Consider the following 115,343-nt stretch of genomic DNA (forward strand, 5'->3'; position numbering starts at 1 on the left):
TGCACCCATCGAAAGTCTTGTAACAACTTCCACCGGAATTGCTTCCAGCTTCAGTTCGCAAGAACCTCGCCGTCCACGTTTCTCTTTCTTCTTTCTTCACAATGTCAAAGAGCTGACCTTCACCCCAAAAGGGCCGAACGTCGATGAGGCAACCGCCTCGGATTTTTATCTCGACAAAACAAACGCGCCTTCCGGTTGCCCGGCAGCCAGTCTGCCCTGTCAGATTTCGCTAATCAGTGGGAACAACATAACGTCGTTCGCGTCGTCAGCGTCGCGGTTTCTAGTGAAGTTCTTTTTCACTGTCAATCGCTTTTTTCGATTTTCTTTTCGGTCAGTTTTGAACTCACCGAGGAGAATTTCGAGACCACCTTGAAGTCAGATTGCTCTTTCTTTTCAGTGGCTTGCCGCAGTTCGTTTCGCCGTTTGGCGCCGCGCTCTGCAGCGGTGAGGCGGGTTATAGGGAGGTCGGTTTGGGCTGTAAACCCCCTTTTCCAAACTCGATGACATTTCTGTCGCTTTGGGAGGGGGTGCCCTGTGGAAATGTAGGGAGAAAGCCCAGCGAAACAAGGGGTGAGACGGGATTTCAGATTTTTCATTCACCGGTCGGTGAATGCTTAAGATCCTCATTCGGTTCCCGGGAAACCTAGAAAGGATAGTGGATGTGCTCTTCGTCCTGGACGGTGATCCAGCGCAGATCAGTGAATTCGGCGATCCCCGCTCTGCCGCCGAAGCGGCCGTAACCAGAAGACTTTATCCCGCCAAAGGGCATTTGGGCTTCATCATGCACGGTTGGGCCATTGATATGGCAGATGCCGGATTCGATCTGGGACGCGATCGCCATGGCGCGCATGACGTCCTTGCCGAAGACAGATGCGGCGAGACCATATTCGGTATCATTGGCGACGCGCACTGCCTCGTCGGCATCCTTTACGCGGGTGACAGCGACGACCGGGCCAAAGGATTCTTCGTGATAAATGCGCATTTCGGGTGTGACACCATCTAGGACAGTCGCTTCCATGATGGCGCCCTCGATGTTTCCGCCAGCAACAAGCGTCGCGCCCTTAGCGAGGGCATCTGCGATCAGCGCGCCATTGCGGGTGGCGGCCTGCGGATCGACCAGGCAGCCCAATGGAGTGTTGTTGTCCCGCGGATCGCCAGCCTTGAGGGTCTTCGCTTTGGCGCCGAGCTTGACGACGAAAGCGTCGGCCACGGCAGCGTCGACGACGATGCGCTCTGTCGACATGCAGATCTGGCCCTGATTCATATATGCGCCGAACGCGGCCGCGGCGACAGCTTCGTCGAGGTCGGCATCATCGAGCACAATCATGGGCGCTTTGCCGCCGAGTTCGAGTAGCGCGGGTTTTAAGTTGCGCGCGGCGAGCTCGGCAATTCTGCGGCCGACCGTGGTCGAGCCGGTGAAATTTACGCGGCGGATCGCCGGATGGGCGATGAGAGCCTCTACTATCGTGGGTGCATCAGGCGCTGCATGCGAGACGACGTTGAGGACGCCCTTGGGCAGACCAGCCTCGATCAGCACCTCGGCCAGCTGGCGATGGGTGCGTGGCGATATCTCGCTCGATTTAAGGACAACGGTATTGCCGCAGGCGAGCGGGGTCGCCAGCGCGCGTATGCCAAGAATGACCGGCGCATTCCAGGGCGCCATCGAGAGGACGACGCCAGCGGCCTGGCGAATACCATAGGCCGTGGAGCCTGGACGGTTGGATGGGATAATCTCGCCGGTAATCTGCGTCGTGAGGCCAGCAGCCTCACGCAACATCTCCGAGGCGAGCATGACATTGAACCCGGCCCAGCCAGCGGTCGCTCCAGTTTCTTCGGCCATGGCGGCAATGAAATCTGGCGCGCGGGCGGAAAGGCGATCGGCAGCAGCGAGAAGGATTTTGCGGCGAAAGGCTGGAGCGCTTCGGCTCCATTCCGGGAAAGCCGCCTTTGCCGCATCGGCGGCACGGATGGCGTCCTCGACCTTTGCAGCGGCAGCATTGGTGACGACACCGCCGGTCATCGGGTTCCGGCGCGCAAAGGTTGCACCGCCTGTCGCCGGCACGTTCTGGTTGTCGATGAGGAGGCCGATTTCAGACATGAGCATTCTCCGATACTGACTCTGCATTAAGCCGATTGGCTGGTCTCCTCCACCCCCATATCGTCGCGGACAACCTTCAGAGCGGATCGCCCGGGCTTTCCCCTTCCCCCTTCAGGGCAAAGGCATTAAGATCTTATCAACCTTTCGGCGGCAGAAGCGGCCGAGCGATCACGTTTGCGCAGGCAACATTGTTGGCCAGAAAGCCGCCATCAAGCCGCCGCGATTTTGGCTTAGGTGCCGCAATTGACGCATCTTCGGAAGGACCAGTAGGCATGATGGCACGAGCTCTCCCCCTTGCGGGTACGATCGCTTTGGCGGTGCTCGTTTCGGGTTGCTCCATGGCCGGCATCAAACCGCTGCCGGGGAATAAGTCTGCCACAGCCGCTCTTGCTTCCTTTGCCCCTGCCACGCCGACGCCTGCCGGTCATGTGCCGGACGCAGCTAATGTCCCGCGCGCCGGCTCTGAACTGCTTCTTGGCTTTGCCGAAAGTGAACGCGGTTCCCTCGATGGACTTATCTCGCATTACTCGAATGCTTATAACGTGCCGGAAAGCCTCGTGCGACGGATCATCGTGCGCGAAAGCGGATACAATCCCGCGGCACGTAACGGCCCTTATTATGGGCTGATGCAGATCAGCTACGCAACGGCGCGCGGCATGGGCTATTCCGGCGAAGCCGCCGGGCTCCTCGATGCCGAAACCAATCTGCGCTATGCCGTGCGCTATCTCGCCGGCGCCTATGTCACGGCGAACAACAGCCCTGATCGCGCCGTGCAGCTTTATGCCAGCGGCTATTATTATGACGCCAAGCGTCAGGGGCTGCTTGAAAAGGCCGGGCTGCGCTAAGCCGTAAGCTGCTAACAAGGCATTTCGCGCCACAATTGCGACGCAGCCGCGCTGAACAATTTGCCTCATATTCATAAGGGGCATTCATGCGGGCTATTCTTTACATCGCCGGGATTTTGGGACTTGCAGGCTTCAGCACAGCCGCGTGGGCCAAGGACATCTGTACCTTGATCGCCGATCCGGCAAGCCGGACCGTTCTTCTTTCACAAGGCGATTGCCAAACGCGCGTCACGCCCGCCTCGACCTTCAAGGTCGCGCTCGCCGTCATGGCGTATGACGCGGGCTTCATAACTTCCCCGCATGACCCAAAGTTGCCCTTCAAGGAAGGTTACGCCGATTGGGGTGGCGCGGCCTGGCGCCAGGATACCGATCCGCTTATGTGGATGACCAATTCGACGGTCTGGTTTTCACAACGACTCACCGAACAGCTCGGGGCCGAGACGCTGACCGCCTACGCAACGCAATTGGGCTATGGCAATGCCGATTTCTCCGGCGATCCGGACCAGAACAACGGTCTCAAACGTGCATGGATATCTTCGTCACTGAAGATCTCTCCGCTCGAACAGGCCGGATTTCTTGCCGGGCTGATCGAGGGGAAATTGCCCGTTTCGGCGGAAGCTATGGACGGCGCCATCGGTCTGGTGCAGCAAGGCGGAACGGCAGATGGCTGGACGCTTTGGGGCAAGACCGGATCGGCCTATCCGCGCCTTGGGGACGGCACGCTCGACCGGGCCCACGGCTGGGGCTGGTATGTCGGCTGGGCCGAGAAGGCCGGTCGGCGAGTTGTCTTCGTGCGATTGGCCCAGGACGAAGAGCGCCAGCCGGTCTCGGCTGGGTTAAGGGCGCGCGACGACCTGATCGCGGATTGGCCCGATCTTGTCCGGCCGCTCGCCCTTTGAAGACATGCCGACAGAAAAGCCCCGGCACCCGGCCGGAGCCTCCTTCAATCGATCAACGCGTGCTCGGCACGCCGTAGATCTTTTCGATATCGTCGAGCAAGAGATTAGCCGCGATAATGCCGCCCGCCGTGTTCCATACGGCGTCGGACACGCCATGCACCTTGCCGGCCTTGACGACGGCAAGGTTCTGCCAGAGCGGATCGGACCGCCAGTCCTGAGCTTGGCTCGCGCCTTCGCCATTGCCGGTTTCATAGGTAAAATAGATCAGGCGATCGCCCTCGAATTCGGGAATGCGCTCCTTGGTGATTTCTTCGGCGAACTCGTCCTTGTCCTGGCTAGCGGGACGCTCAAAGCCGAGTTCGGAAAGGATCAGACCCGAAAAGCTGTCCTTGAACATGATGCGGGTTTGGCCGGACATGAAGCGGGCGATGGAGATCTTTTCGTCGACCGAAGCGCCGAGCTCATCGCGCAGTGCGGCAACGCGGGCGTCGAAGGCCGCAAGCGCCGCCTTGCCTTCTTCACCTTTGCCGGCAGCGTCGGTGTAGAGCGCCATGTTGATCTTCCAATCGCCGCGAAGACGCTCGGAAATCACGGTCGGGGCGATAGCCGAAAGCTGATCGTAGATCGCCTCATGGCGCAGCTTAGTGCCGAGGATCAGATCGGGTTCGAGCGAGACCAGCACCTCAAGATTGACGGCGGATTCTTCGCCGAGAACCACGACATCGGTCATATCGGCCGCGATGTGATCATACCACGGATCGCCGAGCCACGATTTGACTGCACCGACCGGCTTGATGCCGACGGCGAGCAGGGCCTCGGTGCCTTCATTGGTGAGGACGACGATACGCTGTGGATTGTCCGGCACATCGGTGACGCCCATCGCGTGGGTGATTTCGCGCGCGGCTAGCTGACCACCGAAAAGAGCCACCAGGGCTAGCGGCGCGAGAATGGCGGAGAGAGACTTCATGGCTGCCCTTCTATTCTTGACATCAAGCATCAGAAATTGGATGGGTGCAAACAGTCAGAATTCAATATGACTGTCAATATCAGGATTACGAGGCAGGCTTGGCTTCCACAATGGCGCTTCCGAACAGGCGGTCCCGGCTGGGGGCTTCGAAGGCGACCCTTTATGCCGGGCTGATCGGGCTCCTGGCCCTTTCCATGCTGATGAGCCTGACACTGGGCTATAAAATCTACTCGCTCGGCCAGGTATTTGGCGCGCTCTTTGCCCATGACGGGTCAGAGACCGCCGTCGTCATCACCGGATTGCGGTTGCCGCGCGCGTTGATCGCGCCACTGACCGGGGCAGCGCTCGGCATGGCGGGTGTAATGGTGCAGACACTCTCGCGCAATCGCATCGCGTCGCCCGATACGCTAGGGCTTAACGGCGGTGCATCGCTCGCGGTCGTGGTGGGCAGCGTCGTATTCGGCGTGCAGTCGCTCACCGGGCTGTCGCTGGCTGCGGCGTTCGGAGCCTTTATCACCAGCATCGTCGTCTTTGGCGTTGCGGCAAGCGCGGGCGGCTTGTCGCCGCTCAAGATCGTACTGGTGGGTGTCACCTTTGCGAGCCTTTCGCACGCGCTGGTGGAAGTGATCCTGACGAGCAATGAGGCGCAACTGCAGCAATTGCTGTTCTGGCTGTCCGGCGCCTTTGTCGATCGGCCGATCGGTCTCTTCTACAATGGATTGCCGGTGGTGCTGGCCGGTGCCGTTCTGGGGATTGGCCTGTCCCGAGCGCTCGATGCTCTGCAGGCGGATGACTCGACGGCCGCGGGTTTGGGCGTACCGCTCGCTGCCGTGCGTGGATTAGCCTTTCTAGCCGTGGCACTGCTGACGGGTGCGGCTGTATCGATGGCCGGACCGGTCGCGTTTGTCGGTCTCGTCGTGCCGCATGCGGCGCGGCGGCTTGTGGGGCTTCGGCATATCCACCAGCTTCCCGCGGCGGCACTGTTCGGGGCGGTCTATACGACGCTCGCCGATGTCGCTGCGCGCTTCGTGATTTATCCGGTTGAGGCGCCAGTGGGCGCGATCACGGCGGTCGTCGGCGCCGTGGTGCTGCTCGTGCTTTTGGCGCGGAGGGCGGCATGAGCCTGGTGATGGATAGGGCCAGCGCGCAACACGGCCTCAGGGCCGGCGCGATCGTGCTCGTGGTCTTCGGGCTTTTCGTGCTGTTGGGGCTGGCGGGGATCGGGTTCGGCTCGACCTGGATTTCGCTCGACAAGGTCTTGCATGTCATCTTCGGCGGCGGAGAGAAATCCGAGCGGCTCGTCGTGCTGCAATTGCGCACGCCGCGCGTCATGGCAGCGGCCATTGCCGGGGCGGCAATAGCCTTCTCGGGCTATCTCCTCCAGCGCATTACCCGCAATGAATTGGCATCGCCGGGCGTCTTGGGCGTGGTCGACGGCGCGGCCTTGGGTGTCGTGCTGTTTCTGGCCCTCTATTCCAATGAATCAAACGCCCTGACTGTACCCGTCGCATGGCAGCCGCTCGCAGCGGCGACCGGCGCGCTGGCCGCAATCACGCTCGTTTTCATTCTCTCCGGACGGCAGGCGTCTTCGGCCATTCGACTCATTCTCTTCGGTATTGCCGTGGCGGCCGTGGCCAAGGCGCTGACCACCATCTTCATGCTGATCGGGCCAATCTATCAGGCGGCGCAGGCGGCCCGCTGGCTCGCTGGGTCGGTCAATGCCATCGGCTGGAGCGAAATCCAGATCATGGCATGGGCTTTGCTGCCGGTGACTGCTATCGCCGGGCTTTTAGCGCGAGAACTGCCGCCGGCCGATCTCGACGACGTCTCTTCGCGCAGCATCGGGCTCAATCTGCCGGTCTATCGCGTGGCGGTGTTTGCGGTTGCGGCGCTCTTGACCGCCATCGCAGTCGCCTTTGTCGGCGGCGTCGGCTTCATCGGACTGATCGCGCCGCATCTGGCGCGGTTGCTGGTGGGACGCGCGCGCTTTGCGGGCATTGTCACCTCGATGATGCTCGGCGCGATGATGCTGGTGGGCGCCGATCTTTTGGTGCGCGTCGCATTCGCGCCGACCGAAGTGCCGGCCGGGACGGTAACCGCAATCGTCGGGGCGCCGTATTTTCTCTTTCTCCTGATGCGCAAGGATAAGACCAATGGCTGAGCTCGCCCCAAGCCGCATCGAGGTACGCGACCTGACGCTGATGTATGGCCACGATACCGTGCTCGACGCGCTGAGCCTGCCGGTGCCGGCAGGCAAGGTGACGGTGCTTGCAGGGCCGAACGGCTGCGGAAAATCGACACTGTTGCGCGCCATCCGCCGGTTACATCAGGGGCAACGCGGACAGATCCTGCTCGATGGCGTCGATATCGGCGCGCTGGGCGCCAAGGATCTCGCCCGGCAAATCGGGCTTCTGGCACAAAGTCCTTCGGCACCGCCGGATATGAGCGTCGAGGAACTGGTGCGCCTCGGCCGCTATCCGCATCAGGCGATGTTGCAGCCCTGGAGCGAGAAGGATGGTGCGGCCGTCAATCGCGCCATGGTGGGTACGGGGGTGGACACTCTCAAGCATCGCCGGATCGGCTCCCTCTCCGGGGGGCAATTGCAGCGCGCCTGGATCGCCATGGTCCTCGCGCAGGAGACCGACATCATTTGCCTCGATGAGCCGGTCAATCACCTCGACATGGCGCATCAGCTCGATTGCCTCGATCTCGTTGCCAAGCTCAATCGCGAGGCGGGGCGCACCATCGTGCTCGTTTTGCACGATCTCAACCTGGCCGCGCGCTATGCCGACCAATTGGTGTTCGTGCATGAAGGGCGGGTGCGCGCCTTGGGGCGGCCGGAGGAGCTGATGACGCCGGAGCTTCTGGCCGAAGTCTTCGAGGTAGATGCCGCGATCATGACCGACCCGGTGCATGGTCGGCCGATCTGCATTCCACGTGGTCGCGCTAAAGCAAAAAGTGTGCGGGAGATTGCCTAGGCGCTGATGGCGAGGGGCTCGGGCTGGTTCATCAATTCGCGAATTTCGCACCAGCGGCTCTGGAAGGCGGCGACGCAGGCAGGATCGAAATGGCTGCCCGAACAGCGCGAAACTTCGGCATAGGCTTCTTCAAGTGACCAGGCGCGCTTATAGGGGCGTTCCGAACAGAGCGCATCAAAGACATCGGCCAAGGCGACGATGCGCGCTTCGAGCGGAATGGCTTCGCCCATGAGACCATCGGGATAGCCAGTGCCGTCCCACTTTTCGTGATGGCGCAGCGCGATCAGTTCGGCAGTCTGGATCAGTTCGGAGTCGCCATTGCTCAGGATATTGGCGCCTATGGTGACGTGCTGGCGCATGCGCGCCAGTTCGTCGGGGCTCAGTTTGCCCGGCTTTGACAGGATGGCATCGGCAATGGCGATCTTGCCGACATCGTGGAGGGGCGCTGCAAGATAAATCATGCGGCACTGCGCAGGGCTGAGCCCCAGGCCTTCGCCAATGATCTGGCAGATGGTGGCAACCCGCGAAACGTGCTCGCCCGTATCGCCGTCGCGATATTCGATAGCGCGGGCGAGGCGCCAGATGATCTCTTCCTCGCGGGCGAGAAGATGGGCCGTCGCCTTTTCGACTTCGCGCGCAAGGTGTTTTGCCTGATCGGCAAGCTCGACCTGCGCCATACGGAGCGCGAGAAGATTGCCCATGCGAGCTTTCAATTCGATGGCGTCGAAGGGCTTGGTCAAAAAGTCATTGGCCCCAACGCGAATAGCTTCGATGCGGATTGCCTTATCGATATCGGAGGTGACCATGATGATGGGTACGGTACGATAACGGGTGCAGGCACGCAGGGCCTGTGTGAACGCGATGCCGTCCATTTCCGGCATGATGTGATCGACGAGCACAATGTCGTATTGGTAGAGGTCGCACCGATCCAGCGCCTCAAGCGGATTGAGACAGAGGTCGATATTGTCCCCTGCCACTTCCCGAACGATCGAACCCAATAAGGCAAGGCTCGATCGGCTATCATCAACGATCAGCACGTGCACCGTATGCGCCCCCCGGCAATAACGGACCGATCCTATGAAGCTCCCCTTATTCAGAGCTTAATATTTGCGGCAGAAACGGGCCGAACTGAGCGATGGTTTACTGGAGCTTTCTAGCGGCAATAAATTTGTTTTCGGCAATGGAGGCTGGTTTCATCTCGATGGAGAAGCCTGGGCGATTGGGGGGCATATAGGCGGCATTCTGGATCACGCAGGGATCGAGGAAGTGCTCGTGGAGATGATCGACATATTCGATCACCCGGCCGTCCTTGGTGCCCGAGACGACCAGATAGTCGATCATCGAGAGATGCTGCACATATTCGCAGAGCCCTACACCACCAGCATGCGGCCAGACGGCTTTTTTGTATTTTGCCGCCATAAGCAGAACCGAAAGAACTTCGTTGAGTCCGCCGATGCGGCAGGCATCGATCTGCACGATGTCGATGGCGTCGCGGGTGATGAACTGCTTGAAGAGGATGCGGTTCTGGCACATTTCGCCGGTCGCAACTTTTACGGGTGCGATGGCCTCGCGGATTGTCCGATGGCCTTCGACGTCGTCAGGACTGGTCGGTTCTTCGATGAAATAGGGTTCAAACCTTTTGAGCTCATTGACCCACTCAATGGCCTGGTCGACTTCCCAGACCTGGTTGGCGTCGATCATCAGGTAGCGATCGGGCCCCATAATGGACCGGACTATTTCAAGGCGCCGGATATCATCGGCAAGATCGCGGCCGACCTTCATCTTGATATGAGTAAAGCCTTCTGCCACGGCTTCGGTGGCGAGGCGTGTCAGCTTTTCATTGGAATAGCCGAGCCAACCGGCCGAGGTTGTGTAGCAGCGATAGCCTTCGGCGCGAAGGCGCGCGATGCGCTCGGCCTTGCCGGGTTCTGCGGCCTTGAAAATGGCGAGGGCTTCTTCAGGGGTAATAGCGTCGGTGAGATATCGGAAGTCGATGATGGAAACGAGCTGTTCGGGGCTCATTTCGGCGACATAGAGCCAGACAGGTTTTCCGGCGCGCTTGGCGAGGAGATCCCAGACCGCGTTGACGACAGCGCCGGTTGCCAGATGCATCGCGCCTTTGTCGGGGCCAATCCAGCGAAGCTGGCTGTCGCCGGTCATATGCCGCCAGAAGCGGCCGGGGTTTTCCTCAATCCAGTCGAGATCGAGATTGCTGACGCGATCGGTGAGTGCAGCGATGGCGGCACAGACCACTTCATTGCCGCGGCCAATGGTGAAGGTGAGGCCATGGCCTTCGAGATCGCCATCGGTGCCGAGAACGACATAGGCGGCGGAATAATCGGGGTCGGGATTCATCGCGTCGGAACCGTCGAGCGAGGCCGACGTGGGGAAGCGGAGGTCATGGGTGGTGAGGGTGGTGATTTTCATTTTTCTAGTATCCAGAAGCCCCCTCACTCGTCTCGGCCTTCGGCCGATCCACCCTCTCCCCCAGGGGGAGAGCAACAAGAGGGCACCGCGTTCAGGTGTGCGCCGGTGCTATTCTTCTCCCCCTCAGGGCGAAGGTGGCGCAACGCGCCGGATAAGAGGGAGCTAGGCCGTCCAACCACCATCGATGATGTGGACCTGCCCCGTCGTGTAGGTGGCGCCGGCAAGATAGACGGCCAAATCGGCCACCTCGTCAGGCCGCGCGATGCGACCGATGGGTTGGCGTGCGATGAAGGCTTTCCTTGCGCCTTCGAAATCGCCCGTGGCGGTCCAGCGCTCGTGAAGGCTCGGGGAATCTACCGTACCCGGGCAGATGGCGTTCACGCGGATATTGCTGGTGGTGTAGTCGGCGGCGATCGACTTGGTGAGGCCAACGACGGCGGCCTTGGATATCGTATAGGCGGCGCGGTTGGGCACGCCTTTTACCGAGGAAGCGACCGTGGCCATGTTGATGATGGCGCCATCCTTGCGCTCGAGCATCTGCGGCAGGATCGCCTTGATGGTGCGGATCTGGGCGCGGACGTTGAGATCGAGCGCGAAATCGAGGTCGTGGTCGCTCATCTCGAGCAGCGCGCCGGAATGGACGACACCCGCGCAATTGAACAACACGTCGATATGGCCGATTTCAGCGACCGCCTTGGCGACGGCCTCATTGGAAAGAACGTCGAGCACGCGCGTCGTGATGTTGTCGATGCCGTCTAGGCTTTTCAGCTTTTCGGCATTGATATCGGTCGCAATCACCTTGGCGCCGGCCTTGGCGAAAGCGCGGGACGAAGCTTCGCCGATGCCCTGCGCGGCGGCAGTAATAAGAACGATCTTTCCAGTGAGGTCGGCCATATTTTATTCCCGATAGAGAAGCCGGGCGGAGCAGGAAGCACCGCCCGGGAAGAGATCAGTCGTAGAGAACGGCGGCGATTGCCGGGTCGTTCATGTTGGTCTTGTCGTACCAGTTGAAGCCCGAGTCGATGATCTTGGGAAGGGTTTCGCCCTTGAGCGCGCCAATGGCGGCCTTGACGGTTTCGTAGCCGATGCCGACCGGATTCTGGGTGATGGCGCCGGCCATCGCGCCAGATTCGATGAAGCCCTTCTGCGCAGCGCCGGAGTCGAAGCCGATCACGATGATATTGCTGTTGAGCTCGGTCTTGCCGTTGACGACACCGATTGCCGAACCTTCATTGGCACCGAAAATGCCCTTGAGGTCTGGGTTGGCAAGAAGGATCGACTTGGTGATTTCAGTAGACTGCAGCTGGTCGCCGCCGCCGTACTGAACCGAAACCACTTCGATCTTGGGATAGGCTTCTTTGATGCGATTGACGAAACCGTCGACGCGATCAATGCCGGTGCGGCTGGTCTGATCATGGGCAACAACGGCAACCTTGCCTTCGCCGCCGATCAGTTCGGCCATCTTGTCGGCAGCAAGCGCGGCCGCGGCGACATTGTCGGTGGTGACGGTGGTCAGCGGAATGTCGCTATCAACGCCAGAGTCGAAGGCGATGACCGGGATGTTGGCATCCTTGGCCTGCTGCAACAGCGGGCTTGCGGCCTGGCTGTCGAGCGCGGCAAAGCCGATGGCGTCGGGCTTGCGCGACAGGGCGGCGGCCAGCATGTCCATCTGCCGATCGACCTGGGTTTCGGTTTCCGGACCTTCGAAGGTCACGGTGACGCCAAATTCGGCAGCCGCCTTATCGGCGCCGGCCTTCACGGCCTGCCAGAACTGGTGTTGGAAGCCTTTTGAGATCAGCGCGATATCGTAGTTTTCTTGGGCCACGGCGGGGCCGTGCGCTGCGGCCATCATGGCCAGGGCACTGAAGGCCCCCAGAAGTGTTCGGCGGTTGAGCATGGTTTTCCTCCCACATGCTTTTGAAGCTTTGGTCATTCCCGACGCCGTCTCAGAGAGCGCGGCGGCGGAGAATATCGGCGTAGACCGCCAGGATGATGATGGTGCCGGTCACGACTGTCTGCCACTCCTGGGGTACGGATAGGATGCGCAGGCCATTGGCCAGCACGGAGATGATGAGCGCGCCGATGAGCGTGCCGACGACAGTGCCGCGACCGCCCGAGAGCGAGGTGCCGCCAATGACGACGGCCGCGATGGCGTCCAGTTCATAGCCTTGGCCAAGCGCTGGCTGCGCCGAATTGAGGCGGCTGGCGATGAGCAGCCCAGCAACGCCGCAAATGGCGCCGGTCACGGCATAGACGGCGATCTTCCAGCGATCGATATTGACGCCCGAAAGACGCACGGCTTCTTCGTTGGAACCCAAGGCAAAGGTGTAGCGGCCAAGGGCGGTTTTCGAGAGCACAAAGGCGGCGACGACGGCGACGGCAAAGAGGACCAGCACGCCATTGGGCAGTGGTACCGCGGGGAAGACGCTGCCGACCGCAGAGCCGAGAGCGATCTGATTGAAGCCCGGCGTGTCGTTGAAATAGATGGGCTTGGTGCCTGAAATCACCAGCGACAGACCCTTGAGGATCAGCATCATGCCGAGCGTTGCGATGAAGGGCGGAACCTTCAACTTGGCGATGATCGTGCCCGAGACGAAACCGCTCGCCGTGCCCGCAAGAATGGCGCCGAGGATGCCGAGCGGCAGGGGCAGGCCCCAATAGGTCAGGATTACACCGGCCACGACGGCGCAAAAGGTCATCAGCGTGCCGACCGACAAATCGATGCCGCCGGTGATGATGACCAGCGTTGCGGCGATTGCCAGCACGCCATTGACCGAGGTCGCCTGCAGGATGGCGAGGATATTCTGCGTTTGCAGGAAATTGGGCGAGGCTAGCGAGAAAGCGACGACGAGCGCAATCAGACCCGAAAAGGCAAGTAGCCGATGAAAAGCGCCAGAAATGCGCGGGCCGGATTTGGCGGCGGGGGCTGCAGTATCGGTCATGCCGTCTTCCTTTGTGTGGCGCTCTCAACGACGCTGCTTTGGCGCAAGGTGGCCAGCCGCATGATTTCTTCCTGGCTGGCGCCGCCGGGCAGGATGCCGGTGAGGCGGCCTTCGCACATCACTGCGATGCGGTGGGACAGGCGCAGGACCTCGGGCAGCTCGGACGAGATCACGATGATAGCCTTGCCTTCGGCGGCAAGCGCGTTGAGGAGTTTGTAGATCTCGGACTTGGCGCCCACGTCGATGCCACGCGTCGGTTCGTCGAAAATCAGGATGTCGCAGTCGCGCAGCAGCCACTTGGCGATGACGACCTTCTGCTGGTTGCCGCCGGAGAGGAGCCGGGCTTCCTGAGTGTCGCTCGGGGTTTTGATGGCAAGCTGGCGGATGTAGCCCACCGCTTCCTTCTGCATGCCGGCCTCATCGAGCACGCCGGCGGGGCCGGTGAAACGCTGGAGGCTGGCGAGCGCAATATTGTTGCGAACGTCGAGCCCGGTCGCGAGGCCGAAATGCTTGCGATCTTCCGAGAGATAGCCGATGCCCGCTTCCACCGCATCCTTGGGCGAGGAGATACCGACGCGCTGGCCATGGACCCAGATTTCGCCGCTTTCGCGCCGGTCGGCCCCAAAGATGGCGCGGGCAACTTCGGTGCGCCCTGCTCCCATGAGCCCGGCAAAACCGAGGATTTCGCCCTTGCGGACGGAAAAGCTGACATCGCGGATTTCGCGGCCGCGATTGAGGTTCTTGACCTCTAGGGCAATCGGCGCGTCGGCGGTATTGGGAATGACAAGTGTATCATTGCTGAGCGTACGGCCGACCATCATGGAAATGATGGTTTCAATCGGCGTATCGGCGCCAGGGACCGTGCCGACATATTCGCCATCGCGCATGATGGTGACGCGATCGGAGATGCGTTTGATCTCGTCCATCTTGTGCGAGATGTAGACGATGCCCACGCCCTCGGCCTTGAGGCGATTGATGATGGCAAAGAGCTCGGCGATTTCGGCGTCGTTGAGCGCAGCAGTCGGTTCATCCATGATGAGGACGCGTGAGCGATAGGACAGCGCCTTGGCGATTTCGACCATCTGCTGCTTGGCGATGGTCAGGGTCTCGACGCGCACTGTCGGCTCGAGTTTGAGATTCATCGAGGCGAAAATGGCGGCCGCATCGCGATTGAGCTGGCGCTCGTCGAGAATACCGAAGCGGCGTGGTTCGCGGCCGATGAAGATGTTCTGCGCTGCCGTCAGGTCGCGCATCAGCGCCAGTTCCTGATGGATGATGCCGACGCCCAGATCCTGCGCCTGGCGCGGCGAGGTGATGTCTACGGGCTGACCATTGAGCAGCACCGTGCCGGCATCGCGGGTATAAACGCCGGAGAGGATTTTCATCAGCGTCGACTTGCCCGCGCCATTCTCGCCCATCAGCGCATGGACTTCGCCAGGCAGCAGCTCGAAACGCGCCTTGGCCAGCGCACGGACGCCTGGAAACGACTTGTCGATGTCGGTCATTTCGACCAGCGGCACCGCAGCACCCGAAACGGATGCTGGCGCAATTGGCGCAACCATGTGACGTCCTCCCATCGCCTTAAGCGGTTGCGTTTCCTCCAGAACCGCCCGGCAATGGCGATAATCAAGGCGAAATCGATCAGGCTGTCAAGTGGTCAGACCAGTGGACATGGAGCCAGACCGGCGGTAATGATTTTGGCGGACGGACCGCGCAAAGCGGACGCCGGGGGGACTATGAAACTTCAGGCCGTTTCGAACCGGAAACTCTATATCCAGATCGCCGACCAGATCCGCGACCAGATCCTGGCCGGGACAGTCGATGGAGGGCAGCAATTGCCATCCGAACGGGACCTGGCGGTGAGCCTTGGGGTGTCGCGGCCCACCGTACGCGAGGCGCTAATTGCGCTCGAAGTTGCCGGGTTTGTCGAAGTGCGCGTGGGTGTCGGCGCTTTTGTGCGCGATCGGTCGCGCGGCGGCGTGCCCTTGCCCGACCAGGGCCATTCGCCCATCGAGATCATGCGGGTGCGCCGGTTGCTGGAGCCGGAAGCAGCGGCGCTCGCCAGCCAGACCATCTCACCCGAAGGCACGTCGCGTCTCGGGGAAACCATGCGCTCCATGCAGGCGGAAGCAGCCAAGGGCGGTTGGTCGTCCGAGAGCGATCGCGTGCTGCACATGACAATCGCCGAGGCCTCGGGCAACTCGATGCTGCGCGAAGTGCTCGACATCTTATGGAGCTCGCGCTCGGAAGAGGTGGACACCCGCTTTCACGAACACCTCGCGGCCATGCCGGAAGTGCGCGAACACATTTTGGACGATCACGGCAAGATTGTTGGGGCGATCGTCGCGGGGAATGGGGAAGCCGCGCGCGAGGCGATGGCGGCGCATCTCGATTTCGTCACGGCGGCGATGTTGAAGGCTTGGGATTAGGGGCTTTCTACTAACTTGAAGGGCGATGGAGCGGAAAGTCCTTCCTAAAACCGCACCAAAATCTTCGTAAAATCCCCCGGCCGCTCATGCCAGGTCGCGAGCGCTTCCGGTGCTTCGGCGAGGGTGGCGGTTCGCGTCACGATCAGATCACCTGCCTCCGGCCGCTTCCGCAGTTCGTCGATGACGTCGTCAAAATCGGACCGCAAAGCATTGCGGGAGCCGCGGATGTCCAATTCCTTGGTGATGAAGTACTTCGTGTCATAGGCGATAGGCGCCTTGGCGTAGCCGATATAGACGACGCGGCCGGCCGTCGCGACGAGATCCACTGCCTGGAGGAAGGTAGCTTCGGCGCCGACGGCTTCCACCACGACATCCGGCCCCTCTCCCGTCAATTCAGCCACGCGCGCCTTCACGTCGCCCGAAGCATTGATGACTTCGTGGGCACCGAGCTTCTTGGCGACGTCCAATTTTGCATCGCTGAGATCGACAGCGATCACATTAGCGCCCTGGCGGAGCGCGCCAAGGATAACGCCGAGGCCAATCATGCCGCAGCCGAGAACGACGACGGTTTCGTCAGCGGTGAGTTCAGCGCGGCGGACGGCGTGAAAGCCGACGGCGCAGGGTTCGACGAGAGCCAGATCACGCTGGGAAATGCCGGTAACGGGGATGATTTTTTCGGCGGGCACGACGATGCGCGCGGTCATGGCGCCTTCGCGCTGCACGCCCATGGTCTGGTTGTTGGGGCAGGCGTTCGGCCGGCCGGAGCGGCAGGCGCGGCAGATGCCGCAGTTGAAATAGGGCAGGACGGTCACGGGTGTGCCGACGCTCATTGCATCGACACCTTCCCCAAGCTCCGCAATCGTCCCGGAGATTTCGTGGCCAGGCACCCGCGGATAGCTGACGAGCGGGTTGAGGCCGCGATAGGATGTCAGGTCCGAGCCGCAATAACCGACAAAGGCGATGTCGATGGCAACTTCACCTGCCGCTGGAGTGGGCACGAGCTTTTCGGTGAGAGTGGCCTCGTTGGGACGCAGGATGGTCAGGGCTTGCATCTTTCGGCCTTTCTTCGCCGTAACATGTTAGTGGTTATATCTTCCATACATGGCGGGTGACAATAGCGGCCCACGCGCGTTACACCGGAACAATGCCCGATAGTTTGAGAGGACACGCGATGAAGACGCATTTGCCGACACGAGCCTTTGGCCAGACGGGAATGGAGATTACCAAGCTCGGCATCGGCGCCTGGGCCATGGGCGGCAATATGTGGGGCCCGCAGGACGATCAGGAGTCGATGGCGGCCATCCGGCATGCGATCGATAGCGGCATCAACTGGATCGACACCGCGGCTGTGTATGGCAATGGGCACTCGGAAGAGGTCATCGGCGACGCCCTGGCCGATCTTCCCGCCGATCAGCGGCCGCTCGTGTTCACCAAGGGCGGGATCGTCCGGGACGAAAATGGGCAAAACCCACGCCGCATCGGCGAGCGCAATCACCTGCGCCAGGAGTTGGAGAATTCGCTTCGCCGGCTGAAGGTAGAGGTGATTGATCTTTACCAGATGCACTGGCCTTCCGACGACGTGCCGCTTGAAGACTATTGGGCAACGCTCCTCGAGCTCAAGAAGGAAGGCAAGGTGCGCCATGTTGGGCTTTCCAACCATGACGAGACCCAGCTTGCCCGCGCCGAGGCCATGGGCCATGTCGAGACCCTGCAGCCGCCCTTCTCGATGATCCGCCGCGACACGGCGGCAAAGATATTGCCCTGGTGCGCGGCGCATGGCACGGGCGTCATCTGCTATTCGCCGATGCAGGCAGGCCTCCTCACCGGCACCATGACAGCCGAGCGCGTCGCGGCCATGCCGGCCAATGATTGGCGCAAAGACAGCCCCGAATTTCAGGGCGAGAAGCTGACGGCAAACCTCAAACTCGCCGAGGCGCTAAAACCCATCGCGGAAAAACACGGGACCAGTGTGTCGAGCGTGGCGCTCGCCTGGTGCCACGCCTGGCCGGGGCTGACCGCGACCATCGTCGGGGCTCGCTCACCGGCACAGGTCGATGGGTGGATCGACGCGGCGAGTCTTGAACTCGATGCGGCGGATCTTGAGGAGATTGCGCAGGTGATCGAGGCGACTGGCGCTGGGCAGGGGCCAGTGCGGGCTTAGTGTCTGGTGCTTGCCAGCACCCCTGCCAGCCTCCCCCAAATCAAGGGGAGGTGCACATCGAGTGTTGACCACTACAGACCGTCTACCGTCATTGCCGGGCTTGTCCCGGCAAACCACTCTTGGGGATGAATGGACCACCGGGACAAGCCCGGTGGTGACGGGGTTGGCGTTCACGCTCGGTTGCGCGAGTGCTGGCCTTTAGCCCTCGATTTCTTCCCTCAGCATTTCCAGTTCCAGCCACTGCTCTTCAGCCGCGGCTTTCTTCGTTGCCAACTCCGCGAGCGCCTTGGAATCCTTCGCGAAGCCACTTGGGTCCCGCGTATAATAATTTCCCTCAGCCAGACGCCCGTTGATTGCGGCCATTTCCTTGTCGAGCTTCTCGATGTCCTTGGGCAGGGTTTCGAGAGCGTGCTTTTCTTTGAAACTGAGCTTGCGCTTACTCGATGAGGCGACGGCCGAAATGCCGGCTTTGGCTTTTTGAGCGGGTGCAGCCTTCTCCACCACGCGAGCCGAGACCCCTGCCCCGCGCTGGGCGACCATGTCGGAATAGCCGCCAGCATATTCGAGCCAGTTGCCATTGCCTTCGGCCATGATGATCGAGGTCGCAACACGGTCAAGAAAATCACGGTCGTGGCTGACGACGATGACGGTGCCGGAATAGTCCGAAACCATTTCCTCAAGGAGATCGAGGGTTTCGAGATCGAGATCGTTCGTCGGCTCGTCGAGCACGAGGACGTTGGACGGCAGTGCCAGGGCGCGAGCCAAGGCAACGCGGGCGCGCTCGCCGCCGGAAAGTTTGCCGATGGGCGTATTGGCCTGTTCGGGGGTGAACAGAAAATCCTTCATGTAGCCGACGACGTGCTTGTTCTCGCCGTTGATTTTCAGCGTATCGCTGCCGCCACCCGTCAGCGCATCCTTGAGACGCGTGTCGGGATCGAGGCGGGCGCGACCCTGGTCGAGCATGGCGAGTTCGATGGAGGAGCCCAATTTGATGGTGCCGCTATCGGGCTCCAAAAGGCCGTTGAGCATCTTGATCAGCGTGGTCTTGCCCGCGCCATTGGGGCCGACGAGGCCGACGCGATCGCCGCGCAGCACGCGGGTCGAGAAATCGCGGACGACGGTTTTTGTCCCGAAGGTCTTTGAGATGTTTTCGGCCTCAACGACCAAGGCGCCCGAGGTGCGGCCTTCGGTAACCTGCATGGCGACATTGCCGGTGACCCGGCGCTGATCGCGCCGGTCCTGGCGGAGATTGGCGAGGCGTTCGAGACGGCCGACATTGCGCTTGCGGCGCGCGGTGACGCCATAGCGCAGCCAATGCTCTTCGCGCACGATCTGGCGATCGAGCTTGTGGCGGTCTTTTTCTTCCTGCTCCAGCACTTCGTCGCGCCAGCCTTCAAAGGCGCCGAAGCCTTTTTCGATCCGCCGGGTGACGCCGCGATCGAGCCAGACCGTCGAGCGCGAGAGGTCGGTCAGAAAGCGGCGATCGTGGCTGATGATCACCATGGCCGAGCGCATGGAGTCCAATTCCTGCTGCAGCCATTCGATGACGGGCAGATCGAGATGGTTGGTCGGCTCGTCGAGCAGCAGCACGTCAGGCTGCGGCGCGAGAACGCGCGCCAGCGCGGCGCGGCGGCCTTCGCCCCCGGAAAGAGTCTTAGGGTCTTCGCGGCCGGTGAGACCCAGGGCTTCGAGGAGATATTGGGCGCGATATTCATCGTCGCCCGAGGTCATCCCCGCTTCGACATAGGCGAGCGTCGTCGCATATTCGGAAAGGTCCGGCTCTTGGGGGAGATAACGGATGGTGGCGCTCGGTTCGGCAAAGCGCTTGCCGCCATCCTGCTGCACCATGCCGGCGGCGATCTTGAGCAGCGTCGACTTGCCCGAACCATTTCGGCCGACAAGCGCGATGCGCTGACCGGGAGAGACGATCAACTCGGCCGCTTCAAGCAATTGCGTGCCCCCGAAGGTGAGCTGAATGTCTTGAAGGGAAAGAAGCGGGGGCGCGGCCATGAACAATTCCGGTGGTTTCCGGCGCGATAGAGCATAGCGCCGGACGCAGATCAACAAGGGGAGAAAGCAAAGAGGCCGATCAGGACGTTGAGGATCCTGATCGGCCCGGGGAAGACGGCAGCAGCAAGCCCCGTCGTCATTTTGGCGCTACAGCCCACAGGCCCCACGGGGCCGCTGCACCATGGCCTCTATCAACCATGGCTAAACTTGATTGTCAAACTCATATTTGAGTTTGATGGTCCGGATCAGGCGGCGGCGATTTCGTTGACGATATCGCCCTCGGCGTTCGCATTGACTGCTTCGGTCGTGGTGAGGCCCAGGCGCTCGCGGATCGAGCGCTTCTTGGCAGCAAGATCGGCAATCGAATAGCCGGCCAGAACCTCGAAGAACGCGCCCAAGGCCTCGCGCAGCGCGCCATTGAGGTCGCACTCGCCAATCAGCGGGCAATCGGCGCCTTCCTCGAAACATTCGGCAAGGGCGAAGTTTTCCTCGGTGAGGCGAACCGTCTCGAGGAGGGAGATTTCTTCGGCGGGCTTGCCGAGCTTGATGCCGCCATGACGGCCGCGCACGGTCTGAAGGAGGCCATTTTCAACCAGCGGCTTGATCAGCTTGAACAGAAACAGCTCGGAAATTCCATAAGCCCGCGCCACCTCGGCCACGCGGCTGAGGCCGGGCTCGTTGACGGCGCAATAGACCAGGGTGCGGATGGCATAATTGGATTGACGAGTCAGTCTCACGGGCAGCAGTCCCTTCGGCTTTGGCAGCTCGGCCATGGCTAGGGCAGCAGTCATGACACAGCCCGTAACTTATAACCATTCTAAAAAATGTCAATCTAATGCTGAACGATCCGCTCATAATTAAAAGGCAAAAGGCGGGCTGGACAGAGACTTAACTTCGGAATAAGAAATTATTTGGAAGGAGACGATCGTGTCCAACACCGTCACGCGCGCAATTATCAGCACGGCGGCATGCGAGACGACAGGTCTTGCAAAGGGCGACGTCGCCGCCATTTCCCAACGTATGTTCGAGTTAATCGGGGATGCGCTCAAGGCCGGCGATACCGTCAAGCTCACGGGTTTCGGCACCTTGCAGGTGCGTTCCCGCGCCGAGCGCATAGGCCGCAATCCCCGCACCGGCACGCAGCACAAGATCACCTCGCGCCAAACGGTGATTTTCACCCCCAGCGCCAAGCTGCGCGAAGCGCTGGACAATCTTACCGGGCGGTAGGGCTAACCTTTTCGAGAAGGCTTCGCGAAAAATACCGGCGGTAGAGCGAAAGTTCTGCTGCGCCGAGCGCTGGCGCCAGCTTGCCAAGATGGCCGTTGACGATGCGGATATCGCGGCGCGATGGCAATTGGCGGAAATGGTGTTCGACGCGCCCGGCAAGCCGCACCGTCAGGTCCAGCGGCAGGATAGTATCGATGACCACGAGCCCGGCTTCGACAACGGCATTGGTGTTGTAGACGACGCGCGCCAAGGCGTGAGCGCTATCCTCGATCCAGCCTTCGACGACCGGCTCCAGTGCCGGCCAATCCCAATTCTCGATTCTGGAAAGATCAACTGCGTGCCCGGCATCGCCAAGGCGCTCCACCAGTGCCGTAACCGAGGCAATGGCATGAGCTGAACGGGGCCCTGCCGGCGTCGTATCGACGAGGATTGCCCCAAGGTCAGCTGAGTGACTGTTTAGCCCCTGCCAAAGCCGGCCCTCACCGATCAAGCCGCCGGCGATATAGGTCGACGTCAAGAGATAAATAAAACCTTCGGGCCGCGGCGATGGCTGCGCGATCAGCTCTGCCCAGCAGGCGGCGTTCCCGTCGTTATAGAGCGTGACAGGCAAGCCGGTCAGTTGTTCGAGTTCACCCGAGACATCGGCCTGGGTTGGCCCGTCCTTGCTGCCGATCCCGGACCTGAGCGGCTCTAGGGCCGAATGCACAGTCGCCGGCAGGCAGACGCCAATGTCGGAGAGCCGCGCCCGCTTATCCTTCGGCCACTCGGCGATGATCTCGGCCATCAGCCCGGCCAATTGACGCGGCAAGGCGGAAAGATCGGCTTCCGCATAGTCGAGATGGCGCCGATCGACGACCTTGGCGTGAAGATCGATCACGAGCAATTCGGCGTGGCGCCAGCCAATTTCGACGCCGAAAGAATAAGCGCCTTCGGCATTAAGGAAGATCGGCGTTGCCGGTTGCCCCCGCCGTCCCCGCAAGACCTCGCCCCGGGTTATCAGCCCGGCCGCCTCGATGTCGTTGAGAATGGCCGACACGGTCTGCGGCGCAAGGCCTGACACTCGGGCAATTTCGGCATTGGAGAGGCCAGGATTGAAGCCGATGACCGTGAGCACCGCCCGTTCGTTGGCGCGGCGCAAACCGTGGTGCTGCATCCCCTTGGCACTACGGTCAAACAGATCAATCGTCGGTATTTCCGGTTCGCTCACGCTCGCAGGTCCATCTGGGCATTGAATTGAAGGTCGATGACCTCATTCCAGACACTCAGGGGAGAAGAGTCGGGCTATGGGCCGGGTCCGAGATTCGGTTGCCACCATCATGGCGAAGCCCGGCCATAGCGCCAAGTCTGGAATTTTGTTTATCCGTCGGGCTTTAGCGCGTCTCCCCTGCGAGATCGAGCCGCTCGACCGCGTGCGGAGACAGATTCAGCCGCACGCCGCGCGCTAGACTTTTGACCTGTTCGATCGAAGTAGCCGAGGCAATCGGCGCGCTGACGCCGGGTTGCGCGATTAGCCAGGCCAGCGCGATTTCCGAAGGCGCGGCTCCTGTTTCACCGGCTATGGCGTCGAGCGCGGCGAGGATTTTGAATCCCTTGTCGTTGAGATATTTTTCCGAACCGCCGCCACGCTGGGATTTGCCGAGGTCATCCTTGGACCGGTATTTGCCGGTCAGGAAGCCCGCTGCAAGGCTATAATAGGTGATGGCGCCGACCTCGTTTTCGAGAAGGAAGGGGCGCAGCGCCTCGAACTGCTCGCGATCGTAAAGATTATAGAGCGGCTGGGTCACCTCGTAGCGCGGCAGCGACTTGACTATGGCGGTATCTTGAGCCGCCTTCATCATCGCAGCATCGTAGTTCGAAGCGCCGATGACGCGCACTTTGCCCGCGCGGATCAGCACGTCATAGGCTTCCAGCGTTTCTTCGTGGGTGCAATCCTGCGCGGGCCAGTGACTGAAATAGAGGTCGATATAGTCCGTCTGCAGGCGCTTGAGGGAATCCTCGATGCCGGTCTTGATCGCCTCGGCCGAAAGCCCCTTCGGATCGCGGCCGGAATTGATTTTGGTAATGATGTGGACCTGCTCGCGATTGCCACGCGCCTTGAGCCACTTGCCGATGATGGTTTCACTCATCCCCGGCGGGTTGCCGGGCACCCAGTTCGGATAACCTTGTGCCGTATCGATAGCCGTGAAGCCTTCATCGACATAGGCATCGAGTATCTGAAATCCCAATTGCTCGTCCACCGTCCAACCGAAGACGTTTCCGCCAAGTACGAGCGGTTCGATGACGAGTTCACTGCGGCCGAGGGGACGACGGTTCATGGTTCTGCTCCAGCTCTTGCGGTGCCTCATCAACGCCTGAAACCGGATTTTGTTCGTCCTCGGGAACCCGCGGTGCGCACCAATAGAGCGCCTCGTCGATTGTCCGCATGGATCCGGAAAGGTCGATAAAGGCAAAAGGTGCGTACTCGTCCTCGCCATGGCGCAGATAAATGAAAGTGCCGTACCGGAGACGATCGAGCAGGAAGGCTGCATCATCGACAAATCGGGCGCCATAGGGCCCATCCGATGGCACGGCGAGGGCGGTTTTGTTTTCGCGATCGAGCGTCATCTGCCAGGCGCCCGCATCCCCGCTGAACCGGCTCGAATGAACATGAACGCCGATGGTGAAATCGTCCTCGCAGCGAACGGCCAGACAGGTAAAAACCTCCGGCGTTGCATCACGCGCGCACCCGAGCGCCGCACGATCGCCCTCCCCGGGCAGGGGCGAAAATTGCCAGCCGGGCACTTGCGCCATGGCCGGTTCAGATGAAAGAACAAGGGCGATCAGGCCCGCGGCTCGATAAGATCCCATTTGTTTCCATAAAGGTCTTCGAACACGGCGACCGAGCCATAGGCTTCGTGCCGCGGCGCCTCGATAAATCTAACGCCGTCTTCGACCATCCTGAGGTGGTCGCGCGCAAAATCGTCGGTTTCGAGAAAAAGCATGACCCGTCCGCCTGCCTGCCGGCCGACGGCCGCCCTTTGCTCTTCGCCATCGGCCTGAGCGAGCAGCAGGCGCGCGCCGCTTCCGCCCGGCGGCGCGACCAGCACCCACCGCTTGCCAGCCCCGAGCGGGATATCGGCGACAAGAGCAAAGCCGAGCTTGTCGCAATAAAAGCGGATGGCGTCGTCGTAGTCGGCGACCAGCAGCGAAATGGTGGCGATCTTCATTGTCATTTCGCTATCGACCACCGGCGCCACGAGACGGTCAAGCCCCGGCATGCGAGCCGAACGGATTTAAAACCTTCCGTCCAATCTTGTGGAAAGGCTTTTGCCCGTCACAAGATTGACCAAATGGTCAACTTGACCCATTGCGCTTCCTAAAAAACTAGGCTTTGGTGTCGCCCAAGCCTCCGGACGGGAACGCCGGAGAGCATGAATTACTTCGGGAGACAACAATCATGAAATTGATGAAAGCCCTGATGGCTGCGACTGCGATGGTGGCTTTGGCCGCCGGCGCCGCCCAGGCCAAGCAGCTGGTTTACTGCTCGGAAGCCTCGCCGGCTCACTTCGATCCGGGCCCGGTCACCGGCGGCAACGACTTCGACGCTTCCGCGCACACCATCTTCGAACGCCTGGTCGAGTTCGCTCCCGGCTCCACCGAAGTCATTCCTGCCCTTGCTGAAAGCTGGGAAATTTCGGAAGACGGCAAGGAATATACGTTCCATCTCCGTCCGGGCGTGAAATTCCACACCCAGCCCTACTTTACCCCCACGCGCGACCTCAACGCTGACGACGTGATCTTCTCGTTCGAGCGTCAGTGGAAGGACGACAATCCGTGGCATAACTACCTTGAAGGCATGACCTGGGATTACTTCCAGGGCATGGACATGCCTAAGTATCTCTCTTCGATCGAGAAGGTCGATGACCTGACCGTCAAGATCACCCTGACCGAACCGAATGCGCCGATGCTGGCAAACCTTGCCATGCAGTTCGCCTCGATCGTGTCGAAGGAATATGCAGACCAGCTCGAAGCCTCGGGTGATCTGGCTGCCTTCTCGACCCAGCCGATCGGCACAGGTCCGTTCCAGTTCGTCGATTATCAGCTCGACACTGTCATCCGCTATTCCGCTTTCCCCGACTACTGGGACGGCAAGCAGCCGATCGATGACCTGATCTTCGCCATCACCACCGATGCTTCGGTGCGCGCCCAGCGTCTTCTCGCTGGCGAATGCGATATCATGCCCTACCCGGCTCCGGCCGATCTCGAAGCCCTCAAGGCTGACGAGAACCTGACTGTGCAGGAGCAGGAAGGCCTCAATATCGGCTACATCTCCTACAACACCACCGAAGCGCCGTTCGACAATCCGGAGGTCCGCAAGGCCCTGACCATGGCGATCGACAAGGCCGCCATCATCGAAGCCGTCTACCAGGGCGCCGGCCAGGATGCGAAAAACCTGATCCCGCCGACCATGTGGTCCTATGACGATGCCATTCCGGCCGACGTCTACGATCCGGAAAAGGCTAAGGAGATGCTGGAAGCTGCCGGCGTCACCAACTTGACGACCGACCTCTGGGCGATCCCGGTCTCGCGTCCCTACAACCCGAACGGCCAGCGCGTTGCCGAACTGATCCAGGCTGACTGGGCCAAGGTCGGCGTCACCGCCAATATCGTGACCTACGAATGGACCGAATATCGCGAGCGCGGCAAGCAGGCCGATCGCAAGGGCCCGTTCATGATCGGCTGGACCGGCGACAATGGCGATCCGGACAACTTCTTCGCTACCCTCTTCTCCTGCTCGGCCATCGGCGTTTCGAACTATTCGAGCTGGTGCAATGACGACTTCGAAGCGGCGATCTCCGCTGCCAAGACGACGTCGGACCAGGCTGAACGTACCGAGCTCTACACCAAGGCCCAGGAAATCTTCAAAGCTGAAGAGCCTGCGATCACCCTGGCCCACAGCCGCGTGTTCATGCCGATGAAGAAGACCGTGCTCAACTATGTCATGAGCCCGCTCGGCAGCCACTCCTTCAAGGGCGTGGACGTCCAGGAGTAAAGGCCAGGCCTTTCTCACGATCAGGAGCCTCGGTCCGGCAGACGCCGGAGCGGGGCTCCGCCTTTTAAGAACAGGCGGGGTTGGATGGGCCGATAAACGGCCCACGGACGCGCCCCGCTCAACAGGAAACGGGACCGGCTGGTTCGCCGCATCGCGCGGCGGACGGGCACCCAGGGGCAGACCCTTACATGCTGAACTACGTGCTGCGCAGGATTGCGCTTCTCGTGCCGACCATTATCGGCATTTCCATCTGCGCTTTCGCTTTCGTCCGCGTCTTGCCGGGCGACCCAATCCTGGCCATGGCCGGGCAACATGGCGTGACGCCTGAACGCTACGAAATCCTGCGCGAGCAGTTCGGCTACAATCTGCCGATCTGGCAGCAATATTTCGATTATCTCTGGAGCGTCATGCAGGGCGATTTCGGCATCTCCCTTGCCACCAAGCGCCCCGTCATCAACGAATTCATGGCGCTCTTTCCGGCAACGATGGAGCTCGCATTCGTCGCCCTGCTCTTTTCGGTCATCATCGGCATCCCTGCCGGGATCTTTGCTGCCATCAAGCGCGGCTCGTGGTTCGATCAAGTAACCATGGGCGTGGCGCTGACCGGCTACTCCATGCCCATCTTCTGGTGGGGCCTCCTCCTCATTATTTTCTTTTCCGGCTATCTCGGATGGACGCCGGTTTCGGGCCGCATCGCCCTGACCTTCTTCCTCCGGCCGATTACCGGCTTCATGCTGATCGACACCCTGCTCTACGGCAATTGGCCGGCCTTCGTTTCGGCGCTGCGCCACCTTATTCTGCCGGCCATCGTCCTCGGCACCATTCCCTTGGCCGTCATCGCGCGCCAAACGCGTTCGGCCATGCTCGAAGTGCTGGGCGAAGACTATGTCCGAACGGCACGCGCCAAGGGCATGTCGCCCAATCGCGTCATCAACGTTCATGCCCTGCGCAATGCGCTGATCCCGGTCGTCACGACGATCGGTCTTCAGGTCGGGCTGCTGCTCGGCGGCGCGATCCTGACCGAAACCATCTTCACTTGGCCTGGCATCGGCAAGTGGATGATCGATTCAATCTCCAAGCGCGACTATGTCGTCGTGCAGTCGGGGCTCCTGATCATCGCCCTCATCGTCATGGCGGTGAATCTCATCGTCGATCTTCTTTACGCGCTGATCAATCCGCGCATCCGGGTGCAGTAATATGGCCGCAACCAATCAGACCACCGGCACGACCGCACCCGTCTCGGGCCTGCGCGAATTCTGGTATTATTTCTCCGTCAACCGCGGGGCCGTCATCGGCCTCACGGTCTTTACCATCCTCGTCTTCGTCGCCATTTTCGCTCCCCTGATCGCGCCGCATCTGCCGGACGTCCAGTATCGCGATGCCCTCCTCAAGCCCCCGATCTGGGATGCGAACGGGGATCCGCGCTTCATCCTCGGCACTGATCCGGTGGGCCGCGACATTCTCTCCCGCCTCATCCACGGCGCGCGCTATTCGCTCTTCATCGGCTTCTTCGTCGTCGTCGGCGCGCTCATCGTCGGCGTCTTCCTCGGTGTGCTTGCCGGCTATTTCCGCGGTTGGGTCGATGCGCTGATCATGCGCATCATGGACGTCATCCTCGCTTTTCCGCCCCTGCTGCTGGCGCTGGTGCTGGTCGCCATTCTCGGACCGGGCCTATTTAACGCGATGATCGCCATTGCGCTCGTCTTGCAGCCGCACTTTGCCCGCCTCGTCCGCGCCGCGGTCATGGCCGAGAAGAACCGTGAATATGTCACTGCCGCAAAACTCTCGGGTGCGGGACACTTCCGGCTGATGATGATCACCATCCTGCCCAACTGCCTCGGGCCGCTGATCGTCCAGGCGACGCTGAGCTTTTCCAATGCCATTCTCGAAGCCGCAGCGCTCGGCTTTCTCGGCATGGGTGCGCAGCCACCGACGCCGGAATGGGGCACCATGCTCGCCACGGCCCGCGAGTTCATCCTCAAGGCGCCATGGGTTGTCACCTTCCCCGGCCTTGCCATCCTGATCACGGTTCTCGCGATCAATCTGATCGGCGACGGCCTGCGCGACGCGCTCGACCCCAAGCTCAAGCGGAGCTGAGACCGATGCCTCTTCTCGAAATCAAGAATCTCACCGTTGCCTTCGATACCTCTGTCGGCCTCTTCAAGGCCGTCGATGGCATCGACGTCAGTGTCGACGAGCGCGAAGTGCTGGCGATCGTCGGCGAGAGCGGCTCGGGCAAATCCGTGGCCATGCTCGCGACCATGGGCCTGCTTCCCTCGACGGCGACCGTCACGGCCGATGTCATGCGCTTTAATGGCCGCGACCTTTTGATGATGTCGGACGGCGAGAAGCGCAAGATCATCGGCAAGGATATTGCCATGATCTTTCAGGAGCCGATCGCGAGCCTTAATCCGTGCTTCACCGTCGGCTTCCAGATCGGGGAAGTGCTCGAAAAGCATCTTGGCCTCCGCGGCCGCGCAGCGCGGGACCGCTCGATCGAACTGCTCCAGCAGGTCGGCATCCGCGACGCTGCAGACAAGCTCAAGGCTTTTCCCCATCAGATGTCCGGCGGCCAATCGCAGCGCGTCATGATCGCCATGGCCATCGCCTGCAATCCCAAGCTTCTGATCGCCGACGAGCCGACCACCGCGCTCGACGTGACCATCCAGAAGCAAATCCTCGATCTTCTGGTCACGCTCCAGGAAAAGACCGGCATGGGCCTGATCATGATCACCCACGACATGGGCGTCGTGGCTGAAACCGCTGACCGCGTCATCGTGCAATACAAGGGGAAGAAGATGGAGGAAGCCGATGTGCTCTCCCTCTTCGAAAATCCGCAGTCCAACTATACGCGCGCCCTGCTTTCGGCCCTGCCCGAAAATGCCACGAGCGATCGCCTGCCGACGGTGTCCGACATGCTCTTCACCGCCGCGCCGGGAGTTTCGTGATGACCACACCCGTCCTCGAAGTCCGCAATCTCAAGCGCGACTACGTCACCGCCGGCGGCTTCCTGCGCCCGGCCAAGGTCCTCCATGCCGTCAAGGGCGTGAGTTTCACCCTCGAAAAGGGCAAGACGCTTGCCGTCGTCGGTGAAAGCGGCTGCGGCAAGTCCACCCTGGCGCGGATGATCACCCTGATCGACGAACCGACCGCCGGCGAAATCCTGATCGACGGCATTCCGGCCAGTGCGGCCCATGTCACCAAGGAACTTCGCCAGAAGGTACAAATCGTTTTTCAGAACCCCTATGGTTCGCTCAATCCTCGCCAAAAGATCGGCGATGTGCTCGCCGAACCCCTCCTTCTCAACACCGACATGTCCGCCAGTGATCGGCGCGACAAGGCCATGGCCATGCTGACCAAGGTCGGCCTCCAGCCCGAGCACTTCAATCGCTACCCGCACATGTTCTCAGGCGGCCAGCGCCAACGCATCGCCATTGCCCGCGCTCTGATGCTCAATCCGAGTTTTCTCGTCCTCGACGAACCAGTTTCCGCGCTCGACCTTTCGGTGCAGGCGCAGATCCTGAACCTTCTCAAAGACCTGCAGGACGAGTTCGGGCTCACCTATGTCTTCATAAGCCACGACCTTTCGGTCGTGCGCTACATCGCCGATGAAGTCATGGTTATGTACTTTGGCGACGTCGTCGAGCACGGCAGCCGGGACGCGGTTTTTACCAACCCGCAGCACGACTACACCAAGACTCTTTTTGCCGCGACGCCCAAGGCCGATGTCGAACACATCCGCGCCCGCATCGCCGCCAAAAAGGCCGCCACAATTCGCGCATAATTTGCTACGCGGCCGGAGCCAAGCGCTCCGGCCGGCGTTGTGCGTCTATGCCAACCCGCATCGAAGAACTTCGCAGCAAACAGCGTGACCGGGGCCGCCGCGCGACGACGCCGCTGGCGATTCCACGGCGCGGCTGGAAAGACATCATCTATCGGCTGTTTATCGGCTTTAATGCCAATCGCATCCTGCTGACGGCAGCCGGCGTCACCTACTTCCTGCTGTTCGCGCTTGTTCCGTCGCTCAGTCTTTTCGTCTCGAGCTATGGGCTTCTCAACGACCCTGTCGGCGTCGTCGATCAGCTTGCGCTCCTTGATGGCGTTGTACCGGCGGGCGGTCTCGACATCATCCGTGAGCAACTGGTCCGCCTCACGAGCCAGGACACGAGTTCGCTCAGCATCGCCGTTGTGGTGTCTCTCGCAGTCGCCCTCTGGGGTGCCAGCGCCGGGGTCAAGGCGCTGTTCGATGCGATGAACGTCGTTTATGGCGAACAGGAAAAGCGCAGCTTCATTCGCCTTAATCTTCTGGCGCTCGGGTTTGTGCTCGCGGCCTTGGTCATGCTCGTGCTCATGCTGACCGTTGTGCTTGTCATGCCCGTGCTGCTCGAATATCTCGCCTTCGGCTCGTTCGAGTGGCTCGTGCGCGTCGGCGCCTATTCGATCATGATGGTCATGCTGCTGATCGCGCTCTCGGCGATCTATCGCTGGGGCCCCAGCCGCGCCCTTGCCCGCTGGCGCTGGGTTACGCCGGGATGCATCTTTGCCGCCATCGGCATCATGATCATGTCAGCGGGCTTTTCGTGGTATGCCGCGAACTTTTCCAATTACAACGCCACCTACGGCTCGCTCGGCGCCTTGATCGGCTTTCTCACCTGGATCTGGCTATCGGTCACCATCGTCATCTTGGGCGGTGCGCTCAATTCCGAGCTCGAACACCAGACGACGGTCGATTCGACGACCGGCGAACCCGCTCCGATGGGCCAGCGCGGCGCCTTCGTGGCCGATACCGTGGGCGATCGCTGGCCCGCGCATGGCGGAGAAAGCGTCAAAGGCTGATCCGCTCGCCTTCCCGTGACGAGGCGATCAGCGCGTCGATCAGGCGATGGACGGCCAGCGCCGAACGGCCGGTCGATACCGGTTGGCGCCCGGTTTCGAGGGCATCGACAAAGTCGGCGATCTGAGCCATGTGCCAGTCAAACGGAAAGGCCATCGGGTCCGCCCCGCCGCCGCTATTGCTGGCCTCGCCGACCTGCTCGTGCCGTCCATCGAACCAGCGCAAATCCAGATTGCCGCCCGCCAGGGTCGCGCTCGCCTTTTCGAAATTGAGCGTCAGCGTCTCCGCGCCACCGGGAAAGTTCGCCGTCGTCGCCATGAGCGCGCCGACCGCACCGTTTGCAAATTCGAGCCCGCCGGCAACGAAATCCTCGGTCTCCATGCTGTGAAAGCCAGTCGTTGCCGCGAGCGCCGTCACCGCCTTGACCAGACCCGTAAGGCTCAGCATCAGGTCGAGCGTATGGATCGCCTGAGTGATCAGCACGCCGCCCCCATCCTGCGCGAACGTTCCGCGTCCGGGCTTATTGTAATAGCCCTCCTGCGGACGCCACCACGGCACGACAAGATGCGCCGCAAAAAGCCGGCCCAGCTCGCAGCTCCGCACCTTTTCCTCTAGCGCCTTCGATGCCGCCCGAAACCGGTGCTGGAAGATAATGCCGAGCGTGACGCCGGCAGTTTCGCAAATCTCGACGATGCGTTCCGCCGCTTGCGTCGTGCGCTCCACCGGCTTCTCCATCAACACATGCTTTCCAGCGGCCGCAGCCGCCGCAACCAAAGGTTCGCGTGCATTGGGTGGCGTCAGGATGAGAATGGCGCGGATGGCCGGATCGGCCAGCATGGCCTCAAAACTCTCTGCGGCCGGAAAACCGTATTCTGCGCAGAACGCTTTGAGCGCAACGGCATCCCGGCGCCAGACGCCGCGCACCGCGATTCGGTCGGACAGCGCTTGCAGCGCCAGGGCATGCGGCTTCGCAGCCATCCCTGCACCCACTACCCCAATACCGAATTTGTCTTCCTGCGCCATGCCCGCCCTGCCATACAAGATCGTCTTAGGCAGGGTTTAGCCAATTTTTGGGGGCTTGTCGCTGGCTTAACTCGCGTGCCGCCAAGCCTGGCTTTGCAGCAGGCGTTCGAGGCTCTCGCGATCCATGGGCCGCGCAAAGGCATAGCCCTGGAGAATGTCGCAGCCGAGATCACGCAGGATTTTTGCATGCTCCATGGTCTCGACGCCTTCGGCGACGATTTCGATATCCATGGACTTGCCGATGTCGACGATCGAAGCAACCAGCCGGCGCTGCGCCGCTTCCTTGATAATCGGATCGACGAGCTGGCGGTCGATCTTTAGCCGCCGCGGCCGGAGCTTCTGCAGCGATACGATCGAGGCATAGCCGGTGCCGAAATCATCGATCTCGATATCGATGCCCAGCGATTTGATCTGGTCGATGTTCCAGCCCACTATCCCGTCGCTCTCGTCGAGATAGATCGATTCGACGAGTTCGAAAGCGATCCGGTCGGGCGGAATGTCGAGGTCCTTGAGCGAAGCAAGAAGGCCTTCGTCGTGGAGACGGCGCTGGGAGACGTTGACCGAAGCGCGCGGCACGCGCAGCCCCATGGCGTCCCACCTCTCGAGATCGGCAATCGCCTGCTTGAGGATGATTTGGTCGATAGTGGGAACGACGCTGAGTTCTTCGGCGATTGCCATGAAGACGTCAGGTCCACGCAGGCCGAGCGTCGGGTGTTTCCAGCGGGCCAATGCTTCGACGCCGACGACGTCATGGGTCCGGGCATCGAACTGGGGTTGATAGAAGGCAAGGAAGTCGCCACGATCAAGGCTCGTCAGCACATCGTCGGCAATGCGCTTGGTGTTGATCACTTCTGCCTGGAGCGCCGCCGAGAAGAATTCGTGGCGATTGCGACCGCGGTCCTTGGCGCGATAGAGCGCGATATCGGCATTGATCAGCAGCTGCTTGACGTCGATCTCGGGAACCATGGCGGTCGCGATTCCGACGCTGACGCCAAAGCGGCATTCATGGCCTTCAAAGAGCACCGGCTTGCGCATGGCGTCGACGATCCGGCCGGCAAGCCGCGCCAGGGCCTCTTCGGCTTCGTTATTGTCTGAAAGAACGACGAACTCGTCCCCGCCGATGCGGGCGACAAAATCGGTCTCGCGGCAGTTTTCGCGCAGAATCCGGCTTGCATGCACCAGCATGGCATCACCCGCAGCGTGACCGAGCGTATCGTTGATCTGCTTGAAGCGATCAAGATCGATATGCAAAAGCGCGATCGTGCCCGATTGCAGATAGCCGGCGTCGATGCACTTGCGCAGTTTTTCGTCGAGATAGCGCCGGTTAGGAAGCCCGGTAAGGCTGTCGTGAAGCGCGTTGTGTTCGATACTGACGCGTGCCGCTTCCAGTTCGGCATTGCGCGCTTCGGTCAGAGCCTTGGCGCGCTTGAGGTCTTCGTTGAGCGCAACGTCGCCGGTAATGTCCCAGTTAACGCCCATGACTCGATCCGGCTCGCCTTCGGCCGAATAGAGTACAGCAATTGACCGGATATGCCGGATGATGCCATCGAGCAGGAGGACGCGATAATCGGATTCGTAGCGCCCGCGCGCGATGGAATCCCGGAATTCGCGCTCGGCGCGCGCCTGGTCGTCCGGATGCACGACCTTTTGCCAATGATCGTGCGTGCGTTCGGAGCCATCTGGCGCCATGCCATAGATTTCGTTGGTGCGGCTGTCCCACACCTCTTCGCCGGTCTCGAGGTTGAGTTCCCAAAGGCCGACCTTGGAGGTTTCGAGCGCCAGGTTGAGACGCCGCGTTTGCTGGGTCAGGGCCGCCTCGCGGTGGCGGAGCTGGGCAATGTAGTCGTGCCGCTGGCTGATCATCCGGCCAGCGATCAGAAAGGGCAGGAGGATAAGGCAGGCGGCAAGCACGATGCCGACGCGCAGCAGCCATTGGGTGTTCTGCCCCGCCATCCACCCTGCCTTGGGAACGGCCGCGATCTGCCAGCTTCCCGTGGGCAAGGTAACGCTTGCGAGCACCGGCTGCCGGCCGGCAAGGCTTTCGCCATAAAAAAGCTTGCCATGGCCGCCGCGGCTATCGTGGCCGGTGATGGAAATGTCGAGATCGGACACGAAGTCGTCGTAGAGCCCGCTATCGCGATACAGCCGTTCGACGTCGATCACCGCGGAAACGACACCCCAGAATTTCTTCCAGCCGTCGGTTTCGGTATAGACCGGAAAGCGTCCGACAAAACCCCGGCCGCCCTGCACGAGATCGACCGGCCCCGCCAGCACCATCTTGCCGGTGAAGAGCACCTGTTGCACGGCGTCCCATTGCCCGGGCGTCTTGCGATAATCGAGCCCGATGACCTTCTCGTTCCCCGCAAGCGGATAGGTCATGCGAATGGTAAGGTCAGGCGCCGCCGCGACGGAGCGCAACTGGCTGTCTTCCTCGAACAGATTGCCGACGAGCGCATCGAAACGCGCCTGGTCCATGTCCGGCTCGGTCGAGATGACGGCAACGAGCCCGCGCACCAATTGAACATTGCTCGCGACATGGCCCTCGAGCTTGGCGCGGATTACGGAAATCCGGTTTTGGACTTCGGTGCGAACGCGCTCCTGGTTGATGGTTTCGGCCTGGTGGTCGAAGATCAGCCCGCCGGTGATGACAAGGGCACAGGCCAAAAGCGCCGGTACGAAGCTCGTCCAGCGCCAATCCCTGCTTTTCTGCCGTCTGCTCGTGTCGCCCATGGCCCCAACATGCCGCCAGGCGGGCGCATTTCGGCCCGCATTGGCACTCTAGGCGCGGCCACTTGCCGAGTTGCTTACGAAAAAGCGCAATTCACCAAATGGGTAAACAGGCGGCAAACAGATCAATCGGCCTTTAGAGTTCTGCTCAGCCCCGGCGAAGCACGAGCTCGCGTCCCATCCCACCCGGGGGAATAGACAGGGCAATCGTGATAGTCGCCGCGTCTTTCACTTGTTGCGCCCGCTCGGCCCATTCGACGAGAACGATCGCCTCGGGATTATCGAGCAACCCCAGTTCGTCCGCCTCCGCCGCATCTCCCAAACGGTAGAGATCGGCATGAAGCACGAGGCCGCGCGGCGTGTCGTATGGCTGGATCAGCGAGAAAGTGGGCGATGGAACCTCAAGACCTGGATCCCCCGCCAGCGCCCGGATCGTCGCGCGGGCCAGTGCCGATTTGCCGGCACCGAGTTCACCTTCAAGGCTGACGATGTCGCCAGGCTTCAGCAGGGCAGCGAGTTCCTGGCCGAAGCCGATCGTCGCGGCGTCGTCGGCGAGAAACCGCTTCATTACTCGGCAACGCCCGCGAGCGCGCTATCGCGCGGCAGGTTGACGATGATGCGGCTGCCGCGTGGCTCGCGCTGTTCCGCCGAGATCGTGCCCCCATGGAGGTTGACGAAGGTGCGCACGATAGAAAGGCCAAGCCCGGCTCCACGTAGGCGGCCGCCGGAACTGGGCGTATCGAGGCGGGTCAGGATGGCCGAGCGCAATTCGTCGGTCAGGCCCGGGCCTTCGTCTTCGATGATGAACAGCATGCGGTCGGCCCGATGCGAGACCGACAGCCTGATCTCGCCACCCGGCGGGGAGAAGCGTGCAGCGTTGGAGAGAAGGTTATAGAGCACCTGCACGATGCGCGTGCCGTCGGCGATGAATTCGGGCAGGTCCGGATCGATATCGACCGCGAGATTGATCGCGTCACCCGACACCTCGGGGAAGGTCGCCGAAAGACCGGCCCTGGCCTTGTCGATCAGCTGGCTGACATTGAGCAGTTCGGGATTGAGCTCGGCAATGCCGGCATCGACCGAGGCGAGATCGAGGATATTGTCGATCAGCACGCCCAGCGTGACGGAGGAGGCGCGGATATATTCGATATAGTCGCGCTGCCGCTCGTTGAGCGTATCGCCTTCGGTGCCCGCCAGCAGGTCGGCAAAGCCGATGATATTGGTCAGTGGGCTGCGCAGTTCATAGGAGACGTTTTCGACGAAGGCGTCCTTGAGCCGGTCGGCGGTGACGAGCGCATCGTTGCGTTCCTTGAGCACCTTGGAATAGCTCGCGCTCTCGGTGACATCGAGGAAGGTCATCATCGTCTGCCCGTCGGGCAGGCGGGTCGTTGCATAGTCGAGAAGCCGCCCATCGGCACGTTCGATGCGGCCCGACTGGTCGGTGCGCGTCGGGTTGAGATCGATGATGCTACGCTTGAGATCGCGCCAGATCTTGCCGCCATCGCTGATTGCCTGGCTCGATGCTTCGGCGATCTGGTCGATATGCGGATTGGCGCCGAGCGTATTCATCGGCAGCTTCCAGAGGGCCGACAGCCGCGGATTGGAGAGCGCAAGGCGGCCATTGGTGCCGAACACCGCCACCGCTTCGGAGAGCGCGTTGATCGTTTCGCGCTGCACATTGGTCATGGCCTTGTTGGCCGATTCCAGTTCGAGCCGCTCGGTGAGGTCCTCAAACACATAGATCACTCCGCCCTGCGTTCCGGCGGGCGCGGTGATGACCTTGATTGTGCGCCCGTCCGGCAGATGCCAGGGCTCGGCCTCGAACGGGGCCTTTCGCGTGTAGCTCTCAAGGTGCTTGGAGCGCCAGGTGTGATAGTCCACCTGGTTGGGCAACATGCCTTCGGTGCGCAGCTTGTCGAGAATTGCGCGTTCGTCGAGCCCGGGCGTCAGGAATTTTGGATCAAGGTTCCAAAGCGCGGCATAGGCGGCATTGAACTGCAAAAGCTCGCGGCGCGCATTGAAGATGGCAATCGGGGTCGCCAGGGTATCGATGATACCCGAAATATGGGTCAAACTCGGCTCGGCGTTCTCGCTCGATGCCGTGTCGCTGGCGGCGAGCTTGCTGAGATAGCCCGCGCGCCCCGTGCTCACCGGCACTTCGATCATTTCGTATTCGCCCGCTTTGCCAAGCGCAAAGCGGTGGCTCGTCGGCTCGCCAGCATTGCGGCAATCTGCAAGATGAGCCTGCAACTGGCTCGGATCGAGGACTTCGGCCGGGGATTCGGGGTTAACCGGTTTGCCAAGCGTTTTGCACAGGTCGAGATAGGCGGCGTTGGCAAAGACCAGACGGTCAGAGGCATCACGGAGGAAAGCGGGTTTTCCCAAGGTTCGCAGGACGGCGATAATGCTCGCCTTGTCGCTTGCATGCGCCACGGCGCCGCTCAGCACATCGGGCTGGGCATAGGCAGGGCGCAGGCGCAGCGCCGCCCCGCCACCGGCCAGCCAGCCGTTTGCCCGCACGAGGCGCCCGTCGAGCGCAGTAACGCTTGCCGAGAACGACCGCCCCTCGAGCCGCAGCTTTTCGACGAGCGTTGCCAGCCGGTCGGCTTCCCCGCCGCCAAGCCAGGTGTTGAAATTGAGGACGCTTTGCGGCTGGCGCCCGGCCGGCAACACTGCCGCGGCCTGGCCCAGAAAGCGCGGCGGCATATTGGGCTGTTCGGGCCAGACAATGGTCAGCTCGCGGCTGCCGCCGATGAGATTTTCGTAGTCGTCGACAAGCGCCCGGAGACCAGCCACCTGTTCATTGGCCTTGCGCTGGGCTTCGCGCCCTTCGCGCAAGAGCCGGCGGAGAAGCGTGACTGCGACAAGGGCGAAGCCACCCGCGCCGACGGCGACAGCCAAAGGCACGATGCCGCCAAGGCTCGCCATGGACGAGGTCTGCGCAAAGGCGGGGACTGCCATCATCAGTGTGAGCGGAGCCGCGGCCAAGCCTGCGAATCCCCAATGCTTCCGGAGCCGATCCGGCGCCATAGATAGCCCTCGCTTCTCGATTTTCGTTGCAAGTCCGGCCTTGGCCGGTACGCGTGCACTGAAACAGGCGCCTAACGCGAAACCCCATGCGGGATTTCAGATGCCCCGAGACGGTAAGTGTCCCCCGACAACCGAATCGCCTCAACATACCGAGGCGGGGATGGCGGAAAAAGAGTCTTCATGGCTGTGCTTTGCGGGCAAACAGCGAAGGAACCGCTTGACCGAGAACGAACTAGAAACACCGCAGTGCACACGCGTGCGAGCGTTTTGCGTCCGGGCGGGGGTAGCCCGCCCGGAGCTGAAGGATCAGAATTCGGACCAGTCATCCTTGAGCGCGGCATTGCCGTGGCTCAAGTATGCTGCCGCAGCCTGGCGTGTCTTGGCCTGAACGGGCCTCGTCGCAGCCGTGCGCATGGGCGCAGCCGGTTTGCCGATCGATCCGCCCTCGAGGGTGAACACATCGACAATGCGATCGAGTTCGGTTGCCTGCGTTTCGGTCTGCTCGATGGCGGCATTGACCTCCTCGACGAGGGCAGCATTGTGCTGGGTCATCTCGTCCATCTGGCGGACGGCGGTATTGACCTCGTCGATGGCCGACGCCTGTTCGCGGCTTGCCTTGGCGATGTCGTCGAGCAGCATGGTGTTGGAGCGCACCGCTTCCATCATCGCGGCAAGCTTGCTGGCCGCGTCGGCCACGAGGCGCGACCCGGTGCCCACTTCGACCGCACTTTGCTCGATCAGGGCCTTGACGTCTGCAGAGGCCGTTGCTGCCGATTGCGCCAGACGGCGCACTTCGACGGCGACCACGGCAAAGCCCTTGCCGGCTTCGCCGGCGCGCGCCGCTTCCACTGATGCATTGAGCGCAAGCAGATTGGTCTGGAAGGCGATGTCGTCGATCATGCCGATGATGTTGGAAATCTTGGACGACGACTGGGTGATCCGCTCCATCGCGGCATTGGCCTCATCCATGACGCCGGCGCCTTCTTCGGCCGAGCGCGAGACGAGACCCGCCTTCTGGCTTGCATCGAGCGCCTTCTTGGCGTTTTCGGTCACGGTCTGGGCCAGTTGCTCCATCGTTGCCGAGGTTTCCTCGATGGTTGCCGCCTGGCGCGTCGTGCGCTCGGAAAGGTCGTTCGCACCCGAAAGGATTTCGCCCGTCGCCGATTTCAGCGTCCCGGACGTGCCCCGCAATTGGCCGACGATATCGGTGAGCTTGTCAGCCACCGCATTGATGTCGGTCTTGAGCTTGCCGAAGGCGCCATGGTGGTCGCCGGTCATGCGACAGGTCAGATCGGTATTGGCAAGAGCGCTGAGCACCGTGGCGGTTTCGGTCACGCCCTTGTCGACACTTGCCACAAGCTCGTTGACCGAGGTGGCAAGGCCATTGAGTTCGGCATCGGGGAAAGTCGCCGGAACGCGCTTGGAAAAATCGCCTTCGATCGCCGAATCGACGACATCGCCGAACGCACTCTGGAGTTCGACCATCATGTCACGGCGTGCTTCCTGGTCGCTGATGATGCGGGCGGCTTCAGCTTCCGTCATCTGCGAGACTTTCAGGCCATTTTCCCGGAACACTTCCACCGAACGCGCCATGGCGCCGATTTCGTCGGTCCGGTTGGTGCCGCCGACGACGATGTCGTAACGGCCATCGGCCAGGTCGACCATCTGGCGGTTGAGCAGGTTGATCGGCTTGGTGATGGATCGGCCGATTAGCCAGCCGACGAGGCTGAGAAGAACGATGACGGCGGCAGCGATCGAGGCGATGACCGTGGTATTGGACCAGAAGATGGCGTCGATGTCGGTCTGCAGCACGCCGGTGCCCACGGCCCAGCTCCAAGGCGCAAAATTCTGCACATAGGTGAGCTTGTCGACTTCGGCATTTTCTCCGCGCGCAAAGCCGAAAGTCGTAAAGATCGAGCCCTGGAGACGCGCGCCGTCGGTATATTCCTCGATGAAACGCTTGCCGCGCGAATCGGTCCGGTCGCGCATGTTGGTGTTGACGACGTCCGGATTGGTGTTGACCAGCATCACATAGTCATGGCTGACGATAAAGACGTAGTCGTCTCCGCCATAGCGGATCGAGCCGATCACGCGCTTGGCTTCGGCCTGGGCAGCCTCAAGGCTCATCTCGCCGCTGACGACGCGTTTGTTGTAGTCATCGAGCACGCTGACAGCCGACCCGACGACGCTTTCGATCTCCGCCTTTTTCAGGGCAATGAGATTGGCATGCATGTTTTGCAGCTGAAATGCCGCGAGCGCGATAAAGCCAACCGCGAAAAGGACCAGCAGCATCGACATGCGTCGCGAGATGCTGCCGGTTATCAAATTGAGCATTTTAAAATCCACTATGATGCAAGAGCTTGGACGTGGCCTGACACGGCCAGACCAGGAAATGCCAGTGGACCGGTCGGATGACCGCTCATCTTGCTTCCTGCCCCCGCAGTTCGAACCCGGAGGCAGCTTGGCGGCAACATAGTTAAAATAGATTCAAGAGCCTGCGCCTAAAACACTCACCGCAAACGAAAAAGCCCGGCTGGTGCCGGGCTTTTGGAAAGCAGCTGAGAAAAACTCAGTAACGGTATTCGTTCGACTTGAACGGGCCGTTCTCGCTGACGCCGATATAGTCGGCCTGCGTCTTGGTCAGCTTCGTCAGCTTCGCGCCAAGCTTGGCAAGGTGCAGTTCGGCGACCTTCTCGTCGAGATGCTTGGGCAGGACATGCACCTTCTTTTCGAGCTTTTCGCCATTGGTCCAGAGTTCGATCTGGGCGAGCGTCTGGTTCGAGAAGGATGCCGACATGACAAAGCTCGGGTGACCCGTCGCATTGCCAAGGTTCACGAGGCGACCTTCGGAGAGAAGGATCAGGCGCTTGCCGTTTGGCTGTTCGATCAGGTCGACCTGCGGCTTGACGTTGGTCCACTTGAAGTTGCGCAGGCCCAGCACGTCGATCTCGTTGTCGAAGTGACCGATATTGCAGACGATGGCCATGTCCTTGAGGTTGCGCATGTCATCGACCATCAGCACGTCGCGGTTGCCGGTGGCAGTTACGACGATGTCGGCGCGGTGCGCGGCGTCCTCGAGGGTAACGACTTCAAAGCCCTCCATGGCGGCCTGTAGGGCGCAGATCGGGTCGACTTCGGTGACGAGCACGCGAGCGCCGGCGCCGCGCAGCGATTCAGCCGAACCCTTGCCCACGTCGCCATAGCCGCAGACGATCGCGACCTTGCCCGCCAGCATAACGTCGGTGCCGCGGCGAATGGCGTCGACCAGGGATTCGCGGGTGCCGTACTTGTTGTCGAACTTGGACTTGGTGACCGAGTCATTGACGTTGATGGCCGGGAACGGCAGCTCGCCCTTGGCATGGAGCTGGTAAAGTCGCATCACGCCCGTCGTCGTCTCTTCCGAAACGCCGCGGATGGCGTCGCGGATCTTGCTGAAGAAGCCCGGGCTCTTGGCCAGACGGCGCTTGATGGTGGCAAAGAAGATTTCCTCTTCCTCGTTGCCGGGCTTGTCCAGAATGGAGATGTCCTTTTCGGCCTTGGCGCCGGTCAGGATATACATGGTGGCATCGCCGCCATCGTCGAGGATCATGTTCGGGGTCGACCCCGGCCAGTCCATCATGCGGTCGGTAAAGTCCCAATATTCTTCGAGCGTCTCGCCCTTATGGGCAAAGACCGGAATGCCGGCGGCGGCAATGGCGGCAGCGGCATGATCCTGGGTCGAAAAGATATTGCACGAGACCCAGCGCACTTCGGCGCCGAGCGCCACGAGCGTTTCGATGAGGACGGCGGTCTGCACCGTCATGTGCAGCGACCCGGCGATACGGGCACCGCGTAGCGGCTGGGCAGCGGCGTATTCCTCGCGGATCGCCATCAGGCCGGGCATTTCGATCTCGGCGATCTGCAGTTCCTTGCGGCCGAAATCGGCCAGGGAAATGTCCTTGACCGCGTAATCGCTGGCTGGACTGGTCATGTTCGGTCTCCGGAAGGATATCTTCTGTCGCCTTCCTATAGCAGACCGCGCCGCTCGTTCAACCGGGGATATAAAGAAAGGTTTATATCACCTTGTCGGCCGGTAGATGACGCGGCGCTTTCGGAAGGGCATCGAAAAGACCTTGAAGAGCGCGGAAAGACTGAGAAAGCCAAGCAGAAAGCCCGCTCCGGCATAAAGTATGCCCTCGATCGTCACGGGAACGGCAGGCTTGTAATTTTCGAGCGTGCGGCGGCCGATATCGCTATCGAGATAGGCCGGCAGGTTCTTGAAGCGCTCCACCATGTCCGCCCCGGAAATGCGCGTCAGCGTTTCGCTCAGTTCCTCGTAGCGCTGGAAAGTCCGCTGCATGCTCCGGCCGCGGTCGGAAAGGAACGTGTCGCTGGAAGCCTCGTAGCGATCGAGCGCACCGGCGCGGTCGAGCCCTGACTGGTCCGCGGCCCGGTCGAAGTCCTCGGTGATGACGCGCAATTCGTCTACCGCACCGCCAAGGCGCTGGGTATATTGCTGCGCATATTCAGGAAACTGGCTCAGCATCACTGCCAAGCCCACACCGCCGACGCCGGCCAGCATGCGACGCATGGTCTGCCTCTTGTTTGCCGCAACGTCATCAAGGTGCCACGTGCAGCCGTCCCCGGCAATGGCACCTATTCGGCCGGGACGATCCGGCGCCTGTTGCGGCTGACCGGGCGGTGTGCCGTCTTGATCCAGTGAAACGGCCGCGTCGTCAGGTCATAAAGCGCCTGCAGCGTCGCGACGGCTATGGCCAGCCAATAAAACGGCAGCAGCACCTGGCCTACGAGAAGATGCAACTGCCCCGTGCGAGAGAGGCCCAAAAACTTTGCAATGAGCGCCACGCCATAGCCGAAGGCAAAGACGGTGAGGCAGGTGAACGACCAGAGATCGGCGTGAAGCGCAATCTGGCCCTGGGTCAGCAGGATCAGGAAGGTGAAGAAAAAGCCCGAATGGAGGAGCGGCGCCAGGATCATGCCGATAACGACGATCTCGAAGATCAGAAAGCGCCACCAGCCAAGGTCGTGAAAGAGCTGGCCGGGGTGACGATTGTGCACGAGAATGGTCTGCATCCACCCCTTCATCCAGCGCCGGCGCTGCCCGAGCCAGACCTGAAAACGCTCTGGCGCATCTTCGTGGGTCACCATGCTCGATGTGCCGCAACCGAGGCCACGGCGGGCAAGCCGCACGCCGAGATCAGCATCCTCGGTGACGTTATAGGCGTCCCAGCCGCCGATGCCGCGAAGGCTCTCGAGGCGGAAATGGTTGGAGGTGCCGCCAAGGGGCACGAAGACGCCCCAACGCGCCAGGGCCGGCAGGAATACCGAAAAGAGCGCGGCATATTCGCCGGCGAAAAGGGCCGGCAGCATGCCCTTGTCGCCGTTGGCGATGACCAATCGCGCCTGGATGCAATGAAGATGTGGCGCCTTGCGGAAGTGGCTGACGAGATTGCGAAGCTGCTCGGGCTCTGGATGATCCTCCGCGTCGAAGACGACAACGAACTCGCCCCGGCAGAACGGCAGGGCAAAGTCGAGCGCCTTGGGCTTGGTCAGCGGCATCGCATGGGGCACTTCGATCAGCGAAAAGCGGACATTGCCGAGATGCTGGCGAACCGCTTCGACCGTTCGCGGCGAGCGCTGTTCGACGACGAAGATGATGTCGAGCCGGTGCGCTGGATAGTCGAGCCGGCTCAAATTGGCGCAGAGCTGGTCGACCATTTCGGCTTCATCGCGCAGCGGCACGAGCACTGAATAGATCGGCAGGTCGAGATCGTCGGCGCGCGGCTCGGGCGGCATTTCCCGCAGCGGCATCAACAGCGCCGCGAGCCGCACGAGCGCCGGCAGGAGCATGAACACCGCCCAGATCGGCATCAGCCAGCCTGGCGAGAGATAGGGCATCACCAGAAGTGTCAGTACCAGGGCCAAGAGGCTCGCCGCGAAGATCATGCGCGGCCAGAAGGTCAGTTCAAGGCTTGCTGCCGCGCGCGGCCAATGCCGGGCGAGGGTCTGGCGCGCGGAATCGACGAGGTCGACGCTTGCGACATGAGCCAGATATTGCCGCATGGCCGCCGGCGGCACGATGCAGACCCGCTGCATCAGGCCCGGTTCGCGCTCGCGCAGCGCCTGAAGCTGCATCAGGCCTTTGAAGTCCGGCGCGGTATAGGCGATGTCGCGGTCGATGGTCTGGACGCGCACCATATGGATGTCGGCAAGCGCATCGAGCCGCAGCGGCGCGCTATCTTCGCTTGCTGCCGGGATGACGTCGAAAAAGGCAAAGCCGATATGGGCAGCGGCCCGCCGATAGGCCGTGTCGACCCCGATATGCAGTGAGAGCGCCAGATAGAGCAGCGGATCGACCTCGGTCAGCATCGCTTCTTCGAGATAGCGCTGCGCCTCGCCTGGATCGCCATCCGGACCGATGATTGCCGCCATGAGAGACAGTGTGCGTCGCATGGCGGTTCCGGCGGTTACGATTGGGGGGATGCCCGGCCGTGCACAGGCAGAACCGGGATGAGCCGCTGGCTCATCCCAGAGGCCCGCCGCACATGTTCGGGCACAGACGCAAAACGGATCAAAGCGAAGCGGGCAGTGGCCGTGCCCATTCCACCGCGCGCCGTTCGACGCCGTTCAAGTCCTGCCGGGTGTATCGGCGGGAAAGAGGAGATCGGCGCGGGAACGGCGCGGCCTCTGGCCAAAACCGTCCCCGCAAAGAAAAGGGCTGCAGACGCGGGTGCGCACCTCCGGCTCACGCGTCGATCTGGAAAAGCGGCACAGCGCTTCCGATCGGCCCCAAGCGACGAGCCGGAGGGGTTAGCTCCATGCACGGGCCCGCTATAGTCTGTCTGCAGCAAGTTCCTCGGATCGGCCTTATGGCCGGTTGAATTCTGTGGGCTCGTCGATGTCGAATGGCCAGGCGATGCGCCGAACGCTTGCACGATCCACACTTGCCCACCAGCCCCTCAGCCCTTGGCCCAAGTTTCTGGCACGCGAGGTGAAAAGCCGAAATCGGGAAATTTCCCAATAGCCTCGGCAGCAAAAAGCAGAAACTGGATGCGGCAGCCATACTCCGCAAAGCCCTGACAGCGCAGAAAATCTTTGCCGCGTGCGGAAGGCGCCGGTCCTTCGACCGGCGCCTCTGCCTTAATGCTTGGCGTGGAACTGATGCGGATTGAAGCGATAGGCGGTCGAACAGAATTCGCACACCACTTCGATTTCGCCATCCACCGACATGTCCTCGCGTTCTTCGTCGGTAAAGCTGTTGGCGAGCATTTCTTCGATCCGGTCGGCCGAACAGGTGCACCGCTCCTCGATCGGCAGGCCGGGAAACACACGCACGCCGGTTTCGTGGTAGAGCCGGAACAAGAGCCGTTCGGGCGACAGTTCGGGATCGGCCAGTTCGACGTCGGCGACGGTCGCGAGCATCGACCGCGCCTCGGTCCAGCCATCGGCTTCGACGAAGTCGGGGTCCTGCATCGAGGGATTGTTGAAATCCCCGTCGCCGGGCAAGTCGGCCATGCGCGACATGCCGTTCTGCGGCAGATGCTGGATCAGCATCCCGCCGGCGCGCCAGCGCGGACGATGGTCGCCCTTGGTCGACATCTGCGCCACGGCGAGCCGGACCTGGGTCGGGATCTGTTCGGACTGCAGGAAATAGGTATGCGCCACGTCCTCGAGCCCATTACCATCAAGCGCGACGATGCCTTGATAGCGCTCGGTATGCGGCCCCTGGTCGATGGTCATGGCCATATGGCCCTTGCCGAGCATTTCGGCAGGGCTGGTTTTTCCCGCTTCTGCCCATTTGACCACCATGTCGTGGTCGAAGCGCGCATAGCCGCGGATGCCATCGGGGGCTTCGAAATCGACGACGATCAGGTTGACCGGACCATCGGTCTGGGTCTGCATGATGAAGCGGCCCTCGAACTTGAGCGACGAGCCGATCAGCGCAGTCAGAACCACGGCCTCGCCCAGAAGCCGGGCGACGGGCGCAGGATAGTTGTGCCGGCTGAGAATGGCGTCGAGCGAGGGGCCCAGATGAACGATGCGGCCGCGCGTATCGAGCTTTTCAAGGGTAAAGGGCACCACGGCATCGTCGCCGGTTTCGGGGCGATCAAGGCCCATGGCGGAAAGGTAGCTGTCGGTCATGGTCGTCGGTTCCGTGGTCATTGGCTTTACTTTATCACGGCCAAGCCCTTGGGGCGAAACGCAACACCGTCATTCCTGCCGGAGCGGGAACCCTCGGTTCAAAACAGAGGCCCCCGCTTTCGCGGGGGATGACATGGTGGCTTGCTCGAAACGAGGCGCGATACGGTTCGCGCCTAGTTCGTTTCGACCCCGAAGGCCCAGCACAAAATTGCTTTCTGAGCATGAAGGCGATTTTCGGCCTCGTCGAACACCACCGATTGGGGACCGTCGATCACCTCGTCGGTCACCTCGTCGCCGCGATGGGCAGGAAGGCAGTGCATGAACAGGGCGTCCTTGTTCGCCAAGCCCATCAAATTGGTGTTCACCTGATAGGGTTTCAAGACCCGGCGGCGCTCGGCGGCATCGACGTCGCCCATCGAAACCCAGGTATCGGTGATGACGAGATCGACGCCTTCCACCGCCTCACGCGGATCCTCGATGAGTCTGACGTATTTGCCGGCCCGGGTAATGTCCTGCATCAGGTCTTTTTCGGGAGAATATTCGTCCGGCACGGCAATGGTCAGCTCGCATTCGAAGAGTTCGGCAGCGTTGACCCAGGAGTGCAGCACATTGTTGCTGTCACCCACCCAGGCGACCTTGGCGCCCTTGATCGAACCGCGATGCTCTTCAAAGGTCATGAGATCGGCCATGATCTGGCACGGATGCGCCCGGCGCGTCAGCCCGTTGATGACGGGCACCGTCGCGCCTTCGGCGAGTTCAAGCAGATCGGCATGGCTGAGGATGCGGATCATTATGGCATCGACATAGCGGCTCATCACCTTGGCCGTATCGGCCAGCGTTTCCTCGCGCGAGAGCTGCATTTCCTGGCCGGAAAGCATGATCGTCTCGCCGCCAAGCTGGCGCATGCCGACGTCGAAAGAGACGCGCGTGCGGGTCGACTGGCGCTCGAAGATCATCGCCAGCACCTTGTCTTTAAGGAGAAGGGGCCGATCGCCATCCTTGAGGCGGGCTTTTAGCGCGCTCGCCTGGTTGAGCATGCCGCGCAGTTCGGCATAGGAAAAATCGTCGATCGAGAGAAAATGCCTGGGGGTACCGGTCGTGGACATGGGCCGGGTTCCTTTTTGACGCAATATGAAATGGGAGCGGCCGCAACCGCAGGTGTGCACTCTGCCCTCTCAGGCGGGCGGCCGGAAGCGAATTAAGCTTCAGGCCGCTGCGCGCTCAGCGGGGCGGAGGGAACAAGCCGCTTCGGCGGCGCCCGAAATGATAAAACGTCAGCATCGCCTTCTAGCTCGCAGCTGCCGGCGTTGCCGCTTCGGCGTCGATCGCCTCAAAGGCGGCCGAAATCTTGGCGATGGCTTCTTCGATATCGGCTTCCGTGACGATCAGCGGCGGCAGGAGACGCAGCACGTTGTCGCCGGCGCTCATCGCCAGAAGCTGATGATCATCGCGGAGCCGCGTGACCATGTCGCGGACAGGGGTCGCTATCTTGATGCCGGTAAGCAGACCCTTGCCGCGCAATTCGAGAATGTGGTCCGGATATTTCTGCGCCAGTTGCTGGAGGTGCCAGGTCAGGCGCTGGCCCATTTCATTGACGCGGTTCAAGAAGCCGGGCGCGAGGATGCGGTCGAGCACGGCATTGCCAACGGCAGTTGCCAGCGGATTGCCGCCATAGGTAGAGCCGTGCGTACCCGGGACCATAGAGGCTGCAACCTCGCCCTTTGCAAGGCAGGCGCCAAGCGGAAAGCCGCCGCCAATGGCCTTGGCGACCGCCACGATATCGGGCGTGATCCCGCTCCACTCATAGGCAAAGAAACGCCCGGTGCGGCCAAAGCCGCACTGCACTTCGTCCAGAATGAGCAGCATGTCGTGTTCGTCGCAAAGGGCGCGGAGCCCTTGCATGAACTCGCTCGACATGGCGGTTACCCCGCCCTCGCCCTGCACGGGCTCGATGAGAATGGCGCAGGTCTCGGGCGTGATCAGCGCCTTGACGCTCTCGAGATCGCCGGGCTTGGCATGCTTGAAGCCAGGCGCGGCAGGGCCGAAACCCTGCAGATAATCCGGGTTGCCGCCGGCTGCGATCGTGCCGAGCGTCCGGCCATGGAAGGAGCCGGTGAAGGCGATGATCTCGAAGCGATTTTCCTGGCCCTTGGCCCAGAAATAGTGCCGCGCGGTCTTGATCGCGCATTCGAGCGCTTCGGCGCCGGAATTGGTGAAGAACACGGCATCCGCAAAGGTGGCTTCGACAAGCCGCTGGCCAAGCCGTTCCTGCTCGGGAATGGTAAAGGTATTGGCCGTGTGCCAGACCTTATCGGCGGCCGCCTTGAGCGCCGTCACCAGATGCGGGTCGCCATGACCCAGCGCATTCACCGCCACGCCCGAGTGGAAATCGAGATATTCTCGCCCATGCTGGTCAAAAAGGCGCATGCCTTCGCCGCGCTCGAAGGAGAGTTCGGAACGGGCGTAGGTGCCATAGAGCGCAGACATGGAAGGCTCACCTTTCGGGCTAGCTGAACGAGGCTGGAAGCGTGGCAAACCTGCCACACAAGCGAAAAACGCGCCCCTCTGGCAGCGCGTTTGTTGTGAAGAAATAGGCGTTTTTTACCCGCCAAGTCAACGCTCTCGCCTTCAAGTGCCTGATTTGACTCAATGATTGTTAGCGCAAAATTAACCAATGATCTTCGGGGGAAAAATGCCCCCGACTCTTGATCCCGATTCCCCCGATAGCGTAGTCTCAGGGCCGTAGGGAAACACGATATCTCGTGTGGCGGACCCGATCAGCATACGAGCTGTAGAGTCATATGGCTGCCATGCCACTTTGGCGGCACAGAGAAGGATTCTAACTTGACGATGGTTACCGGAGCGCAACCCATAGGCTGGACCGACGAACGCGTCGAGCTTCTCAAGAAGCTATGGATGGAAGGGCTGAGTGCGAGCCAGATCGCCGGCGAACTCGGTGAAGGCGTCACCCGCAATGCGGTGATCGGCAAGGTCCATCGCCTCAAATTGTCTGCCCGCGCCAAGCCCGCCAACACGACCCCGCGCGCCCGCCCCGCGCCGCGCCAGGCCCCACGCCGTCCTGCCGGGCCAGGCACCGTCTCGGCTTCGTCGAGCATGGGTGGCATGGCCTCTGCGGCCAAGCCCCGCCCCACCATGCCACGCCCGCAGGTGATGGGCGCTACAGCCCTTGCCATCACGCCAGAGTTTGAAACAAGTCCCTATGTTGCCCCGGCAACGCAGGAACTCTTCATCCCCGAGGATAAGCGCCTCTCGCTGCTGCAGCTCAACGAGCACACCTGCAAGTGGCCGATCGGCGACCCGCTCTCGAAAGACTTCTATTTCTGCGGCCAGCACAGCCTCGAGACCGGCCCATATTGCGAATTCCACTCCCGCCGGGCCTACCACCAGCTCGACAAGAAAAAGCGCTGAGTTTTTTATTTCTGGAATTATGAAGGGCGCCGATGGCGCCCTTTTTGTTGGCTGGGCCGGAGCGAGCCGCACACCCGATGTCAGTGCCCTTCGGCAAACACCCGTTCTGCAAACCTCTTGCCTATCAACGCATGCGTCGCACCATCCGGATGCAACTGGTCTGGCAGAGGCAGGCGCCGATTGTCCTCGGCGCCATAAAGCGTCAGTCCATCGATGAAGTGGAGGTTCCTGTCCTCCTCTGCCCGCAGCTTTACCACTGCCGCCATCTTTTCCCGGATCGTCGTCAGCGTCAGCTTGCCCTTCGTCACGTCCTCGGGGTTGCCTTCGGCAAGGAAAGAAGCGCGTCCTTCAGCCAGCGCTGCCACGTCGAACTGGGCCGGCCCCGGCGTCGTCTCATGGATCGGACAATAGATCGGCGACACCACGAAGAGCGGGGTCTGCTTATGCCCCTCGCGGATCGTATCGAGAAAACCGTGCAGGGCCGGGCCAAAGGCGCGCATGCGCATCAAGTCGCCGTTGACGATATTGATGCCGAACTTGACGCTGATGAGGTCCGCAGGCGTGTCGCGCATCGCGCGCGCCGTGAATGGATCGAGCATCGCATTGCCGCCGAACCCCATATTGATGAGATCGACTCCGCCCAGTGTCGCCGCCACTGCCGGCCAGATGCCGGTCGGGGAAGTGGCATTGGAGCCCTGGCTGATCGAACTGCCATGGTGCAACCAGACTTTTTGCGGCGCGACCGGCGCCACAGCCGCGTCGGCTCGTAGCGACACAAGCTCAACCATCTCGTCATGCGGCAGCCAGATTTCGACCAGCTTGTCCCGCGCCGGAAGATTGTCGAAGCGCAACGTCTGCGCCGCACCCGGCTCCAGCGCAAACGAAGGCGGCGCCATGCCGATGCGCATCACCCGTCCACCCAGCGCACTCTTTTGCTGGGTAAGGACGCCATCGATGCGGAGGTCGAAAACCCCGTCGGGCCGGGCGGGCAGACCGGTATAGATGCGCTTGGTCGGCAGCACATCGAGTTCGATCGCCGTCGCCGCCGTCCTGAACTTCAGCCGTACCCCTGATGGCTGCTTCTCGGCCATCGCCAAACTCGGATCCTCATTCTGCCGACGCGCCGCCGCTGGCAGCCGGTGCGGCTGCATCCCGATGTCCGTCCGCTCTAGTTCGGCGGCGCCAAGGATCAGCGCCTCGGTCATGGTAAACGTCTTCATGATTTCACCCAAGTCTTGAGCGTCGCATCGAGTGCCTCGAGGCCGCGCGTGAAGGAAAGGTCCGGCGCCGGCTGGCTGTGGGCAAAGTTCCCGCCCAGTTCGAGGAGCGAGAACCCAAGGAAAAATGATCCCAGCAGCCGCACGGCATGCACCTCGTCGGCTTCGCTAAGCCCATAGCCGCGCAATGCCGCCCGCATGGCCCGCGCCAGCCGCATGCCGCCGCTGCCTGCCGCCTGCTCGGCGTTCAAGGGAAACCGCGTCGCCTCGAAAAGCCCCGGATGGTCCGCCGCAAAACGCCGATGCACCTCTGCCAGCGCCGCGACAGCCTCTTTTCCCGCACGCCCGCTAACTGCTGCGTCCGCCCGGTCGGCGAGACTATCGAGCGCCAGAAGCGCGATCCCGGTTTTCAGATCCTCCGAATTGCGGACATGGGCATATAGACTGGCGAGCTTTACCTCGAATTGCCGGGCGAGCGCGGCCAGCGTGACGGCGGCAAACCCCTCGCGATCGGCAAGGCTCGCGCCGGCCTCGATCAGCTTTTCCCGCGACAGTCCCACGCGTGGCATTATCAATCCCTAACAACATTAGTTTTTTGCCTAATATCATTAGTTTTTATGATGTGGCAAGCTGCAACCGATCACGTCTGTGCGGGCAATTTCCCTTCAGCGAATGCTGCGATAGCCGCCAGCGACGCCCCTGGGCGAAAGGATCACCTGCCAGAGGTTTATCCTGCGGGCGCGGAACAAGGCGGCGAAGCTCGACAGGTAGTAGCGCCACATTCTCTGAAAGCGCTCGTCGTATTTTTCGCCCTTCAGCGCCGGCCAGGCGGCATCGAAATTGTCGCGCCAGGCGAGCAGCGTGCGATCGTAATCGGCGCCGAAATTGTGCCAGTCCTCCATGACGAACAGCCCTTCAATGCCCCTGCCGATCTGGGCGATCGAGGGGAGCATGCCGTTTGGAAAAATGTATTTTTCGCTCCAGGGATCGCCATGGGTCGTCGACAGATTGCCGCCGATGGTGTGGAGCAGGAAAAGCCCATTGGGCTTGAGCAATTGCGCGGCTTTTTCGAAATAGGCGCGATAGTTCTTGTAACCCACATGCTCGAACATGCCGACCGAGACGATCCGGTCGAACTGTCCATCGAGTGCCTGATAATCGAGGAGCTTGGTTTCAACGGGAAGTCCGCGGCTGCGTTCATTGGCGAGCGCCGCCTGTTCCTTGCTGACCGTGACGCCGAGCCCGGAGACGCCATATCGCTCTGCTGCGAATTTGAGCAACCCGCCCCAGCCCGAGCCGATATCGAGGATATGCATGCCGGGCGCGAGGCCAAGCTTTCGGCAGATGAGATCGAGCTTAGCCTCCTGGGCCGCTTCGAGATCGGCCGCGTCCTGCCAGTAGCCGCAGGAATAGATCATGCGGCTATCGAGCATGGCGGCATATAGATCGTTGCCGATGTCGTAATGCTTTTCTCCGACTTCGCTCACCCGCAGGCGCTGGAGATTGAGGAGGCGCCCCTTGGCCAGGCTCCACATGACGGCCAAATCCTTGGGGAAAGCGTCCTGGACATTGCTGCTGACGAGGCGGAACAAAAGCTCGTCGAGCGCCTCGGCATCCCACCAGCCATCCATGTAGCTTTCGCCCAGCCCCAGCGTGCCGTCGCGTAGCAGACGCGCCCACAAGCGTTCATCATGAACCTGCGGCGCCCATGGCTCGGCGCCGTTGATCTCGATGCCCGCGGCACGCAGCCGACCGGTGACGAAGTGCTTGGCAGAACTGGACATGGCAACACCGGAAGGTGGCGGCAATCCATAGAGGCTACATCCATCGTTGATTGACGATCAAGCCCTTGCGCGATCGCTCGCAAATTCCGGGTACCCTCTTTGTTCCCGAGCCTTTAAAGTCGCCGCCGCTGACAGAAGGGAATCGTCACATGCATCTGCTGCTCGTCGATGGCTCGGGCTATATCTTCCGCGCCTTCCACGCCCTGCCCCCGCTCAATCGCAAGTCCGACGGCTTGCCGGTCGGCTGCGTGCAGGGGTTCTGCAACATGCTGTTCAAGCTCACGCAGGACATGGATATCGACGAGCCGCCCACCCACATGGCCGTCATCTTCGACCATTCGGCGAAAACCTTCCGCGACAATATCTATTCCGAATACAAGGCCCATCGCCCGCCGGCGCCCGAAGAACTGGTCCCGCAATTCCCGCTGACCCGCTCGGCCACCCGCGCGTTTTCCATCCCCGCCATCGAGATGGAGGGCTGGGAGGCCGACGACATCATGGCGACCTATGCCTGCCAGGCAAAGGCGCGCGGCTGGAAAGTGACCATCGCCTCCTCCGACAAGGACCTGATGCAGCTCGTCGAACCCGATGGCTCCATTCGCCTCCTCGACACCATTCCCCGCCCCGGCCAGCCGCCGCTCCGCTGGATCGGTCCCGACGAAGTTTTTACCAAGTTCGGCGTCACCCCCGACAAGGTCATCGACGTGCAGGCGCTTTGCGGCGACGCTGTCGACAATGTCCCCGGCGTTCCCGGCATCGGCGTCAAGACGGCGGCCGAACTCATCAATACCTATGGCAATCTCGAAACCCTGCTCGAACGCGCCACCGAGATCAAGCAGAACGCCCGCCGCGAAAAGCTCATCGCCAACGCCGAACTCGCGCGCATATCCAAAAAGCTCGTAACGCTCGAACAGTCCGTGCCGGTCGAGATCGACCTCGACGGCCTCGTGCGCCAGCCGATTTCGCCCGGAACGCTCTTTCCCTTCCTCAAGGCGATGGAATTTGCCACCATCACCAAGCGTCTCGCAGGCCTTCTCGAAGCCAATCCCGATGATTTCGAGGCGGATCCCGATCTGCGCGCCGGCGGCGCCGATGCCCCGGCTTCGCTCAAATCCACCTCGCTTTCGGTCGCCAAGGCCAAGCTCGCGGCGCAGACCGTGCCCGGCTCCGGCCCTGCGAAATTCGCCGCCGAAGAGCATGCGCGCATCAAAGCCATTCCCGTCGATTATGACGCCTATGAGATCGTCAACACGCCCGAGCGCCTTGCCGCCTGGGTCCAGAAAATCTGGGATGTTGGCCGCGTTTCCATCGACACCGAAACCACCGGGCTCGATCCGCAGCAGGCCGATCTCGTCGGCATTTGTCTCTCCACTCAGATCGGGGAAGGCTGCTATGTCCCGGTCGGCCACGTTCTCCCCGGCGATCTCCTTGCCGGTGGCGGTCTCGTCGAGGGCCAGCTTCCGATCCGCGATGTGCTCGACGCCCTGAAACCCGTCATCGAAGCGCCCTCGATCCTCAAAATCGGGCAAAACATCAAATACGACATGGAAATCTTTTGGCGCTACGGCATCAACCTGGCGCCGATCGACGACACCATGCTCATCTCCTATGCGCTCGATGGCCCGCGTTATAATGGCATGGATGTCCTCGCCGACCATTGGCTTGGCCACAAGACCATCACCTTTTCCGAACTCGCCGGCACCGGAAAATCCCAGAAAACCTTCGACCAGCTCGATATCGCGGCCGCCGCCCGCTATGCCGCCGAAGACGCCGACGTCACCCTGCGCCTCTGGCATGTTTTAAAACCGCGCCTTGCCGCCGAAAACGCGACGACGCTCTACGAAACCCTCGAGCGCCCGCTCGCTCCGGTGCTCGCGCGCATGGAAGCGCGGGGGATCACCGTCGATCGGCAGATCCTCGCCCGTCTCTCCGGCGATTTCTCCCAGCGCGCCGCCGCCTTCGAGGCGGAAGCCTATGAGCTCGCCGGCCAGAGTTTTAATCTGGGCTCACCCAAGCAGCTCGGTGAAATTCTCTTTGACAAGATGGGCATTGAGGGCGGCACCAAGACCAAGACCGGCGCCTGGTCGACCGGCGCCGATGTGCTCGAAGACCTTGCCCTCAAGGGTGTGCCGCTTGCCCGCACCATCGTCGATTGGCGCCAGCTCACCAAACTCAAGGGCACCTATACCGATGCCCTCCCCACCTATATGAACCCGCGCACCGGCCGCGTGCACACATCCTATTCGCAGGCCTCGGTCCTGACCGGGCGCCTCTCCTCCAACGATCCGAACCTGCAAAACATTCCCGTCCGCACCGCCGATGGCCGCAAAATCCGCACCGCCTTCGTCGCTGCGCCCGGAAAGGTGCTGATCTCGGCCGATTATTCCCAGATCGAGCTGCGCGTCCTCGCCCATATCGCCGATATCCAGGCCCTCAAGGACGCCTTTGAAGAAGGCCTCGACATTCACGCCATGACGGCCTCGGAAATGTTCAACGTGCCCGTCGAGGGCATGCCGAGCGAAGTCCGCCGCCGCGCCAAGGCCATCAATTTTGGCATCATCTACGGCATTTCCGCCTTTGGCCTTGCCAACCAGCTCGGCATCGCCCGCGGCGAAGCCGGCGACTACATCAAAACCTATTTCGAACGCTTCCCGGGCATTCGCGACTATATGGACGAGCAGAAGGTGAAGGTGAAAGCCGACGGCTATGTCACCACCATCTTTGGCCGCAAAATCCAGTTCCCCAACGCCAATTCCGGCAATCCCAGCGAACGCAGTTTTGTCGAACGCGCCAGCATCAACGCCCCCATCCAGGGCTCTGCCGCCGACATCATCCGCCGCGCCATGATCCGCATGGAGCCGGAACTGAAGAAGGCCAAAATCGACGCCGACATGCTGCTGCAGGTCCACGACGAACTGATCTTTGAAGTGCCCGAGGGCACGGAGGATCAGGCGATCCCGGTGATTAAGAGAGTCATGGAGAACGCGGCGGAGCCGGCGGTGAGGCTAACCGTGCCGATCCAGGTCGATGCGCATGCGGCGAAGAATTGGGATGAGGCGCATTAGCTTGTTCCTAGTTGGAAACTGGCAGCCGGTACTTGGTACCCGTACCACGGGTCTCAGGAACCTTCTCTAGCTCTCCTGCCGCTATCATTGTGCGGAAAATCTTACGGATAACGCTATCTGATTGAACATTACAAACAGCACGGGCCTTAGTATTGCTGATTACTCCGTTCTGTTTGAGGTAATCTATAATAAGCTCTTCTTTTGAAGCCAAAGGCTCGTGCTTCAAACGGACTATTACAGACGAATCAGTCTCAACAATTTCTGGCCTTCCAAGATTTAACTCCTGCATAGACTTGAAGGTAGTATTTAAACCCTCCCCAACGTCTTTATTGGGCGGGGACGGAAACTTAGATATAAGCCTAACTATCTTTTTGTTTCTGGCAAAACGTTGCTTAAGAATGTTTTTGACAGTCACAGGCCCAGCAAGTTTTCCAGGGCTTTCCACTTCAATTCGGTTGTCAAATACCCGAACATGAACATAATCGTTTAGGCTATAATCTCGATGCAGGACTGCGTTGCAAATTACTTCATGGATTGCATCCTCCGGATATTTGACACTAACCAATCCAGAAGAACTCAATATTGGAATAGATTCGACTATCTGCTTTGTTCTTGCAACAGTCTTCTTGATTACTTCGTAAGCTGGACCTTCTATGGTCTCTGGCTGCCCCTCAAGATCCTCCCTTTCACCCTCCAAATTCAAAGTCTTATACCGGTACACTTTTGCTGCGGCCTGAGGCATGAGTGATTGAGGGTTATCATCATACAAAACTAAAGCGCAGGCCTTCAGTTTACCATCGACCGTAAGTCTTTCCCGCTTAAGAAAGTCGTCCAGATCGCTATGAGGGGTGACGTTTTCAAGAAAAAGTCGCATTGTTTCTGCCGTTTTCAGCTCGTCCGGCGTAGCCTCAACTTTTGCGTCTTCATAGCTATGCACCCCCTTCTCCAACTCAAGGCGGGTTAGCTCTTGCGCAGACGTCAACTCTCTGTCTTGCGCATTCTGTCTTCGAAAAGTTCGATTTGCAGAGGTTCGGACTACAAAGGGCGTTTTATGGATGGTGAAGAGTATAGCGAGGCCGCGACCTGCCATTTCGTAAAAGTGGCACGTAACGAATTCAGGTCCCGCGTTAAATAACGAAAATATTTGCGTAACGCATCCATTTGCGTCTTCCTCGTTCTTGAACAGATGAGACAGTCGATCTTTCTCTTTTGCATCTCCAATGCCGACATACAGCTCGCCCCCGTCTGCATTTGCGAACGCTGAAGCGGACTTTTCCACCTTTGGAATGCTTCGCTTGTCCTTAAAATCAAAGAAATGGCTCTCAGCCTTTGCGAGGATACCCGCGACTTCGCTTGACGAAATTTTTGTTGTCCCGAATAGCAAATCCACCCCCACCAAAGCTCGATGTTATATTGCGCACCGATTCCCATTATTTGTGAAATAGTTCGTCACACAGGCTGGCCAGTGCGAATACCTCGTTAGACTTCATGTTGGAGAGGCGAATCGACCGTACCGAAAGCACACTCGATCGGTCCCCTTGCTGGAGGGAAGGCTAGGTGGGGGCTTCCTATCCCCGCATTACCTCCGCCGCCGCATTCAGCCGCTCCACACTCATCTCATTCCACCCCTCCACCGCCTGCCGCGCAGCCGCTTCCCGGCGCACGAACGCTTCGATCCGCTCATGCCCGATCTCGTCGAGCAGATGCCGGATCGGCGCCCACATGGACCAGTTGGGCCTGACCATCCGCATATGCAGGCGGTCTTCGGTGATATCGAAGGTGACATTGGCCGAGCGCGCTAAGTCCAAAAATTCGGCGACATAGGCGTCGGGCATCGGATCGGAATAAGCCATGGGGCTGCCTCGTATTTGATTTAAATACAATGCGTTCTCGCCGCCCGGGCTCCAGCGGCCTGGGTTTATGGTGAATGAAGGGTTAAGGGGTCTGAGACGCCCCCACCCATCCTCCCCCTCGCGGGGGAGGGGTCGCATCGCGTCTGAGGGCTGTCTCGTGCCAAAACCACCGGCCCAACTCCGCCCCCTTTAGGGGGAGGTTGGGAGGGGGTGTTGTGGGCCACGAGACTATCCCCCTTATCCCGCTTATCCCCGTCGCTAAAACCTCCTCTATTCTCCTCCCATCCACCCCGCGCGAGCGGCCTGCAGGCGATCAGTGGCGGGGGGAGCCGGGCGTGGGAGGTCGCCTTCCCACGAGTTCTGGAGTCGGCCGCCCTGCGACGAGCGATCAACTGGGCGCTGTGGATTCTGTCCTAAAACCCGGCCTCCGGAGCGGCTGTCGCTTCACCACAAAATCTCATCCGAGGCGATTGCCGCTCCGGGGTCCGCTCATCAACCGGAAGCCGCAAGGCTGGCCGGGGCTTTCGCCTGTCCAATTGTTCACTTGCAACCGGAAGACGTGCGGCACACTTTTGATCCATCCCGCCGCACCGTGCGGCAGAGCCCTGAGGGAAGCGTCGCCTATGTCAGCCACCACCGAAAGAGCGGGCTATTCCCGCGCCCAGGTCATCATCCATTGGGCCGTCGTCGCCCTGATCCTCTTTCAGCTGCTTTTCCATGAAGGCATGGAAATGGCGTTCGATGCGCGCATGGATGGAACAGGCGGTGCCGGCAATCCCGTGCCCCACATCATCGCCGGCGTCCTTGTGCTGATCCTGGCCGCCATCCGCGTCGTCATCCGCCTTACTCGCGGCGCCCCGCCCCATCCCGAGGGCCAGCCGGCCGCGCTCGGCGTTCTCGCCAATGTCACGCATGGCCTGATCTATGTGCTGCTCTTTGCCCTGCCGATTTCCGGGCTCGTCGCCTGGTTCGGCGGCGTTGAACCCGCCGCCGACGCCCATGGCGGACTCCTTCGCCTTGCGCTGATCGCCGTCGTCATCCTCCACATCGCCGGCGCCCTCGTGCAGCAATTCGTGCTGCGCAGCGGCGTCCTGATGCGCATGCTCAAGCCCGAAAGCTAAACCATTAACGCAAGTTTATAAAAGTATCGGTATAGCCTCGCCTCAGTATAACCGCGCTCTTTGGGGGAAGAGTATGGTAGAAGGCGATACCAAGACTATACTTTCTGCCTGCTTGGCAGTTACATTTGCGCCGGGCGCCGTCGAAACCGCGGCGCTTGGCGATCTGGCAAGACGGCTCGGCTTCGGCGCCGTCGCTGCCTATACGCCGGACGTGGATATCCCACGCGAGCGGCTGATCTTCTGCATCGTCCATAGCCTCTTGCCCGATGCCACCAAGCAGAGGGTCTTGCGTGGCCTCCGCACGTCCGAAAACAATCTGCGCCGCTTTGCGCCGATCGTCTGCGTCGTGCCGAAGGGCCCGCGTCACCAGATCGTGCCGCTCGTGCAGATGGGGTTCGACGAGGTGCTGTTCCTCGGCGATCCACTGGCCGACATGCACCGCAAGCTCACCCAGCAGCTGCGCCAGGACATTCTCTATGTCCAGACCGGCCATTATTTCGGCCCCGATCGCCGCCGCATTGAATTGATCGATCCGCAGGACCCGCGCCGCAAACCCGGTGGCGCTTATTACAAGCGCCTCAACGTCCACCGCGATCCGCTCGCCGGCATTTCGGTCCACGAGCTCAGCTAAAGAAAAACCCGCGGATCGCTCCGCGGGTCTTTTGGGTCGCTAGGCCACGAGGCCCTTGGTCAGTTCGAGCGCCTGTCGCTCGAAGAGCCGGCGATAGATCCCGCCCTGAAGCCGGATCAGCGCCTCGTGATTGCCCTCCTCGACAATTTTGCCCTTGTCGAAGACCAACAACCGATCGAGCGCCCGGACCGTCGAGAGACGGTGCGCGATGACGAGGGTCGTGCGCCCCACCATCAGCCGCTCCATCGCCTCCTGGATCATCACTTCGCTCTCGCTATCAAGGCTCGAGGTCGCTTCATCAAGGATCAGCACCGGCGCATCGGCAAGGAAAGCCCGGGCAATGGCGACACGCTGCCGCTCGCCACCCGAAAGTTTTACGCCCCGCTCGCCCACCAGCGTCTCATACTGCTTGGGCAGCGACATGATGAAATCATGCGCGTTGGCCTGGGTGGCCGCCTCGATGATCTCGGCCCTATTTGCATCGGGCCGTCCATAGGCGATGTTCTCGGCCAGCGTCCGGTGAAACAGGATCGGCTCCTGCTGCACAATGGCGATCTGGCTCCGAAGGCTCGCCTGCTGGTACTCGGCAATATTCTGCCCATCAATGGTGATGGCGCCTTCATTGATGTCATAGAGCCGCTGGATCAGCTTGACGAACGTCGTCTTGCCCGACCCCGAATGCCCCACGAGACCCACCCGCTCGCCCGGCTGAATGGCGACCGAGAAGTCGCGATAAAGCGGCGTCGCGTGGCTGCCGTAGCGGAAGGTCACGTGATCGAACCGGATCGCACCATCCCTGATCGCAATCGGCTTGGCTCCGGAATTATCCTCCACCCCGAGCGGCATGCTATTTAAAGCCACCAGTTCCTCCATGTCGTTGACCGAGCGCTGGAGGTTTCTGATGTGCATGCCGACATCGCGCAGATACCCCTGCAGCACGAAGAACATGGCGAGGACGAAGGTGATGTCGCCGGCCGAGGCCAGCCCCTGCGTCCACATGTAAAGGCCCGTGCCAAGAATACCGGCCTGCATCAGGGTCATGAGAAAACCCTGGATGGTGCCGTTGAGCGTCCCGCGCTTCCAGGTCCGCCGCGTGCGCGTGTCCCATTTGGAGAGCACGTGCCGCAGCCGCTCCTCCTCGCGATGCTCGGCGCCAAAGGCTTTTACGACCGAGTTGCAGCTCACCGCATCGGCCAGCGCTCCGCCAAGGCGCGTATCCCAGGCATTGGCAAGGCTTGCGGCCGGGGCGACATAGCCCACCGACATGAGGACCGTGAAGGTAATGTAGATGACCGACCCCAGGGCCACGACCAGCCCCATCACCGGCCAATAGGAGCCGAGCAGGATCGAGGCGCCGACGAGCATGACGAAGCTCGGCAACAGCGCCACGAGCAGGATGTCGTTGAGCGCATCGAGCGCCCACATGCCGCGCGTAACCTTACGGACCGTCGATCCGGCAAACGAGTTTGCGTGCCAGTCCGTCGAGAACCGCTGCACCTTATGGAAGCCGTCATCGACGACCTCGGCCATCATTTTCAGCGTCAGCTTGATGATGCCCTGGAATACGAAAAAGCGCAGCACGACGCTGGTCAGTCCCAGCGCTGCAACCGTTGCAAAGGCGCGGACAGCGTCGTTGAGCGCATCATTGCCGCCTCCGGAAATGGCGTCGACGATGCGGCCCGAAAACATCGGCACCAGCACTTCGGCCAGCGTCGAGATCATCACGAGCCCGGCGATCAGCGCGATGCGCTTGGGTTGGTGGGCCCAATGGCGGAAGGTAAATCCGAGCACCTGTCTGAAGGCGTCGGCACGAAAATCGAGTTTCTTGCGACTCATTCTGGCAGTCCGGTCCCGTTCTCCGGCAACCGGCTCCTCAAAAGGAATTTTGAAAGGCGCAGAACGGACTTTTGGCGACAATGACCCCTAGGGATCGGTCAGCTCTGCAAAAGCGAAGGAAAGAGAAACCGCGGGCGGCGTGTCCTCGGGTCAGCGCCCGAGGCGGGCCGCGGATGACAAAGGCCTAAGGTCGGCCCATGCCCCATGGGAGAGCGACTGAAAATGCTGGCATGCATCGCCTCCCTGTTCCTGAAAAATGAAGCGGCGAACGGTTGATAGCCAAACCGTTCGCCTTTGCCAATGCCTAAATGCGACAGAACGCCGCTTCTGGTGCAGATGCGCCACACCCGGCGCGGGTGGTCTATTCCGGACGCCGCGCGCCCGGCGCCACGATGCCGTGCGCCTGAATCTGCGCGTAGGTCATGGCAAGAGCAAAGGCACCGAAAATGCCGAAGACAGCGGTGAGAAGAACGAGCATGAGAGCCTCCTGAAGTGCTGGCCCTTTCTCCTTCGTCCCGGCGCGCAAAGCCTTGATTGAGATCAACGGATTTTCCCATTTTGTCGGGTGGCGCCGCCACAATTGGCCGGATAGGCTCGCGCCAACCGATTCAACAAAAACAAGGCCACGCCTGAATGAGCACTCCCGCAATCGACCCCAGCAAACTCGACAAGCTCGGCGAAGTGGCCATCAAGGTCGGCCTGCAACTGGCCGAGGGCCAGGATCTCATCATCACCGCGCCGATGGTTTCTGCACCGCTCGTTCGCCGCATCACCGAGCATGCCTACAAGGCCGGCGCGGGCCTGGTCACCACCATCTATTCGGATGAGGAAGCGACCCTCGCCCGCTACAAATATGCCAATGACAAAAGCTTCGATCGCGCCGCCGGCTGGCTTTATGCCGGCATGGCCGAGGCCTTCAAGAACAACGCCGCGCGTCTTGCCATCTCAGGCGACAACCCGATGATGCTGTCCGGTCAGGACCCGGATAAGGTCAGCCGTGCCAATCGCGCTAATTCGGCGGCTTATCGCCCGGCGCTGGAGCTGATCACGGGCTTCGACATCAACTGGAACATCGTTTCCTACCCGACACCCGCCTGGGCCAAGCTCGTCTTCCCGAGCGACGCCGAAGAGATCGCGGTCGCAAAGCTTGCCGACGCCATCTTCAAGGCATCTCGCGTCGACCAGGACGATCCGATCGCTGCCTGGAAGGCACACAATGCCAATCTCAAGGCCCGCTGGACCTGGCTCAACGGTAAGAAGTTTTCTGCGCTGAAGTACACCGGACCCGGCACCGATCTCACCATCGGGCTTGCCGACGGCCACCGCTGGAAGGGCGGCGCCTCGGAAGCCAAGAATGGGGTCACCTGCAACCCCAACATCCCGACCGAGGAAGTGTTCACGACTCCGCATCGCCTTCACGTCGAAGGCACCGTCGCCGCGACCAAACCGCTCTCGCACAACGGCTCGCTTATCGAAAACATCCAGGCGCGCTTTGAGGGCGGCGTTCTCGTTGAGCTCAAGGCGACCAAGGGCCAGGACGTCTTTAACAAGGTGCTCGATACCGACGAGGGCGCTCGCCGCCTTGGCGAAGTAGCCCTCGTGCCGCATTCCTCGCCGATCTCGGCCTCGGGCATTCTCTTTTACAATACGCTCTACGATGAAAACGCCTCGTGCCACATCGCCATGGGCCAGTGCTACGCGGATTGCTTCGAAGGCGGCAAACAGCTCACGCAGGACCAGATCTTTGCTCAGGGCGGCAACAAGAGCCTCATACACATCGACTGGATGATCGGCTCGGACAAGATCGACATCGATGGCGTCCATGCCGATGGCACCGTCGAGCCCGTCATGCGCAAGGGTGAGTGGGCGTTTTAAGGACGCCCTGCTCTCCCCGTCGTCATTGCCCGGCTTGTCCGGGCAATCCAACTCGCCTCCGCATGGACCACCGGGGCATGTCCGGTGATAACGGGCACTCAAAGAGCAGTGGCCTAAAACGACCGCTCGCCTTGCTCAGCCATATAGTCCCGCTCTTCCTCGGTGCTCACCCGCCCCAGCGCGGCGTTGCGGAAGGGGAACCGCCCAAAGCGATCGATGACCGCCTTGTGGTCAACGGCGAATTTGAGCTGATCCTCGTCGCCCAGCGCCTCGTAAAGCCGCACCGACGCCGATTGGATGGCTGCAGATTCGGCGTGCATGAAGGGCAGGTAGATGAAGCCGCGCTGCGGCTGCTCGAACCGCATGTCTAGCCCTTGCCCCACCATTTCCTGGGCCAGCACCAGGGCCATCCGGTCCTGCGCGAAGGCTTCCGGCTTGCCGCGAAACAATTGCCGGGAAAACTGGTCGAGCACGATGATCTCGGCCAGCCGACCCTTCGGCGTCGCCCGCCATTCCCACGCTTCGCTCTTTGCGACATGAGCATGGGTTTGGCTGAACGTTTCGGCGATCTCCGCGTCGAATTCCGGCTTGCCCGCAAACCAGTCTTCCGGCCCGTGGTCTTCAAACCAGAATTTCAGTACGTCCGCTGCGCTGCGCATGGTTTCCCCTCGGTTGAGCCTCGGGGAAAACGCAGCACAGTTCGCTTTAGTTTGCCAGCACCAAGCGAATGCGATTGCCGAAGGGATCGCGTGTCTCGACGCCTTCGTCGAGACGTTCGACCGGCGCTCCGGCCTGTTCGAGCCGCCCGATCAGGGCATCGAAACTGCCGGCGTCCGGCAAGAGAATAGTGAACCAGCGCAGCCCGGCCGATCCAGCCGGCGGGAGCGCCGCATTGGGACCCGACCAGATGTTGAAGGCAATGGTGTGCGGCATGTAGTCGAGCCCGACATCGCCCATTCCGAAGGAGTTGATCAAGAGGAACCCGGCAAAACCGATGACATCGCGATAAAAATCCATCGCCATATGAAGGTCGTTGACGTGCACATGGACGTGCCCGATCCGCGTTCCAGCCGGCATGCGGGCCGCCAGCACAGGCGAAGGTCCGAGTTCACCCAGAAGCCCGTCGAGGTCGATGGGATCGCGCCCGGAATGCGGCTCGCCATCGGCGGTGACGGCATAGGTTTCGCCCTTTTCCGGATCGCCAAGGCTACCGCGCCATGGCGTCTCGAAGGTGATCTCGATACCGTTGCCGTCAAAATCCCAAAGGTAGATGGCCTCGCTGACGAGGTGATCAGTCGGGGAAATCCGCACATTTCGCTGTAGCGCCCGCACGGCCATCTGCGCCAGGTCAGGGCGCGTCGGCACGTGGATGGCAACGTGATAAAGCCCGATGCTGCGCGGCACGGACGGACGGATCGCGCCGGTTTCGAGGACAATCAGGACCTTGCCGCCGGCGCCGAGCGAAAGCGCATTGCCCCTTTCGGAAATAAGGTCGAGCCCGACCACGTCCTGCCAGATGGCCAGCGCCTTGGCGCGGTCGGTGACGGCAATATGGACGGGGCCAAGCGTCGTCGTCAGCGGCAGGATTGGCTTTGATTTGACGAGTGTCTGTTCGGACGTGTCGATCATTCCGACCTCCATGAAATTGATCTCCTGGCCATAATCTAGGCCCAGAGGATCAGAACTTCTATGGAAACGGTGGCGAAGGCTTCGTTCACCAATCGGCACTAATGCAAGCGGCTCAGACGCCTTCGTTATCCTCGTCGAACCCATTGTTGACGAGCTCGACAATGGCCTCGAGCGCTTCTCGCGCCTGCTTGCCCGTGGCTTGAACCAGGATGGTCGATCCCGGCCCGGCGCCCAGCATCATCAGGCCCATGATGGAATTGCCGGCGACCGATTGGCCGTCCTTGATGACCTGAAGATTGGCGTCGAAACACTCGGCCGTGCGCACGAAACGCGCCGAAGCTCGCGCATGCAGTCCCTTGCGATTGACGATGGTCAATTGCTGGGCAACGGCGCGATCACCGTCCATCAGGAGGCTCCCCCGAGGATGGAATTGGCGACGGTGATATATTTCCGCCCGGCTTCCTGCGCCAGGTTCACCGCTGCTTCGAGCGTCATGTCGGCGCGCACGCGCCCGAGCTTGACCAGCATGGGCAGGTTGACGCCGGCAATCACCTCGACCTGCCGGTTCTGCATCACCGAGATGGCGAGGTTCGACGGCGTTCCGCCGAACATGTCGGTCAGGATGATGACCCCATCGCCGGTGTCAGCGCGGTCGATGGCAGCCAGGATGTCCTCGCGCCGCGTTTCGGCATTGTCTTCCGGACCAATAGCGATGGTCTCGCACTGTTCCTGGGGCCCGACAACATGCTCCAGCGCCAGCTTGAACTCATCAGCCAGCGCGCCATGCGTCACCAGAACCAAACCGATCATGCATTCTCCCCAGACGTTGGATGCGTCATTCCCAGGACGCGGCCACCGTCACCGTCAGATAAGCCCCCTGCCCGCGCCTTCGGTTCTGCGCAAGCGGCGCACAGTCTTGTCCTGAGCACTTCTTGTTGCAAGCGATAAATTGTCACCTTACCGATCGATCGTGGTTGCGCGCAGCGCTTCTTCGATCAGCAGACGCTGGTGTTCCGGGCCAATCACGCCAACCGCGGGCACTGGACAACGGGCGACGATTTGTCCCAGCATCTCCACCCTGAAATCGTGCTTCTCGGGCATGCGTTCAAGGGCGTGCACCAGATCGACCACAAGGTCGAGCCGCACATTGTCGCGATAGGGTTTGGAAACGATGCCGCGTCCGCGCAGCTCGATAAGGCCGGCGATGGTCGCAGGGGCTGACATCAGAATGCCGGTATCGGCTACGGCAAGATCGACGCGATCATCGGAAACGAGCGCAGCGTCGCGCCCGCGCGCCGTGAACTGATCGAGAAGAACCAGCGCCAGCAGGGACTTGCCGCTCCCGGAAGGGCCTCGAATGAGAACGCCTTTGCCATCGAGGGACAGGGCCGTGGCGTGGACGTTTTCCCGATTGGTCACCGCGAAATCACCCCCTCATCAAGAGGGAAATAGAGCATCGAGCATGTCGCATGATGCTTCCTCGACCGCAGAACCGCACTTCCCCCCTCAATGGGGGAGGCTGGAGGGGGGTGACAGTGAGCCACGATAGCCAAATCTACCGTCGCGCCCTGGGCAGCGTCACGGTGAACACGGCGCCAGAGCGATCCGTCCGGTTCTGCGCTTTGATCGTGCCCTTATGCGCATCGACGATCTGCTTGGAGATCGACAGCCCCAGCCCCGAGTGATTCCCGAAACTCTCGGTTTCGGGGCGGTCGGTGTAGAAACGCTGGAAGATGCGGCTGACATCGCCGGTAATGCCCGGCCCCTCGTCCACGACGCTGACGAGAATCTGGTGATCGTTTTCAGTCGAGACGGTCACCGTCACCTTCCCTCCTTCCGGCGAAAAGGAGACGGCATTGTCGATCAGGTTGGCAAAGACCTGGGCGAGCCGGCTTTCATGGCCACTCATGGTGGTCGAGCCGCGCCCAAGACGCTTGCCCATCACCACGTCGACGCTGCGATTGGCCGCCACGTCCTTCTGAATCCCGACCATGGCTTCGGCGAGCTTTTCCACATCGACCAGCTCCGCGCTTTCGCGCGCCAGTTCGGCATCGAGGCGGCTGGCGCTCGAAATGTCGGTGATCAGCCGATCAAGGCGTTTGACGTCATGCTGGATGATTTCATTAAGCCGCGCCCGGTCTTCCGGCTTCTTGGCAAGCGGCAGCGTCTCGACGGCCGAGCGCAATGAAGTCAGCGGGTTTTTAAGTTCATGCGCCACGTCGGCGGCAAAGCGTTCGATGGCTTCGATGCGATTATAGAGCGCGTCGGTCATGCGCCGCAGCGCGCCGGAAAGGTGGCCGATCTCGTCCGGGCGGTCGGTCAGGTCCGGAATTTCGGCGCGCGCATTGCCGGCCGTCTGCACGCGCTCGGCTGCCTCCGAGAGGCGCCGCATCGGTCCCGCAATGGTGCCAGCGAGAAGCAGCGACAGCGCGATCTGCACGGCCGCTGCAATCAGGGCAATGCGCAGGATGCTCCAGCGCTCCTGTGACACGACCGAATCGATATCGCCCGGCGCGGTGGAAAGCAGGATCACACCGACAATGGCGCGCATTCTCTGCACGGGGACCGCAACCGACACGACCAGCTGATTGTGCTCATCTACGCGCACGAAATCAGCCGGAGCGCCCTGGAGCGCCGAGGCGACTTCGGGATAGCGGGTGCCTTCGTCGGCGCCATAGTCCTGATATTTCGGATAATTGTCGCCCGGGGCCCAGGCAATCATCGCGTTCCACCAGTCGAGAAGGAAGAAATGCTGCGTCTTCGAGGTGTCGATCTGCTGCCGGATGACCTCTCCGCGCGCATAGATGTTCTCGCTGTCGAGGATGAGGAGACCCTGCTGGTCGTAGATGCGCGCCCGGGTTCGCGTCGGGGTGATCAGGTTGCGCAGCAGCGGCGCCACCCGTTCCGGGCTGATCGGAAATTCGAGCGAGGGATCGAAATAGGACAGGGGGGACACGTTACCCGCCTGCAATTCGACCAGCCGGTCGGGATTGACCGAAATGACGTCGCTGTCGACGGTCGCCGAGGCGGCAATGGCGGCGGCGATGATTTCGCCCTGCACGCGCAGGGATTGCACACGCGCGTCAATAAGCCCCGCGCGCCATTGATTGAGATAGAGAATGCCCACCACCAGCACCAGAAGGCCGGCAAGGTTGAGGACAATGATGCGCCGCGTCAGGTTCGAAAAGATGGTGAAGTCGACGAAGCGACGGAGCCCGACGATCACCTTGCCGAGCGGCATGAGCGCAAGGCGCAGCCCACGCCGGCCGCGCTTGTCGTCATGCCGAGACGCGCCTTTGCCCTTGGGCAGGTCGCCTTCCAGCTCGGGATCGATGGTGGCCACGTGGGGTCTTATTGCTCCTTGAAGCGATAGCCGACGCCGTAGAGCGTCTCGATCATCTCGAAATCGTCGTCCGTCGCCTTGAATTTCTTGCGCAGCCGCTTGATGTGGCTGTCGATGGTGCGATCGTCGACATAGACCTGATCGTCATAGGCGGCATCCATCAGCGCATTGCGCGATTTGACGACGCCGGGACGCAAGGCCAGCGCCTGGAGGATCAGGAATTCGGTGACCGTCAGCGTCACGCGCTGGCCTTTCCAGGTACACGTGTGGCGCTCTTCGTCCATCACCAGCGAACCGCGCTCGATCAGCGCCTTGCCGGGCGCCGGTTCACCGGCGGGGCCGGTCGCGCCGGAGGGATCGCGCGGCGCCGAGCGGCGCAGGATGGCCTTGACGCGCTCGACCAAGAGCCGCTGGCTAAAAGGCTTGGTGATGAAATCGTCGGCGCCCATCTTGAGCCCGAAGAGCTCGTCGATCTCTTCATCCTTGGATGTGAGGAAGATCACCGGCACATCAGATTTCTGGCGCAGGCGGCGGAGCAGTTCCATCCCGTCCATGCGCGGCATCTTGATATCGAGAATGGCAAGGTCGGGGCGATCGTTGGTCAGCCCGTCGAGGCCCGAGGCGCCGTCGGTATAGGTAGCTACCTGATATCCCTCCGCCTCCAGGGTGAGGGAAACAGAGGTGAGAATGTTCCGGTCGTCGTCCACAAGGGCGATCTTGGGCATGTGCTGCCTTTCTCTTTGCGACGCTTGCATGTCCTGGGCCTTGCGACCCGTTGGCGACGTTGCAGGCGACAATTACGCGTTAAATAAGGCGTGGCCAAGCCAGATACCACCCCAACGCGCTCCTCCGGCGAACTTCGACTTCCGTCTTACGACCCATTTCCGGATGGTTGGGCGGGGACCGGCTCGCCTATTTTTCTTCGCATACGCTGCCTGTTGCGGCGCCTGACGGAGACGAAATATGACGCTCGATGACCATAGCACCCTGCGCCGCACGCTCGCCGAGGCTGCAGCATCTCTCAGCGAAAACGCCATTGCCCCGCAACTGGTTGCTGCCGCTATCAAGGCCGGCGGCGCGCAATTGACGGCCCATGGCGCTCTCTCGGTCGAGACCGGCGCCTTTACCGGCCGCTCGCCGAAGGACAAGTTCATCGTACGCGACGGACTGACCGCGGAAAAAGTCTGGTGGGACAATTCGGGCGCCATGACGCCGGCAGCGTTCGATCTTCTCCTTGCCGATATCACCGCCCATCTTTCCGGCCAGAATCTTTTCCGCCAGGACCTCATCGCCGGTGCCGATCCGCGCCACCAATACGATGTAACGGTTTTAACCCCAAGCGCCTGGCACGCCCTCTTCATCCGCAATCTGCTGATCCGGCCCGACGAAGGCATCGTCAAGTCCGAAGCCGCGACGCCGGTCACCATCATCCACGCGCCGCTGTTCCTTGCGGACCCTGCGCGCCATGGCACGCGGACCGAAACCGTGATTGCCCTCGATATGAGCCGCAATCTCGTCCTTATCGCCGGCACGCATTATGCCGGGGAAATCAAGAAAAGCGTTTTCTCGCTTTTCAACTTCCACGCCCCGCGCCAGGGCGTACTGCCGATGCACTGCTCGGCCAATCTCGGGCCGCAAGGCGAAGCGGCGCTGTTCTTCGGTCTTTCTGGTACAGGCAAGACGACCCTCTCCAACGACCCCGATCGTCCGCTGATTGGAGACGACGAGCACGGCTGGGGCGACCAAGGCGTCTTCAACCTCGAAGGCGGATGCTATGCCAAGACGGTCAAGCTCAGCGCCGAAGCCGAGCCCGAAATTTTCGCCGCCACCCGCACTTTTGGCACCGTTCTCGAGAATGTCGTTCTCAACGATAACGGAATGCCAGCGTTTGATGACGTTTCGCGCACCGAAAACACCCGTGCGGCTTACCCGATCCATGTCCTGCCATCGGTTGCCAAGGGCAGCACCGGCGGCACGCCTAAGACCGTCGTCTTCCTCACGGCCGATGCCTTTGGCGTGCTGCCCCCGCTCGCCAAGCTGACGCCGGAGCAGGCCGTCTACCACTTCCTGTCGGGCTATACCGCCAAGGTCGCCGGCACCGAACGCGGCGTGACCGAGCCGCAGGCGACGTTCTCGGCCTGTTTTGGCGCGCCATTTATGCCATTACATCCAACGGTTTACGGAGACCTCCTGGCCGAGCGGCTGCGCATGAGCGGGGCCCAGGCCTGGCTTCTCAACACCGGCTGGATCGGCGGCGGCTATGGCGCAGGCAAGCGCATCGACATCGCCTCGACCCGCCGGCTTCTCACCGCTGCGCTCAATGGCGAACTCGATGACGCCTCGACCCGATTCGACCCGCTCTTTGGCTTTGCCGTGCCCCTCGCCGTCAACGGCGTCGATTCCCGCCTCCTCGACCCGCGCCAATGCTGGGCCGACACCGACGCCTACGACGTCCAGGCGCTCAAGCTCGTCGAGCTTTTCCGCAACAATTTCAAGAAGTTCGGCCGCCAGGCGGACGCGGATGCAGGCCCGCGCCTGGCGGAGGCGGCTGAGTAAACGGGCGGCACTGGCGTCCTGCCCGCTTCCCTTCCTGCGTCACCACCGCTCGTCCCGGTGATGACGGATGCTTAGGGATATGATCCACAACAAAACAAAAAGTCCCGCTTCCGCGGGACTTTTTCAACTTATCAAAACCCAGAACCTCAGTTCGGCGCGTAGAAGATATGCGAGCCGACCTCAGCAACGCGGCTATAGGTATAGGCCCAGGACGGGCGCACATTGGTGGTGTGGTAAAAGAGGGCATTGTCCGGAACGGCGCCGATTTCTTCGCCCGTGGCGTATTCGGCATAGACATCCTTGGCCAGCGCCATGGACCGCGCCCAGGCCTGACGCTCGCCCGGCGCGTCATCGCGGCCATCGCAGGCAAAGGTGAACTGGCAGCGATAGCGGCCGTTCTTGGCGCCCTGATAGATTACGCCGCAGAGTGAAGACGGATACTTGCTCGAGCGGGCGCGGTTGACGATGACATTGGCCACCGCGAGCTGACCGGCGGCGCTTTCGCCACGAGCTTCGTGATAGATCGCCTGAGCAAGACAATCGCGCTCGGCATTGGCAACTTCGGCGCGCTTGGCCGTCGGCTGATAGCCGCTCGCGACATAGGCGGCGAGAAGGTCGGGCGTCACGGTCGGCTGCTGAATGGGCCCTGCCGGCTTCATGAAGCTGTCGATGGCGGAAAGGGCGGTATTGCCGCCGCCGAGCGAACCGCGGGCAATATAGCCCATCAGCATTTCGGTCGAAAGCGGCGGCTGCGGGCCGGCTTCGGTCACATCGACCGCGCGAAGTTCCTGCTGCCGCTTCACATAATTGGCAAGGAGCGCTTCGGAAAGCTTCTGCTGGCCTGGCGCCAGCGGCACGCTCGTCGCGCCAAAAGCAGGCCGGCTGCGGGCGATGGCGATATCGGCGGGAATGTCGAGCGGGAGGACGATGTTGGTTTCGTTGGCACGAACCACGAGGGGTGCGACGATGACGCTTGCGATCAGTGCAACTGTGCCCAGCACAGCCACTTTGGATGCGGCGCGCGCAATCCTATGCCCCCAGCGTGCAGTCAATGCCCCGTCCTTGCCCCTGAGCCCATCCGTTACCTCCGGCGGGCCTTCTGGTTGGATCGCTTACGCGGTCCGTCTTTGTGGGGGCACACTAGCCAAGCCCGCAAAGAGATGGAAGCCAAAATTTACGGCTGATTAACCATAGTCCTTAGCTTCTTAAAGTACGGTTAATGGCTGAGCACGAAAATGAAAACCCATGAAATTCATGGGCTTGCATCGTGCTCAACACGAAGTTTCGATGATGAGTAGAATTTTATGCGCCTTCTGGCGCGATCACATCTTAACGAGGAAATGCGGCCTTATGCACATGCTCGAGGCTATCCATCACCGCGATGCCGAGCGCGAGGATCTCTTCGCTCGGGTTGACGAGGTCGGGCACCATGATGGTCTGCATGCCGGCCGCATGGGCAGCGCGGACACCGGCATGACTGTCTTCGAGCGCAAGGCAATCGACCGGATCGACGCCAAGCCGGCCGGCCGCCGTGAGGTATGGCTCGGGGTGCGGCTTGGGGTTGACCACGTCGTCCCGCGTGACGACCGTATCGAACATGTGCAGAAGGCCCGCGGCGCTCAGATGATGCTGGGCATGCGGATTGCGCGACGACGTCGCCACGGCCAGCGGAATGCCGCGATCGCGCAGGGCGGCGATAAATTCCTCGACTCCCGGCTTGATCGGCACGCCCCCATGCGAGCGCTCACGCATGCTGACACGGCACTTTTCGTCGAACAGCGCGTAGGGGAAACTGACGCCATAGGCCTCGATTAGCAGCTGATTGGTGCGCTCGTGGCTGCCGCCCACCATGGAACGATGCACGTCGTCGGTCATTTCGAAGCCAAGATCGGTGCAGACTTCGAATACGATGGTCTTGAAGACAACTTCAGTGTCGAGCAAGGTGCCGTCCATATCGAAGATGGCGGCCTTAAAGGGGGCAAGCTGTATCATCGATGATGATATAGGCCGATTTGACAGCCTGCGCCAGACTTCCGCCCGCAAGCGAGCCCTGCACGAAGGGCTCGGCAAGAGCCGAGAGACCATGACCGATTTCATTCCTGCCCGCCGTCACCAAGAGCTTGGGCCGGACTTTTTCGATCCCGTGGCGCCGGCGGATTTTCCGCAAACGATCCTCCGCCATCGCGATCAGCGCTGGGCCGGACGGATCGGGCTCGACGCACTTTCGGACGATGATTGGCTCCGCCATTTCGGCCGGTTCGAACCGCTTCCCGGTTCGCTCGAACAGCCGCTGGCGCTCCGCTACCACGGTCATCAGTTCCGCACCTATAATCCCGATCTCGGCGACGGGCGGGGCTTTCTTTACGCGCAATGCATCGACCCGGCAGATGGCCGTCTTCTCGATTTCGGCACCAAGGGCTCTGGCAGGACACCCTGGTCGCGCGGCGGCGACGGCCGCCTGACGCTCAAGGGCGGCGTGCGCGAAGTCTTGGCGACCGAAATGCTCGAAGCCTTAGGCGTCTATACATCAAAGAGCTTTTCGCTCGTCGAGACGGGTGAAGCGTTGCAGCGCGGCGACGAGCCCTCACCTACCCGCTCGGCCGTCCTGACCCGGCTCAGCCATAGCCACATTCGCATTGGCACTTTCCAGCGCCTGGCCTTTCTCGAAGACGAAGCCAATCTCCGGCGCCTCGTCGATTATTCCATTGCCAATTATTATCCGCACCTGCTCGGCAATGCCGATCCTGCCGCCGCGCTCCTCGGCGCGGTCGTCGAGCGCGTCGCCCTGCTCGGAGCGCAGTGGATCGCGGGCGGCTTCGTCCATGGCGTGCTCAACACCGACAATATCAACATCACCGGCGAGAGTTTCGATTACGGCCCCTGGCGCTTCCTGCCGGTCTATGACCCCGATTTCACTGCCGCCTATTTCGACGAAACCAGCCTTTATAGCTTTGGCCGCCAGCCGGACACGCTGGCCTGGAACCTGACGCGTCTTGCCGAATGTCTCCTGCCGCTTTCGAGCATCGAGGCGCTCGAGCCGGCGCTCAACACCATCTGGCCGATCTTTCGCGACTATCTGCCCCGCGCCTTTCTGCGCCGGCTGGGTCTCCTCCCCCGCGATGAAGAAGAAAACAGTGCGCTCGTTACCGCCATGTTCGGTTTTCTCACCGCCACCAAGGCGCCTTACGAACAATTCTTCTTCGATTGGCGCGGCGGCGCCATGAGCGCGGAGCGCGCGGCCAGGGGAACCGCAGCCGCGTTCTACACCAATGACGCCTTCCGCCCGCTCGCCAATGCCCTCGAAGCTTTCGAGCCGGCGAGCGACGTCAATCTCGATCATCCCTATTTCGCGCGCGACAAGCCGCGCACGATGCTGATCGAGGAAATGGAAGCGATCTGGGCGCCAATCGCCGAACATGACGATTGGAGCCTTTTCCACAAGACGCTCGCGGAGATTGCCGAAATGCGTGCGGCCTACGGGATCGTGCCTTAGCCTGCGACCTTGGCGACGGTTGCCCGCGCCCCTTCATCGAACAGATTTTCGAGATGGCCGATCACGGTCGTGCGGAACGTCTCGTTATCGGCCAGATCGGACCCGAAAATCTCGGTCAGCGAAGACAGACCCTCGAACAGCGCCACCGGATCGTCGCCAGCATCGGCAGCGATCTCGTGCATCTTGAGCGCGTGCGGATCGCGCACGTCGATCTCCTGGCCCTTTTCGTCTACGCCCGTCACGTAGCGCATCCAGGCAGCAACCCCGAGCCCGAGCCGGCTGAAGTCCTGCCCGGCCTTGAGACGATCGCGGATGGTTCCGAGCAGGCGCTGCGGCAGTTTTTGCGAGCCGTCCATGGCGATCTGCCAGGTCCGGTGTTTCAGCGCCGGATTGCGGAAGCGCTCGAGCAGCTGATCGCGATAGGCGCCAAGATCGGTGCCGGGCATGTCGAGCGTCGGCATGGCCTCGTCGGTCATCAAACCATGGATGAGCTTGACATAGGCATCGTCGCCCATGACCTCGGCTATATACTGATATCCGCCGAGGTAGCCGAGATAGGCCATGGTCGAGTGCGAACCATTGAGCATGCGCAATTTCATGAGCTCGAACGGCTCGACATCCTCGACCAGCTGCCCGCCGACCTTTTCGAAGGCTGGGCGGCCGGCGGGAAAATGATCCTCGATCACCCACTGGGTAAAGGGCTCGGTCATGATCGGCCAGGCGTCTTCGGCGCCGATCAGCTCGGCAACCTCGGCCCGATCGGCATCGGTCGTCGAGGGGACGATGCGATCGACCATGGTGGAGGGAAACGCCACATCCTTGACCCACTCGCCGAGCGTTGGGTCGCGCAGCGCGGCAAAGCGGGTGACGATGCGCTTTGCGGTTTCGCCATTGGACGGGAGATTGTCGCAGCTCAACACCGTGAACGGCGCAGTCCCCGCCGCCTTGCGCCGCGCCAGCGCCTCAACCAGCATGCCGGGCGCTGATTTAGGCGCATTGGGATTGGCAAGATCATGCACCACATCCGGATGCCGCTCATCGAGCTCGCCCGTCGCCGGATCGTGGCAATAGCCCTTTTCGGTTACCGTCAGCGACACGATGCGGATCGCCGGGCTTGCCATCAGCTCGAGCAATGCCTCGCGCTCGGTATTGGCATCCATGACCGAAAGGATCGAGCCGATGACGCGCGGATGCGTCCCCTCCGCGTCGCGCACGGCGATAGTATAGAGCCCGCCCTGCGGCTCCAGCGCCTCCTTGGTGTCGGGGCGCCGCAGACTGGCCCCGACGATGCCCCAGCTCGCGTCTTGTGCCAGGAGATCGTCGACATAGACTGCCATATGCGCGCGATGGAAAGCGCCGATCCCCAGATGGACGATGCCTGGCGTGACCTTTGCGCGATCATAACCCGGCACGCCGATCCCCGATCTGAGGCCGCCAAGGATTTCAGGGCTGAGGCGCGGGCTGGTCATGACGGCTCCAAGTCGATCAAATCGGGCGCAGCATAAAGCCTTCCAATCTTGTATGGAAGTGTGCATGTCGGGTTTGCGGTCTTGCCGCGCTGGAACCTGACCGGCATAAGGTTTTTGAAGTGGGAGGATCAAACCATGGCAAAGCGCATCGTCAGCATCGGCGAATGCATGATCGAGATGAGCGGCGGTGAAGACCGCACCTACCGTCTCGGCTATGCGGGCGATACGCTCAACACCGCCTGGTATCTGCGCGCCTTGCTTGGCAAGGATTGGGCCGTCGATTATGTCACCGCGCTTGGCACGGACCGCTATTCCGATGATATTCGCGCGTTCCTCAAGTCCAACGCTATCGGCACCGATCATATCGGCACCGTGCCGGAGCGGCGCCCGGGCCTTTACATGATCCATCAGGATAAGGGCGACCGGCATTTCACCTATTGGCGCGATCAGTCCGCGGCCAAGCTTTTGGCCGACGACAAATCCGCCCTGCAAAAGGCGGTGGAAGGCGCGAGCCTTGTCTATTTCTCCGGCATAACCCTCGCCATTCTCGCGCCGCGCGCCCGCGGGCGGCTTCTCGGCGCCATCGTCAAGGCGCGCGACAATGGCGCGAAAATCGCCTTCGACACCAATCTGCGCCCCGCCCTCTGGTCAAGCCCGCGCGTCATGGCCTCGGTGCTCACGGCCGCCGCCAGCCTATGCGATATCGTTTTGCCCACCCACACGGATGAAGCCCCGCTCTTTGGCGACGAGACGGTGGAGGATACGGCCGAGCGCTATCTCGAAATCGGGGTCGAGGAAGTCGTGGTCAAGGACGGGGCGAAGGAAGCGCTGATCGCCACATCGACCGAGCGCGTCAAAATTGCCCCGCCGCCGGCTGGAAAGGTGGTCGACGCCACCGGGGCCGGCGACAGTTTCAATGGCGCCTACCTTTCGGCACGATTGAACGGACGATCGATCCGCGACGCCGCGGCAGAAGCCCACCGCGTCGCAGGAATCGTCATCGGCCACAAGGGCGCGCTCGTGGAGCCGAAATTCCTCAAATAGTCCGGCTCTACTCGCCTTCCATGTTCAAAAAATCGTCCGCGCTCAGCACGATTTTTTCGTCGATCTTGCCGACTGCCTTCTTGTCCTTTCCCTCGTAGTCGAAGCCTTCGAGCACGGTCCGGATGACGTTGAGCCGCAGGCGCCGCTTGTCGTTGGCGCGAATGACCGTCCAGGGCGCGTGCTTGCTGTCGGTTCGCTCGAGCATCCGGTCGCGCGCATCCGAATAGGCATCCCACTTGCCGAGCGCTTCGATATCGATCGGCGACAGTTTCCAGATTTTCAGCGGATCGTGCCGGCGATCGTGAAAGCGCTTGAGCTGCATTTCCCGGCCGATGGAGAGCCAGAACTTGAAGAGCCGTATGCCGTCGCGCGTCAGGCGCTTTTCAAACTCCGGCGCTTCCTCGAGAAAAAGCGCCGTCTGCTCGGGCGTGGAAAAGCCCATCACCGGTTCGACACCGGCACGGTTATACCAGGAGCGGTCGAACAGCACCATTTCGCCGGCTGCCGGCAGCCAGTCGACATAGCGCTGGAAATACCATTGCGTCCGCTCTCGGTCATTGGGCTTTGGCAAGGCCGCGATGGTGTTGTAGCGCGGGTTGAGGTTTTCAAGAATCGTCTTGATGGTTCCGCCCTTGCCGGCGGCATCGCGCCCTTCGAAGACGAGAACGATCCGCTCGCCTGCCTTGGCCATATGGTCCTGCAGCAAGACAAGCTGCTTTTGCAGCGCATAGAGCTGCGTGTCATACTCCTCCCGGTCGAGCTTTTCGTCATAGGGGAAGCCGCCCGACCGGAGAGCCGCCTTCCTGATGGACTGGGGAAGTTCGGGATCATCCAGGTCGAAACTCGAAAGAGGGTCGTTCACACTGTCGCTCCATTGTTACACTCAGCGTGCTAGAAGTTCCGATCCCGCGCAAGAGGCGGGCGCAAGCACTTGAATAAACCGCGGAAAATGGACGATTCACAGCTGCATCAAAGCCAGCATCCCAGCGAGGCCGTCCTCGCGCGGCTGGCCGGTTCGATCGCGCTCCTCGCCGGGCTTGCCGGGCTGTTCATCGCCCTCGTTCTCTTTGGCAATCTCAGGCCCGACATTGCCTTTCTCGGCTATGTCGTCGCCGTGGGCTTCGTCGCGTTCCTGCCCATGCCGGTCAGAACCATAACGCGTATTGTTGAAACACCGGTTCCGGTCGAACTGCCAAAGGCGGAAGACGATAAGGTCATCGCGGCCTTTGCCGAAGCGCTCGGCGAACCCTGCCTCGTGCTTGACGGACGCGGCGCGGTATCTTACCGAAACCAGGCAGCCGCACGGCAATATTCCAATGTCCAGCCCGGCAAGGTCCTGACCCTTGTCATGCGCAATCCCGAGCTCGTCGGCGCCGTCGATGCCGCCCTGCGCACGGGCACGCCGCACAGTTTCGAACTCCACGAAACCCTTCCGAGCGAAACCTGGGATCGCGTCACCGTCGCCCCCATCCGGCATCCGGAGAGCGACTGGCTCGAGCAATACGACCGGCATCTGCTCGTCACCTTCCAGAGCCTGACGGAATTGAAGCGCGTCGATGCCATGCGCACCGATTTCATCGCCAATGCCAGCCACGAATTGCGCACCCCGTTGGCTTCGCTCCTCGGCTTCATCGATACCCTTCTCGGCCCCGCGGCGCGGGACGCCGTGGCGCGCGAAAAATTCCTCGGCATCATGCGTGGCCAGGCCGAACGTATGAGCCGGCTCATCGACGATCTTTTGAGCCTGTCGCGCATCGAAATGTACCAGCACGTCCGGCCCACCGGCTCTGTCGATCTTGCCGGCCTTCTCCGTGAAGTGCGCGAAGGCCTGCAGACCCAGGCCAAGGCAGCTGCTCTCGATGTCGTCCTCGATTTGCCGGACGGCCCGGTGCCCGTTACCGGCGATCGCAGCCAGCTTTATGAAGTCTTCGAAAATCTCGTCGATAACGCCATCAAATATGGGGGCGAGGGCAAGACCGTCGAAGTCTCGCTTACGCCGATCAATCGCAGCGGTTTCCGGTATCTCGTCAGCGTCGTCGACCACGGCCCGGGCGTCGAGCCCGAACACGTGCCGCGCATGACCGAGCGGTTTTACCGCATCGAGGTTGAAACCAGCCGCAAGAAGAAGGGCACGGGTCTCGGGCTTGCCATCGTCAAGCACATCGTCCAGCGCCATCGCGGCCAGATGTCGATCAGGAGCAAGCCCGGCGAGGGCCTGCGTGTCGATGTTATGCTGCCATAGCGCCTCGAAAGCGGGGACCGCTAAGCCGGATCAAAACTCCCCGGCGCTGGCATTTCGACCATCCCGGTCGCAAAGCGCCTGGCATTGCTGACATAGCGGTCGGCCGATGCCGCGAGCCCGGCAATCGCGTTTTCATCGAGCATCCGCACGACCTTGCCGGGCGCTCCGACCACCAGTGAATTGTCCGGAATCTCCTTGCCCTCGGTAATCAGCGCATTGGCGCCGATGAGACAGTTCCTGCCGATCCGCGCCCCATTGAGCACCGTCGCGCCCATGCCGATCAGGCTATTGTCGCCGATCGTGCAGCCGTGAACGATAGCGCCATGGCCGATGGTGCAGTTTTCCCCGATGGTCAGGGGAAATCCCTTGTCGGTATGGAGCACGGCGTTTTCCTGCACATTGGTGCGCGCGCCGATGCGGATAGGCTCGATGTCGCCGCGGGCGACGACGCCGAACCAGATGCCGACCTCAGGCCCCAGGATGCAATGGCCGACGATCACCGCCGTCGGCGCGATCCAGCCGATATCGGGGTCGACTTTCGGCACGACACCGTCGAGGGCATAAAGGGGCATGGGCCTCTCCCGTCACAATATGACGCCATACTAGCCGCTGCTGCCCCGGCTTTTCTAGACGCGGCCTGCCATAGCCCGGTCGAAAATGTCGAGCGCCCGCTCTTTCGTGAGTTCGATCGGATTGCCGCCTGCCGTCGGATCGAGGATCGCCATGTCGCCGATCTTTTCGCGCTGCGCGCTGTCGACACCGAAATCCTTGAGAGTATGGGGCACTTCGAGCCGGAGCCGCAGGCCGATCACGGCATGGAGGAAGGCATCGAAACTGGGCGCCAGCCCGAGATAGGCCGCGAGCCGGGCGATCTTGGCTTCGATCGCCTGCTTATTGGCCATCAGCACATAGGGCATGAACACCGCATTGGTCATGCCGTGATGGGTATCGTAAAGCGCGCCGACCGGATGGCTCAGCGCGTGGATCGCCCCCAGCCCCTTCTGGAAAGCCGTAGCCCCCATCGCTGCCGCGCTCATCAAATGGCCGCGCGCTTCAATATCGTTCGCGTCGAGCACCACCTTGGGCAGGTTCTCGAACACCAGCCGAATGCCTTCGATGGCAATGCCATCTGCCAAGGGATGATAGCCCGGCGCACAATAGGCCTCGAGGCAATGGGCCAGCGCATCCATGCCCGTGCCGACGGTGATGAACTTGGGCATCCCCACCGTCAGTTCGGGATCGGCGATGACGACCCTGGGCATCATCAGCGGATGAAAGATCACTTTCTTGGTGTGGGTCGTTTCGTCGGTGATGACCCCGGCGCGCCCGACTTCCGATCCGGTGCCAGCAGTCGTTGGCACGGCGACAATGGGAAAGATTCCCTTAGGATCGGCGCGGGTCCACCAGTCGCCGATATCCTCGAAATCCCACATCGGCCGCGTCTGTCCGGCCATGAAGGCAATCACCTTGGCCGTATCGAGCCCTGAGCCGCCGCCAAAGGCAATCACCCCGTCATAACCGCCCTCGCGCAAAACCTTGATGCCTGCCTCGACATTGGCGGCGATCGGATTGGGTTTGACGTCCGAGAAAAGTCCGACCTCGATGTTTTGGGCCTTCAGATCCGCCAGCACCTTTTGCGTCACTGGCAGCGCTGCCAATCCCGCATCGGTCACCAGCAGCGGTTTTGAAATTCCCGCCACCTTCAGCGCATCGGGCAATTCGGCGATACGCCCCGCCCCGAAGCGGACGGCGGTTGGATAATTCCAGTTGGCATTGGTCATCTTGGCCTCATATTTCTGACGAACTCTCCGTCGTCATTGCCGGCGGTCCCGGCAATCCATCTCGCCTCCGCTTGGGACCACCGGAACAAGCCCGGCGGTGACGATAGAACGGAGAGAAACCCTCACTTGTGCCTCGAACGACGAGGACACATCCCTAAACCCGCTTGAGATGAAAACTCTTCGGCTGGGTCAAACTATGATACCCGATCTCGCTCAGCGCCCCGCCCTTGCCGGTATCCTTCACACCGGTCCAGACGAGTGCGGGATCGAGATAATCGCAGCGATTGGCGAAGACCGTGCCGGTCTCGACCTCTCTGCCGATCCTTGCCGCCGCATCGAGATCGTCGGTCCAGATCGAGGCCGTCAGGCCATAGGGGCTGTCGTTCATCAGCGAAATCGCTTCGGCATCGTCCGCGACCTTCATGATGCCGACAACCGGCCCAAAGCTTTCTTCGCGCATGACGCTCATCTGGTGATTGACCCCGGTCAACACTTCCGGGGCGAGATAGGGCCAACCTGCCATATCCCGCGGGTCGCTCCAGTTGAGGTGCCGCGTCGCGCCGGCACGCACCGCTTCCTCGGTCTGGCGCCGCACATGATCGGCAAAGCCGCCACGCGCCATCGGCCCGACAATCGTTGCCGGGTCGAGCGGATCGCCGAGCGTCCAGCCGCGTGCCTGGCCGATGAAGCGGTCGACAAAGCCGTCATAGACGTCCTTGTGCACATAGATGCGCTCGACGCCGCAGCACGATTGTCCCGAATTAAAGAAACTGCCATCGACGAGATTTTCCGCGGCATAATCGAGATTGGCGTCCGCCCGCACATAGGCTGGGTCCTTGCCGCCAAGCTCGAGGCCCAGCGTTGCAAACGTTCCGGCCGCCGCCTTCTCGATCCGGCGCCCGCCTTCAACCGAGCCGGTGAAATTGATGTGGTCGATCTCGCCCGAGCCAACCAGTTTTTCCGTGTCGGCATGGCTGAGGACGAGGTTCTGGAAAATGCCTTCCGGCAACCCGCCCGCCTTTGCCGCCGCCGCAAAGCGTTCCCCCGCGAGAAGCGTCTGGCTCGCATGCTTTAAAAGCACCGCGTTGCCCGCCACGAGGGCCGGCACAATGGAATTGATCGCCGTCAGGAATGGATAATTCCAGGGCGCGATCACCAGCACCACACCCAGCGGCTCAAGCGCGATATAGCGGGTAAACCCCTCTTTCTCCGGCCGCATCGACGGGGTTAGCGCCGCCTCGGCAATGCCCAGCATGTGCCGGCTGCGCTCTTCGACCCCGCGCTTCTCTGCGCCAAAGCGGATCGGCCGGCCCATCTGCCAGGCCAGTTCAGGCACGATCTCGTCGTTCATCGCCAGGAGCGCATCGACCATCCGCCCCACCGCAGCAACGCGCTCCGCCACCGGCACCGCGCGCCACGCCCGCTGCGCCGCCTTGGCCCGCGACACCGCCGCTGCAATCTGCGCGTCATCGAGCGTCTGCCGCTCGGCAAAGATTTTTCCGTCGATGGGAGATATGATCTGGACCGTCTCGGTCATGCTTTTAGTCCGTTCAAGTCGTTATTGTAACGCTGCAGCTCGGAGAATTTCCCGTTCCTTCGTCACTACCGGGCTTGTCCCGGTAGTCCATGCCTTCCGTGGGGTGGATTGCCCGGACAAGCCGGGCAATGACGGGGAGGATGGTTTGCTGGCCAGGCAAAGGCTTGGTCAGCTCCGCTCGAACCCACGCTTGCGCTCCCAATCGGTCACGCGGCGATCATATTCGAACTGCTCCCAATTGCCGGTGTGCACATAGTGCCCGACCACCTCGGGCCCGAAAGCATCGATCAGCATCTTTGAATTTTCCAGTGCCGCCACCGCATCGCGCAAGGTCTTGTGCACCTCGCGCAGGGCGCTGCCCGCATAAGCATCGCCCGAGAAGGCCGGTTCCAGCTCCAGCTTTTCTTCGATCCCCTTCAATCCTGCCGCCAGGAGCGCGGCAAAGGCGAGATAGGGATTGAGATCGGCCCCACCGATGCGGCACTCGACACGAACCCCTTTGGTGTTCTCCCCGCAAAGCCGGAACCCGGCAGTACGATTGTCGCTCGACCAGATCGCCTTGGTTGGGGCAAAGGTGCCGACCTGGAAGCGCTTGTAGGAGTTTATGTAAGGCGCGAGGAAATAAGTGATGTCGCCGGCATAGGTCAAAAGCCCGGCCATGAAATGCTTCATAAGTTGCGACATGCCGAGCGCGTCGCTCTCGTCGACGAACTGGTTCTTGCCGTCCTTGGCGAGCGACATATGGATATGCGCTGAAGACCCGGCGAGGTCATAGGCCCACTTGGCCATGAAGGTGACCGCCTTTCCCTGCGCAAAGGCGATTTCCTTGGTGGCGTTCTTGATGACCACATGCCGGTCCGCCATGGTCAGGGCCTCGGCATAGCGGACGTTGATCTCTTCCTGCCCCGGGCCCCATTCGCCCTTGGAATTCTCGACCGGAATGCCCGAGGCATGGAGCTGATTGCGCAGCGTGCGCATCACGCCTTCCTCCTTGGTGGTCTGGAAGATGTGGTAGTCTTCGATGTAATAGCCGGCCGCGGTCAGGTTCTGGTAGCCCTTCTCGTGCGCCGAGCGGAACGTTTCGTCGAAAAGATAGAATTCGAGTTCGCTCGCGAAATTGGCCGATAGGCCCATGGCTTCCAATCGCGCCAATTGCCTCTTGAGGATGTTCCGCGGTGCGTGCGGAACGGGCTCGTGATGGTGATGGTCAACGAGATCGGCCAGCACCAGTGCCGTACCCTCGAGCCAAGTGCACTTCATCAGCGTCGTCATGTCCGGCTTCATGACGAAATCGCCATAGCCCTTGCCCCAGTTAGCGGCCGCGTAGCCGGGCACCGGCTCCATGTCGATGTCGTCGGCAAGCAGGTAATCGCAGCCATGGGTCTCGTCCATGGCGCCATCGAGAAAGAACGCGGCCTGGAACCGCTTACCGATCAGCCGCCCCTGCATGTCGGGGAACGCGACGAGCACGGTATCGATCCGGCCTTCGGCAACATCTTTGCGTAAGCTGTCGAGCGCGTAAGTCAACGTGTCCTCAATTCTCTTGCCCCTCTCCGGTGTCATCCCCCGCGAAAGCGGTGACCTCTGTTGAACGGTAACGAAGGTTCCGCTTTCGCGGGAATGACCCGGTCAGTGGGTTAGTCCTATGCCTTGGGCGCCACCGCCGCGGCTACGGCCGCATCGCCGCGATGCTCGAGCGCGAACTCTTCCTCCGGCGACAGGATCAGCTTGTGCCGTCCGATCAGCGCGAAATAGACGACGCCAACGGCGCACCAGAGGATCACCCAGATGACTCCCTTGAAGAAGTTCGGGTCCTGGAGCTGATAGAAGAGCGTCACTGCCGCAATCACGATCGTCAGCACCGCGCCGGGAATGCCAACCGGCGAGCGGAACGGCCGCTCGATGTTGGGCTGGTTGCGCCGCAAGATGATGAAGCTCAGGGCCTGCATGATATAGCTCAACATGGCGCCGAACACGGCCATGTTGAGCAGCACCGAGCCGATGATATCGTCGCCGAGCTGGGTTTCGCCCGGCCCCCCACCGCCATTGACGAACCAGATGGCCAGCATGACGACGAGGCCGAGCGTTGCGCCCGCGATCATCGCTAGATGCGGGGTCTTGTATTTTTCATGCGTCACCGACAGCGCCGAGGGGAAGTAGCCCGCCCGGCTCAGCGAATAGACCTGCCGGCCTTGCGCATAAAGATTGGTGTGGAACGAGGCGATGAGCCCGATCAGCGCCACGATGCCGAAGAGCGGGGCTGCCGCATCGCCATAGATGGCGCGAATGCCATCGAGCGCCGGCTCGAGCGAAGAGCCGAGCGCAAAGCTGCCGACACCGGGAATGGAGGGATTGAGCAAGACGATCATGAAGGCCGAAAGCAGCAGCGTGCAGAAGCCGAGAAGAATGCCGCGCGGCAGGTCGCGCTTGGGATCGACCGATTCCTCGGCCGCCAGCGGCACCTGCTCGATGGCGAGGAACAGCCAGACCGCGAAGGGCAATGTCGCCAGCACACCCTGCCAGCCAAACGGGAACCACGATCCATTGCCCTCGGGCAGTTCGACGGCCGCGCCATCCGGCCCGGCCCCGATGTTCAAGGCCCAGCGCCCGAAATCGATATTGGGCAGCGCGCTCACCCAGAAAAACGCAAGGCCGGCGAGCGAAATCAGCGTAACGACCAGCGTTACCTTGTAAGACAGCGCCACGCCAAAGATGTTGAGCGCGAGGAAAATGGCGAAGAACACGACCCAGAGCAGTGGATAATAGGCCGTATCGAGCCCGGTGATCGAGCCGAAATAGCCCGAGATGAAGGTGCAGATCACCGCCGGGGTCAGCACATATTCGACATTTTCGAAAAGCCCCGTGATGAACCCGCCCCATGGCCCCATCGAGGTGCGCGCAAAGGAATAGGCCGCGCCAGTATGGGGCAGTGCCGGGCTCATTTCGGCGATCGATGAAACCAGGCCCAGATACATGACCGCGATGACGATGCCGGCGACCAGCATGCCGCCCCAGCCGCCGGTCATGAAGCCGAAATTCCAGCCGGAAAAGTGGCCCGAGATCACCGCGCCGACCCCGAGCGCCCAAAGGCTCCAGATGCCGGCATAGCGCTCGAGCCCGCGCTTTTCGAAGTACGACTTGTCGCGCGTCGCATAAGCGACGCTCCCCACTCTCTTGGTCTCAGCCATCTTCCAGTCCCCTTGGTTATGCTGAACCCTTGTGTCTCGTCCCTAATGCACCGGCGCTGGCCGGCGCTTCAGGCGCGCCGCCTCCAAACTCCGCGCGAGCAGACCCGCCCAGCGGCGCGCTCCTTCGGGCGAGAGAATTTCGTCATTGCGGATTTCGATCATAGTGGCATCGAGCCCATTGCCGTCGCCGTGCTTTTCGAGTGTCAGCGTCACGCCGTTGAGCGCGGCATAGGGCTCGTTCCAGCCGGTATTGAGGTCCGGCCTTTCCGCGGCCAGCGCGTCGCGGAGGCTTTTGGTGAAGCGCGTGTCGCGTCCGTGGATGAGGCCGATCGGCCAAGGCCGCGACAGTCCGAGAAAGACCGGGGTAAAGGAATGCATGCAGACAAGGATCGTGTCCTTGCCGGCATTGCGCCGGGCTTCGAGCAGCATCTCGATGGCGCCATGAAAGGGCCGGTGATAATTGGCGATCCGGAACTGGCGCTCATCTTCGCTAAGGTTGTCATTGGCCGTAATGCGGGTCCGCTCCGAAAGCGTCCAGATGAGATCGGGCGCATCGAGCGCGCGATTGCAGTCGATGATCAAGCGCGAGACCGTGGATTCGACGAGCGGCGCATCGAGGCTATCGGACAGATTGCGGCTGACGGCCAGGGCGCCGGGGTCCCAGGCGATGTGGCTCAGCCTTTCGGTCGGGGACAGCCCGAGATCGCCATAGCGCTCGGGAATGCGGTTCGAAGCGTGATCGCAAACGATGACGAAGGGCGAATTGCCCCGCGCATTGGTCACCAGCACCGCTTTTTGCGCCTCATCGTCCATATGGCCTCATGGAACGAGCGTTAACCTTTTGGATACTAGCGCCAAATGGGCCAGTCCTGTCAATCGAGGCTCTGAGACCGCGCGCGGGCCATTGACGGGGGCAATATCTCTGCTGCTAGCTTTGGGGCGGAGGACCCATGCGCATCATCGATACCCATCTACACCTGATCTATCCCGATCGCCTTTCCTATCCCTGGCTCAAAGGCGCGCCGGCGATCAACCGGCCCTGGCCGGCCGACACCTATTGGGCGGAAGTTAAGACCCTGGGTATCGAGCAAGCACTCCATATGGAGGTCGATGTCGCCGAACCCGATATCGAAAGCGAAACGGCTTTCGTTCTCGGCCTTCCCGGTATTGTCGGCTGTGTCGCCGCCTGCCGCCCGGAACTTGCCGACTTTCCCCGGCAGCTCGACCGGCTTCTTGCCATCGGCGGGACGCGGATCAAGGGCCTGCGGCGCATCCTTCACGAGGTCGACGACGCCGTCAGCACGCCGCAGCTCTTTGCCGACAATCTCGGGCGTCTCGCCCTGCACGGGCTCACCTTCGATCTTTGCCTTCGTGCCGACCAGCTCCATCTCGGCCTGGCGCTGGCGCGGAAACTGCCCGAGGTCACCTTCATCCTCGACCATTGCGGCAACCCCGATATCAACGGCATTGGCCTTGACCCGTGGCGCGCCGATCTTAGGGCCATTGCCGGCTTGCCCAACGTCCAGGGCAAGGTCTCGGGCATCGCCAATCATTGCGATCCGGATTGGACAACCGAAACGCTGCGGCCCTATGTCGAACATGTCATCGACAGTTTTGGGTGGGACCGGGTCGTGTTCGGCTCCGATTATCCCGTTGTCACCAAAACCGGAACGCTCACGCGCTGGGTCGAATCCCTCCGCGAAATCGTCGGTTCCGACAGCGCGGAGAACCAGCAAAAGCTCTTTGCCGGCAATGCCGAGCGGATCTATCGCCTTGCCTAATGCATTGTGTCAGGCGCTACGCAAGGGCGCGGCACGGCGTTAAGACCTGACTGGCCACGAAATTGAATTGCGCCGCGTCCGGTCGCGTGAGATTCTGATTGCGAGGAACGGGGAGACTACCTATGGCCCAGAGTGCTGACCGCATCGCGGTCTCCACCTGGTCGTTGCATCGCCTTTTGGGCACGACCTATGCACACGACCTGACGACGTCCGCCATCGGTCCGGGCGAAGACACCTATGGCGAAGGCAGCGAATCCCTTCTGGGACTGCCCTCGGTGCTCGCCAATCATGGCTATCATCGCCTCGAGATCGTCTCCTTCCATATGCGCAGCCGCGATCCGGTCTATCTCGCCGAGCTGCGCGAGCAGCTGCGCGTCTCCGAAGTCACGCTCCAGACCCTGCTGATCGATGCCGGTGACATCACCGACCCGGTCAATGGCGCGCGCGACACCGCCTGGATCGCCGGCTGGATCGAGGTCGCGAACGAGCTCGGCGCCGAAAATGCCCGCATCATTGCCGGCAAGCAAAAGCTGACACCCGAGACCATCGATCGTTCGGTCGCGGCTTTGCGCCAGTTGGCCGATGCCAATTCCGGGGCGCCGCTACGCCTCGTCACCGAAAACTGGTTCGATCTGCTTTCGAGCCCGAGCGTCGTCCATGAGGTTCTCGATCGGCTCGAAGGCAAGGTCGGGCTTCTCGGAGATTTCGGCAATTGGTCGGGTCCGGGCAAATACGAAGACTTGGCCTCGATCTTTCCGCGCGCCGAGCTTTGCCACGCCAAGGCGAGCTTTGCCGATGGAGAGCTCGACGAAGCCGATTATGGCGCGTGTGTCATGGCCGCGGAAAATGCAGGCTATAAGGGCCCCTACACGCTGATCTTTGACGCTGAGCATCCCCACGAATGGGCCGGCCTTGCCCAGGAACGCGATTTCATCCTCTCGCGCCTCGACCAGGGCTGAGCCAATGCGCATGGCGCGACCCGCGCAGCGGCGGGCGGTTCGATCCAAAACCGATCAGCGCGAGGTCCCCGTGCTCTCGCGGCTTGCCGAGATTGCGCCGGTCGGTATGCTCCTCACCGGGCTCGACGGGGCCGCGCGCTATCTAAACCCGGCGTTCACGCGCCTCCTCGGCTATCGGCTCGACCCAGAAGACGCCCTTGACGGCTTCGACCTCCTCCACGGGAGCGATGCCCATGCCGGCCGGCAGCGCCTCGAGCGCCTCGCGCGCGGGGAAGCCGAGCTTTATCGCGGCGAACATCGCATGCGCCACGCCGATGGCCAGCCCATCTGGGTGATGCTCGCCGCAGCGCTTGCGCGGGACGCTGAGGGCGGGCCCGATTGCGTGATGATCCAGGTCACGAGCATCGAACTGCAAAAGCGCGCCGAGGAAGCGCTGGCCCATTCCGAAAGCCGCTGGAACTTTGCGCTCGAAGGCGCCCGGCAAGGCGTCTGGGACCACGATATCCGCAACGACACCATGTTCTACTCGCGTATGTGGCGGCGCATGCGTGGCATTGCCGACGACGAGGTCATCGGCAAGGATCACCAGGACCAGTGGATATCGCGCGTCCATCCGGACGATGTGGCCCGCGTCCTCACCGATATCGAAAAGCAGGATCGCGGCGACGAAAATTTTGACGCGCTCGAATATCGCGAACGGGCCCGCGATGGCCGCTATATCTGGATCATGAGCCGCGGCCGTCCGGTCGAGTGGGATGAAGACGGCAATGCCCTGCGCACCATCGGCACCGATACCGACATAACCTATCTCAAAACCATCGAGCAGGAACTGGCTGCCGAAAAGGAACGCCTGCGCGTCACGCTCGAAGCCATTGCCGATGGCATGATCGCCACCGATGCGCAGGGCAAGGTGACTTTCATCAACCCCGCCGCCGAGCATTTCACCGGATATTCGGCGCTCGAAGCCAAGGGCCTTCCGGCCGAAACCGTATTGCCGCTCCGCTATCATTCCGAAGAAGCCGCGCCCTGCCCCGCCATTTTGTGCCTGACCCACGGCGAGACGACCGAAATTGCCGATGAGGTGGTGCTGGTTTCGCGCGACGGTCATCGCCGGGACATTCGCTGCCTGGCCTCCCCGGTCCGCACGCCCGAGGGCAGGATTTCCGGCGCCGTCCTCGTCTTCCAGGATGTGACGCAGAGCCGGGCCCTTCAGCGCCAGCTCGCCCATTCGGCCAGCCACGACGATCTGACGGGCCTTCCCAACCGCGTCGCGTTCGACCGCGCCCTCAACCACGCCATCGCGTCAGCGCGCGACCAGCGCCGTCGGCATTGCCTCCTTTATATCGATCTTGATCGCTTCAAGCCGGTCAACGACACGGCCGGGCATGCCGCGGGCGATGCGCTCCTCAAGCAGGTGGCCGAAACCATCCGCGGCGCCTGCCGCGAGCATGACCTCCCCGCCCGTATCGGGGGCGATGAATTTGCGGTGCTGCTCGAAGATTGTCCGCCCACCAATGGTCGGGAGATCGGAGAAAAGATAGGGCGTGCCATTGCCTCGCTCGTTTTCTCCTGGGTCGGCCGCGATTATAGGATCGGCGCCAGCATTGGCCTCACCACCATCGCGCAAAGCCCGGCTTCAGCGCTCGGCTTCATGGGCGAAGCGGATGCAGCCTGCTATGCCGCCAAGGCAGGCGGGCGTGGCCAGCTCGTCTCTTTCGGCGATATCAGGACCGCTCACCCATAATAGACGCCGATGCGCTGTCCGCCGATCTCTGTCTCATGGATTATTCTGAGCATATCTTCTCGGAAACCCGCCTTGACCGGGCCCGCCATGTCTAGGCCGATGGCGCATAAGTCTCGGCGCAAAGGGCGATGAAGCTCTTCATTGCCGCCGAAAGCGGGCTCGACTTCCGTCGCGCCACAAGCAATTGCCGCATGGCCCAGGTTTCCGCGAGGGGAGCGCAGACAAGGTCAGTGCCGGCCAGGAGATGAAGGCTCGTCGAGCGGAGAAAGCCGATGCCGAAGCCGGCTTCGACCATGCGCACCAAGGCGGGAAAGCTTTCGACGCGGAGCGATTCGTCGAGCGGCGTCCCGCGCTTGGTCGCCGCGTCGGCAAGCAGGCGATCGAGCGAACCGGAATGGTGCACGCCAACCACGCGATAGGGCAGCGTCTGATCAAATGAGATGGCCTTGCGTGGCTCGATCTGCTTTGCCAGCGGATGGTCGGGCGGCGCCAGAACCCAGACCCGCTCGTCCTCGAAGGGGCGGATATCGAAGCGGGCAAAATCGTAGTTGTCCGAAACGATGGCAATATCTGCCCGGCCTTCGTCGAGCGCCAGCAGCGCCTTGGCAGCGCCCATTTCGGCGATGGCGATCTCGATGCCCTCGAATTTCCTGGCGTAGCGGGCAAGCAGTTCCGGCAGGCGCCCGGTCAATGCCGATCCGGTGCAGGCAAGACGCAAGCTGCCTCGCTGGCCCGATCCATATTCGGCCATGACGGCATCGAGGTCGGCGATGGCCCGCAGCACGGTGCGGCAGCCTTCGGCATAGGCTTGCCCGGCACTCGTCAATTTGACGCCCTGGGCCGACCGGTCAAAGAGCACGACGCCGAGACGCGCTTCGAGATCGGAAACGCGCCGGCTCACGGCCGATGAAGCAATGCCCTCGCGCTCGGCGGCGCGGCCGATCGAGCCGGTCTCGGCCAGCAGCAAGATAAGGCGCGCGGTAACGCTGTCGAAAGGTGCCATGTCGTCTCCCCACCGGCACCATAATGATCAAGCCCGGGAGAGCAAATGTGCGCTGCAGGTTTTGACGATTTTTCCGTGCGAAAGCGCATGCGTTACGCGCAAAGTCTGCAGCTCAACCCGCTTGCAGGGCGATCAGTCCACGGATCAGGTAGAAAATGCCGATGCCGGTGACGATATAGCGGGTCCAGCGCCGAAACCCCTCGTCGCTCAAGCGCTGCAGGATGCGATAGCCGACATTGGTGCCGATAATGGCAAAGGGGGCTGCGATGAGCGCAATGATCCAGTCGCCCGGCGCCATTGCCGAGGCCATGGCGCCATAAAAAACGATCTTGGCCGAATGGGACAGAACCTGCGCCGCCGCCTTGGTCGCAATGACGGTGCGCCGGTCCATTTCGGTGCGAATAAAGAAGATGTCGATGGTTGGCCCGGCGACGCCGACCGCCAGATTTAGTCCCGATCCGAAAAAGCCGCAGAGAAAACCGTGCACGGGCTTGCTGGCATCGAGCGCAAGCCAATCCTTCGGAATCCAGACGAGGATCGGCATCAGGCCGACGGCGATGCAGACGGTAACGAAATCGGGCGTGTAGCGGATGATGAAGAGAAGTGCTGCGGCCGTCAAAAGCCCGAGGAGAATGGTGCCGAGGATGCGCCAGTCGATATAGGCCCGCGAAAAAATCGCCCGCGAGCCGTTGGCAACCAGCTGGATCGCGCCTTGGACGGCAATGGCCGTCGCCACAGGCAGCAGGGCCATCAGGCCGGCGAGGAGGATCATGCCCCCCGCCATGCCGAAAATGCCCGACAGGATCGAGGTGCAGAAGGTGGCGAGGGCGATCAGGGCCAGGACGAGGGGTGACATGACAACAGGATGACTGAGCCGGCGCCGCGGGGCCAGCCAGCTTTGGGCAAGGGGTCATGCCAGTGCGACGCGGCTAGGGGTCTTGGAGCAGTTCCGGATAGATCTTTGCCGAACACTGCCGGTTGTTTTCATCGAGCTTGGCCTGCTCTTCAGGCGTCAGCACGCCGGAATAGACCTTGTCCCAAAGATTATCCTCGGTCAGTCCTTCGAGCCCGCATTGGCAATAGATGGTGCACATTTCAGCGCTTGTTCCGGCAGCTTCACAAGTCGCCTGACACGAGCCGAGGAAATCACGCTCGCGCAGCGCATCCTGCGTGCCGAGCAGCATCGAGAGTGGCACGATGATGGCAAGCAGCACCGGCTGGTGGATGAGATAGAATGGGAGGCTCCAGCGGCCGAGAAAAGCCAGCGCGCGCGGCGTCTTTCCCCTCGGCTGGATCGTCGCGAGCCGCGGCAATATGCGCGCCTTGGCGAGCCGCGTCGCAACAATGCCGACCAAGACGGCGCCAAACCAGGGAAAGACCGGAACGAGGTCATTGGTGACCGGTGGCTCGACCCAGAAGCCGAGCCAGGAAAACGGCTTCTCGTTGAAGAGCGGATCGGCAAAGAAAAAATGCGGCACGATCATCGCCACCGCGACCACCGCCGCAAGCCAGACCGGCACGAACAAGAACGGCAGGCCAAGCAACATGAACAGCGCGATGGCATGCAGCACGCCGAAATAGACGAAAGTATCGGGAAAGGTGAACCAGGTGCCGATGGTGATCGCCAGCGCGCCAGCAAAGACGAAAAGCCAGCGCCGCCAGAAGCTCTTCCAGCGAATGCCCTCCCCATGGCCGAGCACCAGCCCGACGCCGACAAGGAACAGAAAAACCGCCAGGATCGAGCGGGCGTAAAACACCCAGCGCGGATCAAAGCCGACATCGGCGCTGATAAAGCCGAAATACCAGAGATCCCAGCAAAGGTGATAGCTCGCCATGGCGAGAATGGCGACGCCGCGAGCAATGTCGATGGCCGGCAGGCGGCTCTTTTTCGCACTCAGTTCGGCCATGACACTGCCTTCATCCTGAAATCCGCCACCTCCTCCCGGCGCCTCCCCCATAGAGGGGAAGGTGAAGGACAGAGGTCAATCGCGGAAACTTCCTCAAACGCGATACGGCACCTTCCCCTTGATGGGGGAGGCTGGGTAGGGGTGATGAGGGCTCAAAGATAACCTCAATCCCCGGCATACCCCACAACCACCGCCAAAAACGCATCGCCATAGCGGTCGAGCTTGCCCTGACCCACGCCGGGCAGGTTCAGCATGTCATGGGGATGGGTCGGCCGCGCCAGCGCCATGGCTTTTAGCGTTGCATCGTGGAAAATCACATAGGGCGGCACACCTTGGGCCTTGGCGATCTTGAGGCGCTCGGTGCGCAGCGCCTCGAAGAGCCCGCGCGCATGTTCTGGCACGTCGGTCGCGGTGCGCAATTGCCGCCGCACCTCGACCGATTTCCTCGGCCGGTCCTTGCGCAGGGTCACGCTGCGCTCTTTCTTGAACACTCCGCGCGCACCCTCGCCCAGCGTCAGCGCGCCATGGTTGGCGTGGTCGACGACGATCAGCCCCATTGCCGTCAATTGCCGCAGGACCGACTGCCAGGCCTTGGCATCGAGCTCCTGTCCCTGCCCGAACACCGGCTGGTTCTGGTGCCCGAAACGCTGAACCTTTTCGGTTTCCTTGCCCACGAGCACATCGATCACATGCGCCGCGCCAAACCGCTGCCCGGTGCGATAGATCGCCGCCAGCGCCTTGATCGCGGCCTCCGTCCCGTCCCAGCTCTCGACCGGCGAGCGGCAGGTATCGCAATTGCCGCAATTGCCCTCATGCGCCTCGCCAAAATGGTTGAGGATGGCCTTGCGCCGGCATTCCGCCGTTTCGCAAACCCCGAGCAGCGCATTGAGCTTGCCGTGCTCGACGCGCTTGATCTCGTCGGGCGCATTGCCCTCGTCGATCATCCGCCGGCGCTGCACCACATCGGCCATGCCATAGCTCATCCAGGCATCGGCCGGCTGTCCATCGCGCCCGGCGCGGCCGGTTTCCTGATAATAGGCCTCGATAGAGGCGGGCAGGTCCATATGCGCGACATAGCGCACATCGGGTTTGTCGATCCCCATGCCGAAGGCGACGGTGGCGACGAGACAGAGCCCTTCTTCCTTCAGGAACGCATCCTGATTGGCGCTGCGCATTTCCGCGGGCATGCCCGCATGATAGGGCAGCGCCCGAATGCCCTTGCCCGAGAGATAGTCGGCGATGTCCTCGACCTTGGCGCGGGAAAGGCAATAGACGATGCCGCTCTCGCCCTTGTGGCCCGAGAGGAAATCGAGCAATTGCTCGCGCGCCTTGTCCCGCTCGACGATCGAATAGGAAATGTTGGGCCGGTCGAACGAGGTCGTAAAGACCTCCGCCTGTTCGAGCCCTAACCGTTCGATGATATCTTCGCGCGTCGTCGGATCGGCCGTTGCCGTCAAGGCAATGCGCGGCACGCCGGGAAAGAGTTCGACGAGGTGGATCAGCTCGCGATATTCGGGCCTGAAATCATGGCCCCATTGGCTGACGCAATGGGCTTCGTCGATGGCGAAAAGCGCGATATCGACGCCCGATAGCATATTGGCGAAGCCTGGCGTCGCCACCCGCTCCGGCGCCACATAAAGAAGATCGAGTTCACCCGCCCGCAATTTCCGGCGCACTGCGCTCTGCTCTTCGGCCGAGAGCGAGGAATTGAGCGCCGCGGCCGCAACGCCGGCTTGCTTGAGCGCCTCGACCTGATCGCGCATCAGCGCGATCAACGGCGAAACGACAATGCCGACGCCCGGCCGGCAGATCGCCGGGATCTGGTAGCACATGGATTTGCCGGCGCCGGTGGGGAACAGCACGACGGCATCGCCGCCCTTGACCAGCTGGTCGATGACCTTGGACTGCTGCCCGCGAAATTGCTTGTGCCCAAAAATCTCGCGCAGAACATCGAGCGGGGTCAGCCGTTCGGCGCGATGGGGCGAAAACAGATCAAATGAATCGAGCGCTTGCACGCGACCCTTGAATCATGAGGGCGGGGTGAGCCGCAAGGGCATCCGCCTCGCCTATCCCCTACACATAGCCGAGAGCGGCGAACTGCTGATCGAACCACCACCAGCCCATTGCCGTCAGCGCAGCAACGATCGCCAGAGCGATCCAGCCGGCGGCGGTGAGGTTCTTATGGTCAGGCGTGCGGTATTCGAACCGCTCGCCGAAAAGGAGGAAGATCAAGCCAAAGACGAGACACAGCGGCACAAGCGCAAAGACGCGCAATTGGTAGCTCACTTGCGCCGCGCCGGCCTGCGCTTCCTGCAGCGGAAGCCAGAGAAAAAAGTAAAGTGCGCCAAGCCCGACGGCGATCGCTAAAAGCCCGCCCAGTCGTAACAAAAGTCCGCGTCCCATGCCGTGCTCCGCCCTCAGGGGCGCAGAAACTGGCACGGCGCCTGCGGACAGGCAAGCTGTCTGCCCCTAGTGATGGGCGTGCTGCTCGGCATTGCGCTTGCGGGTCGCAGCAGCCTTCTTGGCCGAAGCGGATCGCTCTGCCGCCGAGCGGCTGGCCGCTGCCTTGCCGCCTTTTTCGCCGCCCTTGTGCGCCGCGGGGTGGCCCGTATCCTTGCCACGGCCGGAGCCGGATTTCTTGCCGCCGCCATCGTCCTTGTTGACAGTAGCCCAGGCGCGGCGCTCGGCCTCGTCCTTGCCGAGACCCTTCTTCTCGTAGCCTTCCTCGATATGTTCGGCCTTGCGTTTCTGCTTATCCGTATAGGCGGATTTGTCGCCTTGGGGCATTGCTTCCTCCTGTTTCAAGACTGCGGGCGGCCCATCGAAGGACGTCGCCATCGTCAGGAGCAACGGCATCGCCATCGGCCGGTTGCAGCCAGGCTGATCACAGTATCGGGGAGGAAGATTTCATGGGCTTACTGAGATAGGCCGAGCCCCGCGCCACGAACCGCCAGGGCGTCTCCACCCCCTTGCTGATCCCGATCCGCGGCCCCGCCGCGACATCCTGCGGCGCCGATCGCGGCAGCAAAACAAACGGCGACACATCGAGCGGCAGGCGGTCTTGCTCGAGCGTGATCCCCAAGGCCTCGGCGAGCTTTCCCGGCCCCGAGCAAAGCTGCTTGTCGCCAACGCCGCCCCGCCGCTCGTGCATCTGCGCCAGCCCCATTGTCGGCCTTAAAGCCCGCACCAGGATGGCGCTGCCCTTGTGGCAGACGAAGTTGAGGCAGTAGTGAATCCCGTAGATCTTATAGACATAGGCATGCCCAGCCGGTCCGAACATCGCCGCATTGCGCGGCGTCGGCCCGCGGAAACTGTGCGAGGCGGGATCGCCCTCGTCATAGGCTTCCACCTCGACGATTTCCCCACCGACGCCATCGACGAGCAAGGTCGCGCCAACAAGGTCAGGCGCCACCACCGTCACGGGACGATCGAAGAAATCTTTCGAAAGCGGCGAAACGGCCACGCGTCACGCCCGCGAAAGCGGGCGCCTCGCCAGCCCTGTTTCAGTTGGCCGGCGACCCCGGCTCATTGGACCCCGATCCGCCCGGGATCTTGTAGGTCCATTTGTGGGTACCCGCATATCGCTTCTGCGCCGCATCGCTCCACCAGGAAATCACGAAGAGCCCGAGATCGAGCTTGGGAACCACACCCTCGGTCTCGAAGGACCGCATCTGCGAACGAGGCTTGATCCGTAGCGTTCCAGCGCCGAGCCGGACTTTGATCCAGGACATTGGAACCTCCTTGGATAGGCAAGAGTCTCGTCAAAGCGGCTGTCACTGTCAATTGGCCGGCCACCACCGGGAGAATGAAATTTTCTCCCGCCTGGCCGACCCCTCAATCGACCCGGCCGCGCGCCGCGACCGGCACCGTCTCGACCACAGCCTCGCCCCGCACCAGCGTGACGGTGTCGAAAAGATTGCTCACCGGGCAGCAGTGATTGGGAACGATGCGGATCACGTCGCCGATCTTGGGCTTTACGCCACAGGCCGAAACGTCGAGCGTGCCATGCTCTTCGCTCAGCCCCACGATCTTTGCTTCGGGGAAATCGAGAACATAACCGTGACCTTGGAGGCCCAGGAGATCGCTGGTCAGCGTCTTGCTGCCGGCATCGATGATGGCCCGGCTCTCGGTCGGCCGCGACACCACCGTCGCCAGCACCGCCAGGGCGCACTGGTCATAGGTCGCGGCGCCCGCCGCCACCTGCGAGCGGTCCATATAGATATAGGTGCCCGGCCGATATTCGGTCGCGACCCCGGCTTCGCTCATGTGCCAGATATCCGGCGTCCCGCCCGTCGTGATTTCGGGCAGGGCCACGCCCTTGTCATCGAAAAGCGTCTTGGCATCGGCCAGCCAGTCGGCTGCCTCGTGATATTTGCCGGCCGCGGGATAGGTCATCAGCCCGGCAAAGGCGAGGCCCGGGGCCGCCGCGATTCTCTTCGCCAGCGCAAGCGCCGCCTCGGGCGACTGCACGCCGCAGCGCCCCATGCCCGTATCGCATTCGACAAATACGCCGAGCGGCTTTGCGGAATCGACAAAGGTCTCGGCAAGCCCATCGACGGTGTCGGCGCTGTCGGCCACGACACGAATGGTCACGCGGTCATGCAGTGCTTTCAGCCGCGCGCGCTTCTTCTCGCCAACGATATTAAACGTGAGCAACAGGTCAGCCAGCCCGGCATCGGCCATCACCTCGGCCTCGCCGAGCTTTTGCACAGTGATGCCCACTGCCCCCAGTTCCACCTGGCGCTTGGCAAAGCGCGGCAGCTTGTGGGTCTTGATGTGCGGTCGCAATTTGATGCCGGCCCGGTTCGCCGCATCCTGCGCGTTCTTGAGATTGGCTTCGGCCTTGTCGATATCGACCAGCACGACCGGGGTTTCGAGTTCGAATATGGAGGTCATTTGCCCCTCAGCACTTCATCGACGAATCGGAGATTGCCCGCCGTCAGTCCGGCATCGACTGGCAGGAGCGTGCCGGTAATGCCCGAGGCGGCATCCGAGCACAGGAACAGCGCCGCATTGGCCACCTCGACCGGGGTCACCATGCGCCCGAGCGGATAGTGCGGCAAGACATTGTCGAGGAGCGTCGGATCGGCCGCCAGCCGATGATCCCAGGCCGGCGTCCGCACCGAGCCAGGAGCGACGACATTGGCCCGCACGCCTTCCGCGCCACGCTCGACCGCAATGCCCTTGGCATAAGCGACGAGCCCGGCTTTGGCCGCCGAATAGGCCGGGTTGCCATAATGGGCCATGGCATTGACGGACGAGATGAACACCAGTGCCCCGCCACCCCTTTGGCCCATGGCGGTAATGATCGGGTCGGTCAGCGCATAGGCGCCATTGAGATTGATGTTGAGTTCGCTCGCCCAGACCTGGTCATCGACCATGCCGAAGTGCTCGGCCCGGGTAAAACCCACATTGGCCACCACGGCATCATAGACGCCATGATCGGCAATGTCGGCCGACACCGCCGCCCGCGTCCCGGCCATGTCGGCCTGATCGAAGAGCACGCTGCGTACGAGCGGCAGCCCATCAAGAAGGCCGGCCTCGCGATCCGCTCCAACGACAAGCGCGCCAGCCTCATGAAACACCAAAACCAACGACCGCCCGATGCCGCCACCGGCCCCGGTGATCAGCACGGTCTTGCCGTCTAGGCGGAAGGGATTTTCCGACACTTTTGTTCCTCCAACGTGCGGGTAGTCCGGCACTAGGTTGTGTGGACAGTTCAGTCAGAGCGAGCCGAAAATGCCGGTTTTCGAGAAGTTCTGAGTGCTCAGAGAAAGGTCCAGTGGACCTTTCTCAGCGAAGAACGCCCATAGAGCTACGCTCGTAGGGCTTTGACGGAGCGTACATCAGTACGTGAGCACCGGAAGCGGAGAAAACTGGCGTTTGCAGGCCGCTATGGCCAACCGGGCGCACGACCTACGGCCCTTTATACGCCACGCAGTCTATCTCGACCTTGCAATCGACCATCATGCGGCTTTGCACGCAGGCCCGCGCTGGCGGATGCTCGCCGAAATAGCTCTTATAGACGCCGTTGAAACTCCAGAAGTCGCGCGGGTCATCGAGCCACACGCCCACCCGCACGATGTGCTCGGGCCCATATCCAGCTTCTTCCAGAATGGCCAGGACGTTCTTGATCGTCAGGTGCGTCTCGTCGACGATCGAGCCCTTGACGATCTCGCCATCCTTCATCGCCACCTGGCCCGAGACATAGAGCCAGCCGCCGGCTTCGACGGCGCGGGCAAAGGGCAGGTTCTGGCCACCGGCACCCGATTTTTCAGCGCCATAACGTTTGATCGGCATCGGCCTCTCCTCGATAGAGATGAAATTCAATTTCTTTTCTCACCCGAAAAGCGGCTGAAATGAAGCCAAATCCGGCTCATGAGGCCCATAAGAGTGTAAATTTCTTACGTGAAGCCGCCCGATCTCTATGATAGTCTCTCAATCGGCGTCGCATCCGGGCGCCCGCAATTCTTGCAGCTGGAAGCCTGTCGTGCGCGTCTTCACCGCGGCCCTCGCCACCGAAACCAATACCTTTTCGCCCATTGCCATCGACAAGCGCGCCTTCGAGGCCTCGCTTCACGCCGGCCCTGGCGAACATCCGGCGACCCCAACGCTTTGCACCGCGCCGATCACCGTCGGGCGCGAGGTCTGCGCCCGCGAGGGCTGGACCCTGATCGAAGGCAGCGCCTCCTGGGCCGACCCCGCGGGGCTCGTCGCCCGCGCCACCTATGAAGAATTGCGCGACGCCATTCTCGATCAACTCCGTGCCGCCATGCCGGTCGATGCTGTGGTCATGGGCCTTCATGGCGCCATGGTCGCCCAGGGCTATGACGATCCCGAGGGCGATCTTCTGACCCGTATGCGTGAGATCGTCGGCCCCGATGTCCTCATCTGCGCCGAACTCGACCCCCACAGCCACCTCACTGCCAAGCGCGCCGCAGCGGCCAACTTTTTCGTCTATTTCAAGGAATTCCCGCATACCGACTTCGTCGACCGTGCCCGCGACCTCTGGGACATCGCCGTTAGCACCCTCAAGGGCGAGATCAAGCCGGTCATGTCGATCTTCGACTGCCGCATGATCGACGTTTTCCCGACATCCAAGCAGCCGATGCGCGGTTTCGTCGACAAGCTGCTCACCCTCGAAAAGTCCGAACCGGGTCTTTTGTCTCTTTCGGTCGTGCACGGCTTTATGGCCGGCGACGTGCCGGAAATGGGAACCAAAGTGGTCGCCGTTACCGACAATGATCCGACGAAGGGCGCAGCCTTCGCCGAAACGCTTGGCCGCGAACTCTTTGCCATGCGCGGCACCTTCATGGTTGCCCAGGTCGATGAAAACACCGCCGTGACCGAGGCCATGCTCGCGCCCAAGGGGCCTGTGGTCATTGCCGATGTCTGGGACAATCCCGGCGGCGGCACGGCGGGCGACGCCACCGTTCTTCTTGCCGAACTCATCCGCCGACAAGCGACCGACGTTGCCGTTGGCACCATCTGGGACCCGATCGCCGTCCAGATCTGCTTTGCCGCCGGCGAAGGCGCCGAAATCCAGCTCCGATTCGGCGCCAAGTCTGCGCCCTATACGGGCCAGCCCATCGACAAGCGCGTTACGGTGAAAAGGCTTATCCGCGACGCCCAGATGCGTTTCGGCGAGAGTTTTGCGCCTTTTGGCGACGCCGCCTGGATTCACTTCGACGGCATCGACGTCATCCTCAACTCTACCCGCGCCCAGAGTTTTGATCCCAGCCTTTATTCGGCCCTCGGCATCGACCCGAAATCGCGGAAAATTCTGCTGATCAAGTCGACCAACCATTTTTACGACTCGTTCTCGAAAATCGCGTCCGAGATCATCTACTGTTCGGCCGGCAAACCCTATCCCAACCGCCCGGCGGAAACCGACTATCGCAAAGCGCCAAAAACCATCTGGCCGATGGTTGAAAACCCATGGGGCTGATCTACCCCGCTCTCGATTGTCACCCCGGCGAAGGCCGGCGCCCATCCTGAAATCTCAAGATGGCTCCCCGCCTGCGCGGGGATGACAGCCGGTTCATGACGATAGCCTAACCAACTCCGCCTTCCCCACACGTCGACGCTAACGGACTGCTAACAGAAAGCCGCCGCTCGAGACCGGCGGTCTGGGTAATTTTGTGCTTTTCTTATTCGGCTGCCCAATGCCCATACATGATCGGCATGAGCCCGACGAGCGCCTTGAACCGCTCCCAGCTCTTCCGCTCCGGTAGCGTCCACCCGGCCTCTGCCACCGCTGAAAGCCTAGGAAAAACAAGACGATCGAAGATCGCGCGATCGGTCATCGATTCCGACCAGATGCAGCTCTGGACGCCGAGCAGGTGCTTCAGTCCCTCTTCGGAAAACCCTGCCCGCGCCTCGAATTCATAAGTCTCCTGCGGTCCCGACCACCCGGCCCACCCGGCGCCGGGCTCCGCCCAGGAAATTCCATTCGCCATATCAAGGTAATAACGCTGGCCTGGCGAAACGACGATGTCGAAGCCGCGCTCGGCAAGCGCGGCGTTGATCTCCACATTGCGCCAGCCGATGACATAGGATTTTGCCTTGTCCACCGCATCGCCATGGGCTGCTTCTTCCCAGCCACCGGTTATCGCGCCCTTGGATGAGATATAGGCATGGACGCGCTTGATGAACTCGGCCTGGAGGATCGCCGTGGGCGAACCTTCGATTTCGTCTGCGCCGTGGTGATTGCCCAACTGGTTGAACTGCTTGGCATGTTTTTCGCGCATCGCCGGACCAGCAAGCGTCTCGATCATGTCGAGCGCCAGCGGCGAGCCCGACCAGGCAGCCAGCGGCACCTCGTCGGCGCCGAGATGGAAGATGCCCGCCGGAAACAGGTCCAGCACTTCGTCGATCACCGTCTCGACGAACTTATACACGGGCTCATGCGCCGGATTTAGACTGTTGTTCGGAAAACCCTGGACCGATTGGTATTCGCCGGTCTCGTTCGGGTCGCGCAATTCGGGGAGGGCCTGCAACGCCGCATAAAAGTGCCCAGGCATGTCAATCTCGGGGATTATTGTGATCCCGAGACTATCGGCGAGTGCAACAATCTGCCGAACGACATTTTTGGAATAAAAGCCACCTGTCGGCTGCGGTCCCGAACCGAGCAGTGGCGGAAGCGCCTTACCATGCCCGCGCCAGGCAGCGACTTCCGTCAGCGCCGGATAGGCGTCGATCTCGATGCGCCAGGCCTCGTCCTCGGTCAGGTGCCAGTGGAACCGGTTCATCTTGTTCCAGGCCATGATCTTGAGAAGCTGGCTGACTTCGGCACCGGTATAGAATTGGCGCGCCACATCGAGATGCGAGCCGCGGAAACCGAAGCCCGGCTCATCGGTGATCGTACCACCTGTGGGGAAGCTGAAAGTGTGCGGATAGTGTCGCGCGCCGCGCAGGATTTGTCCAAGCGTGACAAGGCCATAGAACATACCCTGCCGCGTGCTGGCGGCAATGCTGGCGCGATCCTCGCCAAAGCTCAGTTCATAAGCCTCCGGCCCGAGGCCCGCCTTTTCGATGACATCGACCGGCATGCCGGCTTCCGAGGCCGGGCGCACGATGGCTTCGACCGGAAAGAGGTCGTCGACAAGCCCGGCAAAGGCCGCGGCGGCGCGGTTGGCCGCTTCGCTCTGCGGTTTGAGATCGAGCCCGACCGGCGCGATCCGGCCGCCGGTCGTTGCGACGGACTTGGGCCAGGGAATGATCGGGTGGGCAACCGGCGCCTTGGCTGGCACCGGAAATTTCGCCGCGCCTTTCAGCAGCGGCGCGTTGTGCCCCTTGCCCTTGGTCGGCTGGGTGGGAATGGTGACGACCTGACCATTCTCCAACACCACATAAGCTGAATTTGCGCCGTCGCTCCAATGCCTTAGCCCATAGGAGAGACCGCGCGCCGTTGCCGTCCAGGTGGCACCAGGCTCAAGCACGAAGCCGTCGGGCGGCGCGATCAGCGTGTGGTTCGAGAGGCGCTTCAGGAGCTTGCCGTTCTCGAGCGTCGCATGCGGATCGACGCGGGCGGGCCCTGAAAAGCCGAGCTCAAAGTTACTCGCTGCCTCGTCCCCGATATTGGTGAGTTCGATGCCGTAGCCGAGCGGCTCGGTATCGGAGGCGGGCGTCCAGGTGGTGACGAGAGAAAATTGCGCAGTCATGACAATCTCTTTGGCTGGAAAGGCCGCCGCTCGGATGGGCGCAGGGCCGGAAAATCGGGTCAGTCGCCGAGCGGCTGTCCATCGTCGCCGTCGCGATTGACGACGAGCTGGTGCTTGATCCGCCGCATGCTCGCGACCGCTGCCGGACCGAGGCGGGTTGCAACGGTTTGCGAAAGCACATCGACCGTCGCCAGGAAGGCATAACGCCCAGGGGTCGGCCGCAGGATATCGGCATTCTCATGCCAATTGACCGGCAGCAGGATGTCGGACTGCGCCGAAACCATCGAGCCCGAGCGCGTCGCGACAACCCGCGTCAACCCATATTCCTCTGCGACCGTCAGGGTCTTGGCGAGCTGGGCATTGTTGCCCGATAGCGAAAAGGCCACGATGACCGTGCCCGGCGGCGCAGCGGCGACACGCATCAATTGCAATTGGTGATCGTCGGTCGAAGCGACCTTGAGGCCAAGGCGAAAAAGCCGCGTTTCGATTTCGCCGGCCATCATCGAAGAGGCCCCGCCCGACCCGAAGGACAGCACGAAACTCGATTTCGCAATGCTTTCGGCTGCCCGCTCGACCGCGGCGAAATCAAGGTTATCAAAGGTTTCGTAGATGATCGACTGGATGCCATTGACGACGCCCTGGGCGATCTCGTGCACCGAACTCGGGCCCGCTGCGGGCGCAAAGTAGCGCTGGCCGACAAAGCGGGACTGGGCCAGCCGTACCTTGAAATCGGCATAGGAATCGCACCCCAGACGCCGGCAGAAGCGCGTTACCGTCGGCGGCGACACGTCGGCATGGGCGGCGAGATCGACGATGCTCATCTTGAGGACGCTGTCGACATCGGCGAGGACGATCTCGGTCAGCGCCCGTTCGGAGCGGGTGAAGTCGTTCTTCTCGGTCTGCAACAGTCCGACAATGTCGAGCATTTCCCGCCTCCCCCGGTCTCCTCGGCCTTAGTAGACAGCCAGGCCCCGTGCGTCGAAGAGATGAGCATCGGCCACCGAAAAGCTGACGCGCAGCGGCTTGCCATCGGCGATCTCCGGATTGCCTTCGAAAAGGCCGATAAAGGCTTCCCCCCCGGGCAATGTCGAATAGGCGATGGTGTGGATGCCGAGGTGCTCGACGATATTGGGCACGGTCTCGATGGTGAACTCGCCTTCGCCCAGGCTCATGTGTTCGGGCCGAATCCCGACCGTCACATCCTGGCCGGCAACGGCGGTGCTCGTCCGCGGCAGCCGCAGCATGCCGAGCGAGCCAAGATCGACTGCAACGGTCGAGCCATCGGCGCTGCGCACCTTGCCATTGATGAAATTCATCTTGGGCGAACCGATGAAGCCGGCGACGAAGAGATTGTCGGGCTTGTGGTAGAGGTCGAGCGGCGAGCCGACCTGGCTGATTTCACCGGCATTGAGCACGACGATCTTGTCGGCCATGGTCATGGCTTCGATCTGGTCGTGAGTCACATAGATCATGGTCGAACCGAGCCGCTTGTGCAGCTCCATCAGTTCGATGCGCATTTCCGAGCGCAGCGCCGCATCGAGGTTCGACAGCGGCTCGTCGAACAGGAAAATCTTGGGCTGGCGCACGATGGCGCGGCCAATGGCGACGCGCTGGCGCTGGCCGCCCGACAGTTGGCCCGGGCGGTGCTGCAGCCGCGATTCGAGCTGCAAAACCTTGGCCGCAGCGCCAACGCGCTTGTCGACTTCGGCCTGGGGGAGTTTTTCGACACGCAGCGGGAAGGCGATGTTCTCGTAAACGCTCATATGTGGATAAAGCGCATAGGACTGGAACACCATGGCGATGCCACGCTCGACCGGTGGCAGATCGTTGACGACCTTGCCGCCGATCTCGATCTGACCTTGGGTGACGTCTTCAAGGCCGGCGATCATGCGCAGCAGCGTCGATTTTCCGCAGCCGGAAGGACCGACGAAAACCACGAATTCACCCTCGGCCACCTCAAGGTCGATGCCCTTGATGATGCGGGCTTCGTTGAAGGATTTTTCGAGGCGCTTGAGGCTCAGTTGCGACATTTTTGCGCGGCTCCGGTCGGCGGGTCGGTTCCCGCGGGCAGGCATTCTGGGAAATGGTGGCCACCGCCGCCCTCAAGAGGGCGACGGCGGGATCAGACGAGGTTACTTGTACTGCTCGAGTTCGGCAGCGGCCTTTTCGAGGGCAGCCTGCGGTTCGGCAGCGCCGGTCACCACCGACTGCACCATCTCGATCAGCGTGTTTTGCAGGCCGATATAGTCGGTGAACAGCGGCTCGGGACCACCGAATTCGATGCCGTCGAGGAACGGCTTCCAATAGGGCTTTTCTGCCAGGAGTTCAGCAGTCTGCGGTTCGAGCGGACGGAGCGGGGTCAGGCCCTGTGCCATTTCGGCGTTCCACTGGCGTTCGCCGGAGGTGATGTACTTGGCAAGGCTGGTGGCCTGTTCTTCGACGCCGGTGCCCTTGAAGATGGCGAGAGCGTCGGTGATCAGCAGCGTGCCGGGACCCTTGGCATCCGGACCGAGCGGGAGCGGGGCAACACCCCAGTTCATGCCCTTTTCGGTCGCAAGGTTGCCGGCATTGGGGGAGGCTTCGATCATGGCGACGCCACCGTCGAGCCAGATCGCACGAACTTCGTTCTGTTCGTAGGCGGTCGGGCCTTCTTCGGAATAGGGCGTGATGTCCTTGATCGCAGTCAGGGCGGCCAGGACCTGCGGGGAGTTGATGACGATATTGCCATCGGCGTCGATCACGAGACCATCATTGGTGTAAACCCAATGAAGGAACTGGTGCATGGTGTTGTCAAAAGTCTTGGCGACAAGGCCATAGCCCGCGGCGTCGGTCTTTTCGGTGATCTGCTTGGCGAAAGCGATCTTTTCTTCCCAGGTCTTGGGCGGGGTTTCCGGATCAAGACCAGCTTGTTCGAAAAGGTCCTTGTTCCAGTAGAGGGCCTTGGTCGAGAAGGCGACCGGAACGCCCCACTGCGTGCCGTCGAAGGTCACGGTTTCGGGAACGTAGTTGTAGTAGCCGGCCTTTTCTTCGTCGGTCATCGGCACCGGAACGATGAGGTCGTTCTGGGCGAACTGCTTGAGCGTGCGCGAGCCCACATAGGCAAGAGCAACGGGCGTACCGGCAGCGGCAAGCGTCGTCACTTTATCCTGGCACTGGCCCCAGCCGACCACTTCCGGCACGACCTTGTAGCCCGGGTTTTCAGCTTCCCACTCGGCGAAGTATTCGGCATAGCCGGCGGTAAGCTCGTCGCCGCAGTTGATGAAGGAGATTTCCTTCACGTCCTGGGCGAAGGCACCGGTGGCGGCGCTGGTCAGTGCCAGCATCGACACGGCCATCAAACCGATAGTCTTGTTCATTCTAGTCTCCCTTGATGTGGGTCCCCTCGGACCCTCTCAGGAGGCCGTCCGTCGTCTTGCGAGGCGCCGAACGGTCTCCAATTCCCTGTTGGTCTGGCTTATTGCTTCACGGCACCGGCGGTCAGGCCGGCGACGAGATAGCGCTGCAGGAACACGATCACGATCATGACCGGCAGGATTCCGACAAAAGAGGCCGCCATCAGCTCGTTCCAGATCACCTCCTGCTTGCCGAAGAAGGCGAAGAGCCCGATCGGCAGCGGCATGAATTCGGTCTTGGAGTTGAAGGTCAGCGCAAAGATGAACTGCTGCGCATAGGCGCCGATAAAGGTCATGATGGCGACAACTACGATGCCCGGCATGGCGAGCGGCAGGATGACCCGGCGCAGCGTATAGAGCCGGCTCGCGCCATCTACCCAGGCGGCCTCATCGAGCTCGCGCGGAATGCGCATCATATAGGTGCGCAGAAGCCAGATGGACGACGGGATCAGAAAGGCTGCGCCCGGCACGATCATGGCGAAATAGGTATTAAGGAGGCCAAGGCTGCGCATGAGGCGGAAGAGCGGAATGAGAAGAACCGCGCCCGAGAACATGTTGACCGCAAGGAACATGCCGAGCAGCACGCCTGCCCCGGCAAAGTTGAAGCGGGCAAAGGCATAGGCAGCTGGCACGACGATTATGACGACAATCAGCGTCACCACCGAGGAAATGAAGAAGGAATTGAAGATGTGCATGCCGAGCATGGGAACCGAGCTCCACATGTTCACATAGGCATCGAAGGACCACACCTTCGGGATGAAGCTATACGGCGTCGAAAAAAGCTGCGACAGCGGCTTGAGTGAAACCAGGAACCCCTCGATGAACGGCGCGAGGACGAAGAACAGGAACAGCGCGATGCCGAGGTAGAGCCCTGCCACCTCGTACCACTTGTAGCGGTCGATCATGGCCTTGGTGCTGCGCACGCGGGCCTTTGGCTTGACGACGGCAGGACTGTCGACGGCTGCGACTTCGGTGGTGCGAGCGACGTCGCTCATTTGGCTTCTCCCTGCGAGAGCTTCCGGACCGCCCGGAAATAAGCGAGGCAGAACAGCGAGACGAAGATGCAGATGACGACGGCGCGCGCGGCACCTTCCCCATATTTGCGGCTGCCCATGGCGGTCTTGTAGGTGTCGATGATCATCGTGGTGGTCGAGCCCGACGGGCCGCCCTGAGTCAGGATCCAGATGATATCGAAGGAATTGAACGTGGCGATGAGCGAGAGCAGGCTCATGGTGATGATCGCCGGCACCATCAAAGGCAACGTAATGCGGCGGAAGCGATAGCCACGGCCAGCGCCATCGGTCCAGGCGGCCTCATAGAGATCCTTGGGGATCGACTGCATGGCGGCCAGGAAATAGATCGTAACCATGGGCACACCGATCCAGACGTCGGTGATGATCGTCGCCCAGAAGGCGGTGTTGCCATAGGCGAGCCAGGCAACCGGGCCATTGACGATGCCGAAATTCTGCAGGAGGCCGGAAATCATGCCGAACTGGCCGTTATACATCCAGCCCCACATGAAGATGCCGATCGCCATGGGCACGATCCAGGGCGGCATTGTCAGGACGCGGAAGAGCGTCTGGCCGGGAATGGCGGCATTGAGGAGCACCGCGCCACACATGCCGATGATCATCTTGATCGAGACCGAGAAGAAGGTCCAGACGAAGGTGCGGATGATGACGTCGGTGAAATTGCCGGCGCCGAAGATGCGCAGGTAGTTGGCCCAGCCGACGAAGTCATAATCCTGGCGCAGCGAGGCGTTGGTAAAACTCAGGATGAACGTATCGAGCAGCGGATAGGCGACGATGGTGAGGATATAGATCAGTGCCGGAGCCAGCAGGGCAAAGGCGAAGAGGGTGGCGCTTCTGGTGCTGGTCATCGGCTTTTCTCCCTCAGCTCGCTCGCCCGAGAGCAGCATCGAAACGCTGCCAGATGGGCGTCATGTCGACGACGGACTTGTTTCGCATTGCCTCATCCATCGAGAGGGCCAGAAGACCGGCCTCAAGCGCATCGACCACCGAGACCGGCAGCGGTGCGCCTTCGACAAGATGCTTGAGAATGTCTTCGGCCATCTGCTCGTCGGCACCATAGTGAGCGGAAAGCGAACTGGCCTCATAGGTCTTGTCTTCCAGCCGATCCGAGGTGCGGCTGTCGGTGACCTTGAAATAATTGCGGACGAAATCGCCTTCGGCCATGCCCTTGGCACCGATCACGGCAAAGCGCCGGTAATCGTCAGGGGTATTGAGATTGGTATGGAAGGTCATTGCCGCGCCGTTCTCATACTGGATGAGCGCGGTCTGGAAATCGATGATGTCGCCGTCGCTATCAAATACCTTGTCCGAGCCCATCCAGCCCGAAGGCTTGCGATGGTAGACTTCCATGTCGTTGATGCCGGAAACCTGCGGCGCATTGGCTGGCACGAAGCTGCGGCGACCGCCGAAGCTGGCGACATAGCGCGGGCGGCAGCCCATGACGCCATTATAAAGATCGAGGTCGTGGCAGCACTTTTCGAGCATGAAGCTGCCCGAATACTTTCCATACCGCCGCCAGTCGCGCATGAAGAAGGCGCCGTGATAGGGCGGAATTGTTTCGGAAGCTTCGATCGAGGCGATATCGCCGAGCTTGCCTTCGGCCTGGGCCTTGCGCAGATCGACGTAAAGCGGCGCATAACGCAGAACGAGACCCACCATAACATTGTCGGAGCCGTATTGGCCGATCAGCTCGGCGATCGCCATCGTGTCCTCGATCGAGGTCACCACCGGCTTTTCGGCAAAAATCTTCATGCCGCGCTCGAGGCCGATCCGGATATGCTCGAGGTGAAGATGATTGGGCGAGCCGACCATCAAGAGATCGAGATTGCCCTCATCGATCAGGGCCTCGAGGCTGTCATATTGCTTGCCGACGGCAACGCCATGTTCGGCTGCATAGGGCAGGCCCGCCGGGGCCGGATCGACATAGCCGACGATGTTGAAATCGCTTTTGGCGGCGGAGAAAACCCGCGCCAGATAAGCCAAGCGATAGCCAAGGCCGATAATGCCTACCCGCATATTCCCTGTACCCTGTTTCCCGCCAATCTCTTCCGGATTGGTCGGTATTTCTGTAAACGATTTTCAAGACTAGGCGTGTTTATGAAGGAATGTCAACACAGATTCCCGCCATTGACAATACCAATTTAAGCCACTCTTCTTCATCGCTGCTTTCAGCAGCAGTTTGCTGCATTTCTGGGCGTTTTATATGCCTTTGTGCCGATCAATGATGTGGACAAAGTCAGCGCCAACATGCAGCATGTCGCAATTGGTATCGTTGTGGCCTCTTTCATGCTTGGGCCTTGAGATGACATGCCTGAAAATTTGATACAGACTATCGGCAGAGGCCTGCAACGGGCCAGCCGGACCATGAGAACTCTATGACCTCGTCGCAGAATCCCTTCCCGAACGATCCCGACCGCTCCGCCATCTGGACTATGCTGGTGCCGCGCGACATCGCCGCCTATGTCGCTGCGGACTGGTCGATGGTCGAAAGCGATTTCGTTGCCGGCGACTTCATGGGGATCAATGGCAACAAGACCGATAATCCGGACGGCTGGACCATCAGCTTTCCCACGCTCGAAGACTATCGCGACGAGTGGCTGCGCCAGGCACATGAGGGCCAGGCCCAGTCCTATGCCGAGGACGTCGAGGCCGGCATCCACCGCGCCACGAGCCTCACGGAAATCGAGATCACCGGCGACCGGGCGATCGCGCACAAGACGTTCAACGGCGAGATCAAGCTCAGCAATGGCGGCGCAGATCGCCTCAACTGGCAAACGCTCTATTTTTGCCGCAAGGTCGAGGGGACGTGGAAGTTGACGGGGTTCGTGGGTTACCTTCCTTACCCCATGGGCAAGACGGCTTAAGAAAAACGTGGTGTCATTCCCGCGAAACCGGGAACGCCAGTTTGCCTTCGGCCATCCCAACGGAGGTCCCCGCTTTCGCGGGGGACGGCACCGGAGGGGCAAAGCACGGAATTGGTCCATGTCCATCCTCTCCCCGCAGCGCCTGACCATGCTGGTTTTCTTTCTCCAGCCTGTCGCTTTCGGTGCCTGGTTGCCGCGCATCCCAGAAATCCAGGCCGCTCTAGGCCTTGGTCCGGCGGCTCTGGCGCTGGCGCTGCTCGGCATGCCTTGCGGCACGCTGATCACCCTGCCCTTTGCCGGTCCGCTGGTGGCCAAGATCGGCGCGCGCGCCGCCATCATCTGGGGCTTTGTGTTCTATTCGGTCGCTGCGAGCCTGCCGGTGCTGGCCCCGCATCCGATCCTTTTGTTCATCGCCCTGATGCTGGCCGGCTCCGCCATTTCCTTTGTCGAACTCGGGCTCAACGTTCAGGCCGACCTCGTCGAAAAATCGAGCGGCAAGATGATCATGAACACCTCCCATGGCTGCTGGTCGCTCGGCATCATGGTAGGCAGCCTCATTGGGTCGGGCTTTGCCGCCATCGGGGTCATCCCGCAGATCGCGGTGCCGCTCCTTGCATCCCTCGTCCTCCCGGTCGCCATCGCCGCCGGCCTTGCCCTGCCCAGGCTCAGTGACGCTCCAGTCGAGGGCCAATCCCGAAAATCGGCATGGTCCCCTCCGAGCCCGGCCCTGATCGGCATCTGCCTTTTCGTTTTCGGAATCACCATGACCGAGGGCGCCATGGCTGACTGGTCGGCTATCTTCCTCCGCGATGCGCTTTCGGCCGAAGGCGGGCTCGTCGGGCTTGGCTATTCCTTCTTTGCATTCATGGTCGCGGCCGGCCGCTTTGGCGGCGACACGCTCAAGCGCAGCTTTGGTGCTGTCACCACTGCCCGCCTTTGCGGCACTCTCGCCGTCCTCGGCGGACTTTTTCTTTATTTTGCGCCTGGGGTCGAACTGGCGCTGATCGGCTTCGGCATCATCGGGGTCGGCGTTTCCGTCGGCTTCCCCCTCGCTGTGACCGCCGCTGCCGGCATCGGCGACCGTCCCGCCTCGGCCAATGTCGCCGTACTCTCCTTCGTGGCCCTCACCGGCTTTCTGATGGGCCCGCCGCTTATCGGTTTCGTCGCCGAACATTCCGGCATTCGCTTCGGCATTGCCTGCGTCGTGCCGTTCCTGCTCTTGAGCCTCTCGCTCGCGGGACGGCTCGCCGGTCAAAACCCCACAGTGGCCAAACCTCAGTCCCCCGCCATTCGGGCATAGCCCTCATGGCCTTCTCACCTCAAATCGCTTCATTGGAGCGATTTGTCCTACGGAGTGGTTCGAAGATGCGCATTGCCGTTGCTGGCCTGCATACCGAATGCAGCACCTACAATCCCGTCATCGCCCGCGAGGCCGATTTTCGCGTCTTGCGCGGCCCGAGCATGCTTAAGGACCAGTATTTTGACTTCCTGACGCATTTCCCGGCCGAATTCGTCACCATTCTCCACGCCCGCGCCATTGCCGGCGGCCCCGTCGAACATGCGCTCTACCAAAAATGGAAAGCCGAAATCCTCGACGGTATCAGGGCCGCCATGCCGCTTGACGGCGTTTATCTTGCCATGCACGGCGCCATGTTCGTTCAAAACATGCTCGACGCCGAGGGCGACTTTATTGCCTCCGTCCGCGATCTCGTCGGCCCCGACGTATTGATCGCTGCCAGCTACGATCTCCATGGCAATGTCAGCCAGAAGATTGTCGATGGCCTCGACATCTTTTCGACCTATCGCACTGCGCCCCATATCGATGTGCCCGACACCATGCGGCGCGCGGTGACCATGCTGGTCCGCGCTCTACGCACCGGCGTCAGGCCCAAAGTCGCCTGGGCCCCTGTTCCCGTGCTGCTCCCCGGCGAACGCACCTCCACCCAGGACGAGCCGGCCAGGAGCTTTTATGCCCAGCTCCACGAGGTGGAAGAGCAGTCCGGCATCTGGGACGCCTCCTTCCAAGTCGGCTATGTCTGGGCCGACGAACCGCGTTCCACCGCCTGTGCCGTCATCACCGGCACCGACAAGGCGGCGATGGAAAAGGCTGCTACAAAACTCGCGCTAGACTATTGGGACGTGCGCGAACAATTCGTCTTCGGCATGGAAACCGGCTCCATCGACGAGTGCGTCGACCGCGCCATTGCCAGCAAGACCAGCCCGGTGGTGCTCGCCGAATCCGGCGACAACCCCACCGGCGGCGGCGTCGGGGACAGGGCCGAGGTTTTGGCAGCACTCATCGCCCGGGACGCACAAGGCGTGATCTTTGCCGGCATTGCAGACAAAGCCGCCACGGAGGCCGCCTATGCCGCCGGCGTTGGCGCGACCATTCCCCTCCATATCGGCGCGAGCCTCGACCCGTCCTCGACGCCGGTCGATACGACAGGCGAAGTGATCTTTCTTCTCGAGCACGACAATCCGCTCTTCCGCGAAGCGGTCGTCCGCATCGGTGGCATCGACCTGGTATTGACCGCTCGCCGTCGCCCCTTCCACAACATTGCGGACTTCACCAAGCTCGGCCTTGATCCACGCGCGGCAAAGATCGTGGCGGTGAAGTCGGGCTATCTCTCCCCAGAGCTTGGCCCCATCGCCAACCCCGGCATCATGGCCCTGTCGCCGGGCGTAGTAGACCAGTTCGTCGAACGCACCACCCGCAACCACACCCCGCGCCCGAGTTTCCCCTTCGACCGCAATTTTGCGTTCGTGCCGGGGGTTAAGTGGTCGGCGCTGGCCAAATAATCTGGCGCCTGCATCACCCCATCCCAACCTCCCCCATCTAGGGGGAGGTGCAGGGCAGAGGTATTGAATAGATCGCGCCTCAAACGCGATGCGCCACCTCCCCCTTGATGGGGGGAGGCCGGCAGGACTTGGAACCACGGACACCCTTCCATCGCGCCCCACTTTCGTTTACGCACAAACCGAAAGCGGCAGGCTCTTCATGAATCCCCAGATGCGACAGGCCCAGATCGTCGAACTCGCCCGGCAAAAGGGCGGGGTCACGGTGGAACAGCTTGTCGAAGCTTTCGAGGTCACCCCGCAGACCATCCGCAAGGATCTCAACATTCTTTGCGATCGCGGTGCGCTCAAGCGCACCCATGGCGGGGCAATTCACCCATCCGGCGTCGAAAACGTCGAATATGAAGCTCGCCGCCAGATCGCGACCGAGGAAAAGCAGGCGATCGGCCGCGCCGCTGCCGCGCTGATCCCCGACAATGCCTCGCTCTTTATCAATATCGGCACGACGACCGAAGCCGTTAGCCAGGCACTGAGCGAGCATCATGGCCTCATGGTCATCACCAACAATATCAATGTCGCCAATCGGCTGCGCACCGTGCCGAGCGTTGAAGTCGTCATTGCCGGCGGGGTCGTGCGCCCCTCCGATGGTGGCATCGTAGGCGAGGCGGCGGTCGATTTCATCCGCCAGTTCAAGGTCGATTTCGCCGTCATCGGCGTTTCGGCCATCGATCCGGATGGTGCGCTGCTCGATTTCGATTTTCGCGAGGTCAAGGTCGCCCAGGCGATCATCGCCAATGCCCGGCATGTGATCCTGGTTTCGGACGCAACCAAGTTCTCACGCACGGCGCCGGTGCGCATCGGGCACCTGTCGCAGGCTCATACCTTCATCACCGACAGCTGCCCGCACGATTCGATCCGGCGGCTCTGCGACGAGGCCGATATCCGGCTGATCGAAACCAATTTCTCCCAACCACAGGACTGACCATGACCTCCCCGCTCGATACACTCGCCAAGGCCCTGATTGCCGCCCATGACGGAGGTCCGGTCGTCGGCCCGGTGACTGATGCGGATGTGCCGGCGGACATGGACGCGGTCTATGCGCTGCAGGATCGGATCATGGCTAATATCGGCCCTGTCGGCGGCTGGAAGATCCTTGCCGGAGGTGAAAGCACGCCGATCTGCGCGCCGATCCCCGCCAATCGCTTCTTCCCCAATGGTGCAACGCTCGACGCCAAGACCCATCGCTTCATCATCGCCGAAGTCGAAGTTGCCGTTCTCCTCGGCGCCGATCTCTTCGGCTCGCCCAATCGCTTCGAAGTCGAGGCGGCGATCGCTTCGGTCAATCCTGCGCTCGAAATGGTCGGCGACCCCTTTGCCGATCGCGATGGGACACCGCGCAACCTGCAGCTCGGTGATCTTCAGAGCAATGGCGCCGTGGTCGTCGGCCCGGCGCTTTCTGCCGACATCCGCGGCGCTCTCGCGACGCTGCCGGTATCCCTTACCTATGATGGCCAGGTGTCAAAGGCCGTCGACAAGGGCGCATCATGGGACGATATCATTGCTGCGCTCGTCTGGCTCGCGCCACATGCCGAAGCGCGCGGCCTGCCGCTCAAGGCCGGCCAGACGATCATCACCGGTGCCCGCGTCGCTATGCCCTTGGGCGAGGCCGAGCGTGTCGGCGGCCATTTCGGCGATTGGGGCCAGGTGACGGCGCACTGCACGCGCTAAGAAAAAAGGCCCGCTTCGGCGGGCCTTCTTGTCAGAACATCAGCGCATCGAGGTCCATGTCGTCGTTGGCCGGTTCCTCGACCAGCACTGTACCGGCATTGCCGAAGAGACGGTTGTGGATCTGCCGTTCCGCCTCCATCGTATAGGTCTTGCGCAGCTTTTCGAGCACCGGCAGCAGATCCTCCGGGAGGGGATCGGGCATCGGGTCCGATGACAGCGCTGCGATCTGCATGGCGATGTCTTCCATGTTTTCGGCGAGCCGCGATTGGCCATCGATGCCGGACGCGGCTGCGTTGAGAAGGCCGATGACCTTTGGACCATCGGCACTAAGGCTCGCCATCGCCGTCGAGAGGCGTTCGTCGAGCCCGGTGAGCAGCGCCATGGCGTGGTTGGCCTGCTGTTCGAGCCGGCCGATCTGCCCGGCATTCTCGCCGCCAGCGGCTTCGCCGAAAGCGCCAGCAAGAGCGGATGCTTCGTCGAGCTGCGCCATCGCGGCTTCTGCGGCAACCACCGTCTCCGTCGTCAGTTCGCGCAATTGCGAAGCAATCACGGTGAGAGAAGCGCCGCGCGGACCTAATTGCGCGCAACGCACCGCCGCGTTGAGCGAAACGAGCCGCATATTGGATTCGATATCCTGGACTGCGGCGACATGGCCGAGCAGTACCGACACGGTCTGTTGCACGGCTGCCGCAACCGCTTCGAGCTTGCTGCGCTCGATTTCGCAATCACGGAGGATCTCGGTCGCAACGCGCAATTGCGCACTGAGCGTTGTCAGCGCCGAACCTTCGCTGCTGCCGGCGCCATAAAGGTCGCGGCTGCGCGCCATGATCGTGCCGGCGTCGCTTGCCAGCGCCTGCAGCGCCTCTTCCGCTTCACCCACTTCGCCGGCAAAATCCTGCGCGGTCGAGCGCAATTGCTCTTCTTCGAGAAGGCTCAGCGCCGTCAGCGCCTCGCGTTGATCGCCGCTTTCGCTCAAGAGATCGGCGAGACTATTGAGCCCGGCTTCCACGTGCTCGAGCCGCTGGCGGGTCGAGTCGCCCACCTGCAGGGCCATGACGGCGCTGCCGATCCGCCCGACGATGCCGCGCGACACGCGACCCGTTTCCGCCGA

The 115,343-nt window shown here is 61.6% G+C and carries 101 protein-coding genes (1 of these 101 running past the window's edge); 32 read left to right on the top strand and 69 right to left on the bottom strand.

From position 1 onward, the window contains the following. Positions 1-302: 302 nt before the first annotated feature. Positions 303-596: a hypothetical protein gene (locus tag VW35_RS21850; protein ID WP_152662592.1), complete on the bottom strand. Its 294-nt coding sequence runs from the start codon at positions 594-596 to the stop codon at positions 303-305. Between the two features lie 47 nt (positions 597-643). Continuing rightward, positions 644-2,098: an aldehyde dehydrogenase gene (locus VW35_RS13600; protein ID WP_046143800.1), complete on the bottom strand. Its 1,455-nt coding sequence runs from the start codon at positions 2,096-2,098 to the stop codon at positions 644-646. A 272-nt stretch (positions 2,099-2,370) separates the two neighbouring features. Between VW35_RS13600 and VW35_RS22290 the strand changes: the two genes are divergently transcribed. Together VW35_RS22290 and blaOXA are read left to right on the top strand one after the other, a co-directional pair. After that, entirely contained in the window at positions 2,371-2,943 is a 573-nt protein-coding gene (locus VW35_RS22290; RefSeq protein WP_083982784.1) for a transglycosylase SLT domain-containing protein, read from the top strand. A gap of 86 nt (positions 2,944-3,029) precedes the next feature. After that, complete coding sequence (gene blaOXA / locus VW35_RS13610; RefSeq protein ID WP_046143635.1) at positions 3,030-3,842, top strand: class D beta-lactamase; 813 nt, start codon at positions 3,030-3,032, stop codon at positions 3,840-3,842. A gap of 52 nt (positions 3,843-3,894) precedes the next feature. On the opposite strand, the gene VW35_RS13615 is transcribed toward blaOXA, so the two are convergent. After that, complete coding sequence (locus tag VW35_RS13615) at positions 3,895-4,809, bottom strand: ABC transporter substrate-binding protein (protein ID WP_046143636.1); 915 nt, start codon at positions 4,807-4,809, stop codon at positions 3,895-3,897. A gap of 98 nt (positions 4,810-4,907) precedes the next feature. Between VW35_RS13615 and VW35_RS13620 the strand changes: the two genes are divergently transcribed. The 3 genes from VW35_RS13620 to VW35_RS13630 are packed head-to-tail and all read left to right on the top strand — an operon-like array spanning position 4,908 to position 7,787. Then, positions 4,908-5,930 (top strand): FecCD family ABC transporter permease, encoded by a 1,023-nt coding sequence (locus VW35_RS13620; RefSeq protein WP_244465906.1) that lies wholly within the window; start codon positions 4,908-4,910, stop codon positions 5,928-5,930. Beyond that, positions 5,927-6,970, top strand: coding sequence for a FecCD family ABC transporter permease (locus tag VW35_RS13625; RefSeq protein WP_046143638.1), 1,044 nt, complete (start codon positions 5,927-5,929; stop codon positions 6,968-6,970). The genes VW35_RS13620 and VW35_RS13625 overlap by 4 nt, the downstream gene beginning before the upstream one ends. Then, positions 6,963-7,787, top strand: coding sequence for an ABC transporter ATP-binding protein (locus VW35_RS13630; RefSeq protein WP_046143639.1), 825 nt, complete (start codon positions 6,963-6,965; stop codon positions 7,785-7,787). Before VW35_RS13625 ends, VW35_RS13630 begins: the two co-directional genes overlap by 8 nt. Here VW35_RS13630 and VW35_RS13635 read toward each other — a convergent pair. The 6 genes from VW35_RS13635 to VW35_RS13660 form a co-directional block, all read right to left on the bottom strand. Next, entirely contained in the window at positions 7,784-8,824 is a 1,041-nt protein-coding gene (locus VW35_RS13635) for an HD domain-containing phosphohydrolase (protein WP_244465907.1), read from the bottom strand. The genes VW35_RS13630 and VW35_RS13635 overlap by 4 nt on opposite strands. Positions 8,825-8,927: 103 nt before the next feature. Beyond that, complete coding sequence (locus VW35_RS13640) at positions 8,928-10,214, bottom strand: L-fuconate dehydratase (protein WP_046143641.1); 1,287 nt, start codon at positions 10,212-10,214, stop codon at positions 8,928-8,930. A 162-nt stretch (positions 10,215-10,376) separates the two neighbouring features. Then, positions 10,377-11,108, bottom strand: coding sequence for an SDR family oxidoreductase (locus tag VW35_RS13645; protein WP_046143642.1), 732 nt, complete (start codon positions 11,106-11,108; stop codon positions 10,377-10,379). A 55-nt stretch (positions 11,109-11,163) separates the two neighbouring features. Continuing rightward, positions 11,164-12,111, bottom strand: a complete 948-nt coding sequence (locus tag VW35_RS13650) for an ABC transporter substrate-binding protein (protein WP_046143643.1) — start codon at positions 12,109-12,111, stop codon at positions 11,164-11,166. Between the two features lie 49 nt (positions 12,112-12,160). After that, positions 12,161-13,156: an ABC transporter permease gene (locus VW35_RS13655; RefSeq protein WP_046143644.1), complete on the bottom strand. Its 996-nt coding sequence runs from the start codon at positions 13,154-13,156 to the stop codon at positions 12,161-12,163. Then, positions 13,153-14,718, bottom strand: a complete 1,566-nt coding sequence (locus VW35_RS13660) for a sugar ABC transporter ATP-binding protein (protein WP_210165915.1) — start codon at positions 14,716-14,718, stop codon at positions 13,153-13,155. The genes VW35_RS13655 and VW35_RS13660 overlap by 4 nt, the downstream gene beginning before the upstream one ends. Before the next feature lie 174 nt (positions 14,719-14,892). Between VW35_RS13660 and VW35_RS13665 the strand changes: the two genes are divergently transcribed. Then, positions 14,893-15,585, top strand: coding sequence for a FadR/GntR family transcriptional regulator (locus VW35_RS13665; RefSeq protein ID WP_046143803.1), 693 nt, complete (start codon positions 14,893-14,895; stop codon positions 15,583-15,585). Between the two features lie 44 nt (positions 15,586-15,629). Here the strand turns inward: VW35_RS13665 and VW35_RS13670 are convergent, their stop codons facing one another. Next, positions 15,630-16,637 carry a zinc-binding alcohol dehydrogenase family protein gene (locus VW35_RS13670; RefSeq protein ID WP_046143645.1) on the bottom strand — a complete coding sequence of 336 codons (1,008 nt, stop codon included), beginning with the start codon at positions 16,635-16,637 and terminating at the stop codon, positions 15,630-15,632. Between the two features lie 119 nt (positions 16,638-16,756). Between VW35_RS13670 and VW35_RS13675 the strand changes: the two genes are divergently transcribed. Continuing rightward, positions 16,757-17,746, top strand: coding sequence for an aldo/keto reductase (locus tag VW35_RS13675; protein WP_046143646.1), 990 nt, complete (start codon positions 16,757-16,759; stop codon positions 17,744-17,746). A 198-nt stretch (positions 17,747-17,944) separates the two neighbouring features. Here VW35_RS13675 and VW35_RS13680 read toward each other — a convergent pair whose 3' ends face one another. Together VW35_RS13680 and rirA are read right to left on the bottom strand one after the other, a co-directional pair. Then, a complete protein-coding gene (locus VW35_RS13680) occupies positions 17,945-19,756 on the bottom strand; it encodes an ABC-F family ATP-binding cassette domain-containing protein (RefSeq protein ID WP_046143647.1) in 1,812 nt (603 codons plus the stop codon). A gap of 245 nt (positions 19,757-20,001) precedes the next feature. After that, on the bottom strand, positions 20,002-20,493 hold the full coding sequence (gene rirA, locus VW35_RS13685; RefSeq protein WP_083982817.1) for an iron-responsive transcriptional regulator RirA: 492 nt from the start codon (positions 20,491-20,493) through the stop codon (positions 20,002-20,004). Between the two features lie 190 nt (positions 20,494-20,683). On the opposite strand from rirA, the gene VW35_RS13690 reads away from it, so the two are divergent. After that, positions 20,684-20,983: an HU family DNA-binding protein gene (locus VW35_RS13690; RefSeq protein ID WP_052951730.1), complete on the top strand. Its 300-nt coding sequence runs from the start codon at positions 20,684-20,686 to the stop codon at positions 20,981-20,983. On the opposite strand, the gene VW35_RS13695 is transcribed toward VW35_RS13690, so the two are convergent. From VW35_RS13695 to VW35_RS13710, 4 genes are all read right to left on the bottom strand, one after another. Next, entirely contained in the window at positions 20,970-22,190 is a 1,221-nt protein-coding gene (locus VW35_RS13695; protein ID WP_152662593.1) for an ROK family transcriptional regulator, read from the bottom strand. The two genes, VW35_RS13690 and VW35_RS13695, sit on opposite strands and share 14 nt — an antisense overlap. Positions 22,191-22,353: 163 nt before the next feature. Then, positions 22,354-23,298 (bottom strand): aldo/keto reductase, encoded by a 945-nt coding sequence (locus VW35_RS13700; protein ID WP_046143650.1) that lies wholly within the window; start codon positions 23,296-23,298, stop codon positions 22,354-22,356. After that, complete coding sequence (locus VW35_RS13705) at positions 23,270-23,830, bottom strand: hypothetical protein (protein ID WP_046143651.1); 561 nt, start codon at positions 23,828-23,830, stop codon at positions 23,270-23,272. Before VW35_RS13705 ends, VW35_RS13700 begins: the two co-directional genes overlap by 29 nt. Further along, positions 23,803-24,195, bottom strand: coding sequence for a VOC family protein (locus VW35_RS13710; protein ID WP_046143805.1), 393 nt, complete (start codon positions 24,193-24,195; stop codon positions 23,803-23,805). The genes VW35_RS13705 and VW35_RS13710 overlap by 28 nt, the downstream gene beginning before the upstream one ends. A 224-nt stretch (positions 24,196-24,419) precedes the next feature. Here VW35_RS13710 and VW35_RS13715 point away from each other — a divergent pair, with 224 nt between their 5' ends. The 6 genes from VW35_RS13715 to VW35_RS13740 all read left to right on the top strand — a co-directional run bounded on the left by VW35_RS13715 (position 24,420) and on the right by VW35_RS13740 (position 30,851). Continuing rightward, complete coding sequence (locus VW35_RS13715; RefSeq protein ID WP_046143652.1) at positions 24,420-26,015, top strand: ABC transporter substrate-binding protein; 1,596 nt, start codon at positions 24,420-24,422, stop codon at positions 26,013-26,015. Between the two features lie 188 nt (positions 26,016-26,203). Then, positions 26,204-27,211, top strand: coding sequence for an ABC transporter permease subunit (locus tag VW35_RS13720; RefSeq protein WP_046143653.1), 1,008 nt, complete (start codon positions 26,204-26,206; stop codon positions 27,209-27,211). Position 27,212: 1 nt separating this feature from the next. Then, positions 27,213-28,112, top strand: coding sequence for an ABC transporter permease subunit (locus tag VW35_RS13725; protein WP_046143654.1), 900 nt, complete (start codon positions 27,213-27,215; stop codon positions 28,110-28,112). Positions 28,113-28,117: 5 nt separating this feature from the next. Beyond that, positions 28,118-28,963 (top strand): ABC transporter ATP-binding protein, encoded by an 846-nt coding sequence (locus VW35_RS13730; protein ID WP_052951731.1) that lies wholly within the window; start codon positions 28,118-28,120, stop codon positions 28,961-28,963. Beyond that, positions 28,963-29,799, top strand: coding sequence for an ABC transporter ATP-binding protein (locus VW35_RS13735; protein WP_046143655.1), 837 nt, complete (start codon positions 28,963-28,965; stop codon positions 29,797-29,799). The genes VW35_RS13730 and VW35_RS13735 overlap by 1 nt, the downstream gene beginning before the upstream one ends. A 47-nt stretch (positions 29,800-29,846) precedes the next feature. Beyond that, positions 29,847-30,851: a YihY/virulence factor BrkB family protein gene (locus VW35_RS13740; RefSeq protein ID WP_052951732.1), complete on the top strand. Its 1,005-nt coding sequence runs from the start codon at positions 29,847-29,849 to the stop codon at positions 30,849-30,851. Here the strand turns inward: VW35_RS13740 and VW35_RS13745 are convergent. From VW35_RS13745 to VW35_RS13795, 11 genes are all read right to left on the bottom strand, one after another. Next, positions 30,841-31,872 (bottom strand): Gfo/Idh/MocA family protein, encoded by a 1,032-nt coding sequence (locus tag VW35_RS13745; RefSeq protein ID WP_046143656.1) that lies wholly within the window; start codon positions 31,870-31,872, stop codon positions 30,841-30,843. The two genes, VW35_RS13740 and VW35_RS13745, sit on opposite strands and share 11 nt — an antisense overlap. Positions 31,873-31,938: 66 nt before the next feature. Then, positions 31,939-34,602 carry a bifunctional diguanylate cyclase/phosphodiesterase gene (locus VW35_RS13750; protein ID WP_083982790.1) on the bottom strand — a complete coding sequence of 888 codons (2,664 nt, stop codon included), beginning with the start codon at positions 34,600-34,602 and terminating at the stop codon, positions 31,939-31,941. Between the two features lie 145 nt (positions 34,603-34,747). After that, the gene (tsaE, locus tag VW35_RS13755) at positions 34,748-35,167 is read right to left on the bottom strand and encodes a tRNA (adenosine(37)-N6)-threonylcarbamoyltransferase complex ATPase subunit type 1 TsaE (RefSeq protein WP_046143657.1); all 420 of its coding nucleotides are present in this window, start codon (positions 35,165-35,167) and stop codon (positions 34,748-34,750) included. Then, a complete protein-coding gene (locus VW35_RS13760; RefSeq protein ID WP_161796911.1) occupies positions 35,167-37,587 on the bottom strand; it encodes a sensor histidine kinase in 2,421 nt (806 codons plus the stop codon). Before VW35_RS13760 ends, tsaE begins: the two co-directional genes overlap by 1 nt. Before the next feature lie 348 nt (positions 37,588-37,935). Then, positions 37,936-39,963 carry a methyl-accepting chemotaxis protein gene (locus VW35_RS13765; RefSeq protein ID WP_052951734.1) on the bottom strand — a complete coding sequence of 676 codons (2,028 nt, stop codon included), beginning with the start codon at positions 39,961-39,963 and terminating at the stop codon, positions 37,936-37,938. A gap of 235 nt (positions 39,964-40,198) precedes the next feature. Further along, positions 40,199-41,599, bottom strand: a complete 1,401-nt coding sequence (gene ahcY, locus VW35_RS13770) for an adenosylhomocysteinase (RefSeq protein ID WP_046143658.1) — start codon at positions 41,597-41,599, stop codon at positions 40,199-40,201. A gap of 87 nt (positions 41,600-41,686) precedes the next feature. Beyond that, complete coding sequence (locus VW35_RS13775) at positions 41,687-42,199, bottom strand: DUF2937 family protein (protein ID WP_046143659.1); 513 nt, start codon at positions 42,197-42,199, stop codon at positions 41,687-41,689. Between the two features lie 65 nt (positions 42,200-42,264). Beyond that, complete coding sequence (locus VW35_RS13780) at positions 42,265-44,082, bottom strand: glycosyltransferase family 2 protein (RefSeq protein WP_083982793.1); 1,818 nt, start codon at positions 44,080-44,082, stop codon at positions 42,265-42,267. 687 nt (positions 44,083-44,769) lie between these two features. After that, entirely contained in the window at positions 44,770-45,771 is a 1,002-nt protein-coding gene (locus VW35_RS13785) for an Hsp33 family molecular chaperone (protein ID WP_083982821.1), read from the bottom strand. Between the two features lie 173 nt (positions 45,772-45,944). Then, positions 45,945-46,877, bottom strand: a complete 933-nt coding sequence (argF, locus tag VW35_RS13790) for an ornithine carbamoyltransferase (protein ID WP_046143660.1) — start codon at positions 46,875-46,877, stop codon at positions 45,945-45,947. A gap of 181 nt (positions 46,878-47,058) precedes the next feature. Continuing rightward, positions 47,059-48,258 (bottom strand): aspartate aminotransferase family protein, encoded by a 1,200-nt coding sequence (locus VW35_RS13795; RefSeq protein ID WP_046143661.1) that lies wholly within the window; start codon positions 48,256-48,258, stop codon positions 47,059-47,061. Between the two features lie 363 nt (positions 48,259-48,621). On the opposite strand from VW35_RS13795, the gene VW35_RS13800 reads away from it, so the two are divergent. Next, entirely contained in the window at positions 48,622-49,200 is a 579-nt protein-coding gene (locus tag VW35_RS13800; protein ID WP_342017409.1) for a GcrA family cell cycle regulator, read from the top strand. Between the two features lie 80 nt (positions 49,201-49,280). Here VW35_RS13800 and VW35_RS13805 read toward each other — a convergent pair whose 3' ends face one another. From VW35_RS13805 to cfa, 3 genes are all read right to left on the bottom strand, one after another. Beyond that, the gene (locus VW35_RS13805) at positions 49,281-50,420 is read right to left on the bottom strand and encodes a GDSL-type esterase/lipase family protein (protein ID WP_046143662.1); all 1,140 of its coding nucleotides are present in this window, start codon (positions 50,418-50,420) and stop codon (positions 49,281-49,283) included. Beyond that, entirely contained in the window at positions 50,417-50,986 is a 570-nt protein-coding gene (locus tag VW35_RS13810; RefSeq protein ID WP_046143663.1) for a TetR/AcrR family transcriptional regulator, read from the bottom strand. The genes VW35_RS13805 and VW35_RS13810 overlap by 4 nt, the downstream gene beginning before the upstream one ends. A gap of 96 nt (positions 50,987-51,082) precedes the next feature. After that, positions 51,083-52,201, bottom strand: coding sequence for a cyclopropane fatty acyl phospholipid synthase (cfa, locus tag VW35_RS13815; protein ID WP_046143664.1), 1,119 nt, complete (start codon positions 52,199-52,201; stop codon positions 51,083-51,085). A 149-nt stretch (positions 52,202-52,350) separates the two neighbouring features. Here cfa and polA point away from each other — a divergent pair, with 149 nt between their 5' ends. Beyond that, positions 52,351-55,266 carry a DNA polymerase I gene (polA, locus tag VW35_RS13820; protein ID WP_083982795.1) on the top strand — a complete coding sequence of 972 codons (2,916 nt, stop codon included), beginning with the start codon at positions 52,351-52,353 and terminating at the stop codon, positions 55,264-55,266. Positions 55,267-55,273: 7 nt separating this feature from the next. Here the strand turns inward: polA and VW35_RS13825 are convergent, their stop codons facing one another. Then, the gene (locus VW35_RS13825) at positions 55,274-56,656 is read right to left on the bottom strand and encodes an ATP-binding protein (RefSeq protein ID WP_161796912.1); all 1,383 of its coding nucleotides are present in this window, start codon (positions 56,654-56,656) and stop codon (positions 55,274-55,276) included. 178 nt (positions 56,657-56,834) lie between these two features. Then, a complete protein-coding gene (locus VW35_RS13830; protein ID WP_046143665.1) occupies positions 56,835-57,119 on the bottom strand; it encodes a hypothetical protein in 285 nt (94 codons plus the stop codon). Positions 57,120-57,742: 623 nt separating this feature from the next. Here VW35_RS13830 and VW35_RS13835 point away from each other — a divergent pair. Then, positions 57,743-58,240 carry a cytochrome b gene (locus VW35_RS13835; protein WP_046143666.1) on the top strand — a complete coding sequence of 166 codons (498 nt, stop codon included), beginning with the start codon at positions 57,743-57,745 and terminating at the stop codon, positions 58,238-58,240. 73 nt (positions 58,241-58,313) lie between these two features. Next, positions 58,314-58,871, top strand: a complete 558-nt coding sequence (locus tag VW35_RS20680; protein WP_052951737.1) for a hypothetical protein — start codon at positions 58,314-58,316, stop codon at positions 58,869-58,871. 39 nt (positions 58,872-58,910) lie between these two features. On the opposite strand, the gene VW35_RS13845 is transcribed toward VW35_RS20680, so the two are convergent. Then, positions 58,911-60,707 (bottom strand): ABC transporter ATP-binding protein, encoded by a 1,797-nt coding sequence (locus tag VW35_RS13845; RefSeq protein WP_046143668.1) that lies wholly within the window; start codon positions 60,705-60,707, stop codon positions 58,911-58,913. A gap of 633 nt (positions 60,708-61,340) precedes the next feature. On the opposite strand from VW35_RS13845, the gene VW35_RS13855 reads away from it, so the two are divergent. Next, positions 61,341-62,582 carry an aminopeptidase gene (locus VW35_RS13855; RefSeq protein ID WP_046143670.1) on the top strand — a complete coding sequence of 414 codons (1,242 nt, stop codon included), beginning with the start codon at positions 61,341-61,343 and terminating at the stop codon, positions 62,580-62,582. Between the two features lie 113 nt (positions 62,583-62,695). Here VW35_RS13855 and VW35_RS13860 read toward each other — a convergent pair whose 3' ends face one another. The 7 genes from VW35_RS13860 to VW35_RS13890 all read right to left on the bottom strand — a co-directional run bounded on the left by VW35_RS13860 (position 62,696) and on the right by VW35_RS13890 (position 68,279). After that, positions 62,696-63,241: a DUF924 family protein gene (locus VW35_RS13860; RefSeq protein WP_046143671.1), complete on the bottom strand. Its 546-nt coding sequence runs from the start codon at positions 63,239-63,241 to the stop codon at positions 62,696-62,698. A 46-nt stretch (positions 63,242-63,287) separates the two neighbouring features. After that, positions 63,288-64,211 (bottom strand): VOC family protein, encoded by a 924-nt coding sequence (locus VW35_RS13865; protein WP_046143816.1) that lies wholly within the window; start codon positions 64,209-64,211, stop codon positions 63,288-63,290. A 112-nt stretch (positions 64,212-64,323) separates the two neighbouring features. Next, positions 64,324-64,617 carry an HPr family phosphocarrier protein gene (locus VW35_RS13870; RefSeq protein ID WP_046143672.1) on the bottom strand — a complete coding sequence of 98 codons (294 nt, stop codon included), beginning with the start codon at positions 64,615-64,617 and terminating at the stop codon, positions 64,324-64,326. Continuing rightward, positions 64,617-65,021 carry a PTS sugar transporter subunit IIA gene (locus VW35_RS13875; RefSeq protein WP_046143673.1) on the bottom strand — a complete coding sequence of 135 codons (405 nt, stop codon included), beginning with the start codon at positions 65,019-65,021 and terminating at the stop codon, positions 64,617-64,619. The genes VW35_RS13870 and VW35_RS13875 overlap by 1 nt, the downstream gene beginning before the upstream one ends. A 147-nt stretch (positions 65,022-65,168) precedes the next feature. After that, a complete protein-coding gene (locus tag VW35_RS13880) occupies positions 65,169-65,630 on the bottom strand; it encodes an HPr kinase/phosphorylase (RefSeq protein ID WP_046143674.1) in 462 nt (153 codons plus the stop codon). Between the two features lie 136 nt (positions 65,631-65,766). After that, positions 65,767-67,554: a sensor histidine kinase gene (locus tag VW35_RS13885; protein WP_244465908.1), complete on the bottom strand. Its 1,788-nt coding sequence runs from the start codon at positions 67,552-67,554 to the stop codon at positions 65,767-65,769. Positions 67,555-67,562: 8 nt separating this feature from the next. Further along, on the bottom strand, positions 67,563-68,279 hold the full coding sequence (locus tag VW35_RS13890; protein ID WP_046143675.1) for a response regulator transcription factor: 717 nt from the start codon (positions 68,277-68,279) through the stop codon (positions 67,563-67,565). Between the two features lie 238 nt (positions 68,280-68,517). On the opposite strand from VW35_RS13890, the gene pckA reads away from it, so the two are divergent. After that, positions 68,518-70,110: a phosphoenolpyruvate carboxykinase (ATP) gene (gene pckA / locus VW35_RS13895; protein WP_046143676.1), complete on the top strand. Its 1,593-nt coding sequence runs from the start codon at positions 68,518-68,520 to the stop codon at positions 70,108-70,110. 146 nt (positions 70,111-70,256) lie between these two features. Here the strand turns inward: pckA and VW35_RS20685 are convergent, their stop codons facing one another. Next, on the bottom strand, positions 70,257-71,162 hold the full coding sequence (locus tag VW35_RS20685) for a cell wall hydrolase (protein WP_152662595.1): 906 nt from the start codon (positions 71,160-71,162) through the stop codon (positions 70,257-70,259). A 277-nt stretch (positions 71,163-71,439) separates the two neighbouring features. After that, positions 71,440-72,102: an HAD family hydrolase gene (locus VW35_RS13905; RefSeq protein WP_046143677.1), complete on the bottom strand. Its 663-nt coding sequence runs from the start codon at positions 72,100-72,102 to the stop codon at positions 71,440-71,442. A 91-nt stretch (positions 72,103-72,193) separates the two neighbouring features. On the opposite strand from VW35_RS13905, the gene VW35_RS13910 reads away from it, so the two are divergent. After that, complete coding sequence (locus VW35_RS13910) at positions 72,194-73,603, top strand: protein adenylyltransferase SelO (protein ID WP_046143678.1); 1,410 nt, start codon at positions 72,194-72,196, stop codon at positions 73,601-73,603. Here the strand turns inward: VW35_RS13910 and VW35_RS13915 are convergent. Beyond that, on the bottom strand, positions 73,600-75,072 hold the full coding sequence (locus VW35_RS13915; protein WP_046143679.1) for a mannitol dehydrogenase family protein: 1,473 nt from the start codon (positions 75,070-75,072) through the stop codon (positions 73,600-73,602). The genes VW35_RS13910 and VW35_RS13915 overlap by 4 nt on opposite strands. Positions 75,073-75,207: 135 nt before the next feature. Here VW35_RS13915 and VW35_RS13920 point away from each other — a divergent pair, with 135 nt between their 5' ends. Next, positions 75,208-76,116, top strand: coding sequence for a sugar kinase (locus VW35_RS13920; RefSeq protein WP_046143819.1), 909 nt, complete (start codon positions 75,208-75,210; stop codon positions 76,114-76,116). A gap of 7 nt (positions 76,117-76,123) precedes the next feature. On the opposite strand, the gene ppk2 is transcribed toward VW35_RS13920, so the two are convergent. Beyond that, complete coding sequence (ppk2, locus tag VW35_RS13925; protein WP_046143680.1) at positions 76,124-76,978, bottom strand: polyphosphate kinase 2; 855 nt, start codon at positions 76,976-76,978, stop codon at positions 76,124-76,126. Positions 76,979-77,065: 87 nt separating this feature from the next. Between ppk2 and VW35_RS13930 the strand changes: the two genes are divergently transcribed. Beyond that, positions 77,066-78,358 carry an ATP-binding protein gene (locus VW35_RS13930; protein ID WP_052951740.1) on the top strand — a complete coding sequence of 431 codons (1,293 nt, stop codon included), beginning with the start codon at positions 77,066-77,068 and terminating at the stop codon, positions 78,356-78,358. A 20-nt stretch (positions 78,359-78,378) separates the two neighbouring features. Here the strand turns inward: VW35_RS13930 and VW35_RS13935 are convergent, their stop codons facing one another. The 6 genes from VW35_RS13935 to VW35_RS13960 all read right to left on the bottom strand — a co-directional run bounded on the left by VW35_RS13935 (position 78,379) and on the right by VW35_RS13960 (position 85,677). Next, positions 78,379-78,930, bottom strand: coding sequence for a gamma carbonic anhydrase family protein (locus VW35_RS13935; protein WP_046143681.1), 552 nt, complete (start codon positions 78,928-78,930; stop codon positions 78,379-78,381). A 54-nt stretch (positions 78,931-78,984) separates the two neighbouring features. After that, positions 78,985-80,139 (bottom strand): iron-containing alcohol dehydrogenase, encoded by a 1,155-nt coding sequence (locus tag VW35_RS13940; RefSeq protein WP_046143682.1) that lies wholly within the window; start codon positions 80,137-80,139, stop codon positions 78,985-78,987. A 154-nt stretch (positions 80,140-80,293) separates the two neighbouring features. After that, a complete protein-coding gene (locus VW35_RS13945) occupies positions 80,294-81,676 on the bottom strand; it encodes an aldehyde dehydrogenase family protein (protein ID WP_046143683.1) in 1,383 nt (460 codons plus the stop codon). 168 nt (positions 81,677-81,844) lie between these two features. Next, positions 81,845-83,239, bottom strand: coding sequence for a glutamine synthetase family protein (locus tag VW35_RS13950; protein ID WP_046143684.1), 1,395 nt, complete (start codon positions 83,237-83,239; stop codon positions 81,845-81,847). An 80-nt stretch (positions 83,240-83,319) separates the two neighbouring features. Continuing rightward, positions 83,320-84,864, bottom strand: coding sequence for an amino acid permease (locus VW35_RS13955; protein ID WP_046143685.1), 1,545 nt, complete (start codon positions 84,862-84,864; stop codon positions 83,320-83,322). Between the two features lie 42 nt (positions 84,865-84,906). Next, complete coding sequence (locus VW35_RS13960; protein WP_046143686.1) at positions 84,907-85,677, bottom strand: N-formylglutamate amidohydrolase; 771 nt, start codon at positions 85,675-85,677, stop codon at positions 84,907-84,909. A gap of 137 nt (positions 85,678-85,814) precedes the next feature. Between VW35_RS13960 and VW35_RS13965 the strand changes: the two genes are divergently transcribed. The 3 genes from VW35_RS13965 (at position 85,815) to VW35_RS13975 (ending at position 89,348) form a co-directional block, all read left to right on the top strand. After that, positions 85,815-86,645, top strand: coding sequence for an amidohydrolase family protein (locus VW35_RS13965; protein WP_046143687.1), 831 nt, complete (start codon positions 85,815-85,817; stop codon positions 86,643-86,645). 122 nt (positions 86,646-86,767) lie between these two features. Continuing rightward, positions 86,768-87,604, top strand: coding sequence for a sugar phosphate isomerase/epimerase family protein (locus VW35_RS13970; RefSeq protein WP_046143688.1), 837 nt, complete (start codon positions 86,768-86,770; stop codon positions 87,602-87,604). A gap of 10 nt (positions 87,605-87,614) precedes the next feature. After that, positions 87,615-89,348, top strand: a complete 1,734-nt coding sequence (locus VW35_RS13975) for a PAS domain S-box protein (RefSeq protein ID WP_161796913.1) — start codon at positions 87,615-87,617, stop codon at positions 89,346-89,348. A gap of 91 nt (positions 89,349-89,439) precedes the next feature. On the opposite strand, the gene VW35_RS13980 is transcribed toward VW35_RS13975, so the two are convergent. From VW35_RS13980 to VW35_RS14035, 11 genes are all read right to left on the bottom strand, one after another. Next, complete coding sequence (locus tag VW35_RS13980; RefSeq protein ID WP_052951742.1) at positions 89,440-90,351, bottom strand: LysR family transcriptional regulator; 912 nt, start codon at positions 90,349-90,351, stop codon at positions 89,440-89,442. Positions 90,352-90,463: 112 nt separating this feature from the next. Further along, on the bottom strand, positions 90,464-91,207 hold the full coding sequence (locus VW35_RS13985) for a sulfite exporter TauE/SafE family protein (RefSeq protein WP_046143689.1): 744 nt from the start codon (positions 91,205-91,207) through the stop codon (positions 90,464-90,466). Between the two features lie 73 nt (positions 91,208-91,280). Then, positions 91,281-92,258: a heparan-alpha-glucosaminide N-acetyltransferase gene (locus VW35_RS13990; protein WP_046143690.1), complete on the bottom strand. Its 978-nt coding sequence runs from the start codon at positions 92,256-92,258 to the stop codon at positions 91,281-91,283. Between the two features lie 164 nt (positions 92,259-92,422). After that, positions 92,423-94,273 (bottom strand): DNA helicase RecQ, encoded by a 1,851-nt coding sequence (gene recQ / locus VW35_RS13995; protein WP_046143691.1) that lies wholly within the window; start codon positions 94,271-94,273, stop codon positions 92,423-92,425. Positions 94,274-94,331: 58 nt separating this feature from the next. Further along, a complete protein-coding gene (locus tag VW35_RS21820) occupies positions 94,332-94,661 on the bottom strand; it encodes a hypothetical protein (protein WP_200896899.1) in 330 nt (109 codons plus the stop codon). A gap of 66 nt (positions 94,662-94,727) precedes the next feature. After that, entirely contained in the window at positions 94,728-95,045 is a 318-nt protein-coding gene (locus tag VW35_RS14010) for a hypothetical protein (RefSeq protein ID WP_046143825.1), read from the bottom strand. 97 nt (positions 95,046-95,142) lie between these two features. Then, a complete protein-coding gene (locus VW35_RS14015; protein WP_046143692.1) occupies positions 95,143-95,721 on the bottom strand; it encodes a DNA-3-methyladenine glycosylase in 579 nt (192 codons plus the stop codon). Between the two features lie 40 nt (positions 95,722-95,761). Beyond that, positions 95,762-95,989, bottom strand: coding sequence for a hypothetical protein (locus VW35_RS14020; RefSeq protein WP_046143693.1), 228 nt, complete (start codon positions 95,987-95,989; stop codon positions 95,762-95,764). Positions 95,990-96,092: 103 nt separating this feature from the next. Then, complete coding sequence (locus VW35_RS14025) at positions 96,093-97,154, bottom strand: D-TA family PLP-dependent enzyme (RefSeq protein ID WP_046143694.1); 1,062 nt, start codon at positions 97,152-97,154, stop codon at positions 96,093-96,095. Further along, positions 97,151-97,927, bottom strand: a complete 777-nt coding sequence (locus VW35_RS14030) for an SDR family oxidoreductase (RefSeq protein ID WP_046143695.1) — start codon at positions 97,925-97,927, stop codon at positions 97,151-97,153. Before VW35_RS14030 ends, VW35_RS14025 begins: the two co-directional genes overlap by 4 nt. Before the next feature lie 247 nt (positions 97,928-98,174). Further along, the gene (locus tag VW35_RS14035; protein ID WP_046143696.1) at positions 98,175-98,558 is read right to left on the bottom strand and encodes a RidA family protein; all 384 of its coding nucleotides are present in this window, start codon (positions 98,556-98,558) and stop codon (positions 98,175-98,177) included. Positions 98,559-98,748: 190 nt separating this feature from the next. Here VW35_RS14035 and VW35_RS14040 point away from each other — a divergent pair, with 190 nt between their 5' ends. Next, on the top strand, positions 98,749-100,206 hold the full coding sequence (locus tag VW35_RS14040) for a M81 family metallopeptidase (protein ID WP_046143697.1): 1,458 nt from the start codon (positions 98,749-98,751) through the stop codon (positions 100,204-100,206). 202 nt (positions 100,207-100,408) lie between these two features. On the opposite strand, the gene VW35_RS14045 is transcribed toward VW35_RS14040, so the two are convergent. From VW35_RS14045 to VW35_RS14075, 7 genes are all read right to left on the bottom strand, one after another. Next, positions 100,409-102,421, bottom strand: a complete 2,013-nt coding sequence (locus VW35_RS14045; RefSeq protein ID WP_046143698.1) for a beta-N-acetylhexosaminidase — start codon at positions 102,419-102,421, stop codon at positions 100,409-100,411. Between the two features lie 59 nt (positions 102,422-102,480). Further along, positions 102,481-103,347 (bottom strand): MurR/RpiR family transcriptional regulator, encoded by an 867-nt coding sequence (locus VW35_RS14050; protein ID WP_046143699.1) that lies wholly within the window; start codon positions 103,345-103,347, stop codon positions 102,481-102,483. Positions 103,348-103,374: 27 nt separating this feature from the next. Further along, entirely contained in the window at positions 103,375-104,451 is a 1,077-nt protein-coding gene (locus tag VW35_RS14055; protein ID WP_046143826.1) for an ABC transporter ATP-binding protein, read from the bottom strand. Positions 104,452-104,553: 102 nt separating this feature from the next. Next, a complete protein-coding gene (locus VW35_RS14060) occupies positions 104,554-105,756 on the bottom strand; it encodes an ABC transporter substrate-binding protein (RefSeq protein WP_046143827.1) in 1,203 nt (400 codons plus the stop codon). Positions 105,757-105,875: 119 nt separating this feature from the next. Next, positions 105,876-106,718: a carbohydrate ABC transporter permease gene (locus VW35_RS14065; protein WP_046143828.1), complete on the bottom strand. Its 843-nt coding sequence runs from the start codon at positions 106,716-106,718 to the stop codon at positions 105,876-105,878. An 86-nt stretch (positions 106,719-106,804) separates the two neighbouring features. Next, a complete protein-coding gene (locus VW35_RS14070) occupies positions 106,805-107,692 on the bottom strand; it encodes a carbohydrate ABC transporter permease (RefSeq protein WP_046143829.1) in 888 nt (295 codons plus the stop codon). Positions 107,693-107,705: 13 nt separating this feature from the next. After that, a complete protein-coding gene (locus VW35_RS14075; RefSeq protein WP_046143700.1) occupies positions 107,706-108,860 on the bottom strand; it encodes a Gfo/Idh/MocA family protein in 1,155 nt (384 codons plus the stop codon). A 359-nt stretch (positions 108,861-109,219) separates the two neighbouring features. Here VW35_RS14075 and VW35_RS14080 point away from each other — a divergent pair, with 359 nt between their 5' ends. The 5 genes from VW35_RS14080 (at position 109,220) to VW35_RS14100 (ending at position 114,232) form a co-directional block, all read left to right on the top strand. After that, positions 109,220-109,708, top strand: a complete 489-nt coding sequence (locus VW35_RS14080; protein ID WP_046143701.1) for a hypothetical protein — start codon at positions 109,220-109,222, stop codon at positions 109,706-109,708. 118 nt (positions 109,709-109,826) lie between these two features. After that, positions 109,827-111,008 carry an MFS transporter gene (locus VW35_RS14085; protein WP_046143702.1) on the top strand — a complete coding sequence of 394 codons (1,182 nt, stop codon included), beginning with the start codon at positions 109,827-109,829 and terminating at the stop codon, positions 111,006-111,008. A 65-nt stretch (positions 111,009-111,073) separates the two neighbouring features. Beyond that, on the top strand, positions 111,074-112,507 hold the full coding sequence (locus VW35_RS14090) for a M81 family metallopeptidase (protein WP_046143703.1): 1,434 nt from the start codon (positions 111,074-111,076) through the stop codon (positions 112,505-112,507). Between the two features lie 199 nt (positions 112,508-112,706). Continuing rightward, entirely contained in the window at positions 112,707-113,486 is a 780-nt protein-coding gene (locus VW35_RS14095; protein WP_046143704.1) for a DeoR/GlpR family DNA-binding transcription regulator, read from the top strand. A 2-nt stretch (positions 113,487-113,488) separates the two neighbouring features. Further along, positions 113,489-114,232 (top strand): hypothetical protein, encoded by a 744-nt coding sequence (locus tag VW35_RS14100; protein ID WP_052951743.1) that lies wholly within the window; start codon positions 113,489-113,491, stop codon positions 114,230-114,232. Positions 114,233-114,263: 31 nt separating this feature from the next. Here VW35_RS14100 and VW35_RS14105 read toward each other — a convergent pair whose 3' ends face one another. Beyond that, positions 114,264-115,343 carry the 3' portion of a coiled-coil domain-containing protein gene (locus tag VW35_RS14105; RefSeq protein WP_046143705.1) on the bottom strand. The gene runs 621 nt beyond the window's last position, so only the last 1,080 of its 1,701 coding nucleotides appear in the window; its start codon lies beyond the right edge, outside the window — the gene reads right to left on this strand; its stop codon occupies positions 114,264-114,266.

This window comes from Devosia soli, assembly GCF_000970455.1.
Classification (GTDB): domain Bacteria; phylum Pseudomonadota; class Alphaproteobacteria; order Rhizobiales; family Devosiaceae; genus Devosia; species Devosia soli.

Excerpts from the sequence above, each read along its gene's own strand:
- VW35_RS21850 (WP_152662592.1), bottom strand. The coding sequence starts at position 596 with ATGAAAAATCTGAAATCCCGTCTCACCCCTTGTTTCGCTGGGCTTTCT.
- VW35_RS13600 (WP_046143800.1), bottom strand. The coding sequence starts at position 2,098 with ATGTCTGAAATCGGCCTCCTCATCGACAACCAGAACGTGCCGGCGACA.
- VW35_RS22290 (WP_083982784.1), top strand. The coding sequence starts at position 2,371 with ATGATGGCACGAGCTCTCCCCCTTGCGGGTACGATCGCTTTGGCGGTG.
- blaOXA (WP_046143635.1), top strand. The coding sequence starts at position 3,030 with ATGCGGGCTATTCTTTACATCGCCGGGATTTTGGGACTTGCAGGCTTC.
- VW35_RS13615 (WP_046143636.1), bottom strand. The coding sequence starts at position 4,809 with ATGAAGTCTCTCTCCGCCATTCTCGCGCCGCTAGCCCTGGTGGCTCTT.
- VW35_RS13625 (WP_046143638.1), top strand. The coding sequence starts at position 5,927 with ATGAGCCTGGTGATGGATAGGGCCAGCGCGCAACACGGCCTCAGGGCC.
- VW35_RS13630 (WP_046143639.1), top strand. The coding sequence starts at position 6,963 with ATGGCTGAGCTCGCCCCAAGCCGCATCGAGGTACGCGACCTGACGCTG.
- VW35_RS13640 (WP_046143641.1), bottom strand. The coding sequence starts at position 10,214 with ATGAAAATCACCACCCTCACCACCCATGACCTCCGCTTCCCCACGTCG.
- VW35_RS13645 (WP_046143642.1), bottom strand. The coding sequence starts at position 11,108 with ATGGCCGACCTCACTGGAAAGATCGTTCTTATTACTGCCGCCGCGCAG.
- VW35_RS13650 (WP_046143643.1), bottom strand. The coding sequence starts at position 12,111 with ATGCTCAACCGCCGAACACTTCTGGGGGCCTTCAGTGCCCTGGCCATG.
- VW35_RS13655 (WP_046143644.1), bottom strand. The coding sequence starts at position 13,156 with ATGACCGATACTGCAGCCCCCGCCGCCAAATCCGGCCCGCGCATTTCT.
- VW35_RS13660 (WP_210165915.1), bottom strand. The coding sequence starts at position 14,718 with ATGGTTGCGCCAATTGCGCCAGCATCCGTTTCGGGTGCTGCGGTGCCG.
- VW35_RS13665 (WP_046143803.1), top strand. The coding sequence starts at position 14,893 with ATGAAACTTCAGGCCGTTTCGAACCGGAAACTCTATATCCAGATCGCC.
- VW35_RS13670 (WP_046143645.1), bottom strand. The coding sequence starts at position 16,637 with ATGCAAGCCCTGACCATCCTGCGTCCCAACGAGGCCACTCTCACCGAA.
- VW35_RS13675 (WP_046143646.1), top strand. The coding sequence starts at position 16,757 with ATGAAGACGCATTTGCCGACACGAGCCTTTGGCCAGACGGGAATGGAG.
- VW35_RS13680 (WP_046143647.1), bottom strand. The coding sequence starts at position 19,756 with ATGGCCGCGCCCCCGCTTCTTTCCCTTCAAGACATTCAGCTCACCTTC.
- VW35_RS13700 (WP_046143650.1), bottom strand. The coding sequence starts at position 23,298 with ATGAACCGTCGTCCCCTCGGCCGCAGTGAACTCGTCATCGAACCGCTC.
- VW35_RS13705 (WP_046143651.1), bottom strand. The coding sequence starts at position 23,830 with ATGGGATCTTATCGAGCCGCGGGCCTGATCGCCCTTGTTCTTTCATCT.
- VW35_RS13710 (WP_046143805.1), bottom strand. The coding sequence starts at position 24,195 with ATGACAATGAAGATCGCCACCATTTCGCTGCTGGTCGCCGACTACGAC.
- VW35_RS13715 (WP_046143652.1), top strand. The coding sequence starts at position 24,420 with ATGAAATTGATGAAAGCCCTGATGGCTGCGACTGCGATGGTGGCTTTG.
- VW35_RS13720 (WP_046143653.1), top strand. The coding sequence starts at position 26,204 with ATGCTGAACTACGTGCTGCGCAGGATTGCGCTTCTCGTGCCGACCATT.
- VW35_RS13725 (WP_046143654.1), top strand. The coding sequence starts at position 27,213 with ATGGCCGCAACCAATCAGACCACCGGCACGACCGCACCCGTCTCGGGC.
- VW35_RS13730 (WP_052951731.1), top strand. The coding sequence starts at position 28,118 with ATGCCTCTTCTCGAAATCAAGAATCTCACCGTTGCCTTCGATACCTCT.
- VW35_RS13735 (WP_046143655.1), top strand. The coding sequence starts at position 28,963 with ATGACCACACCCGTCCTCGAAGTCCGCAATCTCAAGCGCGACTACGTC.
- VW35_RS13740 (WP_052951732.1), top strand. The coding sequence starts at position 29,847 with ATGCCAACCCGCATCGAAGAACTTCGCAGCAAACAGCGTGACCGGGGC.
- VW35_RS13745 (WP_046143656.1), bottom strand. The coding sequence starts at position 31,872 with ATGGCGCAGGAAGACAAATTCGGTATTGGGGTAGTGGGTGCAGGGATG.
- VW35_RS13750 (WP_083982790.1), bottom strand. The coding sequence starts at position 34,602 with ATGGGCGACACGAGCAGACGGCAGAAAAGCAGGGATTGGCGCTGGACG.
- tsaE (WP_046143657.1), bottom strand. The coding sequence starts at position 35,167 with ATGAAGCGGTTTCTCGCCGACGACGCCGCGACGATCGGCTTCGGCCAG.
- VW35_RS13765 (WP_052951734.1), bottom strand. The coding sequence starts at position 39,963 with ATGCTCAATTTGATAACCGGCAGCATCTCGCGACGCATGTCGATGCTG.
- ahcY (WP_046143658.1), bottom strand. The coding sequence starts at position 41,599 with ATGACCAGTCCAGCCAGCGATTACGCGGTCAAGGACATTTCCCTGGCC.
- VW35_RS13775 (WP_046143659.1), bottom strand. The coding sequence starts at position 42,199 with ATGCGTCGCATGCTGGCCGGCGTCGGCGGTGTGGGCTTGGCAGTGATG.
- VW35_RS13780 (WP_083982793.1), bottom strand. The coding sequence starts at position 44,082 with ATGCGACGCACACTGTCTCTCATGGCGGCAATCATCGGTCCGGATGGC.
- VW35_RS13785 (WP_083982821.1), bottom strand. The coding sequence starts at position 45,771 with ATGACCGACAGCTACCTTTCCGCCATGGGCCTTGATCGCCCCGAAACC.
- argF (WP_046143660.1), bottom strand. The coding sequence starts at position 46,877 with ATGTCCACGACCGGTACCCCCAGGCATTTTCTCTCGATCGACGATTTT.
- VW35_RS13795 (WP_046143661.1), bottom strand. The coding sequence starts at position 48,258 with ATGTCTGCGCTCTATGGCACCTACGCCCGTTCCGAACTCTCCTTCGAG.
- VW35_RS13800 (WP_342017409.1), top strand. The coding sequence starts at position 48,622 with ATGGTTACCGGAGCGCAACCCATAGGCTGGACCGACGAACGCGTCGAG.
- VW35_RS13805 (WP_046143662.1), bottom strand. The coding sequence starts at position 50,420 with ATGAAGACGTTTACCATGACCGAGGCGCTGATCCTTGGCGCCGCCGAA.
- VW35_RS13810 (WP_046143663.1), bottom strand. The coding sequence starts at position 50,986 with ATGCCACGCGTGGGACTGTCGCGGGAAAAGCTGATCGAGGCCGGCGCG.
- cfa (WP_046143664.1), bottom strand. The coding sequence starts at position 52,201 with ATGTCCAGTTCTGCCAAGCACTTCGTCACCGGTCGGCTGCGTGCCGCG.
- polA (WP_083982795.1), top strand. The coding sequence starts at position 52,351 with ATGCATCTGCTGCTCGTCGATGGCTCGGGCTATATCTTCCGCGCCTTC.
- VW35_RS13830 (WP_046143665.1), bottom strand. The coding sequence starts at position 57,119 with ATGGCTTATTCCGATCCGATGCCCGACGCCTATGTCGCCGAATTTTTG.
- VW35_RS13835 (WP_046143666.1), top strand. The coding sequence starts at position 57,743 with ATGTCAGCCACCACCGAAAGAGCGGGCTATTCCCGCGCCCAGGTCATC.
- VW35_RS20680 (WP_052951737.1), top strand. The coding sequence starts at position 58,314 with ATGGTAGAAGGCGATACCAAGACTATACTTTCTGCCTGCTTGGCAGTT.
- VW35_RS13845 (WP_046143668.1), bottom strand. The coding sequence starts at position 60,707 with ATGAGTCGCAAGAAACTCGATTTTCGTGCCGACGCCTTCAGACAGGTG.
- VW35_RS13855 (WP_046143670.1), top strand. The coding sequence starts at position 61,341 with ATGAGCACTCCCGCAATCGACCCCAGCAAACTCGACAAGCTCGGCGAA.
- VW35_RS13860 (WP_046143671.1), bottom strand. The coding sequence starts at position 63,241 with ATGCGCAGCGCAGCGGACGTACTGAAATTCTGGTTTGAAGACCACGGG.
- VW35_RS13865 (WP_046143816.1), bottom strand. The coding sequence starts at position 64,211 with ATGATCGACACGTCCGAACAGACACTCGTCAAATCAAAGCCAATCCTG.
- VW35_RS13870 (WP_046143672.1), bottom strand. The coding sequence starts at position 64,617 with ATGGACGGTGATCGCGCCGTTGCCCAGCAATTGACCATCGTCAATCGC.
- VW35_RS13875 (WP_046143673.1), bottom strand. The coding sequence starts at position 65,021 with ATGATCGGTTTGGTTCTGGTGACGCATGGCGCGCTGGCTGATGAGTTC.
- VW35_RS13890 (WP_046143675.1), bottom strand. The coding sequence starts at position 68,279 with ATGCCCAAGATCGCCCTTGTGGACGACGACCGGAACATTCTCACCTCT.
- pckA (WP_046143676.1), top strand. The coding sequence starts at position 68,518 with ATGACGCTCGATGACCATAGCACCCTGCGCCGCACGCTCGCCGAGGCT.
- VW35_RS13905 (WP_046143677.1), bottom strand. The coding sequence starts at position 72,102 with ATGATACAGCTTGCCCCCTTTAAGGCCGCCATCTTCGATATGGACGGC.
- VW35_RS13910 (WP_046143678.1), top strand. The coding sequence starts at position 72,194 with ATGACCGATTTCATTCCTGCCCGCCGTCACCAAGAGCTTGGGCCGGAC.
- VW35_RS13915 (WP_046143679.1), bottom strand. The coding sequence starts at position 75,072 with ATGACCAGCCCGCGCCTCAGCCCTGAAATCCTTGGCGGCCTCAGATCG.
- VW35_RS13920 (WP_046143819.1), top strand. The coding sequence starts at position 75,208 with ATGGCAAAGCGCATCGTCAGCATCGGCGAATGCATGATCGAGATGAGC.
- VW35_RS13930 (WP_052951740.1), top strand. The coding sequence starts at position 77,066 with ATGGACGATTCACAGCTGCATCAAAGCCAGCATCCCAGCGAGGCCGTC.
- VW35_RS13935 (WP_046143681.1), bottom strand. The coding sequence starts at position 78,930 with ATGCCCCTTTATGCCCTCGACGGTGTCGTGCCGAAAGTCGACCCCGAT.
- VW35_RS13940 (WP_046143682.1), bottom strand. The coding sequence starts at position 80,139 with ATGACCAATGCCAACTGGAATTATCCAACCGCCGTCCGCTTCGGGGCG.
- VW35_RS13945 (WP_046143683.1), bottom strand. The coding sequence starts at position 81,676 with ATGACCGAGACGGTCCAGATCATATCTCCCATCGACGGAAAAATCTTT.
- VW35_RS13950 (WP_046143684.1), bottom strand. The coding sequence starts at position 83,239 with ATGACACCGGAGAGGGGCAAGAGAATTGAGGACACGTTGACTTACGCG.
- VW35_RS13955 (WP_046143685.1), bottom strand. The coding sequence starts at position 84,864 with ATGGCTGAGACCAAGAGAGTGGGGAGCGTCGCTTATGCGACGCGCGAC.
- VW35_RS13960 (WP_046143686.1), bottom strand. The coding sequence starts at position 85,677 with ATGGACGATGAGGCGCAAAAAGCGGTGCTGGTGACCAATGCGCGGGGC.
- VW35_RS13965 (WP_046143687.1), top strand. The coding sequence starts at position 85,815 with ATGCGCATCATCGATACCCATCTACACCTGATCTATCCCGATCGCCTT.
- VW35_RS13970 (WP_046143688.1), top strand. The coding sequence starts at position 86,768 with ATGGCCCAGAGTGCTGACCGCATCGCGGTCTCCACCTGGTCGTTGCAT.
- VW35_RS13975 (WP_161796913.1), top strand. The coding sequence starts at position 87,615 with ATGGCGCGACCCGCGCAGCGGCGGGCGGTTCGATCCAAAACCGATCAG.
- VW35_RS13980 (WP_052951742.1), bottom strand. The coding sequence starts at position 90,351 with ATGGCACCTTTCGACAGCGTTACCGCGCGCCTTATCTTGCTGCTGGCC.
- VW35_RS13985 (WP_046143689.1), bottom strand. The coding sequence starts at position 91,207 with ATGTCACCCCTCGTCCTGGCCCTGATCGCCCTCGCCACCTTCTGCACC.
- VW35_RS13990 (WP_046143690.1), bottom strand. The coding sequence starts at position 92,258 with ATGGCCGAACTGAGTGCGAAAAAGAGCCGCCTGCCGGCCATCGACATT.
- VW35_RS21820 (WP_200896899.1), bottom strand. The coding sequence starts at position 94,661 with ATGGGACGCGGACTTTTGTTACGACTGGGCGGGCTTTTAGCGATCGCC.
- VW35_RS14010 (WP_046143825.1), bottom strand. The coding sequence starts at position 95,045 with ATGCCCCAAGGCGACAAATCCGCCTATACGGATAAGCAGAAACGCAAG.
- VW35_RS14020 (WP_046143693.1), bottom strand. The coding sequence starts at position 95,989 with ATGTCCTGGATCAAAGTCCGGCTCGGCGCTGGAACGCTACGGATCAAG.
- VW35_RS14025 (WP_046143694.1), bottom strand. The coding sequence starts at position 97,154 with ATGACCTCCATATTCGAACTCGAAACCCCGGTCGTGCTGGTCGATATC.
- VW35_RS14035 (WP_046143696.1), bottom strand. The coding sequence starts at position 98,558 with ATGCCGATCAAACGTTATGGCGCTGAAAAATCGGGTGCCGGTGGCCAG.
- VW35_RS14045 (WP_046143698.1), bottom strand. The coding sequence starts at position 102,421 with ATGACTGCGCAATTTTCTCTCGTCACCACCTGGACGCCCGCCTCCGAT.
- VW35_RS14050 (WP_046143699.1), bottom strand. The coding sequence starts at position 103,347 with ATGCTCGACATTGTCGGACTGTTGCAGACCGAGAAGAACGACTTCACC.
- VW35_RS14055 (WP_046143826.1), bottom strand. The coding sequence starts at position 104,451 with ATGTCGCAACTGAGCCTCAAGCGCCTCGAAAAATCCTTCAACGAAGCC.
- VW35_RS14060 (WP_046143827.1), bottom strand. The coding sequence starts at position 105,756 with ATGGCCGTGTCGATGCTGGCACTGACCAGCGCCGCCACCGGTGCCTTC.
- VW35_RS14065 (WP_046143828.1), bottom strand. The coding sequence starts at position 106,718 with ATGATCGACCGCTACAAGTGGTACGAGGTGGCAGGGCTCTACCTCGGC.
- VW35_RS14070 (WP_046143829.1), bottom strand. The coding sequence starts at position 107,692 with ATGACCAGCACCAGAAGCGCCACCCTCTTCGCCTTTGCCCTGCTGGCT.
- VW35_RS14075 (WP_046143700.1), bottom strand. The coding sequence starts at position 108,860 with ATGCGGGTAGGCATTATCGGCCTTGGCTATCGCTTGGCTTATCTGGCG.
- VW35_RS14080 (WP_046143701.1), top strand. The coding sequence starts at position 109,220 with ATGACCTCGTCGCAGAATCCCTTCCCGAACGATCCCGACCGCTCCGCC.
- VW35_RS14085 (WP_046143702.1), top strand. The coding sequence starts at position 109,827 with ATGTCCATCCTCTCCCCGCAGCGCCTGACCATGCTGGTTTTCTTTCTC.
- VW35_RS14090 (WP_046143703.1), top strand. The coding sequence starts at position 111,074 with ATGCGCATTGCCGTTGCTGGCCTGCATACCGAATGCAGCACCTACAAT.
- VW35_RS14095 (WP_046143704.1), top strand. The coding sequence starts at position 112,707 with ATGAATCCCCAGATGCGACAGGCCCAGATCGTCGAACTCGCCCGGCAA.
- VW35_RS14100 (WP_052951743.1), top strand. The coding sequence starts at position 113,489 with ATGACCTCCCCGCTCGATACACTCGCCAAGGCCCTGATTGCCGCCCAT.